Origin of the sequence: Pseudomonas floridensis (genome assembly GCF_002087235.1) — a bacterium.
GTDB lineage: Bacteria > Pseudomonadota > Gammaproteobacteria > Pseudomonadales > Pseudomonadaceae > Aquipseudomonas > Aquipseudomonas floridensis.
Genome location: NZ_MUIO01000074.1, coordinates 1 through 84192, shown reverse-complemented (window position 1 = coordinate 84192; position 84192 = coordinate 1). Strand labels below are relative to the sequence as shown.

Sequence of the window (84192 nt, the reverse complement as noted above, 5' to 3'; positions counted from 1 at the left end):
CAGGTGGGGTTTATGGATCACATACATCTGATCGGCGGGTGGAAGCTTCTGCGAAGGCGATGTTCTCCCTGGCTGGAATTTCAGTGCTCGCAGCGTCTTTGGGACCGGCGTTATTCGTTTGGGTGGGGCCTATATGGGCAATGATAATCAACGCCTTGGCCTTCATCTGTTCGGCGCTGTGCATCGCTTCAACCCAAAACCTTCGCACGCGCTTTTTGGGCGAACATGAGCGATTGCCGTTCTGGAGTGGATTCATGAGTGGCCTGCGGTTTTCCTGGAAGCACGCTTCAATCCGGACGCTGCTGGTGGGTATCGCGCTGTATGGCTTTTCTTTGGGAGTCAACAACGTTGCTCTTTCGCTTTATGCGTTCAGAACCCTGGAACTAAAACCTGAACAATTCGGACTGGTTCTTGCCGCATTTCCTGTCGGAGGCCTGATTGCGAGCTTACTGGCACGGCACGTTTTGGCGTTGTTTAGCGTCGGCCAGGCATTTACGGTCTCCTTGCTATGCATGGGGCTGAGCTACATAGGGTACTCACTCCACCCTCCGTTTTATTTAGCGCCGATACTCATGCTGTGCTGCGGGCTCTTCTTCTCTATTTTTGCAATTGTGCAGGGGCCAATGCTTCAAGAGGCTGTGCCTCAAGGTTACATGGGACGAGTGTCTGCAACGATCACACCCGTGCTGTCCATTTCTTCATTGACAGGGACTCTTTTGTGTTCACAAACCGTTCAATGGACGCAGGGTTTGATAACCGACTTCAGACCAGGTGCGTATGGCGTTTACATCCTCATCGCCGCAGGTTTGCTGCTGGTCGGCGGCGCGTTCATGTTAGCCGGCCAGCGAGTCCGAAAATACCAAGTGGCGGTGCTATAAAACGGTATATGCCCCTCCTGATCCGCTGGACACCACACCGGATCGTGACAAAACGCGAAAGCCTCTTTCAGCTCACACGGCATATATTGAATAAGGCAATGCACATGCCGTGTACGTTAGATGCCTGCCAGATAGCTGATGCCTGTTCCTGGCCGCGTTCTGCTCTTCTTTAGTGGCAGCTTGGGATCGAGAGTCACCGGGCGTGAGAGGTAACTCTCGACCCCAAACGGACGGTGGGGACGGGCTGTTGCAGCTGATACAGAATGGACATAGCTGCCGAAATTTTGCTGAACCAAGCTTCTACTTCGTAACGCGTTGGCAGGTTTAACACTAGCCTCCGCCACCACAAGCAATCAGCTCAATAAGACCCATCTGATACCATTTATTTTGGCAGCTCCAACCATTTTCAAATGTCCAGGCACTGGCAGTACCGCTAAATGCGAGTGCCATTGCAAGGGCTGTAGCTGCTCCGACTTTTGACGAAAGCGTCTTTTTGATTTTCATAAAACCTCCACAATTCACATAACCTAGCTAACTATGAGCCTGATCATGTTTCACCACTTGTAAAAGTGGTTTAAGCCATTTCAGGCTGCTCGGATGCGGGCTTGCCAATGTATTTGATGCCTGAATCTCAATGACATCAATAGTACAGATGAGCTATGGGAGGAGAGTTGCTGAGACGACAGATTCAATTTCATGTTGCGGCGACTCCGGTTCAACGCACGCCTCCGTCGAACGCTTGCCATCGACGTGCCGGGCATGACGCACGCAGGCGTTCGGTTCTTTCAGGCGGATAGCGGGGTGTGGTCGGTGGAGTCAGTTCCCGCGACCTACCTGACCCGCCTCGCCACCCAATGACATTGAAACGGCCGCTCAGCTCGCACAACCCATTATGTTTCGCCATTTTCCACCCCTGCCCGACCTGACCCGGTTAATGCTTTAATCGCGGTCCCTCCGCGTTCACGGGATCTTCGGCAGTATGGACATTCAATCGCTCTGGCTCAGAACTCAGGAAATCTGGGGCATGCTCGATCAGCATCCCTGGGTGCGCACCGGTCTGGCGCTGTTCCTGCTGCTCACCGCCGCGCTGGTTCTCGGTCGCGTGGCGCGTTTTCTGATTCTCTACGCGATGAAGATGCTTGGCCGGCAGCCAGCGTTGCACTGGCTGAATGACTTTCGCCACAACAAGGTCTTTCATCGACTGGCGCAGATCGTGCCGTCGGTGGTCATCCAGTTTGGCCTGAATCTGGTTCCCGGTCTGAGCGCGACCGGCAAAGGTGTCATCGCCAACATAGCACTGGCGTTCACCATTCTGTTCATGACCCTGACCATCGGCACATTGCTCAACGCCCTCTTGGATATCTACGCCCGCACCGAACATGCCCGCACCCGTTCAATCAAGGGTTATGTGCAACTGGCGAAAATGATCCTCTACATTTTTGCCGCGATCATCATCGTCGCCACGCTGATCGACCGCTCGCCTCTTCTGCTGCTCTCAGGTCTGGGTGCCATGTCGGCGGTCATTCTGTTGGTCTACAAGGACACCCTGTTGTCTTTCGTGGCCAGCGTACAGTTGACCAGCAACGACATGCTGCGCGTCGGCGACTGGATAGAAATGCCGCAGGTCGGTGCCGACGGCGACGTGGTGGACATCACCCTGCACACTGTCAAAGTACAGAACTTCGATAAAACCATCGTCTCCATCCCGACCTGGCGCTTGATGTCCGAGTCGTTCCGCAACTGGCGCGGCATGCAGCAATCCGGCGGGCGACGCATCAAACGCAGCCTGTTCATCGACGCCAGCGCTGTGCGCTTCGTGCGCGACGATGAAGAACAACGCCTGATGCAGGTTCACCTGCTGACCGACTACATCGGCCGCAAACAGGCCGAACTGCGCGCCTGGAATCAGGCCCAGGGCAATGTTGCCGAACTCTCGTCCAACCGCCGCCGCATGACCAATATCGGCACCTTCCGCGCCTACGCCCTCGCCTACCTGAAGAGCCACGCTGACATCAATCCCGGCATGACGTGCATGGTCAGGCAACTGGAGGCCACAGCGCAGGGCATACCGCTGGAAATCTACTGCTTTACCCGTACGACGGTATGGGTGGATTACGAGCGAACTCAGGGGGATATTTTCGACTACCTGATCGCGGTGATGCCGGAGTTCGGGTTGAGTCTGTATCAGCAACCGAGTGGGGCGGATATGCGGGTGGCGCTGGGCGCGGCTCACGATTCGCCCTGAGCCAGCGTGTTTTTCTGTGCCGATGGCGTCGGCTGGTGCGATCCACTGACCCGATTCACCGCCATGTCGACTGAACTCCAAAACCCCGGGCAAGGTCAGGATGGTCAAGCCTCCATCGAGCATCCGCCATGCCCACCTACCGCCTCGATTACCTGTTCAACGACCAACCCCGTAATCACGCGCTGGAACTCGACCAGCCAGAATTGCTCCCTCATGCAGCGACCCTGCACCTGCTTGAACTGCATTTCGGCGATGCCGAAAACAGCCTGATGATGCCCAATGCTGACGCGACGCCGGACGAGATTACGGCCAAGGCCGGGCTGCTCGGGCTGACGCAGATCGACGTCAGCAGGCAACAGGCTTGATCGTTGGGTCTGAACCATGAACCCGACAACCCTGGACGGACGTTACTTTGTGGTCAAAGGGCAGTTGTGGCGCTGTTCGAATCCTGCGCTCGATGAAGACGAGCGCCAGCGGTTGGTCAATGCGCTCATGGCGGCGCGGCGAGCAGTGAAGACGGCCAAAGGCGCTGAGGATCCTGACGAGCTCAAGCGTGCGAGGGCGGATGTGAATGCCGCCAAGATCGCCTTGGGCGAACGTGGGCCTGTCTGGTGGGAAGACGGCGCGCCGGACTTCAATCGGCACAAGGTCGATAACACGCCATATGCCGAGTGGTATGAATCATTGAGCGGCGACGATAATCGGCAGTAACCCTATCTGATCCATGAGACGGCAGGATTTTCCAGCCACTCGCCGAGCACTGATAACGCTCACGGCATCGGTGCTCGACTTTGCATCCAGACAACTGACTTGCCAGTTATTCTCTTCGATAAACAGGCCACGTCCAGACACCAGGTCACGTTAATGGCTACATCCCTAAGCCAGCGCCTTTAATTTCGCCATAGACAGCTCCAGACAGCTCGCCAGTTCACTGGACGTCAAACCCTTTTGAATGACCACGCGACGCCGATCACTCTCAGGATGCTTCGCAAAGGCGGCATCAAAGCTTTTGAGTTTCTCACGCAGCTCATAGGCGCTTTCGTCATTTTCTGCGCCATTGATATCCCAGATAAGCGACAAGTCATATCTGACCTTGGCACCCTCTGAACAGATCACATTAAAATAGACTGGCCACCCGTAGTCACTGTCATGCTTCTCCCACCCCGCAGGTCCGACCGCCAACCACCCTCTGGAATGGTTTACACGCTCACGCGCCAGACCTGAAACCTTCCCCAAGAGAGTTTCTTTCACTGAGGCCATGCCTTGGGTCTCTCGCATCAGAGAAATCACCGCCTTATTCTGCAAGCGAAACATCATTCGGTGATCAGTACGCGATTCCACCCAGGCTTTTTCCAGGCGGGTTGTACTTCCCTCCAGCATTTCCCTTATGGCTGACTGATGCGCCTCGTGCAAATCGACCGCCAAAGAAATTGCTTGCCTGGTGGTGGGACTTTCCCAATCTGTTTGTCGATTGCAATAGGTCACCACCAGACGAGCAGCTGCATTTCCGCGCTCGACATGCAGAAGTGCACGGTCTGCTGATGATTTAAGCCAGTCATAACCCATGTGAAGCCAATGACCGCTTGAGGGCAGATCGTAACGGTCGTCACCTGTGAACTCACGGTCAAGAGCAATGAAGACGCTACTGAAACCACGAAGATGAGCAACACCGTTGACCGTTCGCATCCAGCTTTCACGATAACGGTCAAGTTGATCACTGTTGTGAGCCAGGCGTGCTTTATTCTCGATAAGCAGAACAAACTCGTTGACCGGGTCGATGACAAAAAGATCAACGCGCTCATCCGCGCTCATGCCTAATTCACGAGCGACAAACACGGATCCGAAACTGGCAGTTCTGATTCGCGACGCAGGCCACGCTGCCAGGAAGCGAGCCGTGGTGCCACGCCCGTCGAGACTATAATCTTCCGAGTAAATCCTGGCGGCCCCAAGTAGCAGATCACGAACAATCTGGTCGCCCTGACCATGACCCTCCCGCGGATCAAAGAGCCACGCCAGTACGTCGGAATGCTGATTTTCGGTCAGCGAGATCATGTCGAGGATGTCTTCACCGGTACGAAGCGTGTCACACAGCTTCGTCAGTTTGTCGTCCAATAAAAACCGCTCTACCGCGCTATCAATATCATCGTCCATGCTTATCGCTTGCCGTTCCCTAAGGTGTTTATTGAGGATCAAGGTCCCGCCAGGTGCTTGATGATTAGTTTCATCGGCGCTATGAGCAGATACTTAAAATCATATTCCAGAAAGATTGGCCGACCGCCTTGGCCTGCTGAGAATGGCTTATATATTGATTATGGTCGGCCGTGGCTTTACATGGGAGCCTGGAGTGCCAGCTGCCCCTCTCAAGTCAGATCATGCAGCCCCTTGCCCAGCGCATTCCCTACCCAGAACCTGGAGAACACGACATCCAGCCCGCCTCGTTCCGGGCTGCAGCACATCGGTCCGACCAGACACTCACCGACTGGAAACGGCGCCAATCGCAGCAACGGCCAGCGCACGCCATCCGTCGAGTGCTGAATGCGCATCACGCCTTCGGCAACCGTCACACGCAGCCAAAGCCCTGAAGCCGAAGGGTCGAACAGTCCGGTCGCCCAATCCGACTGGTCGCGGGTCAATACGCTGCCGAGCATGAGCGCGCCGTCGCTGACTTCGACGCCGGTCTTCATCCAGTTGCGCTCGTCGATGCGGACCATCAGGCCGGCCTGGTCGTAGAGCGTCTTGAAATTGCCCTGCACATGCACCTGAGCAGTAAATGCGCCGCTCACCGGTACACCGAGAAAATGCCCGCTGTCACGACAGAAACCGTAATGGGTCTCGCGCCAGAAATCAGTGGCCGGATCTGTGGTGATGCTCAGCCTGTCGTCAGTCAGGTGCCACGCTGTGGGTTCGTTGTACCAGTGCCCTTTGTCGAACATGCTTCGCTCCTCGCTATCAGTGCCCATCGAGACGTCGATGATGTACCGATTGCTTGATAATTCGAATGAACTGAAAACATGATGCATCAAACATCAAGAAACGGCAGGTGATCATGAGCGAGAAGAAAACGCTGTTGCTGACAGGCGCGAGCCGGGGTATCGGTCATGCCACCGTCAAGCATTTCAATGCCGCAGGCTGGCAAGTGTTCACGGCGTCCCGGCAGAACTGGGTCGCGGACTGCCCTTGGGCCGAAGGCCTGCTCAATCATATTCATCTGGATCTGGAAGACATCGACAGCGTCAGCGCCAGCATGGCGGCTATCAAGGACAAACTCGGAGGCCGTCTCGACGCACTGGTCAACAACGCAGGCGTTTCGCCCAAAGGTCCTGAAGGTGCGCGCATGGGTGTTCTGGAATCCGATTACAGCACCTGGATCAAGGTCTTCAACGTCAACCTGTTCTCCACCGCTCTTCTGGCCCGCGGCCTGTTCGACGAACTCAAGGCAGCCAAAGGCAGCATCATTAATGTCACCTCGATTGCAGGGTCGAAAGTGCATCCTTTTGCAGGCGTCGCCTATTCCACGTCAAAGGCTGCCCTGTCGGCGCTGACCCGGGAAATGGCTTATGACTTCGGGCCACATGGGGTCAGGGTCAACGCAATAGCACCGGGTGAGATCGACACGTCCATTCTGTCTCCGGGAACTGCGGAAATCGTCGAACGGTTGGTGCCGATGCATCGTCTGGGTAAACCTGAAGAGGTGGCCTCTCTGATCTATTTCCTCTGCACCAGTGGGGCGTCCTATGTGAACGGCGCGGAAATTCACGTCAATGGAGGCCAACACGTCTGAGCCTGGCGGGAGGGCAACCACGATCTGCTTGAGATCAGGCCACCTGAGCCAGTTTGGCGAGGGCCTGGTTCATGCCTTTCTCCACAAAATCGCCCCCCATGTTCAGGCCTTCCGCGTGAATGAAGGTGACGTTATGGATGCCAATGAAGCCCAGCACCTGACGCACGTAGGGTTCCTGATGATCCAGGCTGCTGCCGGTGTAAATGCCGCCTCGAGCGGTGAGCACGAAAGCGCGTTTGCTGGTCAGCAAACCTTGCGGCCCGGTTTCGGTGTATTTGAACGTCACACCGGCACGCAGTACATGATCGAACCAGGCCTTGAGCGTGCTAGGGATCGCGAAGTTGTACATCGGTGCAGCCAGCACCAGCACATCGGCGGCAAGCACTTCATCGGTCAGGGTATTGGAACGATCCAGCGCCGCCTGCTCGGTTTCGCTGCGCTGCCCGGCAGGCTTCATCCAGCCGCCGAGCAGGGTTTCATCGAGGTGCGGGACGGGGTTGGTCGCCAGGTCGCGCACGGTCACTTCATCATCCGGATGCACGGCCTGCCACTGGCTGAGAAACTGCCGCGTCAATTGACGCGAAACCGAATCCTGTTGGCGGGCGCTGCTTTCGATGACAAGTACGCGGGACATGGCTCTGCTCCATTGAATGAGGGGTGTTTGTTCGATGGAATCGAGGTTAAACGTGACGTTATCGATGAAAAAGCGCAAATACCTGCTTCAACCCATCTAAGAATTTGTTTTATACGGGGCGGCGCTCTACTCTCAAGCAACTCAGGCGGGTTGGCAGTCAAGTTTGATGCGTAACTTGATGATGCTGCGATTGAATTTGGCTGAAACCTCAACGCTTTTGCCTGCAGCGACCTGAACCCGTCGCGTGCGCGGCGCTTCAGGGCCGTTGGCGAAAACGACCGAGCATTTGGCGTCCACATCACCGTAGTTATTGACCGAGATGGAACCGATGTCGTGATAGACGTCATGGGTGACGTAATCGATCTTGACGCCCTGGTACTGTTTTTCCACGTCAATGGGGTAGGCAAAGGCTGTCAAAGGCAGCATGGCCAGCAATCCATAGCACACTCGATTCATTGGGCAGTCTCCGGAACGGGATTGTCAGAGTAGAACAACGCACAGCAAAAAGAAGAGGAATTACAGCATGAAAGCGCCCCGCGTGACCCTCGACCAATGGCGCACGTTGCAAGCCGTGGTCGACCACGGTGGCTTTGCCCAGGCCGCCGAGGCTCTGCACCGTTCGCAGTCGTCGGTCAGTTACACCGTGGCCCGCATGCAGGACCAGCTTGGCGTCCCGCTGTTGCGCATAGACGGCCGCAAAGCGGTGCTGACCGAAGCTGGCGGCGTGCTGTTGCGTCGTTCACGTCAACTGGTCAAGCAGGCCAGCCAGCTCGAAGACCTGGCCCATCACATGGAACAAGGCTGGGAGGCCGAGGTGCGGCTGGTCATTGATGCCGCCTACCCGTCGGCACGCCTGGTCCGCGCTCTGACGGCGTTCATCCCGCAGAGCCGTGGTTGCCGGGTGCGGCTGCGCGAAGAAGTGCTGTCGGGCGTCGAGGAGGTTCTGCTCGAAGGCGTGGCGGACCTGGCGATCAGCGGCCTGAGCATTCCCGGTTATCTGGGCGCGGAAATGAGCACCGTCGAATTCGTTGCCGTCGCACACCCCGAGCATGCCTTGCATCAGGCCAACCGCGAACTGACCTTCCAGGATCTGGAAAGCCAGTTGCAAGTGGTGATTCGAGACTCGGGCCGGCAGCAACCCCGCGACGTCGGCTGGCTCGGCGCGGAGCAGCGCTGGACCGTCAGCAGCCTCGCCACGGCAGCGACCTTCGTCAGCAGCGGCCTGGGCTTCGCCTGGCTGCCGCGTCACCTGATCGAACGCGAACTCAAGGAGGGTGTACTCAAGATGCTGCCGCTGGATCGGGGTGGCAGCCGCAATCCCTCGTTCTATCTTTATTCGAGCAAAGACAAACCACTGGGGCCGGCCACGCAAATCCTGATCGACCTGATCCGTACCTTCGACACCGCGCCGCTGACCGCCGCGTTCGCAGCCCCTCAACAAGCCTGACACGGAGTAGGCACATGGCATTCTTCGAGCACGACGACTGTTCACTGCACTACGAAGAGTACGGTCAGGGCGAACCGGTCCTGCTGCTGCACGGACTGGGCTCGAGCTGCCAGGACTGGGAGTACCAGATCCCGGCGCTGGCCGCGCATTATCGGGTGATTGTCATGGACATGCGCGGCCACGGGCGCTCGGACAAACCGCACGAGCGCTACAGCATCAAGGGCATGAGCGACGATGTCGAAGCGCTGATCGAACACCTGCGCCTGGGCCCGGTTCATGTGGTAGGCCTGTCCATGGGTGGAATGATCGGCTTTCAATTGGCAGTCGATCACCCGTCGCTGCTCAAGAGCCTGTGCGTCGTCAACAGTGCGCCGCAAGTCAAGGTCAGAAGCCCCGGCGACCTCTGGCAGTGGGCACGACGCTGGACACTGTCTCGGCTGGTCAGCATGGAGGCCATGGGCAAGGCGCTGGGCAAGCTGCTGTTCCCCAAACCGGACCAGGCCGAACTACGGCGCAAGATGGCCGAACGCTGGGGACGCAACGACAAGCGCGCCTATCTGGCCAGCTTCGACGCCATCGTTGGCTGGGGCGTGGAGCGCAAGCTTGCGCGCATCATCTGCCCGACCCTGATCATTGCCGCCGATCACGACTACACTCCGGTGTCGCTCAAGCAAGCCTATGTCAAACGTATTGCCAATGCTCGACTGGTGGTTATCGAAGACTCGCGCCACGCTACGCCGCTGGACCAGCCGGAACAGTTCAATCGCACGTTGCTGGAATTCATCGCCAGCAACGGGGTCTGAAAAACGCGCACACGCCTTTCCCGCACGAAACACTCCTGCCAATCACGCTGGGCAAAAAAAGCCAAACGTGGTTACCTTGCCAGCTACAGTCGATATCTCTATTGAAGGACCTGCTGCCCCATGTTGAAAAAAATCGCCCTCGCCGCCTGCTCCGTATTGTTCGCCGCCAACCTGATGGCGGCTCCGGACAAAGCCACGCACGTGGTGCTCAACACCAGCTTCGGCGAAATCGAAATCGAACTGGCGGACGCCAAGGCCCCGATCAGCACCCAGAACTTTCTGGGCTACGTCGACAGCGGCTTTTACACCAACACCATTTTCCACCGTGTGATTCCGGGCTTCATGGTTCAGGGTGGCGGCTTCACCCCGCAGATGGTTCAGAAGCAGACGAAAGACCCGATCAAGAACGAAGCGCAGAACGGCCTGCATAATGTGCGCGGCACCATCGCCATGGCCCGTACCTCGGACGTGAACTCGGCCACCAGCCAGTTCTTCATCAACACCAATGACAATGCGATGCTCGACAACGGCGTGCGTGACTACGGCTACGCGGTGTTCGGCAAAGTGGTCAAGGGCATGGACGTGGTCGACCAGATTGTCAACGTGCAGACCGGCAACCAGAAAGGCATGCAGAACGTGCCAAACGACCCGATCCTGATCAAGTCCGCCAAGCGCGTCGACTGACAGGAACCTGTACCGCGTGGAGCAAGGGTTTCACGCGGTCCGGACGGGAGAGCTTCTACTTATCAAGGGAGATCCCACGCCACGTGGGTGTGATAGCCAATGCTTTATCGTCGTTTTGAAAAGCTGATCGATATCTTCAAAGACGCCCCTACCGCTGCCCCGCCCAACACTGTTTTCGCCTTCTATGCCTACTACCTGCGTCAGGTCTGGCCGACTTTCACGGCGCTTCTGGTAGTGGGTCTGATCGGGGCCCTGATCGAAGTCGCGCTGTTCAGCTACCTGAGCCGCATCATCGACCTGTCCCAGACCACGCCGGCCAAGGACTTTTTCAGCCTGCACGGTCCGGAACTGATCTGGATGGTGGTGGTGACCCTGTTGCTGCGCCCGATCTTCGTCGGTCTGCACGATCTGCTGGTGCATCAGACCATCAGCCCGGGCATGACCAACCTGATTCGCTGGCAGAACCACAGCTACGTGCTCAAACAGAGCGTCAACTTCTTCCAGAACGATTTCGCCGGGCGGATTGCCCAGCGCATCATGCAGACCGGCAACTCGCTGCGTGATTCGGCGGTGCAGTCGGTGGATGCGCTGTGGCATGTACTGATCTACGCGATCAGTGCAATGGTGCTGTTCGCTGAAGCCGACTGGCGCCTGATGATTCCGCTGGGCACCTGGATCGTGGCCTTCATTCTGGCGCTGATGTACTTCGTGCCAAGGGTCAAGCAACGCTCGGTGGACTCCTCGGATGCGCGCTCCAAACTGATGGGACGCATCGTCGACGGCTACACCAACATCACCACGCTCAAGCTGTTCGCGCACACCAACTTCGAGCAGCAGTACGCGCGCGAAGCCATGCGCGATCACACCGAGAAGAGCCAACTGGCGGGTCGTGTGGTGACCTCGATGGACACCACCATTACCTCGATGAACGGCATTCTGATCGTCACCACCACCGGTCTTGCGCTGTGGCTGTGGACCCAGTCGCTGATCTCAGTGGGCGCCATTGCCCTGGCCACCGGCCTGGTGATCCGTATCGTCAACATGTCCGGCTGGATCATGTGGGTGGTCAACGGCATTTTCGAGAACATCGGCACCGTACAGGACGGCCTTGAAAGCATCTCGCAACCGGTTTCGGTCAACGACAAGCCGAACGCGCAACCGCTGAAAATCACCCACGGTGGCGTGAAATTCGATGGCGTGGATTTCCACTACGGGAACGGCAACGGCATCATTCACAACCTCAACCTGGACATCAAACCGGGTGAGAAGATTGGCTTGATCGGCCCTTCAGGTGCCGGCAAATCGACGCTGGTGAACCTACTGCTGCGTATGTATGACGTGCAAGGCGGCAGGATTCTGATCGATGGCCAGGACATTTCCGACGTTACTCAGGAAAGTCTGCGGGCACAGATCGGCATGATCACTCAGGATACGTCGCTGCTGCACCGCTCGATCCGCGACAACCTGCTGTACGGAAATCCCGGTGCGACGGATGAACAATTATGGGAAGCCACTCGCAAGGCCCGAGCCGACGAGTTTATCCCGCTGCTGTCGGACTCCGAAGGTCGCACCGGCTTCGATGCGCATGTCGGCGAGCGCGGGGTCAAGCTGTCCGGCGGACAACGCCAGCGCATCGCGATCACGCGTGTTCTGCTCAAAGATGCGCCGATCCTGATCATGGACGAAGCCACCTCGGCGCTGGACTCGGAAGTCGAAGCGGCGATTCAGGAAAGCCTGGAAACCCTGATGCAGGGCAAGACCGTGATCGCCATCGCCCACCGCCTCTCGACCATCGCACGCATGGATCGGCTGGTGGTGCTGGAAAAAGGCCAGATCGCTGAAACCGGCACTCACGCTGAACTGCTGGCTCACAACGGTCTGTATGCACGACTGTGGCAGCACCAGACCGGCGGGTTTGTCGGGGTGGATTGAGGACCTCGTGCACGCTCAACGGCACCGGGAGCGATATTGCTCACGAAGACAAGGGCACATCCAACACAGTTGGGGTTCCTGATATTAAGCCTTCGTGAGCAAGCTCACTCCCACGGCTGACGCGGCGACAAGTGAGGGCGTGCTCGTGGGAGCCAACTTGTCCGCGAAGGCTTTGGATCAGGCGCTACATGTCTGGCGCCTGTACCGGCCTCTTCGTGGACAAGTCCACTCCCACGGCTGGTGACAAGTGAGGGCGGGTTTGCTGAGTGCAGCGTCTGAAAAGCCCCCTAGACACATCCATTCCAACAGCTGTCCACCCCTCAGCGTCAGGGCTCGTGGGAGCGGACTTGTCCGCGAAGGCTGTGGATCAGGCGCTACATGTCTGGCGCCTGTACCGGCCTCTTCGTGGACAAGTCCACTCCCACGGCTGGAGTGGGCATGCCGCCCGTGATCAAACCTGCCGATACGGCAACGCGGCCCGTGCTTCTTCGGCATACGCCATGACCCCGACCCGTTCCTGCTCGAGAAACTCGCTCACGGCGTCTTTCAATCCGGGATGCATCAGGTAGTGCCACGACCGGGTGATCTGCGGTTCGAAGCCGCGGATCAGCTTGTGCTCGCCCTGAGCGCCTGCGTCAAAACGCTGCATGCCGTTGGCGATGGCGTAGTCCATGCCCTGATAGAAACAGGTCTCGAAGTGCAGGCGGTCGAACTCGGCCAGGCAGCCCCAGTAGCGCCCGTAGAAACTGTCGCCACCGATCAGGCTGAAGGCCATGGCGACAGGCCGTGAGCCCTGAAGCGCCAGAACCACGCGAATCGATTCAGGCATGCGCTCGGCCAGCAGACTAAAGAATTCACGCGTCAGGTAAGGCGCCTGCCCACGCACTTCATAAGTGTTGGAATAGCAGGCATAGACAAAATCCCACAGGATTTCAGTCATCTGCTGACCTTCGAGCCATTCAAATGCAATGCCCTGCCCCGCCACCTGCTCGCGTTCCTTGCGCATCTGCTTGCGTTTGCGTGAGCTCAGCGCATCCAGAAAATCCTGAAAGTCCCGATACCCGCGGTTGTGCCAGTGAAATTGGCAGCCAATGCGCGACAACCAGCCGGACTGTGCTTCCAATACGGCATCGGCAGCCGGGTCGGTGAAATTTACATGAGCGCTCGACAGCCCCTCACTTTGCAAGTAAGCCGGCAGTTCACTCAGCAGTTCCGATGCGCCCTGCGGCGTTGCAGCCAGAAGGCGCGATCCGCCCACCGGACTGAACGGCACTGCCACCAAGAGCTTGGGGTAATAGGCGATACCAGCGCGACGGCAGGCGTCGGCCCAGGCATGGTCGAACACATATTCGCCGTAGGAATGCCATTTGCGATAAGCCGGAAGCGCAGCAACCGGTTGCTCGTTTTCGTAATGCAGAATGTGCTCGGGACGCCAGCCGGAACGCGGACCGAGGCTGCCGCTGTCCTCCAGCGAACTCAGGAAGGCGTGACGCAGAAAAGGCTGATTGCCCGGCACCAACGCATCCCATTGGGCGGGCGTGACGGTGCTCAGGCTGTCGACGACGTGAACCGGCATGCAGGTTCCCTCGGTGGATAAGCGTGCGACGAGTATCACCGATTGAGACTGAATGTAAACGGCTGCGAACCAACGACCGCTCTACATCAGGCCTTGCAACGGGCGGGCCGGCGCCCCGCGCATCGGGAGGCCGGCCGCCGCAGGCATCAGCGCTTGCGCAGAATCACGCTGCCGATCGAGTAGCCCGCACCGAACGAACTCAGCACGCCCAGTGCGCCTTTCGGCAGGTCGTCCTGATAGGTGTGAAACGCGATGACCGAACCTGCCGAGCTGGTGTTGGCATAAGTGTCGAGAATCACCGGTGCCTCTTCGACCGTGGCGTCACGGCCCAGCAGTTTCTTGACGATCAGGTGATTCATGCTCAGGTTGGCCTGATGCAGCCAGAAGCGTTTCACGTCCCTGACATTGAGGCCGTTAGCGTCCAGATGCGCACCGACCAGCTCGGCCACCATCGGGCAGACTTCGCGGAACACTTTGCGCCCTTCCTGCACGAACAACTTGTCTGGCGCGCCCTGGCCCTCATCCGACGTGCGGTTGAGGAAGCCAAAGTTGTTGCGGATGTTATTGGAGAACTTGGTTAACAGCCGGGTGCTGACGATATCGAACTGGTACGGCGAAGTCGCCAGATCAGCGCGCTCCACGACCACGGCCGTTGCGCCGTCGCCGAAAATGAAATGACTGTCGCGGTCACGGAAGTTGAGGTGCGCGGTGCAGATTTCCGGGCTGATGACCAGAAGGGCGCGAGCCTGACCCAGTTGCACACTGTTGCACGCCGCCTGGATGCCGAAGGTCGCCGAGGAGCAGGCCACGTTCATGTCGAATCCGTAGCCCTCGATGCCCAGTGCTTCCTGGATCTCGATGGAAATCGCCGGATAGGCGCGCTGCAGATTGGAACAGGCGACGATGACGCCATCGATGTCCGCCGTTGTCCTGCCCGCTCGCTCGAGGGCCTGTCTGGCAGCCGCGACACCCATCTCGCAGAGAATCGACCACTGCTCGTTGCTGCGCTCCGGCAGGTCAGGCTTCATGCGTTGTGGATCGAGAATGCCCTGCTTGTCCATCACGAAGCGGCTCTTGATGCCCGAAGCCTTCTCGATGAACGCGGCGCTGGACTCGCTGAGCGCCTCTATTTCGCCACGCTCGATGGCTGCCGCGTTCTCGCTGTTGAACTGGTGGACATAGGCATTGAAGGACTGCACCAGCTCTTCGTTGGAAATGCTGTTGGCCGGGGTAAACAGGCCTGTGCCGCTGATGACGACGTTGTGCACGGTCGTTCCTCTCTTATTGAAGGTCGCAGGTATTGGCCTGCCAAGGCACGGTAGATGGCGATCCACAACTGTTCTGGGACCAACGTACCAATGTTTATCTAAAACACGCGCTTGAATCTGAACGCGCGAGGCTCGGGCCACGTCTACGGCATTGTGAAAACAAACGCGGAGTGTGCCACAGCGCCCGGTTTTAGCGCCATCGGGCCAATGAATATTGGCCCGGAGATCCTTCTCGCCGCGACCCGCGCATTCCGCACGGGCCTTGATTCGGTGCAGCTCAGGCTCGGAATCAGCCTTCCACGAGACTCCACTGCTTGCTCAACCGCTTGTCAGACACCGGCATTCTGGTGCCCAGCTGCTGAGCGAAGAGCGAGACACGGTACTCTTCCATCCACCAACGATAGACCGCCAGTTCCGGATCGCGCTTGCCTTCCTGGCTGTGTTTGTCGGCACGTGCCTGATACTGCGCCCACAGCCCCGCCAGCTCGATACTCCAGACCCGGTCCTTTTGCACCTGGCCTGGCAGTTTTTCCAGGCGCATCTCAATGGCCTTCAGGTAGCGCGGCAGCTCCTTGAGCCACTGCGCAGGGGTTTCGCGTACGAAGCCCGGATACACCAGTTTGCCAAGCTGCGCCTTGACGTCATTGAGCGCAACCGCCTGAGCCAGGTCGATCTTGCCTTTGAAACGTTTCTGCAAGCCGTGCCACAGCTTGAGGATTTCAAGAGTCAGCTTCGCCAGACGCTCGGCATGCCCGGTCCAGTCGGCGCGCTTGCGTTCGGCCAGCGACAACAGCCCGGCGCCGTCACGCGGCAGCTCGGCTTCGCCTTCCAGTATGCAACTGTCGAGGCTGGCCAGCAGGATGTCTTCGATCAGCGCATCGACCCGTCCCAGCTCGCGATACAACAACGCCAGCTCGGTCTGCCCCGGCAATTTGCTGCGCAAGAACTTCGCAGACTCAGCCAGCTGTTGCAGCAACAACCGCTGCAAGGCCCGGCGATGCTGATACCCGGCCTCGGCCTGGGTCGAGAAACGTCCTTCCTTGACCGCACCGCCCTCTTCGACCAGCGCCGGATACACCGTCATCGACAGACCGGCAATGTTCTGCTGGGTCTTCTGCGCCACTGGCGCGAACACCTTGGCTTCCACCGGCTGCTGACTCTTTGCCGTCTGCGGTACCGCGAGCGCGGCCTGACTGGCTTCGGCAAAACGCGCCGTCAGTTGGTCCAGATCGCGGCCCTCGCCGAGGAACTTTCCGTTTCCATCGACGATTTCGAGGTTCATCTTCAGGTGACTTTCAAGTTGCTGAGCCGCTTCACCCCAGGCCTCATCGGTCACGCGGGCACCGGTCATGCGCAACAGTTCGCGACCCAGCGCGTGGGGCAGCGAGCCTTCGCCGAACGTAATGCGTTGCAACGCCGCCTTGATGAAGTCCGGCACCGGCACGAAATTCTTGCGCACGGCCTTGGGCAGACTGCGGACCAGCGCGATGCACTTGGTTTCCAGCAGCCCCGGCACCAGCCACTCCAGCCGCTCGGCAGGCAGTGACAGCAGCAACGGCGCAGGCACGCGCAGGGTCACGCCATCACGCGGATGATTGGGTTCGAAGTGGTAACTCAGCGACAGGCTCAACTCACCCAGACGCAAGGTGTCCGGGTATTGCGCAGCCGTGACTTCACTGGCCTCACGCGCCAGCACGTCTTCTTCGCGCATGATGAGCAACTGCGGGTTCTTCTGGCTTTCGGTCTTGTACCAGCTGTCGAACGTCGCGGTCTGATGGATCTCGGCCGGAATGCGCGCTTCGTAGAACGCGTAGAGCGTGTCTTCGTCGGCCAGGATGTCGCGACGTCGGGCCTTGGCTTCCAGCTCGTCGAGCTGCTCCAGCAAACGGGTGTTGGCGCTCAGGCATTTAGCGCGGGACTGAATATCGCCGCGCACCAGGCCTTCGCGGATGAACAGTTCGCGTGACACCACTGGATCGATCGGGCCGAAATGCACCGGTCGACGGCCGACCACGATCAGGCCGAACAGGGTGATCTGCTCGAACGCCACGACCTGTCCGCGCTTCTTCTCCCAGTGCGGCTCGAAATGGTTTTTCTTGATCAGGTGCCCGGCCAGCGGTTCGATCCAGTCGGCATCGATCTTGGCCACCATGCGCGCATACAGTTTGGTGGTTTCCACCAGTTCGGCGGTCATCAGCCACTGCGGACGCTTCTTGCCCAGCCCGGATGACGGATGTATCCAGAACCGCCGCTGCCGCGCACCCAGATAGTCGCCTTCGTCGGCTTTCTGGCCGATCTGGCTCAGCAGCCCGGACAGAATCGCCTTGTGGAATTTCGGGTAATCGGCCGGTTCCTTGTTGACCGTCAGTTGCAGGTCGCGACAGATCAGGCTCAACTGCCGGTGGGAATCGCGCCACTCGCGCAGACGCAGGTAATTGAGGAAGTTGCGACGGCACCAGTTGCGCAACGGGCTGGCGGTCAACGCCTGCCGCTGCTCTTCGAAACCGCGCCACAGATTGACCAGCCCGGCAAAGTCCGAATCGGCGTCTTTCCATTGCGCATGCGCCTGATCGGCGGCCTGTTGACGCTCGGGTGGACGCTCGCGAACGTCCTGCACCGACATCGCGCTGGCCACGATCAACACTTCCTGCAGACTGCCCTGCTTCGCGGCCTCCAGCAGCATGCGGCCCATCCGCGGGTCCACCGGCAGGCGTGCCAGTTGACGGCCCAGCGTTGTCAACTGGTTCTCGCGATTGACCGCCGACAGTTCCTGCAACAGGTTGAAGCCGTCACTGATCGCCTTGCCATCCGGCGGCTCGATGAACGGGAAGTCGGTGATCTCGCCCAGACGCAGGTGCAACATCTGCAGAATCACCGCCGCCAGGTTGGTGCGCAGGATCTCGGGATCGGTGAATTCAGGCCGGGCGTTGAAATCTTCTTCGCTGTACAGGCGCACACACAGGCCTGGCTCGACGCGGCCGCATCGGCCTTTACGCTGGTTGGCGCTGGCCTGGGAAATGGCTTCGATCGGCAGACGCTGAACCTTGGCGCGATAGCTGTAACGGCTGATGCGCGCCGTACCGGTGTCGATCACGTAACGAATGCCGGGCACGGTCAGCGAGGTTTCAGCCACGTTGGTGGCCAGCACCACGCGACGGCCGGAATGGGACTGGAAAATACGCTGCTGCTCGGCGGGCGACAGGCGCGCGTAAAGCGGCAGGATTTCAGTGTGCTTGAGCTGAGCCTTGCGCAGGACTTCGGCGGCGTCACGAATCTCGCGCTCGCCAGGCAAAAACACCAGCACGTCGCCGGGACTCTTGCGCTCGCTGCGTTCGAAGGCCGCCAGTTCATCCAGCGTGGCGAGAATCGCCTGATCGACGGTCAGGTCATCCTCGACACTGTTGCCCTCTTCGTCCTGCTCGCTGGTCAGCGGGCGATACCAGGTATCCACCGGGAAGGTCCGGCCGGAAACTTCGATGATCGGCGCATCGTTGAAGTGCTCGGAAAAGCGCTGCAGGTCGATGGTCGCGGAGGTGATGATGACTTTCAGGTCCGGGCGACGCGGCAGCAGCGTTTTCAGATAACCGAGCAGAAAGTCGATGTTCAGGCTGCGTTCGTGGGCCTCGTCGACGATGATCGTGTCGTAGCGCTCAAGAAAGCGGTCGTGCTGGGTTTCAGCCAGCAGGATGCCGTCGGTCATCAGCTTGATCAGCGTGTTGCTGTCGCTCTGGTCCTCGAAGCGCACCTGATACCCCACCAGCGCACCCAACGGTGTGGCCAGCTCATCCGCGACCCGGCTGGCGACACTGCGCGCCGCGATTCGACGCGGCTGCGTATGGCCAATGAGACCATGCTGCCCGCGTCCGATTTCCAGGCAGATCTTCGGTAATTGGGTGGTTTTACCCGAACCGGTTTCGCCTGCAATGATCAGCACCTGATGCTTGAGCAGCGCGTCCTTGATTTCGTCGCGCTTGGCGGCGATGGGCAGGTTGTCGTCATACCGGATCGCCGGCACGCTCTCGCGCCGCGAAGTCACCTGCGCACAGGACGCCTGCACTCGCGACACCCACTGCGCCAGCTTCGTCTCGTCGGGCTTCTTGCGCAACTCGTGCAACTGGCGGCGCAGACGATGGCGGTCGCCAATCATCGCTTGATCGAGGTTTTTCAGGAGTTGGTCGATGGAAGGCGATTCGTCGGTCATCAGGCGCGCAGAGTCTTTTCTTGATAGAGGCAGGGGCGCAATTGTCGCAGATTGCTCAAGGCAGGACGACCGACTTCATTGAAAGGACGGGTAGCGCAGGAGCGAGCTGGCTGGCGAAGGCACGCGGAACACCCGGTCTTCGCCAGCCAGCCGGGTCCCTCGAGAGGAGTCCCGGGTAGCTTGTATTACTTCTTCACGCCCAGTTTTTTCAGCTCTTCGTCACGCAACTCGCGGCGCAGGATCTTGCCCACGTTGGTGGTCGGCAGTGCATCACGGAACTCCACGCTGCGCGGCACTTTATAGCCTGTCAGGTTGGCGCGCATGTGCTCCATGACCTGTTCCTTGGTCAGCGTCACACCCGGCCTGGCGACCACGAACACCTTGATAGCTTCACCCGATTTTTCGTCCGGCACGCCGATGGCCGCGCATTGAAGGACGCCAGGCAGCGTGACCAGCACGTCTTCCAGTTCATTGGGATAGACGTTGAAACCGGAGATCAGAATCATGTCTTTCTTGCGATCGACGATGCGCAGGTAACCGTCAGGCTGAATGATCGCGATATCGCCAGTCTTGAGCCAGCCATCGGCGTCGAGCATTTCGTCAGTGGCTTCCTGGCGCTGCCAGTAGCCCTTCATGACCTGCGGTCCCTTGATGCACAGCTCGCCGGTTTCACCGAACGCCAGCTCAGTGCCCGCATCGTCAATGACTTTGCAAAAAGTGGACGGAACGGGAATACCGATGGTGCCCATCTGGATCTTCTGAATGGGGTTTACCGTCGCGACCGGACTGGTTTCAGTCATGCCGTAACCTTCGCAGATCGGGCAGTTGGTGACCTGCTTCCAACGCTCGGCCGCCGCCAGTTGCAGGGCCATGCCGCCGGAAAGCGTGACTTTCAGCGCCGAGAAATCCAGGTTGCGGAAAGCCTCGTTGTTGCACAGGGCAACGAACAAGGTATTCAAGCCGACGAAGCCAGTGAACTTCCATTTGGACAGTTCCTTGACCATTGCCGGCAAGTCACGCGGATTGCTGATCAGCACGTTGTGGTTACCGATCAGCATCATGGCCATGCAGTGAAAGGTAAACGCGTAAATGTGGTAGAGCGGCAACGGCGTGATGAGAATCTCGCTGCCTTCATTGAGGTTGGACGCCATCAGCGCCCTGCACTGCAGCATGTTGGCGATCAGGTTGCGATGGGTAAGCATCGCGCCCTTGGCCACGCCCGTGGTGCCGCCGGTGTATTGCAACACTGCGACGTCCGAACTGCTGGGCGACACGTCGGTAACCGGCTGGCCATGGCCTTTTTTCAGGACATCGTTGAATTTGACGGCCTTGGGCAGATGATAGGCAGGAACCATCTTCTTGACGTACTTGATGACGCTGTTGACCAGCAGGCGCTTGAGGGGCGGCAGCAAGTCGGCGACTTCGGTGACGATCACGTGCCTGACCTGGGTCTTGGGCACGACCTTCTCGGCCAGATGCGCCATGTTCGCCAGGCACACCAGCGCCTTGGCGCCGGAGTCGTTGAACTGGTGTTCCATTTCGCGCGCGGTGTACAGCGGGTTGGTATTGACCACGATCAGACCAGCACGAAGGGCGCCAAATACGGCAACCGGGTACTGCAGCACGTTGGGCAACTGCACGGCGATGCGGTCGCCAGGCACGAGGTCGGTGTGTTGTTGAATCCAGGCGGCGAATGCGCCGGACAACTCGTACAGCTCGCCGTATGTGAGAGTCTTGCCCAGATTGCTGAAGGCGGGTTTGTCGGCGAAACGCTGGCAGGACTGCTTCAGGACCGCCTGGACGTTTGGATACTCATCGGGATTGATATCGGTGGGGATACCAGACGGGTATTTATCCTTCCAGAAGTTTTCAATCATTCAGCCGGCTCCATAGCGATAGCGAATTCTTCACATCGCTTTAGGCGATGATTTTCTTGTGTTTTGGAATTGTGCAGTAGACGCCCATTCGCTTCATGACAGGTCAAAAAGCGCGCCGAGAGTAGCAGCTTTGCCAAGGGCCGACTAGAGGCAAACCGGGCCTCTACGGTCACAATAATGACTATCGAGCCACTATTGGTCACACCGTTTATTCTGACACAGAGAATAACGCGATCTCTGAAAGCATTGAGCCAGAGCGCTTGTGACACGCGTGTTCAGATTAGTCAAAAAATCAGGCCCCGCTTGCAAGTCAATACAAGCGAGGCCAAAGACGCAAAAAGAGACAATTCCTACACTCAGGCGATGTCGCGAAGCTCCCTGCGCAGGATCTTGCCCACCGGCGTCATCGGCAGGGATTCACGCAGCACAATGTGCTTGGGGACTTTGTAACCCGTGAAGTTCTCTTTGCAGAACGCTTTGAGTTCGTCGACGCTGACGCCTGCCTCGCGCGGCACTACGAACAGCTTGACGGCCTCGCCCGAGCGCTCGTCCGGCACACCGATGCAGGCGCAGTTGGCGACTTTCGGGTGAGCCATGACCACGTCTTCGATCTCGTTGGGGTAGACATTGAATCCGGAGACGATGATCAGGTCTTTCTTGCGGTCCACGATACTGACGAAACCGTCGGCACCGATCACCGCGATGTCTCCGGTCTTGAACCAGCCCTCGGCGTCCAGTGCTTCGGCAGTGGCCTCAGGGCGATTCCAGTAACCCTTCATCACCTGCGGGCCTTTGATGCACAGCTCGCCGCGTTCGCCGAACGGCAACTCTGCGCCCTCGTCATCAATGACCTTCATGCCGGTGCCCGGCACCGGAATGCCGACCGTGCCCAGCCGTACCAAGGCTCCGTACGGGTTGGCGCTGGCCACCGGAGATGTTTCGGTCAGGCCGTAGCCCTCGACGATCGTGCATCCGGTGATCTCGGCCCAGCGTTCGGCGGTGGCCTTGACCAGCGCGGTGCCACCCGAGTTGGTGCTCTTGAATGCCGAGAAATCCAGACGCTTGAAGTCCGGGTGGTTCATCAGGGCCACGAACAGCGTATTGAGCCCGATCATCGCGGTGAACTTCCACTTGCCCAGTTCCTTGATGAAGCCGCCGATGTCCCGTGGGTTGGTGATCAGGATATTGTGGTTGCCGCTGATCATCATGCACATGCAGTTCGCCGTGAACGCGTAGATGTGATAGAGCGGCAACGGCGCGATCATCACTTCCTTACCCTCTTCGAACATCACGCCACGCTCGGGACAATGCTGACGCATGCAGGCATACACCTGCTGCATGTTGGCAACCAGATTGCCGTGGGTCAGCATCGCGCCCTTGGCCGCTCCGGTGGTGCCACCGGTGTATTGCAGCACGGCGACGTCATCCAGCCCGACTGACACAGGTTTCATCGTACCGCCACGGCCCAGTCGCAAGACGCTCTTGAAGCCGGTGGCCTGGGGCAGGCTGTAGGCAGGCACCAGTTTTTTAACCCTGGCGACGATGGTGTTGATCAACCAGCCTTTGGCCGGCGACTGCATATCGCCCATTTTCACTTCGATCAGGTAACGCAGCTCGGTGTCAGGCAGAACTTCCTGCACCAGCTTGCCGAACAGGTTCAGGTACACCAGCGCCTTGGCCCCCGAATCCTTGAACTGATGCCGCATTTCACGTGCGGTGTAGAGCGGGTTGGTGTTGACCACGATCAGACCGGCGCGCATCGCTCCGAATACCGCGATCGGGTATTGCAGCAGATTGGGCATTTGCACGGCGATGCGGTCGCCAGGCACCAGGTCGGTGTGATGCTGCAGGTAACGGGCGAAGGCCGCCGAATGGCGTTCAAGGTCGGCGTAGGTCAGCGTCACGCCCATATTGCTGAAGGCAGGTCGATCCGCAAATTTTCTGCAGCAGCGTTCAAACACATCAACGACCGATCGATAGGCTTGAAGATCCAGCTCAGAGGTCACCCCGGCAGGGCGTTTATCGTTCCAGAATTCAGGTAGCATTATTTTTATCCTCTTCCCTGCTTATGCCTGGCCCGCTGTTGAAAATCGGGTCTGGCCCGACGTTAGCAGTTAAAACCAGGAAGGCAAATATCCGTATTGGCGTCATCAACGCCGTGAATCTTGCTGCCCATCCGGCTGCAATCACTCACGGGTTATACACTCAAGCATACATTCCAAGGCAGCCGCTCCAGATCGGGAAATCGCCATGAAGCACACTACATTCTGGCTCGACAGCAACGACCATTGCCGTCTGTACGTCAATGTCTGGCTGCCGGACACCGCGCCCAGGGCCGTGATGATGGTAGCCCACGGTATGGCAGAACACAGCGGCCGCTACGCACGACTTGGCGCGGCGTTGAGCGCGGCGGGCATCGCCTTGTATGCACACGATCAGCGCGGTCACGGCAAAACCGCCTTGCAGGGCAGGCTCGGGCATTTCGCCAACCAGGACGGCTGGAGCAAGGTGGTGGACGATCTGGCCACACTGCATCAGTCGATCGGCCAGCGGCACGCCGATCTGCCGCTGTTTCTGCTCGGCCACAGCCTGGGCAGCTACATTGCCCAGGCTTACCTGATGCACCACGGTGCAGGGTTGCAGGGCGCCATTCTCAGCGGCTCGAACTTCCATCCACCGTCTTTCTATCGCAGCGCACGTGTCGTCGCCCGGTTCGAGCGCTTGCGTCAGGGGCCCAAGGGGCGAAGCAGGCTGATCGAATGGCTGTCGTTCGGCTCGTTCAACAAGGCGTTCAAACCGGCCCGCACCTGTTTTGACTGGCTCAGCCGCGACCCGCACGAGGTGGATGCGTACATTCAGGACCCGCTGTGCGGCTTTCGATGCACCAATCAGTTGTGGGTGGATCTGCTTGGCGGGCTGCAACACATCAGTCAGCCTTCGAACCTTGCACAGATCGATTCGAGCCTTCCGCTACTCATTATTGGCGGCGAATGTGATCCGGTGAGTGCCGGCAAGCGTCTGAAAGATCTTGCCGATGCATTGGCAGAAGCGGGTCATCAAGTGTTACAACTTAATGTTTATCCGAAGGCCCGGCACGAACTGCTCAACGATACGAACCGCGACGAAGTCACCCGTGACCTGCTCGACTGGGTGCAGTACGCCCTCGATCAGCCAGGCGCGCACCGGGCCGAATGATGTTGCGCGTTTCACCTTCTTTAATTGTCCAGGACAGCCACATGACTCAAGTCACCAACACGCCCTACGAAGCCCTTGAAGTCGGTCAGACCGCCAGCTACAGCAAGACGGTTCAGGAACGCGATATTCAGCTGTTCGCGGCCATGTCCGGCGATCACAACCCGGTCCACCTGGACGCTGAATACGCGTCCAGAACCATGTTCAAGGAGCGCATCGCGCACGGTATGTTCAGCGGTGCTTTGATCAGCGCTGCCGTGGCCTGCGAATTGCCTGGGCCGGGCACGATCTACATCGGTCAGAAGATGACTTTTCAGAAGCCGGTCAAACTGGGCGATACCCTGACCGTGCGTCTTGAGATTCTGGAAAAACTGCCGAAATTCCGCGTGCGCATCGCGACCCGTGTGTTCAACCAGAACGATGAACTGGTAGTGGACGGCGAAGCGGAAATCCTCGCGCCACGCAAACAGCAGAGCGTGGAGCTGACCGTACTGCCCGAGATCACTTTCGGTCAGGCCTGAAGTCCTGGATATGCGTGGTCTGTGACGCATATCCCGACCTGCTGCTCTGACAATGCGTGGGGCGGGAAGCTGACAGGCAACTGATTCATCAAGGCTCGCTGGCCTGGCAACGTTCATGGCGGGTATTGCGGAACTCTTTTTGTGCAAGCTCCCACTCAGGGTGCAGACAGCACTTATCCGGGATCACCTATTGCCTACTCCCGCAGGCGGGGAACGCACCATGGCCAGCATCAACAGAAGTTTCAACTCCGTACCGGACATACCGACTGTCACGAGCGCAAAACCCGAGCAGGACAATGCCCTTTCTCAGTTGCAATTGCGGCCCACGTACAATCACTCCAGTACGCAGATCGACTTCGGCCCGCCGCAACGTGTGAGCGGACCACAGTCATCGATCGCTGATCTGCGCGCCGGGGCTCGGCCGTTTCACGCCAACCCGCTTTCTTCCAGCCCTCAAGGCGCGGGTGGTGCCCTGACGCTCAATAAGCTGGTGGAGGCGATTCGCAGCATTCTGAGCGAAATAAAAGAGCTGTTCACGCGCTTGCTGGGCAATCAACGGCAGCGCCCCATGGAAGCGTCAAACCCTCAAGCCGAAAACCCGACGGGCACCGACAACCCATCGTTCAAGCCAGCAATGCTTTCGTCCACATCGCCTTCGAGCGCTCCGGTCACTCCCGGTTCCCAAGCGGAAAAACCCTTCGAGGTCCGCAACGCACAGCCTGCCGATCAGCCGCAGGCCATGCCGAAAAACACCATTGAGGCGCCTCCCGGCAAGCCAGTCAGCCAGCCCCGGAAGACTGAACAGACAGACGCCGAACCTTACAAGACACCTGTAAGTCACGATCCAGTGAAAGCACCGGTGATAAAAGAGCCGGAGTTGTCCAAAGTCACGCCACCTGCTAACGAACACGCCAACATCACGCCACAGCCGAAACCCACGCCTGTCGCCCACCAGCCCGCCGGCAACGGCACGGGTGCCGACATGTCCGGCATAGTGGGCTTCGCGAAGGAGGCCAAGACCACCGGCGGCAACGGCGGTGAAGTCGTCACCGTGAACACCGTGGAGGAACTGCAGAAAAGCATGGCCGACGACAAGACCCGGACCGTACGTCTGGGTGCCGACCTGTCGGCCGATAGCAAAGTGACGGTGAAGTTCGGTGCCAACAAGACGCTGCTAGGCACGGACAAAGGCAATGAGTTGCACAACATCTACCTGGCCAGCGGCGAGACGGCCGGCAACGATATTTTCCAGAACCTGAATTTTTCCCACGATGCCCGTTATCGCGAAAACGGTGACATGCAGATGTTCATCAGCAACGGGGGCCGTTACTGGATTGATCACGACACCTTTACCGGCACCAAGGATCAGAAACCCAAGGGCCTGGACAAACTGCTTTACGTTGGCGGGAAGGCCGACAATGTCACCCTGACCAACTCGAAATTCCAGAACAACGAATATGGCGTGATTCTCGGCCAGCCGGATGATTCGGCAGCGGCCAAGGCTGAATACAAAGGCTACCCGCGCATGACCATCGCCAATAATTCATTCAACAATCTGGACGTTCGAGCGCCGGGCCTGATGCGTCACGGCGACTTTGACGTTTACAACAACCGGATCGACAACTTCCATCTGGGCTTTACGGCCACAGGCGACGCGACGATTCTGTCGCAATCGAACTATTTCGAGAAAGGCGTGGACGTTAACAACAAATCGAGCAATCAGGGTGTGCTTGACGATTATGGCGATGCCCATTTCAAAGACATCGGCAGTAACGTCAGCTTCACGCAGAAATCACCAGTGACGGTCTGGACGCCGCCCTACCAGCGTGACGTGATGACAGCGGAAGCGGCCAGGGCCTACGTCCTGGCCAATGCCGGCGCCCATCCTTGATCCATAAGCCCCTATCGTTTTGCGCCTGACTTTCAGGCAGGCACTGAAACAAAAAAAGGGCGACCGAAGTCGCCCCAAGTGCCTTGCGTGCTCATGCGCGGAAGACCTGCCGCATCCATTGCGACGCAGGCCCTTACCGCCGTGCAGTTCGAACAGGACAATGAAGGCACCGGCCCCACGCCGTCTTCACGTCTGTGAAGATGGAATCAGGCTAACCGCACTTGCGCTGAAGGACATTGACCCAGATCAGTCATCCCGCCGCCAGCTAACGCAGGAGACGGCCGGATCGGGTCGACGAGCAGGTGATACCAGTAGGGATCAACGTTTTTTCGGCTTTTTCTTCGGTTTTTTCTTGCCGCTCAGCGGCATTGCCTGCTCGAAGGCATTGCGCACTTCGTTCAGGCGCTTGTCGTTCAGATCGTGGATACGTCTGGCGCGCTCGGCGCCCAGGTCGATCAATTTGTCATCGTCGCTCATGGCGTGCAGCTCTCGGACACTCGGAATCAGTGCCAATAATGCTCAATAGCATCGGCCATGACCAGTCGCGAGGGTGAGGCAGGTGTGAAACGCTCGAAGGCTGGCATCGGTGGCGTCCTCTGACGGGACGCTCGACCTCAGATCTGAATATCGACCCACAGCCCCTGGCGTGGCTCATCATCGATCAACGGCACAACCGGCACCGTGTTGTCGGCGTTGAGCGAATCACCCGGAATGACCAGACCCTGATATTCCCCGGCGGCTTCTTCTTCACCGCCATGGGCCTGTTGATGCTGTTGCTGCTGACGTTGCTGTTCTTCGCGCAACAACAGCGCACTGCGCTCGGTGTCTTCGTTGCGCAGGTCGATGGACGTCTCGTTGGAGCTCTGCTGTACAGGGGCGACAGGCGGAATTTCCGGCATACGCTTGGCCGGGTCCAGCTGTGATGTCACCGGTACCACACTTAACGGAAGCATAGGTTGCAGCATGGTTTGGTCTCCTCTTACCGGGCTTTCGGCCGTCTGCGACGCAACTTGAACAGCCATGTAATAGGCTGTAATAATTTATACGGCCTTTTTTCACTATGTTTAATGAAATTAGTGCCATGAAAGGCGGGTTTTGTCGGTTCGCAGAGAATCCCAAGGTTTTTCCAACGTCACCTTTGGTCTTCACGGCGCGTTCCGTTAACATAGTCGGCTTTTTCAAGTCGGGAGACAGGCAGCATGGCGCAGCAGTATCAACCGGGGCAACGCTGGATTAGCGACAGCGAAGCCGAGCTGGGTTTGGGCACCGTTCTGGCACAGGACGGCCGCTTATTGACCGTGCTCTACCCGGCCACTGGCGAAACACGCCAATACTCACTGCGTAATGCACCGCTGACCCGCGTACGCTTCTCTCCAGGCGATGTGATCACTCACTTCGAAAACTGGAAAATGACCGTTCGCGAAGTGGACGACGTCGACGGATTGCTGGTCTATCACGGCCTGAATGCCAGGAACGAAGTGGTCACGCTGCCGGAAACCCAGCTGTCGAACTTCATTCAGTTCCGCCTGGCGACCGACCGTCTGTTTGCCGGGCAAATCGACCAGTTGTCCTGGTTCTCGCTGCGGTACAACACGCTGGAACACACCAGCCGCCAGTTGCAGTCCTCGCTTTGGGGGCTGGGTGGCGTACGTGCACAACCCATCGCCCACCAGTTGCACATCGCCCGCGAAGTCGCGGACCGTATTGCGCCGCGGGTTCTGCTGGCAGACGAAGTGGGACTGGGCAAGACCATCGAAGCCGGTCTGGTCATCCATCGCCAGTTGCTGTCGGGGCGCGCGAACCGCGTACTGATCCTGGTGCCTGAGAACCTTCAGCACCAGTGGCTGGTCGAGATGCGCCGCCGCTTCAACCTTCAAGTAGCGCTGTTCGATGCCGAACGCTTCATGGAAAGCGATGCGGGCAATCCGTTCGAAGACACCCAACTGGCGCTGGTGGCGCTGGAATGGCTGGTTTCCGACGAAAAGGCGCAGGATGCACTGTTCGCCGCGGGCTGGGATCTGATGGTGGTCGACGAAGCGCATCACCTGGTCTGGCACGAAGACAAGGCAAGCCGCGAATACTCATTGGTCGAGCAACTGGCCGAAGTCATCCCGGGCGTACTGCTACTCACCGCAACGCCTGAACAGTTGGGTCAGGACAGCCACTTCGCTCGTCTGCGCCTGCTGGACCCGAACCGTTTCCACGACCTGAACGCCTTCCGCGCCGAGAGCGACAACTATCGCCCGGTCGCCCAGGCGGTGCAGGAGCTGCTCGACAAAGGCGTGCTCTCCGCAGAAGCGCAGAAAACCATTCATGGTTTCCTGGGGGCTGAAGGCGACACCTTGCTGGCGGCCGTCAACACCGGCGACGACGAAGCCAAGGCGCGTCTGATTCGCGAGCTGCTGGACCGTCACGGCACTGGCCGCGTGCTGTTTCGCAACACCCGCGCTGCAGTGCAGGGTTTCCCGGAGCGCAAACTGCATCAATACCCGCTGCCCTGCCCGGCCGAATACCTCGAGCTGCCGCTCGGCGATCACCCCGATCTGTACCCGGAAGTCAGCTTCCAGGCGCACTCGGACGTCAGCGAGGAAGAGCGCTGGTGGCGCTTCGACCCGCGCGTCGACTGGCTGATCGATACCCTAAAGATGCTCAAGCGCGTCAAGGTGCTTGTGATCTGCGCCCACGCTGAAACCGCGATGGATCTGGAAGACGCGCTGCGTGTGCGCTCCGGCATTCCGGCCACGGTCTTCCATGAAGGCATGAACATTCTCGAGCGCGACCGTGCCGCGGCCTATTTTGCGGACGAAGAATTCGGCGCGCAGGTGCTGATCTGTTCGGAAATCGGCAGCGAAGGCCGCAACTTCCAGTTCTCTCATCATCTGGTGCTGTTCGATCTGCCCTCGCACCCGGACCTGCTGGAACAGCGGATCGGTCGTCTGGACCGTATCGGCCAGAAACACGTCATCGAATTGCACGTGCCGTTCCTGGAAACCAGCCCTCAGGCGCGCCTGTTCCAGTGGTATCACGAAGCGCTCAACGCGTTCCTCAACACTTGCCCGACCGGCAACGCGCTGCAGCACCAATTCGGCCCTCGTCTGCTGCCGCTGCTGGAAAGCGGTGACGACGACGAATGGCAAAGCCTGATCGACGAGGCGCGTGCCGAGCGCGAGCGTCTTGAAAGCGAACTGCACACCGGCCGCGACCGCCTGCTGGAACTCAATTCCGGCGGCGCGGGCGAAGGCGAAGCGCTGGTGGAAGCGATTCTGGAGCAGGACGATCAGTTCAGCCTGCCCATCTACATGGAAACCCTGTTCGATGCGTTCGGCATCGACAGCGAGGACCATTCGGAAAACGCCCTGATTCTCAAGCCAAGCGAGAAAATGCTCGACGCCAGTTTCCCGCTGGGCGACGACGAAGGCGTGACCATCACCTACGACCGCAACCAGGCGCTGTCCCGCGAAGACATGCAGTTCATCACCTGGGAGCACCCGATGGTTCAGGGCGGCATGGACCTGGTGCTGTCGGGTTCGATGGGCAACACCGCCGTGGCATTGATCAAGAACAAGGCGCTCAAACCGGGCACCGTGTTGCTGGAACTGATCTACGTCAGCGAAGTGGTTGCACCGCGCTCGCTGCAGTTGGGCCGTTACCTGCCGCCAGCCGCCCTGCGCTGCCTGCTGGATGCCAACGGCAATGATCTGTCGAGCCGCGTGTCGTTCAACACCCTGAACGATCAGCTCGAAAGCGTGCCACGCGCCAGCGCCAACAAGTTCATCCAGGCACAACGCGATGTACTGACGCCACGGATCAACGCCGGTGAACAGAAAATCACCCCCAAACACGCGGAACGCGTGGCACAGGCACAGCGTCGTCTGGCCGCCGACACCGAGGAAGAGCTGGCACGCCTGACAGCATTGCAGGCGGTCAACCCGACGGTCCGCGACAGCGAACTGGTTGCTCTGCGCACCCAGCGCGAACAAGGCCTGGCAATGCTGGAAAAAGCGGCACTGCGCCTGGAAGCGATCCGGGTGCTGGTCGCGGGCTGATCGGCGTCACTGCAACGCCGGACGCCGAGCGCCCTGAAAGGCAACGCAACGGCGCGTGAGGCACGATCATCAACTCTGACCGTGTCCTCGCGCCTTACGCGAATCAGCCCGAAACGCTCCACGTTAAACCGTCGCCGGGTCCGCCACACCTTGCGCAGGTTCTTCGGCCAGCATCCTGGCTTGCATGCGTTCGGCATCTTTGCTGAAGCAGCGCGATGCCAGAAACAAAAATCCCATGGTCATCAGCAATGCTGCGGGAATCAGGTACATGGCGTCGTGAAGACCAATGGCCTTGAAGCCCTCGCTCATCACTTCTACACCGGCAACCGCCATGGCCGCGTGCGCAAAATAATCCGACAACAGACCGACCACTACCGGTCCCAGCCCGCCGCCCAACAAGTACAGCCCGGCAAAGAACAGCGCCATTGCCGTCGCCCGCAGACGCGGTTCGACCACATCCTGAATCGCCGTATATACGCAGGTGTAGAAGTTATAGGCAAACAGCCAGCCCACACTGAACACCGCCACGAACACCCCGATTTCGATACGCCCCGCATGCAAGGCGTACCCCGTGGCAATGGTCGCGACCAGCATGCTGAAAGCGGCGAACAACAACCTTCCGTTGGGCGAGCGTTGATGCAGCTTGTCAGCGACCCAGCCGCCCGCCGTAAGACCGATCAGCCCTGTCATGCCGACAATCACACCTGTGGCCACGGCCGCCTCCTGCAACGGCAGCAGGAAATAGCGCTGCAGCATCGGCACCATGAACGAGTTGCAGGCATAGGTGGCGAAATTGAAGGTCAGGCCGCCCAGCACCAGCCAGCGAAAGGTCGGGATCGACAGCACGCGACGAATCGGCTTGTCGATCTTGACTTCCGACATGCGCACGCTTTCCGCCGCGCCGCGTTTGGGCTCCTTGATGAAAAAAATGAACACCGCCAGCACCAGCCCCGGCACCGCAGCGATGAAAAACGGTGCGCGCCAGCTGTCGAAAGCCTTGACCATCGCACCTATGGTAAAGAACGCCAGCAACAGACCCAACGGCAGGCCCAACATGAAGATGCCCATGGCACGGGATCGTCGATGGGCTGGAAACAGGTCACCGATCAGGGAGTTGGCCGCCGGGGCATAGCTGGCCTCACCAATGCCGACACCCATGCGCACCAGCAGAAAGGTCCAGAAGCTGCCGACCATACCGTTCACCGCGGTCAGCCCGCTCCACACCGCCAGACCGCAGCCCATCAGTTTCTTGCGCGATCCGTTATCGGCCATGCGCCCCAAGGGCAGTCCGGCGATGGCATATACCAGCGTGAACGCAGTGCCTAACAGCCCAAGCTGAAAATCGCTCAGGTGCCATTCCATACGAATGGGCTCGACGATGATGGCCGGAATGGTGCGATCGAAAAAGTTGAACAGATTGGCGAGAAACAGCAAAAACAGGATACGCCAGGCATTGGCTGCCTGAACCGGGGTGTCCGTACGAAGCGTGTTCATGAGCCGCCCGTCCCTTCTTATTAGTGATGACAATCTAGAAGGCGAACGCTCAACTGTCTGTAAACATTCGTAAACCGCAGCGTCATTGATGTTTTTTTATAACTATTCGTTATTGAGAAGATTCCAAATTCGTGGGTTCGCGTACTGGCAGTCTGACAACAGCTTCTATACTCACCTCGAATCGCCGGGCCTCAAGCCTTGGCGCCCTGGCAGTGAATAAATAGGGCTCGCTATGGAGTGGCTGGGTTTGAATATGTTCGCCGGTGTCCCGGCGGACGGGCAATTGTTGATCAACTGCAGTCACAATTTGTTTCTGGTAGCGCTGGCCTACGGCGTTGCCTGCGCGGCGTGCTTTGCCACGCTGGACATTGCCGACCGGGTCATTCAGGTCGATGCGGTAAAAAGCCGGCGTATCTGGAAAGGGCTGGGGGCGTTGTGCCTGGCCGGCGGCGTGTGGGCGATGCACTTCATCAGCATGCTCGCGTTCCAGGCACCGCTCACTATTACTTACGACCTGGGCATCACTCTGGGGTCGCTGTTGATCGTACTGGCGACCGCAATCGTCGCGATGCGTGCCCTGACCATCAAAACACTCACGCTCAAACGCTGCCTGACCAGCGCCGTGGTCATGGGCATCGGCATCAGCGCCATGCATTACATGGGCATGGCCGCCATGCGCTCCGATGCAGTGCAGTATTACGAACCCCGGACCTTCGCGCTGTCGATCCTAGTCGCCGTCCTGGCCAGCCTGGCCTTGCTGACGCTGTCCCGGCACTTGCGTAATTACAGCGGTATGTTCCATCAGATGTTCCGCTACGGCGTAAGCCTGTTTCTGGGCGCGGGGCTGCTGACCATGCACCTGATGGGCATGCGTGCCCTGCAGCTGGTCATCCATGAAGGCGCACAGCTGCACATAGCCAGCACGGCCAACAGCCAGCAACTGGGGCTGACCATTGCGGCCATTACCCTGCTGATCATTGCAGGCAGCATCAGCGCGGCGATGGCCGACAAGAAACTGCAAGGTAAGGAGCACGACTTGCAACGGGTCAATGCCTTGCTCAGCCAACTCGATCAGGCACGGGTATCGCTCCAGCAAGTGGCGCATTACGACCCGCTGACCAACCTGATCAACCGTCGCGGCTTCAATCAGATATTTGCCGAAAAGCTGCTCGAACACACCATCGGCAACGGCATGCTCGCGGTGATGTTTCTCGACATCGATCACTTCAAGCGGATCAACGACAGCCTGGGCCACGACGCAGGCGACGAGTTGCTCAAGGTGATTGCCGAGCGCATTCGCAGCGCGACCCGGGTGCAGGATGTGGTCGCACGCTTCGGTGGTGACGAGTTCTGCATCCTGCTGAGCATCCCCAATTACGAAGAAGCCCGACATCTGGCGCACCGGGTCATGCACAAAATGAAGGAAACCATCGCGCTGGCCGGACGGCGCATGGTCATGACCACCAGCATCGGCATCGCAGTGTTTCCGCGTGACGGCTCGACCTGCGACGAATTGCTCAAGCACGCTGACCTCGCGCTGTATCAATCCAAGGGCAATGGCCGAAACCGGGTCAATTTCTTCAGCCCGGCGCTCAAGACCAAAGCCAGTCTGGAACTGCATCTGGAAGAAGAACTGCGTAATGCCTTGCGTGAGGAAACCGGCCTGGAGGTGTACTACCAGCCAATCGTCGATCTGCGCACAGGGCATGTCGCCAAACTGGAGGCACTGGTGCGCTGGAACCATCCGCAACACGGGCTTCTGGTGCCCGACCGGTTCATCAGCATCGCTGAAGCCAACGGTCTGATTGCCGAGCTGGACAACTGGGTGTTGCGCCGCGCGTGCCGGGATCTGGGGACATTGCGCCTCGACGGCCTGGACAAGCTGATCATCACGGTGAATTGCTCTGCGCTGAACCTGAGCCGCGACGAACTGGTCGAGGAAGTCGAACAAGCCTTGAGCGAGGCAGACGTGGCGCCCGGCCGCCTGGAGCTGGAAGTGACCGAGAACGCCCTGATGGGCAACATCAGCAACACCATTCTGATGCTCAAGCACATTCGCAGCCTGGGCGTCTCGCTGTCAATCGATGACTTCGGAACCGGCTACTCGTCACTGGCTTATCTGAAACGCCTGCCGCTGGATACACTGAAAATCGACCGCTCCTTTATCATCGACATCCCCAAGTCGCCGCAAGACATGGAGATCGTTCAGGCGATCATCGTGATGGCGCACACCCTGCACCTCAAAGTGGTGACAGAAGGCGTCGAAACCCCTGCGCAGCTGGAGTTTCTGAGTCAGTTTGGCAGTGATTACGTACAGGGTTATCTGTTCAGCAAGCCTGAGCCACTGGACCGGATACTGCCGCTGGTGAAGCAGATGAACGAACGTGAGCCCGCCAGTCTGTGGCCAGCGTCACTGATGCTGGACGCCAGACCGATGCAAACCGACATACCCCGATCCCTTGACCTGTTCGACGACTTGCCTGGTGGCGAACACGCACTGGCTACGCGCAGTCCTGTGCGCACTCAACGTTCGCGCTGGACAGACTGACGAGACAACTGACAGCACAAGCCGCAGTCAACGCTGTGGCTTTTTGCTACGGGTGCGCTGGAGAAGTTACCTTCCCACCCATCACAGCGCCACTATCGGCACCAAAAAAAGGCATCGATCAGTCCGACGCCCTGTTCTGAATCAGCACCCAAGGTGCCACTACCACCGCCCACAGCGACGGATCACTCTCAACCAGCTCCATTGCCTTTGATTCAGACACCTTGCCGACCTTTCCAGCATCCAGCCACGCAGACACTTTGGTCGCGTCGTTTTCGGCCACGGCCTCGGCAACTTCGATCAGATCCAGCGGTAGCTCGACCCACAACAGGGCACCCTTGGCAAAGAATGGTTGCAATTCTTTCCAGGAAATAGCGGCGGTCTCCCCAAGCAGTTTGGCATAGAGGGTGCTAGGTTCTTGCGTCATGGGTTTCACCAAAAAGGAAATCGGCGCAATGATACCGCCGCCGTTCCCGCAGACAAACCCAGAAGCGACTGATTGATTGCCGGAAAGTCCCGAAAACCATCACGATCAGTGCGGTCTTGCAGATCGTCGACCGGTTGGATTCTGTAACTTTCTTTCGATTAAGCGACACGTACAGATCGACTCCCCTGCCCCATGCTTTCCAAGCGATTCACCGGCACTCTAAACTGTTCCGGTACAGTTGGCGGAGCGGGGAAAGGACGGTGTCGAAGCCGGTCCTGTAGCCTTGGCCAGCAGGATTATAAAAACTACAACGCAAGAGTGGAGCATCATGACTAAGGGTACCAAGAAGCTTTCCAGGCTGTTTGCCGCATTGGTTATGGCCGGGGTTGCCAGCCATTCGTACGCAGCCGACACCATCAAGATAGGTATCGCCGGCCCCAAGACCGGCCCGGTCGCCGAGTACGGCACCATGCAGTTCAACGGCGCCAGGATGGCCATCGAGCAGATCAACGCCAAGGGCGGTGTCGATGGCAAGAAACTCGAAGCTGTCGAATACGATGATGCCTGCGACCCGAAACAGGCCGTGGCAGTTGCCAACAAGGTCGTCAACGATGGCGTGAAATACGTGATCGGTCACCTGTGCTCCAGCTCCGCTCAACCTGCATCCGACGTCTATGAAGACGAAGGCATCATCATGGTGACCCCGGCAGCCACCAGCCCTGATATCACCAGCCGTGGCTACAAGCTGGTATTCCGTACCATCGGTCTGGACAGCGCGCAGGGGCCTGCAGCCGGTAACTACATCGCAGACGTCGCCAAGCCGAAAATCGTTGCAGTCATTCACGACAAGCAGCAATACGGCGAAGGCATCGCTTCCGCAGTAAAAACCACGCTGGAAAGCAAAGGCGTCAAGGTTGCCCTGTTCGAAGGCATCAATGCCGGTGACAAGGACTTCTCGTCGCTGATCGCCAAGCTCAAGCAAGCCAATGTCGACTTCGTCTACTACGGCGGCTACCACCCGGAGTTGGGCCAGATTCTGCGCCAGTCCAAGGAAAAAGGCCTGAACGCCAGGTTCATGGGTCCTGAAGGTGTGGGCAACGACTCCATCTCGCAAATCGCAGGCCAAGCCTCCGAAGGCCTGCTGGTCACCCTGCCGAAATCCTTTGACCAGGATCCCGCCAACCAGGCGCTGACAAAGGCATTCCAGGACAAGAAACAGGATCCGAGCGGTCCGTTCGTGTACCCGTCCTACTCCGCCGTTCAGGTCATTGCCGACGGCATTGCTGCCGCCAAGTCCGAAGACACCGACAAGGTGGCAGCCGCCATCCACGCCGGTACGTTCAAGACGCCGATGGGCGAACTGAGCTACGACGCCAAGGGCGACCTGAAGAACTTCCAGTTCGTGGTCTACGAATGGCACTTCGGCAAGCCGAAGACCGAAGCCGCCAAATAAGCTGCTTGCGTTGACAACCGAAGCCCACTGCACATGCAGTGGGCTTTGTTTTACGAATCATGGCCCGCCTGCCGAGATCCGGTGGCCAGGCCCCCTGAAAATCTTAAAACCGTTACCAGCGGTTCGCTGGCGGCGTCATCGGCAACGCATCGACAGAATGCGTACCCGACGCAGGCCGGAGAAATGCAGATCAGGTTTTTAGGAGCGCGGTAAATGCCCGAGTTATTCCACTACATGCAACAACTGGTCAATGGCCTGACCATTGGCAGTACGTATGCATTGATCGCCATCGGTTACACGATGGTTTACGGCATCATCGGAATGATCAACTTCGCCCATGGCGAGGTGTACATGATCGGTTCCTACGTTGCATTCATGGCGCTTGCCGGCCTGGCAATGATGGGCATCGACAGCCTGCCGCTGTTGATGATCGCAGGCTTCGCCGCGTCAATCATCGTGACCAGTGCCTATGGCTACAGCATCGAACGCGTCGCCTACCGTCCGTTGCGCAACAGCAACCGTCTGATTCCACTGATTTCTGCGATCGGCATGTCGATCTTCCTGCAGAACTCGGTTCAGCTTTCCCAGGGTTCCGGCAACTTTGCCATTCCCAACCTGTTGCCCGGCAGCCTGTCCTTCGGACCGGGCGGTGCGCAGGAAGTACTGATTTCCTACATGCAGATTGTGGTCTTCATCGTCACATTGCTGGCCATGACCGGCCTGACCCTGTTCATCTCCCGCTCGCGAATGGGCCGCGCCTGCCGCGCGTGTGCCGAGGACATGAAAATGGCCAACCTGCTGGGTATCAATACCAACACCATCATTGCCCTGACTTTCGTGGTCGGTGCCGCACTGGCCGCAGTCGCCGCCATGTTGTTGAGCATGCAATACGGCGTGATCAACCCGAGCGCGGGTTTTCTCGTAGGCCTGAAAGCATTCACGGCCGCCGTGCTGGGTGGCATCGGTTCGATTCCGGGTGCAGTGCTCGGCGGTCTGGTGCTGGGCGTCGCCGAAGCCTTCGGTGCCGACATCTTTGGTGATCAGTACAAGGACGTCGTGGCCTTCGGCCTGCTGGTTCTGGTGCTGCTGTTCCGCCCGACCGGCATTCTGGGTCGTCCGGAGGTTGAGAAAGTATGAGCAAGTCCTTCAAACAGGCGCTGTTCAGCGCTGCGCTGGTGTGGGCCGTCGCCTACCCGGTGTTCGGCCTGAAACTGGCCTTTTCCGGCGTAACCCTGCAAGTGCATAACGCCAGCCCCATGACCCTGACCATCATCGCGGTCTGCTCGGTGCTGCTGTTTCTGCGGGTGCTGTTCGCCGACAAAATCAGCAACCTGCGCAGCGGTGATCGCGCCCCGCTGATCTCACAGAAAACCAGTGACTTCATGACCCGACCGACAACCCAGCGTTGGGGCCTTGCCGCCCTGATCGTACTGGCGTTCGTCTGGCCGTTCTTCGGCTCACGCGGCGCGGTCGACATTGCCACTCTGATCCTGATTTACGTCATGCTCGGCCTGGGCCTGAACATCGTGGTCGGCCTCGCCGGTCTGCTGGACCTGGGCTATGTCGGGTTCTATGCGGTCGGTGCCTACGGCTATGCCCTGCTCTCGCACTACTTCGGCCTGAGTTTCTGGGAGAGCCTGCCGCTGGCCGGTCTGCTGGCTGCGCTGTTCGGCTTCCTGCTCGGCTTCCCGGTGCTACGGCTAAGAGGCGATTACCTGGCCATCGTGACGCTCGGATTCGGTGAGATCATCCGTATCTTCCTGCGCAACCTGACCGACATCACCGGCGGCCCCAACGGCATCAGCAACATCGAAAAACCGACCCTGTTCGGCCTGAGCTTCGAACGCCGTGCCGCCGAAGGTGCGCAGACGTTCCACCAGTATTTCGGGCTGGACTACAACCCGATCAGCAAGGTGATCTTCCTTTACCTGATCGCCCTGCTACTGGCACTGGCCGCGCTGTTCGTCATCAACCGTCTGCTGCGCATGCCGATCGGTCGTGCCTGGGAAGCCTTGCGCGAAGATGAGATCGCCTGCCGGGCGCTGGGCCTGAATCCGACCGTGATCAAACTGTCGGCCTTCACCCTGGGCGCTGCATTCGCCGGTTTCGCGGGCAGCTTCTTCGCTGCTCGTCAGGGCCTGGTGACCCCGGAGTCCTTCACCTTCATCGAGTCGGCAATCATCCTGGCCATCGTCGTTCTCGGCGGTATGGGCTCGCAACTGGGCGTGATTCTGGCGGCCATCGTGATGATCCTGCTGCCAGAGCTGATGCGTGAATTCAGCGACTACCGCATGTTGATGTTCGGTGCCCTGATGGTGCTGATGATGATCTGGCGCCCTCAAGGTTTCCTGCCCATGCAACGACCCGTCATGAAACTGAAAGCGGAGGTGGCCAAATGAGCCAGCCTCTATTGCAAGCCACGGGCCTGAGCATGCGCTTTGGCGGTCTGCTGGCGGTCAACGGCGTGGCCCTGACCGTTCATGAAAAACAGGTCGTATCGATGATCGGCCCCAATGGCGCCGGCAAGACCACGGTCTTCAACTGCCTGACGGGTTTCTATCGGCCCAGCGCCGGTACGATCCTGCTGGACGGCGAGCCGATCCAGGGTCTGGCCGGTCATCAAATCGCCCGCAAGGGCGTGGTGCGTACCTTCCAGAACGTGCGCCTGTTCAAGGAAATGACCGCCGTCGAGAACCTGCTGGTGGCCCAGCATCGGCACCTGAATACCAACTTCCTGTCAGGCCTGTTCAAAACCCCGGCCTTCCGCCGCAGCGAGCGCGAAGCCATGGAGTACGCCGAGCACTGGCTGGAAGCCGTCAACCTCAAGGAATTCGCCAACCGTCCGGCCGGCACACTGGCCTACGGTCAGCAACGCCGTCTGGAGATCGCCCGCTGCATGATGACGCGCCCGCGCATTCTGATGCTGGATGAACCGGCAGCCGGACTGAACCCGCGGGAAACCGAAGACTTGAAAGCGCTGATCGGTGTGCTGCGCAATGAGCACAACGCAACCGTATTGCTGATCGAGCACGACATGAAACTGGTGATGAGCATTTCCGACCACATCGTGGTGATCAACCAGGGCACGCCGCTGGCCGACGGTACGCCGGAACAGATCCGTGACAATCCTGAAGTGATCAAAGCCTACCTGGGGGAAGCGTAATGCTGCAGTTCGAAAACGTTTCCACTTTCTATGGCAAGATCCAGGCGCTGCACAGCGTCAATGTAGACGTGCGTCAAGGCGAAATCGTAACCCTGATCGGCGCCAACGGTGCGGGCAAATCGACTTTGCTGATGACCCTGTGCGGCTCGCCTCGCGCCCAGAGCGGCAGCATCCGCTACATGGGTGAGGAACTGGTCGGTCAGGAGTCATCGGTGATCATGCGCAAAAGCATCGCCGTCGTGCCGGAAGGCCGTCGCGTGTTCGCCCGCCTGACCGTGGAAGAAAACCTGGCCATGGGCGGTTTTTTCACCGAAAAGGGTGATTATCAGGAGCAGATGGACAAGGTCCTGCACCTGTTTCCGCGCCTCAAGGAACGCTTCACGCAACGCGGCGGCACCATGTCCGGCGGCGAACAGCAGATGCTTGCGATTGGCCGCGCGCTGATGAGCAAGCCCAAGTTGCTGTTGCTGGACGAGCCGTCGCTGGGTCTTGCACCGATCATCATTCAGCAGATTTTCGAGATCGTCGAACAGTTGCGGCGTGATGGCGTGACCGTGTTTCTGGTCGAACAGAACGCCAACCAGGCGCTGAAAATCGCCGACCGCGCCTATGTACTGGAGAACGGTCGCGTGGTCATGCAGGGCACCGGCGAAGAACTGCTGGTCGATCCGAAAGTGCGAGACGCCTATCTGGGCGGGTAACCGTCGTATGATTGCGCCCATGTTCTGCATGGGCGCAGTCAGCCCAACTGCCCCAGCGCCGAACCGCTGCGTTCGAACCAGCCCACCAGATAATCCGCCAGCACCTGCACCCGCCTGGGAACGCTCCCTTCGTAGGGATGCACCAGAAACATCGGCGTGGTTGCCGTCTGGTAATCACGAAACAGCCAATGCAAGCGCCCGTCGTTGATTTCCTCATGCACCATATAGGACGGTAGCCGAGCGATACCGGCACCGGCCAGTGCGGCCTTTTTCAGCAAGCTGTAGTGATTGCTGGCAAACGGACCGTCGACCTGCACCCGTGTCAGCTCGTGATTCTGGTGATAAAGCCACTGGTAGCGACTGCTGTAGTGACTGTTGATCAGGCAACGGTGTCGGGCCAGTTCGTCCGGCGTTTGTGGCCAGCCCTGTCGATCCAGATAACGCGGACTGGCGCAGGTCAGTTCCTGCATCGCCAACAGCGTTCGGGCCACCAGACGTTCGTCGCCAGGCACCTGTGAACGTATCGCCAGATCGAACCCGTCGCGGCGCAAATCCCGCAGGCTGTTATTGAGTTCAAGTTCGATCTTCACTTGCGGGTAAGTGTCGTAGAACTCCATCAGCAGACCGTCGAAGAACGTTTCCCCCAGCGAAACAGGCGCAGTGATGCGCACCTCACCCACCATGTCATCACGCATCAGCGCCACGATACCGCGCGCCCGCTCCATGTGGGTCATCAACTGCTGCGCCTGGGGCAGCAAGGCGAGTCCCGCCGGCGTCAGACTCAAGGCGCGGGTGGTACGGTGCAGCAGTTGTACGCCGTAGGTCTTTTCCAACTGAGAAATCCGTTTCGACAACCGCCCTTTGCTGCACCCCAGACGCGAGGCCGCCGAGGTGAAACTGCCTGTTTCGATCAGGACCGCGAAAGCCGCCAGATCCTCCATCTCGCTCATGGATTGTTTCCTTTAGAGAACCAAAGGTTTCCAATTAGCATCTTTATCGAAGGCTAACCAGCTTTCTACACTGACGGCTCATGTGATCCATCTGGAGCGGCGCAATGAAAGTCCTGTTGATTGGTGCAAGTGGAACCATAGGCTCGGCGATTGAACGCGAACTGGCACCACGCCATGAGATCCTGCGAGTCGGCCGTAAGGGTGGCGATGCGCGTGTCGACATCAGTGACAGTGCCTCGATCCGCGCCTTGTTCGAGCGCGTAGGCCGTTTCGATGCGTTGATCTGCGCCGCCGGCAGTGTGAAATTCGTGCCGCTGGACAGCATGAGCGAAGCCGACTTCGCCCTGGGTTTGCAGGATAAGTTGATGGGCCAGGTCAATCTGCTGCTGATCGGTAAAGAGTTTGCCAATGACGGCGCATCATTCACCTTCACCTCCGGGGTGCTGAGTCAGGAACCGATTCTTTCCGGCATTTCGGCCAGCCTGGTCAATGGCGCCATCGACGCCTTCGTGCGGGCAGCGGCCATCGAACTGCCGCGCGGCATGCGTGTGAATTCGGTCAGCCCGACCGTGCTGCTCGAATCCATGGACAAATACGCGCCCTACTTCCGGGGCTTCAAGCCTGTTGCGGCTGCCGACGTGGCACTGGCCTACGCCAGAAGCGTAGAAGGCATGCACACCGGCCGGACATATCAGGTCTTGTGATGCGGCAACAGTCTGCGTAACGTGGCGGCACCTGTCTGGAGACCCGCCTCATGTTCGCTGCTCGTTCCGTCCTCGTATTCGCTCTTCTGCCGCTATTCGCCGGATGCCAGATGCTCGGCATCAAGGCCGACACACCGAAAGTTTCAACGGCCGGCATGATCCGCATGCAGGGCGACCTGACCGGCGAGAACGGGCAATTGATGTTCAAGCCCTGCAACGAACAGCGTCGCTATGCAGTCAAGGACCGCAACAACACCGGCCTCCTTCAGGAGGCTGCCAGTCTGGCAGACAGCAAGGGTCGCGTGTTCGCCGATTTGCGTGGCTCATTCACCGCCAGCAAGGCTGTTAACAGTGACGGTCAACTGGACCTGCATCAGGTGTACCGCGTCGAGCGTCCCGGGCAGGCTTGCGAAGACCTCAACTTCAAGCGCCTGACCCTGCACGTCAACGGCAACAAGCCAGCGTGGAACGTCAATGTCAGCGGCAAGGGCATGGTGCTCGAGCGCGAAGGTCAGCCTCCGTTGGCAGTGCCGTATCTGGAAGAACAACTGCCGGACGGCAGTTTCAGCGTCAGCAGCGAAGCCAACAACCAGCGCATCGAGCTATGGGTGGCGCCTCAACGCTGCATCGACAGCGTCAATGGCTCGGTGCAGCACCTGACCGCCGAACTGCGCCTCAACGGTCAGGCCCAGCGCGGCTGTGGCTATTACGGCGGTTCGCGAGACGACTGATGCCTCGCGGGGCAACGATTTTGGCGACCGACGGCACCCGTCATCGCCAAGACTGCACACCCCGACTCGCCGCCCAAGGGGTTCAGCGCTTATAATCGCCGGTTCTTGAAGTGCTGTCGGGCTGAACCTGCGGCCCGAAAACTGGACCCCTTAATGTTACGAATCACCGAACTCAAGCTGCCGATCGATCATCCGGACGAAGACCTGCGCCCTGCCCTCTTGCAACGCCTGGGCATCGACAGCAGCGAATTGCTGGACTTCACGCTGTTCAAGCGCAGCTACGATGCGCGCAAGAAGTCCTCCGAACTGTGCTTCATTTACACCATCGACTTTCAGGTCCGTGACGAAGACGCCTTGTTGCGCAAGCTGGCCAATGACCGTCATGTCGGCCCGGCACCCGACATCAGCTACAAGGTGGTGGGCCACGCCCCCGAAGACCTGAGCGAGCGGCCGGTGGTCGTGGGCTTCGGTCCCTGCGGGATCTTCGCGGGCTTGTTGCTGGCGCAGATGGGTTTCAAACCGATCATCCTCGAACGCGGCAAGGAAGTGCGACAGCGCACCAAGGATACTTGGGGCCTGTGGCGCAAGAACGTGCTCAACCCGGAGTCCAACGTTCAGTTTGGCGAAGGCGGCGCGGGCACCTTCTCTGACGGCAAGCTCTACAGCCAGATCAAGGACCCTTACTTTCACGGTCGCAAAGTGCTGCACGAGTTCGTCAAAGCCGGCGCGCCGGAAGAGATCCTCTATGTCAGCAAACCGCACATCGGCACTTTCCGCCTGACCGGCGTCGTCGAAAACATGCGTCACCAGATTGAAACGCTCGGCGGCGAAGTGCGCTTCCAGCAACGTGTCACCGACCTGACGATCGAAGACGGTCAATTACAGGGCGTGGTGCTCGATGGCGGCGAACGGATTGCGTCACGTCACGTCATTCTCGCGCTGGGTCACAGTGCCCGTGACACCTTCCGCATGCTGCACGGCCGTGGCGTGTTCATGGAGGCCAAACCGTTTTCGGTGGGCTTCCGTATCGAGCACCCGCAGTCGCTGATCGACCGTGCCCGCCTGGGCAAATACGCCGGGCACCCGAAACTGGGCGCTGCGGACTACAAGCTGGTGCACCACGCCAGCAATGGCCGTTCGGTCTACAGCTTCTGCATGTGCCCTGGCGGTACGGTGGTGGCTGCAACGTCCGAACCAAACCGTGTGGTCACCAACGGCATGAGCCAGTACTCGCGCAACGAGCGCAACGCCAACTCGGGCATCGTGGTCGGCATCACGCCGGAACAGGATTTTCCAGGCAGCCCGCTGGCGGGTATCGAATTGCAGGAACGCCTTGAGTCTCATGCTTATCTGCTGGGTGGCAGCACCTACGAGGCACCCGCGCAACTGGTCGGTGACTTCATCGCAGGCAAAGCCTCTACGGCGCTGGGCAGTGTCGAACCTTCGTACAAGCCAGGGGTGAAACTGGTCGATCTGGCCGAGGCCTTGCCGGCTTTCGCCATCGACGCCATTCGTGAAGCGCTGCCAGCGTTCGACAAGCAGATCAAGGGCTTCTCGCTGCACGATGCCGTGCTGACCGGTATCGAAACCCGCACATCCGCACCACTACGCATTACCCGAGGCCCGAACATGCAAAGCCTCAACACCAAGGGCCTGTACCCGGCCGGTGAAGGCGCGGGTTACGCCGGCGGCATTCTGTCGGCGGGTGTCGACGGGATTCGTATCGCCGAGGCGCTGGTACGCGACATGCTGGGGATCGAGGGCTGAGCCCGTCCTGAATGGTGTTCTCGGCCGCACTGCCACACAGTGCGACCGTGACATCAACGTCACACCGTTTACAGTAATACCCAACCACTGCCGACTGAACTTATAAAGTTACAATTACGTAATAAAAAGAGTCTTTGGGAAATCTCCTACATACAAAAAAGACCTGATTAAGACTTAATAAGTTACACATTAATTAGACTCTTCCGGCTTCCCATACAGCCGTCATTTTTAGATCAAAAACGACTATAACTTTTGTTTTAACTTCTCTTTCAACGCGTTACGGTGACGGCCTCTTTTTACCGGATACGGAGAATGGTCGCGCCCATGCGAAATACCATTACACGCTTTTTTCAGCTTGAAGCAGCCGGCGGCCTGCTATTGATCGCCGCTGCCGCACTGGCCCTGATCATCAACAATTCGCCATTGTCCTGGCTCTACATGGCCTTTCTCGATACACCGGTCGCCACCTGGATCGGCGCACTGCAAATCAACAAACCGTTGCTGTTATGGATCAACGACGGCCTGATGGCGCTGTTCTTTCTGGTCATAGGTCTGGAAGTCAAACGTGAAGTCCTGGAAGGCCACCTGTCGAAACCTTCGCAAATAATCCTGCCCGGTGCTGCCGCACTTGGCGGTATGGTAGTTCCAGCGCTGATCTATGTTGCGCTGAATACAGGCAACGCCGAAGCTTTGAACGGCTGGGCCATTCCGATGGCGACCGACATCGCCTTCGCACTTGGTGTTCTGGCGCTGCTGGGAAAGCGCGTACCGGTGTCCCTGAAATTGTTTCTGATGACCCTGGCAATCATCGACGATCTGGGCGCGATCATTGTCATTGCACTGGTGTATTCAGGCGAGCTGTCACACACCTCGCTGATGCTGGCAGGGGCCTCTATCGTCGCGCTGATCGCAATGAACCGTTTCGGCGTGTCCAGACTGGCGCCCTATCTGCTAGTGGGCCTGGTGCTGTGGGTTTGTGTGCTGAAAAGCGGAATCCACGCGACGCTGGCAGGCGTGGTGCTGGCATTCTGTATTCCGCTTCGCACCCGGGCCAAGGGTTCACCACTGCTGACTCTGGAGCACGCGCTGCACCCATGGGTCGCGTACGCCATTCTGCCGCTGTTCGCATTCGCCAATGCCGGCGTGTCGCTGGCTGGAATAACCCTGGACAGCTTCATCCATCCGGTGCCCATGGGCATTGCGGCGGGCCTACTGCTGGGCAAGACCCTGGGCGTGTTCGGACTGACATGGCTGGCGGTCAGGACGCGGGTAGCCGCCCTGCCCAAAGAGGCAAACTGGGGCCACGTGCTCGGCGTTTCGATCCTGTGCGGCATTGGCTTCACCATGAGCCTGTTCGTCGGTTCACTGGCATTCGAACCGGGCGTCAGTGCGTATGCGGGTGAAGACCGGATGGGCATTTTGACCGGTTCGATACTGTCGGCCATTATCGGCTACGCGGTGATGGCAATGGCTTGCAAGGCCTCATCGCCGCGCTGAAAACCGGTATGACAGACACAAAAAACCCCGAGTCTTTCGACTCGGGGTTTTGTTGGAATCGCTACCGATCAATGAGTCACGCGGCTCGTGCCGTTGACGGTCATGATGCGTACCCGCTCGCCGACCCGGAAAATCTCGTTTTCCTGAACCTGCTGAACATAGGCGCGCATGCTGCCGTCATCTTCGCGAACGGTGATCTCGACGCCTTGGGTACGGGTCAGGCCTTCTTCAGTCGCGGAACCCAGCAAGCCACCCGCAACTGCGCCGATCACCGCAGCCACGACGCTGCCACGACCGCCACCGATGGCACTGCCGCCGACACCGCCGACGACGGCACCTGCACCGGCACCGATTGGGGTCTTGGTGCCTTCGATTTTCACGGGACGCAACGACTCGACAGTGCCCATGCGTACAGTCTGTACGGTTCTGGCTTCATCACGGGAATACGAGTCACCGGTGAGATTCGAAGTACAGCCGCCCAACGTCAACGCCATGGCAGTGAACGATGCAACCAGAAGAGCAGACTTGCGCATAAAAGGTATCTCCAGAGGAACTAGTGGCCATTAGACTACCCAGGGCGGGCACTGTCACGACCCTCGTTCCGCAATTTAAATTCATTCAGGCGCCATACAGCGACAACCTACGTAACGCTCAGACGGCCCGGCAGACAAATAATTCAATCAGGGCGCCAAACGCTCGCGCGTCCATTGGCCCTCTATCAAACGATAGTTCAAACGGTCATGAAGGCGGCTCGAACGGCCCTGCCAGAACTCGATTCGCTCCGGCAGCAGGCGATACCCACCCCAGTGCTCCGGGCAATGAGGCGCGGTATCGAGAAAGCGCTGCTCGGTCTGTCTGATCAGCCCCTCGAGTTCTTCTCGGTCGGCGATCACCCGACTCTGCGGAGACGCCCAGGCCCCGAGCCGACTGCCCAGCGGCCGGACCTGATAATAGGCGTCCGACTCCTGAGCGCTGACCTTCACCACCCGGCCTTCGATACGCACCTGCCGTTCGAGGGTCGGCCAGAAGAACGTCATCGCCGCGAACGGACGCGCAGCCAGTTGCTGCCCCTTGGCGCTGTCGTAGTTGGTGAAAAAGGTGAACCCTTGAGTATCGAGCCCCTTGAGCAAGAGCACCCGGCAGTGCGGACGCCCTTCTTCATCAACCGTCGCCAGAGTCATGGCGTTGGCTTCCACCGGTGCCTGTTCGGTTTGCACCGCTTCGGCGAACCATTGGTGAAACAGGGCAAACGGCTCGTCCGGTGACTGTGCTTCGGTCAAACCGTCGCGTGTGTAGTCACGACGCATGTCAGCCAGGGTCTGGGTCATGGTGTCATTCCTGAGTTTGCGACTACAAATCTTAGGCTCTGTACGAAAAGTCGGCGAGCGCGGCCACTTTTCCTGCAGAGCCCGGCGCGTCACCCCTGGGGATCGCATGCAATGGTGACTCGCTACGGCACATTACACGCAGCGCGTCTGGGGGAGGCATTCCCACGCAAGCATGGGAATGATAAGGGTGACGACAGGATCAGTTGCTGGCCTGGGTATCGGTCTTCTTGGCAGCTGCATCCTTGGCCGGAGTCTTGGCCGCTGCAGGCTTTTTCGCCGCCGCGGTGGTCTTGGCCGGCGCTGCCTTCTTGGCTGTGGTGGCCTTAGCCTTGGCCGGTGCAGCTTTCTTGGCGGTGTCCTTCTTGGCGGGCGCAGCCTTCTTGGCAGGAACGGCCGCGGGCACGACAGGCTTGACGTCCTGAGTCGCGACCATGGTCGGTGCAACCGGCGGCAGCGCATAGCGGCTCATCAGCGCAACCATGGTGTCCTGCGGCGTCATGAGGATTTCGACACGGCGGTTGAGCGCGCGACCCTGCGCGCTGTCGTTGGCGGCACGTGGCATCACGGCGCCCATGCCGCGCTGACTCAGGCGCTGGCGCTCAAGGCCGCTGAGACGGAAGATCGCAGCAACCGATTGCGCACGTTCCTGGCTGATTTTCTGGTTGGCGTCGGTAGGGCCCGACGTGTCGGCGTGGCCCAGAATGAGTACAGCCGATCTCTTGTCACCCTCGACCGCTTTGGCCAGACGGGTGATCGGGCCCAGAGTGACCGGCAGCAACATGGCCGGACGATCCGGGTTGAACGAGCTGTCTACCGGTGCGGTGATCGCCAGCAGGTCGTCGCGACGTTCCAGCTCGAACGGAGTGTCCTTGATGGCGGCACGCACGCGTGGCTCGTATTCATCCAGCCAGGCCTTGGTCACTTTCGGATCGGGCATCGGCAGCGCCTTTGGCTCGTCCTTTTTGGCTTCCGAACTGCCGAAAGGCCACCACCAGGTCTTGTCGGCTTCGGATTTCGCGACCAGCGCTGGCTTGTCGGCAGGCTTGCTGGCAACGGCGTCAGGCTTGGCCGCAGTGGCGTCATCGGAACCGAACGGCCAGTACCAGGACTTGCCGCTCTTCGCTTCGCCGGCCGGTGCGGGTGCATCAGTTGCCTTGGCAACCGGTGCAGCAGGTGCCGGGCTGGAAGCCGGAGCCTTTGCAGACACATCGTCGGCTGCGCTGCCCGAACCGAATTGCCACCAGTGGCCTTCAGTCGCAGCGGAATCGGATTGAGGGGTTTGAGCACAGCCGGTGACGGCGATACACAGGGCGAGAACGAGGCTTTTATTGGACGACATGGATGACCCACAACAGTTTTTGATCAGACAGAAGGAACGTTGTTACGTCCGTATAACACGCATGAAGTTACAGGTGTAAAGAGAAACCGTCGTACGGCCTCTGTTATACCCGATTACCTGACAGTCGGTATGAAACAAGCACTTATAAGCGAAACTTACTGCAAACACTCACGCAGCGTTCTGACCAGTCCCTGAGCACGCGGATCCATCAGAATGTATGGCCCCAGGGTGTTGGTGACAAAGCCGAATGCCACCTCGTAGTCGGGGTCGGCAAACCCTACCGAACCGCCAGCTCCCGGATGGCCGAAGGCTTTCGGACCCAGTCCGTACGTAGCGTTGGCCACGGCCGGTTGGTCGAGCATGCAGCCCAGCCCGAAGCGGGTCGAGGTCAATAAGGTCTTGTCCTGCCCGACGCTGTGCTCGCGGGTCAGTTCGTTGAGCATGTCCGCTTCCAGCAGGCTGCCATCCAGCAGACCGTTGTAGAACCCGGCCAGGCTGCGTGCATTACCGTGACCGTTGGCGGCCGGTTGCTGCATGCGCCGCCATTCCGGCTTGTTGGTGCTGGTCATGATCGACGGCGGATTGGTGAAAGCTCTGGCGGTGATCGACGACGGTTCGCGCATGGTTGCCTGCAGCACGCGCTGTGCGGCTTCATCGCCCACGTTGCCCTTGCCTCGGGCGATGTGGGCGACGCGGTGGAACTGGTCATCCGCCAGCCCGACATGAAAATCCAGCCCCAGCGGGCGGGCAACCCGCGCGACGATGGATTCGCCCGGACCACGACCGTCAGCGCGACGCAGCATCTCGCCGATCAGCCAGCCGTAGGTGATCGCCGCATAGCCATGCCCCTGACCGGGAACCCACCACGGCTGCTCGGCGGCCAGCGCCGATGTCATGGTGTCCCATTCATACAGGGCTTCTGCGGGCAGTTGTTCGCGAAGCGCAGGCAGCGCGGCCTGATGGCACAGTAACTGACGCAGCGTAATCGACGCCTTGTCTGCTGCCGCGAACTCGGGCCAGAGCCTGGCGACGGGCTCGTCGAGGTTGAGTTTGCCCTCCTCCACCAGTTGCAGGATTGCCACGCTGGCAAACGTCTTGGTGCAGGAAAACAGGTTGGCGATGGTGTCGGTGTGCCAGGCTTCGGCGCCATCCTTGTCGGCCGTGCCAGCCCAGAGGTCAACGACGGTTTGCCCGCCAACCTGAATGCACAAGGCAGCGCCGCGCTCCTGAGGATCGTCAAAGAGCGCTGCGAAGGCTTCCCGCACCGCTTCGAATTGAAGCTCGAAATGACCCTGGATCTGCAAGACGGCTGACTCCTGAATGACAACGCGCGGCCTGAAAGCGGCCAACGGAATGGCGGCATATTGTTCCAGCGATTGAACGCTTTGGGAACTGTCGCCGCTCGCCCGTCAGCCGCGGTTCAGGAGATTTCCCGGTGAAACGGCGGCAACGCATTGAGAATCGCCTTGCCGTAACGCTGAGTGACCACACGCCGGTCCAACAGCGTGATGGTGCCGCGATCTTCTTCGGTGCGCAGCAGGCGACCACAGGCCTGCACCAGGCGCAACGACGCATCCGGCACGGCGATCTCCATGAACGGATTGCCGCCACGTGCCTCGATCCACTCGGCCAGGGCCGCCTCGACCGGATCGTCCGGCACCGCGAATGGGATCTTGGCGATGACAACGTGCTCGCAATACGCGCCGGGCAAGTCCACCCCTTCGGCAAAGCTGGCCAGCCCGAACAGCACACTGGACTCGCCGCTGTCGACCCGCGCCTTGTGCTTGTTCAGCGTTTCCTGCTTCGACAGATTGCCTTGAATGAACACCTGTTTGCGCCAGTCGCGGTCCAGCCCGTCGAACACGTCCTGCATCTGTTTACGCGAGGAGAACAACACCAGCGTGCCGCGCGAGCCTTCGACCAGACCAGGCAGGTCACGAATGATCGCCGCCGTGTGCGCCACCGCATCACGCGGGTCGGCCTTGAGGTCGGGAACACGCAGCACCCCGGCATCGGCGTGGTGAAACGGGCTCGGTACAACCGCCGTGACCGCGCCCTTGGGCAATCCGGCACGCATGCGATAACGGTCGAACTTGCCCAGCGCGGTGAGGGTCGCCGAGGTCACCAGCGCGCCGTAGGCAATGTTCCATAGATTGCGGCGCAGCATCTCGGCCGCCAGGATCGGGCTGGCGTTGACCTCGATGTCGAACAGCGCACCGCTGTCGGCCAGGGTCAGCCAGCGCGCCATCGGCGGACTGTCCTCGGGGTCTTCAGCCGTGAAGGCCGTCCACAATTCCCAGTTGCCGTGGGCACGGGCCAGCAGGCTGCCGAATAACGGATACCACTCTTCGGCCTGATGGCTGGCGATGCCGATGTTGACCTCGCCGTCCATGCCTTCCTTGAGCAGCTCGGTCAGGCGGGTGAACAGGTCGTCCAGACGGGCGAAGCCTTTCTTCAGCTCGATGCCCATCTCGCGGATGTGCTCGGGGATGACGCCGCCGATGAAACGATGACGCGGACGCTCACGGCCCTGCATGTCTTCACCGGCGCGGAAATCGGCCAGTTGCTCGCAGGCACCGAACATGAACTGCTGATGGCCCTTGATCTCGCGTGCCAGCTCCGGAACCTGCTCGATCAGCTTGCCCAGGTCACCGGGCAGCGGATGCTGGGCCAGCAGCTTGGCGAGGTTCTTGGCGGTCTGCTCCAGCCAGTCGGCGGTGGAGCGCAGGCGTGTGTAATGAGCGAAGTGGCCGATGGCCTTGTCCGGCAGGTGATGGCCTTCGTCGAACACATAAAGTGTGTCGCGCGGGTCCGGCAGCACCGCACCGCCGCCCAACGCCAGGTCAGCCAGTACCATGTCATGGTTGGTAACGATCACATCGACCTTGCCCATCCCTTCACGCGCCTTATAGAAAGCGCACTGCTGGAAGTTGGGGCAATGGCGGTTGGTGCACTGGCTGTGATCGGTGGTCAGGCGTGCCCAGTCCTGATCGGCCAGTTCCTGAGGCCAACTGTCGCGGTCGCCGTCCCATTTGTTGCCCGCCAGCTTCTGCAACATGTTGGTGAACAGTTTCTGGCTGGCTTCGTCGACCTCGATCTTGAAGCCTTCTTCCTCGAACAGTTGCGCGGTCGCGTTGGTGGCGTCGCTTTCCTGCAGCAGCATGTCGAGCTTGGACAGGCACATGTAACGACCGCGACCCTTGGCCAGGGCGAACGTGAAGTTCAGGCCGCTGTTGCGCATCAGGTCTGGCAGGTCCTTGTAGACGATCTGCTCCTGCAGCGCGACGGTCGCGGTAGCGATCACCAGACGCTTGCCAGCCGCCTTGGCGGTCGGAATCGAGGCAATGGCGTAGGCCACCGTCTTGCCTGTACCGGTGCCCGCTTCCACGGCGACCACGGCCGGGTCGCCCGAGCGCCGTCCCTCCTCATCGGTATCGATGTCCCCCAGCACCTTGGCGACTTCGGCGATCATCAATCGCTGGCCGTAACGTGGCTTGAGGCTCTTGGCTTCCAGAAAGCGCGAGTAAGCACCCTGGATCTGGGATTTGAGTTCGGTACTGATCATTGGCTTCGGTTCGGGGGCACGGCAAAAAAGGCTGGATAAATTTTCAGTGGTTCTGAGTGGGCGCTATCATAGCGCGCTAATTCCATCCGCGCAGAACGGAGTACCCGATGACCGCATTTTCCTCTGTCTATACGTTGCATCTGCTGGCTGCTCTTATCTGGGTCGGCGGGATGTTCTTCGCCTGGATGGTATTGCGCCCAGCCGTCATTGCAGCACTTGAAGGACCGTCTCGCTTGAAAGTGTGGGTCCAGGTGTTTCCGCGCTTCTTTATCTGGGTCTGGGCCGCCGTAATTGCGCTGCCCGTCACGGGTATCGGGATGATTCAGCTGAATTTCACCAGCTTCGAAACCGCCCCGCGCTACGTCCAGATCATGATGGGCCTGTACGTGGTGATGGTCGCGCTGTTCCTGCGTATCCAGTCGTTGCAGTTGCCAGAACTGCGCCGCGCAGTGGAGACAGAGCAATGGGCCGAGGGCGCCGCAGCGTTGGGCAGAATCCGACGGCTGGTCGGCATCAATCTCATCATCGGGCTGGCTGTGGTCGTGATCGCGGCGGCACGTCCGACGTTCTGACCGGCCGAACACCTCAGTGGTGCGAAACGAAACATCGTGGGGCACCCAGAGTGATACCGCGCACAGCGGCCGGGCAAAATCCTGCCCGATCAGTCACGTTATTTCTCGAATAACCTTGTCTTTCAGGCAGTTGAATTCCTTTGGCACGTCCTGTGCAAACGTTTGCGGATTGTCGTACGTGCCGTTAAAAGGAGTTTCAATACCGATGCAGTCCTCCAAGCAGTCCGCCCCAGCCCCCAGACTTCTGATTCCTCTCATGCTCACTGCCGCTTTCGGCATCTCCTGCACGGCCGTGCAGGCGCAACCGGCAACCGCTGAAGACTCCGCACAGGGCGAAAACCTGAGTCCACCCGCCGCGCCCAATGAAGGCAAGGGCGCGTACCTGTCGGACTGGTTCAATCAGGACCTGACGCTGATCGGCAGCAAAGACATCAGCTTCGGCCCACAGCCGGTGGATGACGTGTATCTGGAGTACGAATACTTCGGCCGCAAGGGGCCGTTCGAACTGTACGGTTACATCGATGTACCGAAGATCCTGGACATCGGCAACCGTAACGACAAAGGTGTCTGGGACCATGGTTCGCCGGTGTTCATGGAGCACGAGCCACGCATCTCCATCGACTATCTGGCCGGTCGCAGCCTGGCCGTTGGGCCGTTCAAGGAATGGTACGTCGCCTTCGACTGGATCTACGACCACGGCAGCAACTCGGCGAACCGCGCCAACACGTTGTACAGCGGTATCGGCACCGACATCGACACCCAGTCGCGGGTCAACCTTTCAGCCAACTTCTATGGCCGCTATCAGTGGGAAAACTACGGCGCCAGCAACGAGTATTCCTGGGACGGCTATCGCGCCCAGTTGAAGTACATCGTGCCGATCACCAAATTCGACAACGGTGCATCGCTGACCTACATCGGCTTCACCAACTTCGACTTCGGCTCGGACCTCAAGGACGATCCGGCCCGCACCGCCAATTCGACGGTCGCCACCAACGTACTGCTTTACGCCTTCACTCACCTGCGTTTCACGCTGGTCGGCCGCTATTTCCACAATGGCGGCAACTGGCAGGACGGCAGCGAGCTGAACTTCGGCGACGGCAACTTCCGCGCCCGCTCCGATGGCTGGGGTTATTACGCCGGCGTGGGCTATCAGTTCTGAACATGACGTTGACTACAGGAGTACTCATGAAACACATCACTCGTAACGCCCTCTGCGCCACGCTGGCCGTGCTCAGCCCCGGCATCTGGGCGGCGACGGCCGCACCCGTCACGCCCAAGGTGATGCTGATCGCTATGTTCGCCCCGGAAGCGCAGAACTGGATCGATCGCCTGCACCTGACCAAAGAGATAGAAGTGCCGGGGCTGGCCGCCGAGTACCCGACCATCCGCTGCAACGATCAGGACACCTGCCTGATGGTCACCGGCATGGGCCAGACCAACGCCGCCGCCTCGACACTGGCTCTGGCGCTGTCGCCGCAGTTCGATCTGCGCAAGACGTATTTCATCGTCGCCGGCATTGCCGGGATCAATCCGCATCACGGCACCCTCGGCACCACGGCCTGGGCGCACTACCTGGTGGAGTTCGGCACTCAGTGGGAAATCGATTCGCGGGATGTGCCCAAGGAATGGCCAACCGGCTACCTGGGCATCAACACCAAAGGTCCGAACGAAAAGCCGCCGCTGGATTACAAGACCGAAGTCTTCGAGCTCAACCCCAAGCTGCAGGCCAAGGCATTTGCGCTGTCGCAAAAGGTCGCCCTCAGCGAGAGCAAGGAGTCAGCCGCGTGGCGCGTGAAGTACCCTTACGCACCCGCCAATCAGCCGCCGCAAGTGACGCAGTGCGACACGCTGGCCGGCAATACGTGGTTTTCGGGCACACGCCTGAGTGAGCGGGCGGAGGTCTGGACGCGCCTGCTGACCGACAATAAAGGCGTGTATTGCACGACCCAGCAGGAAGACAACTCCACCTACGAGGCACTGTTACGGGCGAGTAAAGCGGGCAAGGTCGACGTTAATCGCCTCGCCGTGGTCCGCGCCGGTTCCGATTTCGACCGCCCGTATCCAGGCTATAGCGAGGTGGACAACCTGCTGAAGTATGCCGATCAGGGCGCATTCGTCCCGGCGCTGGAAAACCTGTACCGCACCGGCAATCCGCTGGTGCAGGCAATCGTCGAGGACTGGAAGAGCTGGGAGAACGGCGTGCCGCAGTAAGCGCTGCGCGCTGACAGGCTGCGGACATAGGCTCCACAGCCTGTCAGTCACCGGTCAAAGGCGCTGAAGAATCAGCGCACCGGCAGGTCCGGCAGCACCTGGCTGGCCGGGCTCACCCGGTCTGCCGGCCTTGCCGCCATCGGCGCGATAGACGATACAGCCTTTGGACGCACCGCCTTTACCCGCCTTGCCGCCCTCGCCGCCCTTGCCCGGCGCACCGCCCTCGACGTTCACCTTGATGCGCTCGGCCGCAAAGCTGTAAGGCAGCTCGAGACGAACCTGCGCACCGGCGGCACCGTCGTGGCCGTTGCCGCCATTGTCGCCGTTATAACCCCGACCGGCCTGTCCCCAGGCGCAACCCGGCTCTTCGCCCGTACCACCATCGAGGCCCGCATAGCCCGGCCCACCCGCGCCACCACGGGCATCGATCGACAACTGCTCGGCGTTGAGGCTGTTCACGCGCAAGGTCAGGTTGCGCCCCGGCAGCGCCGGCTTTTCGAACGTTCCGGGAGCGCCCCGCGCAGTGATCTGGCTGCCAGCGCCAAATTCGCCACGGTCCACCACCAGCTTGAAGGTCTGCACGCCGGGCACAATGGCGATGCGTGATTCGTGTCCGAGCACCAGCTGACCGATCTTCACGTCGTCGATACCCGCCGGGATCAACAGCGTACCGTAGTCGGCTACTTCCAGACGTTCGACCTGCAGGACACTGCTGTTGCCGGGAAGGCGCATCAGGGAATGTGGCGCGACGATGATTGCCTGGGCCATGGCCAGCGGACTGAACAATGCTGCCAGTAGAACGAGATTACGCATGGGTATGCCCCGAAGCCGAACGGCCGATGGATTGGAGATGGAAAATCCCGAACAGGATGATTTTGCCTCTGTCACGCCATGGGTGCCTGCGACCCCGGAGGCTGCCGTTGAACAGGATCAGTTCCAGCAGGTGCGTCAACAGCACCAGGCTGCCCGCCATATCGATCATCACGCCGAACGGGCTGGGCGCTTCAACGATTGCGTTGACCAGCACCACCAGCCAGAAGCCCAGCATCAACAGTTTTCCCAAACCCCAAACCCACTTCATCGCCTGCCCCCTGATCATGATCCTGGTGTTACGAATTCCTTGTCACGACAGCGAATTCTTCGCACGCTTTTCGTCGCCGCACAGTAGACGTCCTGTCCACCGAATATGCCAGCAATGTGTGAAAAAACATGCAGTCAGGACAGATATAGTCCGAAACCCGGCTGACGACACCCGAGGATTGTTGCGCCAGTCGCGTTTGCACAACCCGGTGCGCGCTTTTCAGCATTCCTCGGGCAGGCTAGTCTTGTCAGTCAATGAGAGGACTTTCGATGACCGTCGGTTATTCCACCCGCACGCCCCAGCAAGCGCTGGCCGCGCTACTCGACCGCTATGCCCCGCAGCGTCTGCTGCTGATCGGTGCGCAGGCGTTTCCCGCCTTGCAGGCCTTTCAGGACGCGCATCCGCAGACGGACGTGGCGCTGGCCGAGCCCGGCATCCTGCCGGCACATCTGGCAGCGCAGCGCTTCGATCTGGCGCTGGTGGTCGATTGCCTGGAGCACATGCCCAAGCGCACCGGGCTGGAACTGCTCGGTGGGATCCGCAACCTCAACGCCAGCCGCATCGCCGTGCTGGCCGACCTGAGCGCCTGCGGCTGGCAGGAAACAGACTTCTTCTCGCTGGCCCTGCAAGCCAGCGAACGCTTTGCCCGTGACGAGCAGGTTCTGACCCTGTTCACCTACGACCTGCGCGAATACAAACAGGTGCCTGACTGGCTGAACGCCAGGTTCTGGGCCAACCCGGAAATGTTTGGCAAGCACTGGTGGTAAACCCATGAATATCAAGGGCTTACCTCACCATGAACGCTATCGAAGCCATGCCCGAGCAGGGCCAACTGTCACCAGCCTGTAACCAGCCTTGTCACCAAAGACCATCTCAGGCCCTTTCGGTCTGGCATTACAGACGGTCAGGAATCTACTACCTGAGGGTTCGCCCTCGGGGATGCTCTACCCGTAGTCTCGCCATCTCTCTCCGCTCCACCGATAGGCCAACCGCTATGCAGTTCTCCAAGGAAATCCTCACGACACTGGCTGTCTTCCACCTCGACCGGCCTGAGGCTTCATGGGAGGACCTCAAGGAACGCCTCAAGGAGATCGCTGAGGACGCCATGCAAGGCCATAGCGGTGACACTCGGGGCCTCTACATGGAGATATATGACCAGATGAGCAACCACCTTGCTGAGGCTGCCTCGCTTGGTAGATTCACTGAGACTCAGCAACGGGCCATAGGCACGGGTCACCGGGTGCTGAGGGCTGCTCAAGACCGCCTTGAAGGTCGCCCAGAGGAACTCACAGGGATCATTGGGGAGCTGTCTTGTAGCACGTCTGTAGCCCAGTCTCCGTCCCTATCTGTATTACGCTCCGATGAACCGATGACCTTTGAGACCCTCTCAGGGCTCTATCTGGCTGAACGAAGAGGCAATGTCACCGCAACTACTCATAAGTCTGTTACGTCTGCCTGCCGAACCCTCAGTGGGCTACTTGGAGATTTGGACATCAAGACTCACACGAGGGCAGATATGGTCGCCCTTAAGGAGAAAGTCTTGGAGGGCCGCAAGCCTCTAACGTCCAATAAGCTTCTGACCCAGCTATCAACGGTCATGGGCTGGGCGGTGAATAACGGCTATCTCGATAGGTCATTCGACAAGGGACTGAAGATCGAGAAAGGCGCTGAGAGTACCCGTAAGCCGCTTACTCAAGACCAAGTGGTCAAGATCATGGATCACGCCAATGACCTGTCTGAAGAGGACTGGAAGCGTTGGGCGTTGTCTATCGGGGTTCTCACGGGTGCCCGTATAGGCGAGATCTACCAGTTGACCAAGGAAGACATCAAGCAAGTCGATGGCATCACGGTCATTGATATCAACAAGGATGAGAATGGTGGTAAGACCCTGAAGAATAGCTTCTCTGTCAGGCAGGTGCCGCTCGTCGATGGGGCCTACGGGTTTTCTCTTGAGGTATTCCTTGAGTGGATCAACGCCAATGAAGGCCGACTGTTCAAGGTCATGGAACACTCATTCAATAAGCCACTCAATGAGGCTCTCAGGAAGCCCTTGGGGTTGTCCTCTGGTGGCAATCAATCTTTCCACTCGCTACGGCACTCCATTACGGGGCTCATGAAGGCCGCTGTGATTCCTGAAGGTATCGCGCAGGCAATCACCGGGCATAGCTCAGGGACGATTACTTATGACCTGTATGCGGGGTCTCAGAAGCTGCCTGTAAGGACGCTCCATGAAGCTCTCGTGAAAGCGTTCTCGTTGGTGAAATCGTAAAGGCCGCTGAGATTCCGGTGTGGACCGCAGAGACAATCTTGGGCACGCCTCGAGCGTCGATAGCTGTCTAAAGCTGGTAGGACGGTTGAGCTCCCCCCGCATGATGGCGGAGACGTTGAAGACAGAGCTGGAATAAAAAGGAAGGCACATCGATAGCACAACCGATGCGCCCTCAGCAATCATTCCCCGGCGGTGTTTGTACGCACGTTCAACTTCCATTTAACAGCGCCTTGAGCGGCAGAATGCTGATGATGATTCTGAGGCGGGAATGGATCATCTGCGTTTGACGTTACCTCTTTCTTACAACCCGTGCAGCGATAGATGCCAGAAACTGGGACTTTGTCGCTCGGACCGTAGGTGTCCGTCCACCACTTTTTGTTCCCGTCACTTTTAGACAATACACTGCTATCAATCCACCAGCTCATAACACACTCCTTGTTGGTTGAACTTGGAATACTTCATCAAGCGTGAAGAGAGTGTCAATAGGCCATTCTGGGAATTGACTTGCCGGGTCCTTACCTTGCTGCGTGAGCACAGACGCCTGCTTATAGAAAACCTTGAGCCGCCCCCGGAGCCTCGTATTTGTTGATCGAAACGCCTGTGACTGTAGCCGTAGGGTTTAAAGCCCTCACTATTGCACTACACCCAGTCACCAATCAATCAGCACGGGAGACCACCAATGACAACACCAACCAAAATCCGCCTTCAGGGCACCAACGTGATGGCCTGCGTGCTACCACCGATACAAATCCTTGAGGCCCGCTACAAGCTCGCTGAGGACCACGATGGAATCGTAGCTCGTGACTTCAAGCTCATCCCCGGCAAGACCCGTAGAGGAACCGTAGAGGGGGCCCCTGTGGGCTCATACACCAATGGATCGTTACGGCAGCAAGTTGAAGTCACATGGATGGACGGCGAGACCAAGCATAAGATCCGCGTACAGAAGGCCCGCATTGTTTATCGGATGGCTCATGGCCCGTTCGATGAGTCCCTTGTCATTGATCATATCGACGGCAATCCAAACAACAATCATCCAAGCAACCTGAGACCACTGACCTACCACGAGAACATGGGCAACCGTGTCGTGGGGCTTCAGGGTCGGAAAATGCCTAAGAGGGATTCAGACTTGCCAGTCGGCGTGACCAGAGACAAACACTTCACCAAGGGCGAGCGATTCATTGCAAAGGCAACCATCCGTGGCGTCACTCATCGGGCCATCTTTGAGAACCCCAAATCTGCTCAACACTGGCTTGCTTCTGTCCGTGAGGCTGGTCTCGGTGATGGTGCTCGTAAGGATGCCCATGGAGTCATCGTTGGGGCACCTCAGTGGAAGATTATGAAGGCAAAGCAGGGTTAATGATCCTACACCTATAGACACCCTCACTATTGGTAAAGACCCTCTGAGACTCCCCTGTGAGATATCTAAAGATTAGCCATAAACTAAGTTAACTGGCATTCATAATCATGAACCCTCCTTAGCCATATTTCTGTAGGAGACTCTATGCGATTCTATTTCGTACTTGACGATCTCAGCATTGAACAGACCAATACCTTGTTATCTATTGAGTCGTCTATGAATGGTCGATCAGCCACCGCTATATTCAACCTGAAGACCCTCGCTGTCCGCACCAATCGAGACACAGACAAAGACAAAGCGTTTGTAACAAGTAAGCTGGGAGCATTCTACATGGAAGCCCTTGAAGGTTTACTGATTGCGACTGGTCTGGATTTGATCATGCTGTACCACACCGTAAAAGGCGTACCTGTGGTTCTCACGGCTCGCCCTAAATAGCAAACGATCGTCGCCACGATTGTCCATAAAGATGCCCTCTCAGGTTTCGCCATTTCCTGTTAGATCATCTGCAATAACCCAAACCCCAGAATCTATTAGTCAGCTTTAGTTGAGGCCTCGTGGTCTTCTCTCCTTGGCCGTCTGGTCGTGTGCCTCAATGGCGCTAAGGCTGACTAATGGATCAACTCATAGGAGATCCAAACCAATGAAAATCACAATCACCAAAGTCCTGAAGAACGAAGTCACTGTATCGGGACAAGTTCTGAACCGTGAGTACGTAGAGAACATCATGCTGCCCATGCTGGTTGCTCAATGTGGCACCGTTAAGAGTCGCCAATTCGAGATCGTCCAAGTGTTTGATGAGGCCGGTCTTTCGCTCAAAGCGATTCCTGATGTTGCCCGCGGGTACCACGGAGACAAAGCCGCAAAGGCATCTGAGCGAGCGCGTCAACAACGTGAAGCCGATGCCCACGCCGAGCGCTGCCGTGAGTGGACGCCTCGTGAACTGGCTCAGGCCAAAGCTGATAAGGAAGCCCGCGCCGCTGCCATTCGTGAGCAGGGTGCCCGTGTCCGTGCGGCATCCCGTGGTAACTCCGGCTGGTAAACCAAGACCGAACTTCAATCATCTAACTCAGGAGAAAATTCTATGAAACCTAATCAGTACGTAGCACCGCATGTAGACACCGTCAAATGGAACATCAACGCCATTGACGATAACAATGCATCAATCCACTTCAGCACTTCCGATGTACGAGCAGAGACACTTGCAAGCACTGATCCATCGGTCTATGTGCAAGCCCTTGTGGAAGCCGCTGAGGACTTTTTGAATGGCGATGAGTGGCGCGAGGCTGCTATGGAGAGAACCCCTTGTGAGTTCCGCCCTGCGGGCTCTGAGGCTACCGGCCAACAAGTCATCACTATGACTGATCGCTCCGTTGAGTTCGACCCTCGCAAGAACTGGGATAACCAAACCATTAGCAAAGGCGAAGTATTGGCCGGGTCGATCATCTTTACGGAGCCTACCGATTCCGCTCTGGTTATCAGTCATCGCGTGACGATCCTCGACCACAACTTGATTGCTGGTTTTACCGAGTCTTCAATGGCTCAAACCGCTGACAAGATCTTACGTGACATTGAGTTAAGCGCAGCGGGTAAGATCGCTGGCATCCTTTCGACCGCTGCAAGCACCGAGGTTTTCTCTGAAGTTAAGCCAACGGGCAAGCCTGTAGAAATCGCTGAGGATCTTATTGACCTCCTAACGATGCACATCAATCAGACCGTGGGCACCTCTTTATCTGACTTCGTGGTGTTGCTGCCTGTGTCGATGGTGGCTGTACTTGAGCGTGCTGCCCAGCGTGCTGGTGTGGGTGAAATCGAAAACCTTATTGGAGCGTCTGTGCAGCCTTACAGCGGTACTGACTACGGTTTGTTCTTGCTGCCGAAGATGTTCACCGCGCTGAGCTACCGTGAGAACCGTGAGGGCGACATTTGGAAAATCCTTGCGACCCGCAACGGCAATGCTCAGGCGTGGGACATTGAGATTATGACAACCGTAGACATCGTGGCTAACGGCAAGGTCAAGGTGAAGCTGACCGAAGATGGTCTTCAAACTGAAACTGTAGCGTTCCCGATGATCACCAACGTGAAGCTGTTCACTCCGGTGTCGGGTGTATCCCTCAAGGTCTCCTCTAAGGACCTCGCCGTGGGTGCTTCATACTCAAACGCTGCCACTGTGTCCCCTGCAAATGCCACCAATCAGAGCATCACATGGACCACATCTGATTCGTCAGTAGCAACGGTATCCCCAACGGGTTCTGTAAAGGGTCTCAAAGTGGGTAAGGCGACAATCAAGGTAACGACTGCTGAGGGTGGTTTCTCGGCCTCCTACACAGTGAATGTAATTGCCGCTGCTTAAGAAAGTTTGAAAGATGACCCGTAAGACCGGCCCGAGAGGGATCGGCAGGGTCAGCTCAAAAGTGAGCTAACGTCATTAACTGGTTTAACGCGCTCAAATCTGAGCTGGTTGAATTTGCAGATTATCAACCCGACCAACTTCAAGGCCCGACCGCCTGGGGTGCTGGTCATCCAATCACAGACTCTTTTGGTTTGAACCTTATGGAACCTTGACGATTGCCCGGTGGGGCGTCTGTGGGTCTTCAGGGAGGTCGGCCATAGGGTTCAAACCAAAAGGATTACACGACCATGACAATCGACATCAAACACAAGCACGCTTCCCACGTCATCATCATCGAAGGTCAAGCCTTCAAGGCAAATGACCGGGGCCAATGGGACCTGACGGACATCTGGCGAACTCTGAAGTTGCCCAAGGGTAAACAGCCGGGTCAGTGGCGAACTAAAAGCGCCGAACGCTTGGAACGAATGCAATTTCTGCATGCGTTAAACAATGGGCGTTCTGGCTCAATGATCCTTGCGAGCAAACGGGCGACCATTGAGTACGCTGGCTGGGTCTCCGATGAATTCAAGGACATGGTCTATGACGCCTTTGAGGCCATCCTTGAGAGGCCAGAGGTCGCCCTGATCGTTGCTGGGATCATGACTGATATTGGTCACGACCATAGCGCTGCCATCCTTGAACGCACCACTGAGAACCAAGACCGCAATAGCATCCTCAGAGGACTCAACCGAAGCCGTAAACCTCGCACCTTGAGCCCCGGTGAGAAGGCCATGAGAGCAGCTATGGGAGTCGCCAAGCGCCACGAGAAGGCAAACCCAATCCGTTAACCGATACCTCAAGGAGAACCTCATGGACACGCTACAGGCTGCCTACTGGGTCTGCGTAGCTGTTCATGTGGCCTTCTGGCTGTATGGGACACTCAAGGTCCCTCAATGAAAATCTGATAGAAAAATCTGAATGACCACCTTTCACATGCATCCCAGCGGTTACCCCCGTAGGCCCTCGCGCAGGTCGTTAGCTGCTCGCCAGCTCAGAGCCGCACGGTGCGGTAAGGACCCCATTGCGATGACACTCAATGAGCACCTCAGAGGCTCGCCAACTGTCACCAACGCTGTCACCATGCTGTCACCAGAAACCCTTGAGGTCCGCTATGAAGCCCGCTACGCTTGGCCTGCCATCAGTCGCCTCTCAGTTCTGGGCCAACCCGGAAAATTTTGGAAAGTATTGGTGGTGAATCATGAGTAGTGCCATTTGCCCATGCGGCAGCGGCGACCTGTTGCCGGCCTGCTGCGGGCATTACCACGCGGGCCTGCCTGCCCCCTGCGCAGAAAAGCTGATGCGCTCACGTTACAGCGCCTATGTGCTGGGGCTGACCGATTATCTGGTACAGACCACGCTGCCCGCGCAGCAGAGCGGGCTGGACCGTGAGGCCATCGCTCAGTGGAGTGCGCAGAGCACCTGGCTGGGTCTTGAGGTGGAGAGTTCAGAAGTATTCGGTGGCAAGCCCGAGCACGCCTTCGTGACCTTCACCGCACGCTGGCACGACGGCACCGGCGAACACAGCCACAAAGAACGCTCGTCCTTCGTGCAGAGCCAGGGCCGCTGGTACTTCATCGATTCGACCGTCCCGCTCAAGGCCGGCCGCAACGATGCGTGCCCGTGCGGCAGTGAGCAGAAATTCAAGAAGTGCTGTTCAGCGTACGTGAGCTGACAGCCTCGCCCCTGATCACTGATTTCACTGATTTCACTGATGCGGCGCTGCAAGTGCCGAAAGGCCGCACTCGATGATCATGCCGATGCTCCGCGTCGGCTTGCAGCCCGGGACGCTCTGCGTCCCATTGCACCAGTCACGCAGGGTTCTCGGGGTGCGCACTCAGCTCACCTGTTGACCTTCAAAACTCCAACTGCGCCGAGAACGCCACGGTCCGTGGGTCACCCAGGTAGCTGCTGTTCAGCCAGTACTCTTTGTTGGTCAGGTTGCTGACGTTTACCCGGAAGGTCAGGTCGTTTTCGGAAACACGCATGCGATAGCGGGCACCGGCGTCGAAGGTGGTGAACGACGGCAGGTCGTTTTCGTTGCTCTGATCGGTGTACTGCTTGCCGGTGTAGAACGCACCGCCGGTCATAGCCAGGCCCGGCACCTGATTGATGTCGTACTCGGCGTAGACCTTGGCCAGTTGCTTGGCGACGTTGGTCGGCGCATTGCCTTCATCCGCCGCGACGCCGGTTTTCTTGATCTTCGGGTCGAGCAATGTGAAGCCGCCGACCAGCGTCAGCTCCGGGACCACCTTACCGGTTACGCTGAACTCCAGACCATTATTCTCCTGCCGTCCATCCACCACGTAAATGTTGGAACCGGTGGTGTAACCGTTGGGCTTTTCGATGTTGAACAGGGCCAGGGTGAACAACGTTTCGCCCAGTGTCGCCTTGGCACCGATCTCGTACTGTTCGCTCACTTCAGGTGCAAACGCCTGCCCTGCGTTGGCCGTCCCGCTTGGCGCAACGCCACCCGATTGCAAGCCTTCGATGTAGGTCGCATACGTGGTCAGCCACGGCACAGGCTTATAGACCAGCGAGATGTTGGGCGAGGTCTTGCGCTCATCGTAGCGGGTCTCGGTTTCTGCCGAACCAAAGGCACGGGCATAGACGAACTCATTGGCGTAAGTCTTGATCCGGGTCTGGGTCAGGCCAAGGATCGTCGACCACTGCTCGTTGAACGTAATGACGTCGCCGATCAGGAAGTTGTCGCTTTCGGAACTGTTGGCCAGCCGCTGGTTGCCATGGCCGATGGAATAGGCAGGTTTGCCGACCTGCGGCGTCTGGTCGAAGCCAATGGTGCCGACCGGCGAGGTGTATTGCGGGCCGGGCTGCGTCGGCGTGTAAGGCACGTGGTCCTCATACTGCTTCTGCCGGGAGGTGTTGCCCTGATAGCCCATCGTCACCTTGTGCCCGATAAACCCGGTGTCGAAAGCCGCGTCGAGGAACAACGAACCGGATTTTTCTTCGCTATCGATCGGCGCGAATGCGTAGAGCGGCTGCGAATACAGACCTGCGCTGGACACCGTCGGGCCGGTGTAGGTGTTTTCACTGGTGTACTGCTGCGCGGCGAAGGCAGCACGCAAAGTAAAGGTGTCGTTCAGGCGCCATTTGGCGCGCATGCCGGCCTTGTCCGACTCGTAGTCGGAAAACGACCATTTCTGGCTGTACAGCTTGTCGTTATCCAGCGACGCTGCGCTCGGACGCAAGGATTGATCGCTGAAAAACCAGTAGCTGGTCAGGCCACGGATTTCGGTCTTCTTATGCGAGGCGTCGAACTGCACCAACAGGTCGTCGGACACGTTCCAGTCCAGTGCCAGCGAGATCATTTCACGGCGGCGCTTGTTCATGTCGACCGCAGTTTCGCCGTCCTGAGTCAGCATATTGAGGCGATAGGCGAATTTGCCTTCGCTGTCGATCGGACCGCCGAAGTCACCGTGCAGGTAGTAATTCTCGCCCCCGGCATTGCCCAGGGTCACGCTGTTGTAACGCTGGTAGGTCGGACGCTTGATCACGTAGTTGACCAGACCGCCCGGTGAAGCAGGACCATACAGAAAGCCGGTCAGCCCAGTGATGACTTCAAGCTGTTCCATTTCTTCCAGATAGTTGCTGCCGTCCGCGCCATTGGTGAAACGCAGGCCGTCGTTGGCAATGTTCAGGCTACCCGCGCTGCTGAAACCCCGAATATTGACCGCACTGGCGTAACCGGCGCTGGTCGGCGAATACATCTGGGTGAAGGGGTTGTGTTTGATCACATCGTCCAGCGAAGTCGCCTGAATGTTTTTCAGCAGCGCCTGCGGTGTCACGCTGATCGAGTAAGGCGCGTCCTGCAGCTTCATGCCGCCCAGGGCCCCGACGCTGCTGACATTCTCGCTGCGATAACCCGCCGCTTCGGAACCTTCTGCGGCCGATTCGCGCGCATTGATGTTGACGTCGGAGAGACTCAGCGTGCCCTCTTCCATCGCCATCAGGGTGTAAGTTCCGGCGTTGCTCTGCACCAGTTGCAGACCGCTGCCGCGCAAGGCTTCGCGCAATGCGGCGGGCGCATCGAAACGGCCTTTGACCGGCGCACTGGATTTACCGGCCGCCAGCGCCGGATCGAGGCTCAAAGCCAGGCCGCCCTGACTGGCGATCTGGTTCAGCGTGGTCGCCAGCGGTGCGACTGGCAGGTCATAGGCCAGAACGCCGGCATCCTGTTGCGCCGCCATCAGCAAGGGGCTGGTCAGCGGGGCACCAAGGGCAATGGCCACCGCCAGCATGCAGGGACGCAAAAGGGTGTCTAACGAGCGGGACATCGGGCAACTCCTGACGGGAACATTCTCAATGCCTGTTAGCCGGACGAGCGGCCAAAAGTGACAGGGCTGATTGAAAATAATTCCGTTTCAGGGAATCGAGCGAATCGGTCGAAGCTGAAGACGTCCTCGTCACTCCAGCTTCAGGTGCGAGGTATCCGGCGCGCGACGCGTGGTGGTGCGAGCCGCCTGCCCCATGTCGCTGCCCACCGGTGCCACGCTCAATCGTGACAGGTCGAGTTGCGGCGCAACGGGCGCAGGTTTGGGGTCCTGCATGTCGCTGCCAGCCTCGGCCACTGAATAATCCGGCGCATCGACGTCCGAAAAGGCAGCCATATAGGCGTCACGCGGCTTGATCTGCAGGCGGCCAGGCTTGGCGGAAACCTTGCGCAACCAGGTCGGTTCATCGGGTGGACGGGCCAGTTCGACTTCTTCCACGTCCGCTGTCGGCGGCACCTCGACAGCCTGCACCGCGGACGATTTCATCAGGAGGACGTCGGCTCGGGCCCCTGCCCGCTCCAGCGTTGCACGGTATTTCTCGGCGGTTTCAGCGTCGAGGTTGTTTTTGAGCACCAGTCGTCGTCCGGAAAACAGCAACTCCAGGCGCGACGCGTCGGCCTGAAACAGCTTTCCCAGGTTTGCCTTGACCCTCTCGGGCTGGGCTCCGGCGACCAGCTGGCCGTCGAAGACGATCTCATAACGACTCATGCGATATACCCGTTGGCACATGAACAAAGTATGGCGCAGCCCCGAACGACCGAACAAGCAGGTTACCCGCGCCCGTCGAATTGCTAAACTCCAGGCCACTTACGGAGCAACCTCATGATTTCTCAGGCGCACATTACAAGAACCATAAGCCTTGCGCTGCTCATGTTCGGGCTGTCAGGTTGCTCGCTCTGGAGTTTTGACCGCTTTCAGGACCCGGAAGTGCATTTACTGAAGGTTCAGGTGGTTAAGGCCCGACTGACCCAGCAGGATTTCAAACTGCACTTCGAGGTCGATAACCCCAATGACTCTCGCGTACTGGTTCGGGCGTTTCAGTACAAGATCACCCTCAACGACATTGTGCTGGCCGATGACCGCTCCAACGAATGGTTTCTGGTCGACGCCCACAGCCGCCGGACGTTCATGGTGCCGATCCGCACCAATCTCTGGCGGCACGCCAAATACATTGCCCAACTGTTGAAAAAACCTGATGAAGCCATTCACTACCGCCTCGATGGCAAGCTCAAGACAGGCCTGCTGTTCAGAAACACGATCCGCATCGGCCGCTCAGGCGATGTGGCGCCCGAGGACCTGATCCACAAACGCTGACACGTTCGGTTAACCACCCAGCCTGCCTTTGACCAGTTCCATCAGAAACTTCCAGATGTCTGCGGCCCATAACGCCCGGTTGATCGCCGAGATCAGCGCACCGCCGAATGAGCCCAGCAGAAAGCCGACCCCGGTAATATTGCGCGGATCCGCAACACCCAGGTAATTGCTGGCAATACCGGTCAGAAACACCGCGCAGGCTACTCCCGTGATCAGAAAAACCATCCAGGCACGCCAGTCCAGCAGGCTCGCCTTGTGCCACCACCCGGAAATGATCGCGCCGACCAGACCGGCCGCCAACCATTCGAATCTGTCAACCAAGCCATTCAAAAGCTCCATGAGCCTGACTCCGTACAAGAGTTAATGAGTTCACGCACTGTCGAGTTTCAGGATTGAGACCAAATTTCAGCATACTTAAATAAATTGTCAAGCTTGCTGAACGTAAAGCAGTTGCGAAAGGGGTGTTCTGCTCGTGCATCACTGCGTGGCGTCATGCGGAGCGTGATGCTACCTGCGTGCGTGCATCGAGAAGCCGATCTTCAGTTGTCGATATACCGCTGCCATCCGATCCACACTGAACCGTCTTCCCGGCGTCGGACCTGAATGCCTTCTGTTTCTTCGATTTCCTGCAGCACAATGTCCCACAGCTCGCAAGGCTCATCGTCACGCCGCGTGACAGTGACGGACTGAACCTTCTGCACCTGCGGCGCAGCCACCATGCGCTGAATTCTCCTGCCGATCTGTTCGTACGAACACGGCGCGCGAACCGTTGAATCAAGACCGTTAGCCATGACAACCTCCTCGGCATAACTGTATTTATATACAGTATTCCAGCAATAGGAAGTCAGCAAGGTGGCCGTAGGAAAACTATTCAGGCAGCGTTTGTAAAAAAGTGCCGAAAGCCTTGTCCAGCATGGCTCATAGCTTGCCGGTCATCCTCACCGCGACCCCGATAATGCGACAGTCGGCACCGCACTCGATCATCCGATACGCTGGATTGAGCGGTTTGAGGTAACGCACGCCCCCATCTTCCACCAGTTTCTTGAACGTTGCCTCGTTGCTGGCCGGCAGCTTGGCGATTACCAGGCGACCGGGCTGAACATCGGCCTCGGTGTCCACCAGAATCATCATCCCCTCGGGCACGCTGACGCCGGTGGGCGCGGTCATGGAGTCGCCTTTGACTTCCAGCCAGAACGCCGGCCCCTTGGAGTCGTAATCGGAGATTTCATACCGGTCGGAGAAACCTTCCGGGTAGGGCTCGACGGCCTCTTCCCACGACCCCGCCGAGACCCAACTGATGACCGGATAGCGGAAGGACATCCGGGGCTGATCGATCAGCGCGACGTTGGCGTCATGGGGCGACTCCCGTTCAGGGCCTTCGCCAATCGCCAGCCACTCGGCGCGAAAGCCCGTGGCCCTGGCCAGTGCATAAAGGTTTTCAGGGCGCAGGCTTTTGCTCTCGCCACTGACCCATTGCGTGACCGCCGAATTGGCAACGCCACACGCGGCAGCGATTTCACCTTTTTTCTTGCCGCTGACGGTAATAGCCCGGGCGATGCGTTCGTGTCTGTTCATAGGCCTGTCTCTATCGCTGAAAGGAAATCAAGTGAGCGCTTGACGCCATGCAATGTAAGCATGCTTAAAAAAGCGCACTATTTCCAACAAAAAACAGTTCAGTACAGCTTGTGGGCCATTTGCGAGATAATGCGCGTCGATTTAATTGCGGAGTAACCCCGATGAACCAGCAAGCCCATGTTCATGGTCCTGATTGCAACCACGATCACGATCATCACGACCACCAGCATGGCCACGTGCATGGCCCCAATTGCGGTCATGCGCACCAGGAACCCGTGCGCAACACGTTGAAAGACGTAGGTCGCAACGATCCGTGCCCGTGTGGCAGCGAGAAGAAATTCAAGAAGTGCCACGGCGCGTAATACGCCGGGGATCCTGCCAACGGCCTGCCTCGCAGGCCGTTTTCATTTGTGCCTAACGTCGCGCACAGAGTAAAACAGAGCATTACGATCACTTACAAGGAGCGCTCAATGATCGATCTGCACTACTGGACCACGCCCAACGGACACAAAATCAGCCTGTTTCTGGAAGAGTCCGGCCTGCCCTATAAGGTGTTTCCCGTGAACATCGGCAAGAACGAACAGTTCGAGCCTGACTTTCTGCAGATTTCCCCCAACAACCGCATCCCGGCCATCGTCGATCACGACCCGGCCGACGGTGGCGCACCGCTCAGCCTGTTCGAGTCCGGTGCCATTCTGTTGTACCTGGCCGAAAAGACCGGGCGCTTCATACCGCAGGACCTGCGCGGTCGTCAGGAGGTCTCGCAGTGGCTGTTCTGGCAAATGGGCGGGCTGGGACCGATGGCCGGGCAGAATCATCACTTCAATCGGTTCGCCAAGGAAAAGATTCCGTACGCCATCGACCGCTACGTCAACGAAACCGCCCGGCTGTACGGCGTGCTGAACAAGCGTCTGGCTGATAGGGATTTCGTGGCGGGCAGCGAATACAGCATCGCGGACATGGCGATTTACCCATGGATCGTGCCGCACAGCTATCAGCAGCAGGACCTGAACGATTTCCCGCACCTGAAGCGCTGGTTCGGCAGCATTGCCCATCGCGACGCGACCAAACGTGCCTACGCGCTGGCCGAGCGGATCAATCCATCAAAGCCTTGAGGCGTTCGAGCGTGCCGGCCTGCATGCTGGCACGCCGCTCTTTGTAAAATCCTGAAATAAACTCGCCCTGCCCGCTTGCGTGCTGCCTGCCTGCTCTCTAACGTAGCGACTTTTGTACGTGACCCCCTCCAGGAGCTTGCCCATGGCCTCGCCAGCCCTTTTACGTTTTCTGCCTCGATGTGGCGCTGCCGCTGCTGCGGTCGGCTTTCTGAGCCTGGCCGGTTGCCAGTTGGGCGGGGGTGACAATGACACGGTACTGCCTGCTTCCGGGACTTTTGCACTAAAAGGCCTTGCACAGAATGTATCGGTGCGGCGCAACAGCATGGGCATGCCGCTGATTGAAAGCAGCACTTACCACGACGCGCTGTTCACCTTGGGTTACGTCCACGCGGGAGATCGCATCAGTCAGATGCTCGGCATGCGCCTGCTCGCACAGGGCCGTCTGTCGGAAATGGCAGGGCCCGATGCACTGGAAGTCGACCGCCTGATGCGTTCGGTCAACCTCAAACAGAACGCCAGTGATCTGTACAACGCCTCGTCGCCACGCCTCAAGCGTTTCTTCGATGTCTACGCACGCGGCGTGAACGCCTACCTGTTCCGTTATCGCGACAAGCTGCCGGCCGATGTCGCCAACTCCGGCTACAAGCCCGAATACTGGAAGCCTGAAGACTCGGCGCTGATTTTCAGTCTGCTCAACTTCAGCCAGTCGGTGAACCTGCAGGAAGAATTGTCCGGGCTGGTGCTCGCCCAGAAAGTCGGCGCCGACAAACTCGCGTGGCTGCTGCCGACCTATCCCGATGAAGAACTGCCGTTCGCCGAAGCCGACAAGCTCAAGGGCTTGAACCTCAACAATCAGGTGAATGGCCTGAGCGACCTGAACAAGGTCGCCCTGCAACTCTGCGACCTGAACATGTTGGGCGTCGCCGCCTCGAGCAACTGGGCCATCGCGCCACAGCGCAGCCGCAGTGGTAAAAGCCTGTTGGCCAGCGACATGCAGTTCCCCGGTGGCCTGAACTCGGCCTGGAGCTTCGTGCAGATCCGCGCTCCGAAATATCAGGTGTCCGGCGTCTCCATTGCAGGCCTGCCGCTGGTGCTCAGCGGCTTCAACGGCAAGCTGGCGTGGAGCATGAGCAACGTCAAAGGCGACAACCAGGACCTGTTTCTGGAGAAAATCAAACGCGAAGGCAATCGTGTGTCCTACATGGCCGATGGCAAGTGGGTACCCGCCACCGCTCACGAAGAAACCTTTCTGGTCAAAGGCAACCGCGCCGTTCGCGAAACGGTTTACGCCACCCGTCACGGAGCGCTGCTCAATGCCAGCGCTACGCCGCCCGGCAACGGCCTGAGCCTGGCACTGCAAACGCCAAGCCTGAAGGATGACAAGACGCTGGACGCATTCTTCGACCTGTCCCGCGCGCCCAACGTGGAGAAGGCGTTCGACACCAGCCGCGAGATTCGGGCGATCACCCTTAACATGATTTTCGCCGATTCCTCCAACATCGGCTGGCAGGTGACCGGCCGTTTCCCGAATCGTCGTGAAGGTCAGGGCCTGCTGCCTTCGCCAGGCTGGGAAGACAAATACGACTGGGACGGCTTCGCCGATTCGATGCTGCACCCTTATGACCAAGACCCGCGCCAGGGCTGGATCGCCACCGCCAACCAGCGCACGATCCCGAAAGGCTATGGCATGCAGCTCTCCAATTCATGGGGCAACCCGGAGCGCGCCGAGCGGATTGCCGAGCTGGCCAACAGCGGCAAGCAAGACCTGCGCAGCACTGTCGCGATGCAATATGACCAGACCACGACCTTCGCCGCCAAGCTCAAGACCATGTTCGAAGCACCGGGCATGAGCAAGCCCTTGAAGCAGGCCATCGACGCGCTGCCCGACGCCGACCGCAACAAGGCCCGCGAAGCCTATACCCGTTTGATGGCATTCGACGGCAAGCTCAGCGCCACCTCGGCCGACGCGGCGCTGTACGAGCTGTTTCTGCAGGAAAGCGCCAGACAGATCTTCCTCGATGAACTGGGCCCGGAAACCAGTCCGGCGTGGCAGGCACTGATCGCCAACGCAGGCTCGTCCTATTCAGCGCAAGCCGACCACCTGCTGAGCCGCGACGACAGTCCTTATTGGGACGACGTCAAAACCCCGCAGAGCGAAGACAAGCCCGCGATCCTGGCGCGCAGTCTGGCGGCGGCAGTGACCAGTGGCGATAGCCTGCTGGGCAGCGATCACAAGGCCTGGCAGTGGGGCAAGCTGCATCGTGACAACTGGACTTCGACCAATGCGCTGGTCAAGCAGATGGGCGGCGTCGAGTACAACCGCAGCGCGATGCCAGCGGGCGGCGATCACACCACGATCAACGCCTCCGGCTACGAATGGGGTAAAGGCTTCGATGCACGCATGGCCCCCGGTCTGCGCATGATCGTTGACTTCAGTCTGGTCGAGCCCATGACCGGTGTGATCAGCACCGGCCAGTCCGGCAACCCGGCCAGTCCGTACTACGCCAACAGCATCGAGCCTTGGCTCAAGGCGCAATACATGTCGCTGCCGTTGCAACAGTCGAACTACGAGAAGGGCTACGGCAAGCAACGCCTGACGTTGACGCCCGGCAAATAAGCCGTGCGGGTATTGCTCGGGTACCGCCTGAGCTGATGACTTGGCGGACTCGTCGTTCATGCCTATCGCTATGCGTTACATCTGCCGCCCTCATACAGATTCGAGGGCGGCACTATCAGTGGCAAATGTTCGGCACGCACCGTCGATCTGTGGTCGTGCCCATCAAACTCCACGAACTTCCCGCCCGGCCCCGGCTCATAGCTAACAAGCCCATCCATACGGTTGTCCCATGGATCTTGTCGTTGCTCGACCCGAAGGTTTGTACTGTCCACCCGGTGATTTCTATATCGACCCCTGGCGTCCAGTCGAGCGGGCGATCATCACTCACGCGCACGGCGACCATGCCCGCACCGGGAATGAGCGCTACCTGTCGGCCGCCAGCGGCGAGGGTATTCTGCGCTCGCGTCTGGGTCAGGACATCAACCTGCAAACCCTCGAGTACGGCGAGCAGATCACCCATCACGGCGTGAAACTCAGCCTGCACCCGGCCGGTCACGTGCTCGGCTCGGCGCAGGTGCGGCTGGAATACGAAGGCGAAGTCTGGGTTGCCTCGGGCGATTACAAGGTCGAGCCGGACGGCACCTGTGCCACGTTCGAACCGGTGCGCTGCCATACCTTCATCACCGAATCGACGTTCGGCCTGCCAATCTATCGCTGGGCACCGCAATCGCAGATTTTCGACGGCATCAATGAGTGGTGGCGCGCCAACGCCGCACAGGGAAAGGCGAGCGTGTTGTTCGCCTATTCCTTCGGCAAGGCCCAGCGCATCCTGCACGGTATCGACGCCAGCATCGGCCCGATTCTGGTGCACGGCGCAGTCGAACCATTGAACCGGGTTTACCGTGAAGGCGGCATCCGCATTCCGGAAACCCAGTACGCCGGAGACTTCAAGAAAACCGATCCGGCACTGCGTCAGGCACTGATTCTGGCGCCGCCTTCTGCTGGCGGCAGCAGCTGGATGAAGCGCTTTGGCGAGTACAGCGATGCGTTTGCCAGTGGCTGGATGATGTTGCGCGGGACCCGACGTCGGCGTGGCGTCGACCGGGGGTTCGTGCTGTCCGACCACGCCGACTGGCCAGGCCTGCTGTGGGCCATCGAACAGACCGGTGCCGAACGCGTCATGGTCACCCACGGTTCGGTCGGCGTACTGGTGCGTTACCTGCGTGAACTGGGCCTCGACGCCCAAGGCTTCACCACCGAGTACGGTGACGAGGACGACTCGACTGCACCGGCGGCCGAAGCGGCGGCCGAGAGCAATGGCGAGGCGCAGTCATGAAAGCCTTTGCCGAACTGTATTCCCGACTGGACGCCACCACTTCCAGCAACGCCAAGCTGGCAGCGATGCGCGAGTATTTCGAGCAGGCCGAACCGCAGGATGCTGCTTGGGCGGTGTACTTTCTGTCCGGCGGACGCCCCCGCCAACTGGTGCCGACCCGCATCTTGCGCGAACAGGCCATGACCTTGGGCAGCCTGCCGGAATGGCTGTTCGAAGAAAGTTATCAGGCCGTGGGCGATCTGGCGGAAACCCTGTCGCTTCTGCTGCCGCAAGCCGAGCACAGCAACGACGAAGGCCTTGCGCTGTGGATGGAAGAAAAGCTCTTGCCCCTGCGCGGCCTGCCGCCTGAAGAACTGGCCGAACGCTTGCCGACCTTCTGGTCGCAACTGGATCGCAGCAGCCTGATGGTTTGTATCAAGTTGATCACCGGCAGTTTCCGGGTCGGTGTTTCCAAACTGCTGGTGACCCGTGCGCTCGCCTCGCTGGCAGACATCGACAGTAAACGTGTGACGCAGCGGCTGGTGGGTTACACCGATCTGTCGCACCGTCCCAGCGCCGAAGGCTATCTGAAACTGATCGCGGCCGAATCCGAAGACGAACATGCACAGCGCGGCGGCCAGCCCTACCCGTTCTTTCTCGCCCACTTATTGCAGCAACCAGCAGATCAATTCGACGAACTGCTGGGGCCGGCCGAAAACTGGCAGGTGGAATGGAAGTGGGACGGCATCCGGGCGCAACTGGTCAAACGCGACGGACGCCTGTGGATCTGGTCGCGGGGCGAAGAATTGGTCACCGATCGCTTTCCCGAACTGCATAGCCTTGTCCAGTGCTTGCCCGACGGCACCGTCATCGATGGTGAGATCGTGGTCTGGAAGGCGCCGGAAACAGCTCCCGCCAGCGACGCCGAATTCGCCCTGGACAGCGACGCGCCGCAGGCCAGCCCTTCGGTGCAGCCGTTCGCTTTGCTGCAGCAACGGATTGGTCGCAAGACGCTGGGCAAGAAAATCCTCGCCGATGTGCCGGTCGTGGTGCTGGCCTACGATCTCCTCGAATGGGAGGGTCATGACTGGCGCAGCCGTCCGCAGCATGAGCGCCGCAGTCAGCTGGAAATCCTGATCGCACAGGCCGGCAGCGACGTCTTGATGCCCTCTCCCGTACTCACCGGCAAGGACTGGCTTGACCTCGCCAGTCAGCGTGAAGCGTCCCGCAGCCTGGGCGTCGAGGGCATGATGCTCAAGGCCCGCGATTCGCTGTACGGCGTCGGGCGCACCAAGGACATGGGCGTGTGGTGGAAATGGAAGGTCGATCCGTTCAGCGTGGACGCGGTGCTGATCTACGCGCAACGCGGACACGGACGACGCGCCAGCCTGTACAGCGATTACACCTTTGCGGTGTGGGACGGACCGCCCGAGTCCAGCGAGCGTACTCTGGTGCCATTCGCCAAAGCCTACTCGGGACTGACCGATGAAGAGATGCGCAAGGTGGACGCTATTGTGCGCAAGACCACGGTGGAAAAATTCGGCCCGGTGAGCAGTGTGACGCCGACACTGGTGTTTGAACTGGGGTTCGAGGGGATCGCCCTGTCCAAACGCCACAAGAGCGGCATCGCGGTGCGTTTTCCGCGCATGCTGCGCTGGCGCCAGGACAAACCGGTGGCCGAAGCCGACAGTCTGGCTACGCTCCAGGACCTGCTGAGTTGACGCACTCAAAAGGTGCGACGCGAATCGATCGCACCATTCCTGCACATGACTACCCACTCGTTTGCCAAAGTGACAGTCAGACCGTTACCAATCTGCTGCATGCGTCGCGTCTGGCGCTATTGATGTTCCATCGCTGAGACACCTTCCCGAGACCTGGATGCGCGCGCGAAGGCAGATCGCCATGCTTTGATATGAAATAGCGACAACCAGTTACACTTCAAACGCACGTTCGTCTCTCTGGTTCGGAAATTGCTACTTTTAAAACATCTGGCACCCGCCGGTAGCAACAAGCCTCGCGCGTTCCCAACACCCCCATCAGGTTTTAAGGACTGAATAATGAAAAAAGCATGGCTGACCCTTTCCGCACTGGCTTTGTGCCTGGCCGCTGGTAACACGATGGCCAAGGAGTACAAGGAACTGCGCTTTGGCGTCGATCCTTCTTACGCCCCGTTCGAATCCAAAGCCGCCGATGGCAGCCTGGTGGGCTTCGATATCGATCTGGGCAACGCAATCTGCAAAGAGTTGAAGGTCACCTGCAAATGGGTCGAAAGCGATTTCGACGGCATGATTCCGGGCCTGAAGGCGCGCAAGTTCGACGGCGTGATCTCCTCCATGACCGTGACCCCGGCTCGCGAGAAGGTCATCGACTTCTCCAACGAACTGTTCTCAGGCCCAACGTCGCTGGTGTTCAAAAAAGGGGCAGGCCTGACAGCAGATCCGGCCAGCCTGAAAGGCAAGACCGTCGGCTATGAGCAAGGCACCATTCAGGAAGCTTACGCCAAGGCCGTGCTGGACAAGGCTGGCGTGAAGACCCAGGCCTACGCCAACCAGGATCAGGTTTACGCCGACCTGACCTCCGGCCGTCTGGACGCCTCCATCCAGGACATGCTGCAGGCCGAGCTGGGCTTTCTGAAATCGCCAGCCGGTGCCGACTACGAAGTCAGCAAGCCGATCGACAGCGAACTGCTGCCATCCAAGACCGCCATCGGTATCTCCAAAGGCAACAAAGAGCTCAAAGCCCTGCTCGATAAAGGCATCAAAGCCTTGCACGATGACGGCACCTACGCCGAAATCCAGAAAAAGCACTTCGGCGACCTGAATCTGTACAGCGGTAAATAACACCCCGACGCCCATCGATTTCGGCGATGATTCGCCGCCCTCTTCGATGGGCGTTTCTGTTCGTGACCGCTCAAGGTTTTATCCATGCTCGACGCACTCATGCACACCCTCGGACTTTCGGCCTTCAGCCTGAAGGGCTTCGGCCCGCTGCTGCTGCAAGGCACCTGGATGACCGTCAAACTTTCGGTACTGTCCCTGCTGCTGAGCATCGTGCTCGGCCTGATCGGGGCCAGCGCCAAACTGTCGGGTTCCGCGCTGTTGCGCGTGCCGGCGCAGGTCTACACCACGTTGATCCGCGGCGTACCGGATCTGGTGCTGATGCTGCTGATTTTCTACAGCCTGCAAACCTGGCTCACGGTGCTGACCGACGCCATGGAGTGGGAATACATCGAAATCGATCCGTTCGCGGCTGGCGTCATCACGCTGGGCTTCATTTACGGGGCGTACTTCACCGAGACGTTTCGCGGCGCGATTCTGTCCGTGCCACGCGGTCAGGTGGAAGCCGCCACCGCGTATGGCCTCAAACGCGGCCAGCGCTTTCGTTATGTGGTATTTCCGCAAATGATGCGCTACGCGTTGCCGGGCATCGGCAACAACTGGCAAGTGCTGCTCAAAGCGACTGCGCTGGTCTCGATCATCGGCCTGGCGGATCTGGTCAAGGCTTCGCAGGACGCCGGCAAGAGCACCTATCAACTGTTCTATTTTCTGGTTCTGGCGGCGCTGATCTATCTGGCGATCACCAGCGCGTCGAACTTCGCCTTGCGTTGGGCTGAACGGCATTACGCCGCCGGCAGCCGGGAGGCGCAGCGATGATCGAGCTGCTTCAGGAATACTGGAAACCCTTCCTTTATACGGACGGCGTGAACGTGACCGGTCTGGCCATGACGATGTGGCTGCTCAGCGCGTCCATCGCCATCGGCTTCTGCCTGTCCATTCCACTGTCCATTGCCCGTGTCTCGAAAAACAGATGGGTCCGCTGGCCAGTGCAGTTCTACACCTATCTGTTTCGCGGCACTCCGCTCTATATCCAGCTGCTGATCTGTTACACCGGCATCTACAGCATTGCGGCGGTCCGCGAACAGCCGCTGCTCGACGCGTTCTTTCGCGATGCGATGAACTGCACGATCCTGGCCTTCACCCTGAACACCTGCGCCTACACCACCGAAATCTTCGCCGGTGCGATCCGCAGCATGGCTCACGGCGAGGTCGAAGCAGCCAAAGCTTATGGGCTGAGCGGCTGGAAGCTGTACGCCTACGTGATCATGCCGTCGGTGCTGCGCCGCTCGCTGCCTTATTACAGCAACGAAGTGATTCTGATGCTGCACTCCACCACCGTGGCGTTTACCGCCACTGTGCCGGACATTCTGAAAGTCGCCCGGGACGCCAACTCGGCGACCTTCATGACCTTTCAGTCATTCGGAATCGCTGCCGTCATGTACCTGACCGTCACCTTCATTCTGGTCGGGTTGTTCCGTCTTGCCGAACGTCGCTGGCTGGCCTTCCTCGGCCCCGCTCATTAATCAGGACAGACCCCATGCAGCATCACACCCATGATTTGCTGTCGCCGATGCCGGGCACGGCGCGTTGCGTTCACAGTTTTCACTACGGACCGCAGGATGGCGCAGGCAAGGTCTACATCCAGGCCTCGCTGCATGCCGACGAACTGCCCGGCATGCTGGTCGCCTGGTACTTGAAACAGCGTCTGGCCGAGCTTGAGCATGCCGGCCGCCTGCGCGGCGAGGTCGTCGTGGTGCCGGTGGCCAATCCCATCGGGCTGGAACAGGTGCTGATGGACACGCCGCTTGGACGCTATGAGCTTGAGAGCGGGCAGAACTTCAACCGCGGGTTCGTCGACCTCGCCGAACAGGTGGGCGATGCCATCCAGACACGCCTGACCCAGGACGCCGCGCAAAATCGTGCACTGGTGCGCGAGAGCCTGCTGGCCGCCCTCAAAGCTGTGCCTGCGACCACGCAACTGCAATCGTTACGCCTGACCCTGCAAACGCTGGCCTGCGATGCCGACATGGTGCTGGATCTGCATTGCGACTTCGAGTCGGTCGAACATCTCTACACCACGCCCGAAGCCTGGCCCGACGTCGAATCGCTTTCCCGTTATCTGGGCGCGCAAGCCAGCCTGCTGGCCACCGATTCGGGCGGTCAGTCGTTCGATGAATGCTTCACGCTGGTCTGGTGGCAATTGCAGCAGCGCTTCGGCAAACGTTTTCCGATGCCGATGGGCAGCTTCTCGGTCACTCTCGAACTGCGCGGACAAGGCGACGTCAATCACGCGCTGGCCAGCCGCGACTGCCAGGCGATCATTCATTACCTGATCGACTTCGGCATTATCGACGGGGAACGGCAACAACCTCCTGAACTGCTTTATCCCGCTACGCCGCTGGCTGCAGTCGAGCCCGTCGCGACACCGATTGGCGGCCTGCTGGTGTTCTGCGCGATGCCTGGCGAACAGGTCGAAGCCGGGCAACTGATCGCCGAAATCATCGACCCGATCAGCGACGCCGTCACCAGCGTGCACGCCCACAATGCCGGCCTGCTCTATGCCCGCTCGCTGCGCCGCATGGCCACCGCAGGCATGGTCATCGCGCATATTGCCGGTACGCAGGCCTACCGCAGCGGCTACCTTCTTTCTCCTTGAGGACCTTTCATGTACAAACTGACCATCGATGGCCTGCACAAGCGCTATGGCGACAACGAAGTGCTCAAAGGCGTATCGCTCAAGGCCAGCAGCGGTGATGTGATCTGCCTGATTGGCGCCAGCGGCTCGGGCAAGAGCACGTTCCTGCGCTGCATCAACTTTCTGGAACAACCCAACGACGGGGCCATGAGCCTGGATGGCCAGCAAGTGCGCATGGTCAGCGACAAAGACGGCATGCGCGTTGCCGACCCCGACGAGCTGCAGCGCATCCGCACCCGACTGGCGATGGTGTTCCAGCATTTCAATCTCTGGGCGCATATGACGGTCTTGGAAAACATCACCATGGCGCCGCGCCGCGTGCTCGGCGTGCCCAAGGCCGAAGCCGAAGCCCGTGCACGCAAATACCTGGAAAAGGTCGGCCTGCCCGAGCGAGTCGCCGATCAGTACCCGGCATTCCTGTCAGGTGGCCAGCAGCAGCGTGTGGCGATTGCGCGCGCGCTGGCGATGGAGCCGGAAATCATGCTGTTCGACGAGCCGACCTCGGCACTGGACCCGGAGCTGGTCGGCGAAGTGCTGAAGGTCATCCAGGGCCTGGCCGACGAAGGCCGGACGATGATTCTGGTGACCCACGAAATGGGTTTCGCCCGCAAGGTGGCCAGCCAGGTGGTGTTCCTGCATCAAGGCCAGATCGAAGAATCCGGTCACCCGGATGAAGTGCTGAACAATCCCAAGAGCGAGCGGTTGCAGCAATTTTTGAGCGGCAATCTAAAGTAACAAGCAACGCGCCAGGGCTGCCAAGGCATCGGGCGCGTAACCTTTTAAAACTATTACCCTTTTGCCGCTGTCTCTGAATTATCGCCCTTCAGAGCATTGTCGACCGCATGAGCAGACCCAACGATTTCGCTCAGCGATGGTTCCGGGCCAGAGGCTGGAAGGCGTTCGCGTTTCAAAAGGAAGTGTGGGCGGCGGTGAAACAGGGCGAATCCGGCCTGTTGCACGCCAGCACCGGCTCGGGCAAAACCTACGCCGTCTGGTTCGCCGCGCTCAACCGCTTTGCCAGTACCAACGCACCCGAGCCGGAAAAACCCCGCAAACGAAAGCCACCCGCGGCACCGCTGAGTGTCATGTGGATCACGCCGATGCGTGCGCTGGCAGCCGACACCGCGCGCGCCCTCGAAGCCCCGCTGGACGAACTCGACATCAATTGGTCCGTCGGCCTGCGCACTGGCGATACCAGCAGCAGCGAACGCGCCCGGCAGGGACGGCGCCTGCCGTCGGCCTTGATCACCACTCCGGAAAGCCTGACCCTGCTGCTGACTCGCGCCGATGCACAGGCCACGCTGTCGACGCTGCGGATGGTCGTGGTGGACGAGTGGCACGAACTCATTGGCAACAAACGCGGGGTGCAGCTGCAACTGGCGCTGGCCCGTTTGCGCCAGTGGAATCCGCAATTGATCGTATGGGGTATTTCAGCAACGCTGGGTAATCAGCAGCACGCGCAACAGGTCCTGATGGGCGAAGGCGGCGTCACCGTTCAGGGCAAAATCGTCAAACAACTGCAGGTTGACACGCTGCTGCCCCCTTCCATCGAGCGCTTTCCGTGGGCCGGACACATGGGCCTGCGCATGCTGCCGCAAGTAGTGGCGGAGGTTGAAAACAGCGCCAGTTGCCTGGTGTTCACCAATACCCGTGCGCAATCCGAGATCTGGTATCAGGCCCTGCTGGAAGCCAGACCTGACTGGGCCGGTCTGATCGCTCTGCATCACGGCTCACTCGCTCGCGAGGTGCGGGACTGGGTCGAGCGTGCGCTGAAGGAAGGCTCACTGAAGGCAGTGGTCTGCACTTCCAGCCTGGACCTGGGCGTAGATTTTCTCCCGGTGGAGCGCGTGCTGCAGATCGGCTCGCCGAAGGGCGTCGCCCGCCTGATGCAACGCGCCGGGCGATCGGGACACGCACCCGGCCGTCCATCCCGGGTCACGCTGGTGCCCACCCACAGCCTGGAGCTGGTCGAAGCCGCCGCTGCGCACGATGCTGTCGCGGCCCGCATGATCGAGCCGCGAGAGTCGCCGTACCAGCCGCTCGATGTGCTGGTGCAGCATCTGGTCAGCGTCGCCCTGGGTGGCGGCTTTCTGCCTGACCAATTACTGGCTGAAGTGCGCACGGCCTGGGCCTACCGTGACCTGAGCGACGAACAGTGGCAGTGGGCGCTGGCGTTCGTGCGCAACGGCGGCCATTCGCTGACGGCCTATCCCGATTATCGGCGTGCCGAACCGGATGAAGACGGGATCTGGCGCGTGCCTGATGCGCGGCTGGCGCGCCGACACCGAATGAGCGTCGGCACTATCGTCAGCGACGCCAGCATCAACCTCAAATACTGGAAGAAAGGCGGTGGCGGCGGCAATCTGGGCAGTGTCGAAGAAGGTTTCATCGCCCGCCTCAAGCCTGGCGACGGTTTTCTGTTCGCGGGCCGCCTGCTGGAACTGGTTCGAGTCGAAAACATGACCGCCTACGTCAAGCGCGCCACCGGCAAGAAAGCCGCAGTGCCACGCTGGAACGGCGGGCGCATGCCTTTATCCAGCGAACTGGCGGACGCGGTGGTCGAGAAATTCGACGCTGCGGCGCATGGCCATTTCGACAGCCCGGAAATGCAAGCCGTCAAGCCTCTGCTGGAGGTGCAGAGACAGTGGTCCGGGTTGCCGACACGTGACACGTTGCTGGCCGAGACGCTCAAATCTCGAGAGGGATGGCACCTGTTTCTCTATCCGTTCGCAGGCCGCCATGTCCACTTGGGGCTGGCCAGCCTTCTGGCCTGGCGCTTGAGCCGACACCGGCCGCTGACATTTTCTATCGCCGTCAACGATTACGGCTTCGAACTGCTCAGTGCCAGCGAAATCGACTGGGGTGAGGCCGTACAGAGCGAGCTGTTTTCCGAGACCGATTTGCTGGCCGATATCATCGCCAGCCTCAATGCAGGCGAGCTGGCGCTGCGCCGCTTTCGCGAAATCGCCCGGATTTCAGGGCTGGTATTTTCTGGCTATCCGGGTGCAGCCAAGAGCAACCGTCAGTTGCAGGCCTCCAGCGGACTGTTTTTCGAAGTGTTCAAACAATACGATGCAGGCAATATGCTGCTGACTCAAGCCGAGCAGGAAGTGCTTCGCCAAGAGCTGGATCTGCAACGTCTTGAAGCAACGCTGCGCCAGATCAACAGCCGGACGCTGGATCTGCACGCAATAAAACGCGCCACACCGCTGGCGTTTCCGCTGCTGGTCGAGCGTCTTCGTGAAAGCCTCAGCTCGGAAAAACTGGCGGATCGCATCGCACGCATGGTGCGCGATCTGGAGAAAGCCGCAGGCCCGGAGGCTGAACGATGAATCCCTGGCTGGCCATTACGCTGGCGAACGAGGAACTTTGGCTACTGGCCGACAAGGCCATTTACTACCCTGCCGAGCGCGCGCTGCTGATCGCCGACGCGCATTTCGGCAAAGCTGCCGCCTATCGCAAACTGGGGCAGCCCGTGCCGCATGGTACGACGCAGGCCAATCTTCGGCGTCTGGATCAACTGCTGGACGACTTTCCTTGCGAACACCTGGTTTTCCTGGGCGACTTTCTCCATGCCCCGGAATCACACGCACCTGGAACGCTGACATCATTGCACGACTGGAGGGCAGGCCGCCCAACGCTGCGCATTACGCTGATACGCGGCAACCACGACAAACGCGCAGGAGATCCGCCGCCCAGTCTCGGCATCGAGGTGGTGACTGAACCCTTGCTGATGGGCCCGTTCGCGCTGCAGCATGAACCTGATCCACATCCCACACGCCACGTGCTGGCAGGCCATGTACATCCGGTCTATCGGCTTCACGGTCGTGGTCGCCAGAGCCTGCGACTGGCGTGCTTCTACCTGGGCAGGCGGGTCAGTCTGCTACCGGCTTTCGGTGAGTTCACAGGCGGATTCAATGTCCAGCCCGTTGACGGATCGACCGTTTATGTCACTGGGGACGGCGCTGTCTGGGAG

The 84192-nt window shown here is 59.2% G+C and carries 75 protein-coding genes; 47 read left to right on the top strand and 28 right to left on the bottom strand.

The window, feature by feature from the left end; translation table 11 throughout:
- Window positions 1-878: MFS transporter (locus tag BZK31_RS18410; protein ID WP_167378032.1), on the top strand; the 878-nt coding region annotated here is incomplete at its 5' end.
- Window positions 879-1208: 330 nt separating this feature from the next.
- Here the strand turns inward: BZK31_RS18410 and BZK31_RS29740 are convergent.
- Window positions 1209-1382: a hypothetical protein gene (locus BZK31_RS29740; RefSeq protein WP_167378031.1), complete on the bottom strand. Its 174-nt coding sequence runs from the start codon at window positions 1380-1382 to the stop codon at window positions 1209-1211.
- Window positions 1383-1857: 475 nt separating this feature from the next.
- On the opposite strand from BZK31_RS29740, the gene BZK31_RS18400 reads away from it, so the two are divergent.
- The 3 genes from BZK31_RS18400 (at window position 1858) to BZK31_RS18390 (ending at window position 3834) form a co-directional block, all read left to right on the top strand.
- Window positions 1858-3123 (top strand): mechanosensitive ion channel family protein, encoded by a 1266-nt coding sequence (locus BZK31_RS18400; RefSeq protein ID WP_083184364.1) that lies wholly within the window; start codon window positions 1858-1860, stop codon window positions 3121-3123.
- Window positions 3124-3251: 128 nt separating this feature from the next.
- Window positions 3252-3488 (top strand): hypothetical protein, encoded by a 237-nt coding sequence (locus BZK31_RS18395; RefSeq protein WP_083184363.1) that lies wholly within the window; start codon window positions 3252-3254, stop codon window positions 3486-3488.
- Between the two features lie 16 nt (window positions 3489-3504).
- Complete coding sequence (locus BZK31_RS18390; RefSeq protein WP_083184362.1) at window positions 3505-3834, top strand: hypothetical protein; 330 nt, start codon at window positions 3505-3507, stop codon at window positions 3832-3834.
- Window positions 3835-3999: 165 nt separating this feature from the next.
- Here BZK31_RS18390 and BZK31_RS18385 read toward each other — a convergent pair whose 3' ends face one another.
- On the bottom strand, window positions 4000-5274 hold the full coding sequence (locus BZK31_RS18385; protein WP_083184361.1) for a PDDEXK-like family protein: 1275 nt from the start codon (window positions 5272-5274) through the stop codon (window positions 4000-4002).
- A gap of 209 nt (window positions 5275-5483) precedes the next feature.
- Window positions 5484-6056 carry a DUF1349 domain-containing protein gene (locus BZK31_RS18380; RefSeq protein WP_083184360.1) on the bottom strand — a complete coding sequence of 191 codons (573 nt, stop codon included), beginning with the start codon at window positions 6054-6056 and terminating at the stop codon, window positions 5484-5486.
- A gap of 113 nt (window positions 6057-6169) precedes the next feature.
- On the opposite strand from BZK31_RS18380, the gene BZK31_RS18375 reads away from it, so the two are divergent.
- Window positions 6170-6904, top strand: a complete 735-nt coding sequence (locus BZK31_RS18375; RefSeq protein WP_083184370.1) for an SDR family NAD(P)-dependent oxidoreductase — start codon at window positions 6170-6172, stop codon at window positions 6902-6904.
- Window positions 6905-6938: 34 nt separating this feature from the next.
- Here the strand turns inward: BZK31_RS18375 and BZK31_RS18370 are convergent, their stop codons facing one another.
- Both BZK31_RS18370 and BZK31_RS18365 read right to left on the bottom strand, forming a co-directional pair.
- Entirely contained in the window at window positions 6939-7538 is a 600-nt protein-coding gene (locus tag BZK31_RS18370; protein ID WP_083184359.1) for an FMN-dependent NADH-azoreductase, read from the bottom strand.
- A 141-nt stretch (window positions 7539-7679) separates the two neighbouring features.
- Window positions 7680-7994, bottom strand: a complete 315-nt coding sequence (locus BZK31_RS18365; protein WP_167378029.1) for a 3-phosphoglycerate kinase — start codon at window positions 7992-7994, stop codon at window positions 7680-7682.
- A gap of 67 nt (window positions 7995-8061) precedes the next feature.
- Here BZK31_RS18365 and BZK31_RS18360 point away from each other — a divergent pair, with 67 nt between their 5' ends.
- The 4 genes from BZK31_RS18360 (at window position 8062) to BZK31_RS18345 (ending at window position 12404) form a co-directional block, all read left to right on the top strand.
- Window positions 8062-8985 (top strand): LysR family transcriptional regulator, encoded by a 924-nt coding sequence (locus BZK31_RS18360; RefSeq protein ID WP_083184358.1) that lies wholly within the window; start codon window positions 8062-8064, stop codon window positions 8983-8985.
- 14 nt (window positions 8986-8999) lie between these two features.
- Window positions 9000-9788 carry an alpha/beta fold hydrolase gene (locus BZK31_RS18355; protein ID WP_083184357.1) on the top strand — a complete coding sequence of 263 codons (789 nt, stop codon included), beginning with the start codon at window positions 9000-9002 and terminating at the stop codon, window positions 9786-9788.
- Between the two features lie 120 nt (window positions 9789-9908).
- A complete protein-coding gene (locus BZK31_RS18350; protein ID WP_083184356.1) occupies window positions 9909-10472 on the top strand; it encodes a peptidylprolyl isomerase in 564 nt (187 codons plus the stop codon).
- Between the two features lie 99 nt (window positions 10473-10571).
- Complete coding sequence (locus tag BZK31_RS18345; RefSeq protein ID WP_083184355.1) at window positions 10572-12404, top strand: ABC transporter ATP-binding protein; 1833 nt, start codon at window positions 10572-10574, stop codon at window positions 12402-12404.
- Between the two features lie 451 nt (window positions 12405-12855).
- Here the strand turns inward: BZK31_RS18345 and BZK31_RS18340 are convergent, their stop codons facing one another.
- The 5 genes from BZK31_RS18340 to fadD2 all read right to left on the bottom strand — a co-directional run bounded on the left by BZK31_RS18340 (window position 12856) and on the right by fadD2 (window position 23371).
- The gene (locus BZK31_RS18340; protein WP_083184354.1) at window positions 12856-13980 is read right to left on the bottom strand and encodes a GNAT family N-acetyltransferase; all 1125 of its coding nucleotides are present in this window, start codon (window positions 13978-13980) and stop codon (window positions 12856-12858) included.
- A 146-nt stretch (window positions 13981-14126) separates the two neighbouring features.
- Complete coding sequence (locus BZK31_RS18335; RefSeq protein WP_083184353.1) at window positions 14127-15248, bottom strand: beta-ketoacyl-ACP synthase III; 1122 nt, start codon at window positions 15246-15248, stop codon at window positions 14127-14129.
- A 289-nt stretch (window positions 15249-15537) separates the two neighbouring features.
- Window positions 15538-19449 carry an ATP-dependent RNA helicase HrpA gene (hrpA, locus tag BZK31_RS18330; protein ID WP_083184352.1) on the bottom strand — a complete coding sequence of 1304 codons (3912 nt, stop codon included), beginning with the start codon at window positions 19447-19449 and terminating at the stop codon, window positions 15538-15540.
- A 185-nt stretch (window positions 19450-19634) separates the two neighbouring features.
- On the bottom strand, window positions 19635-21326 hold the full coding sequence (gene fadD1, locus BZK31_RS18325) for a long-chain-fatty-acid--CoA ligase FadD1 (protein ID WP_083184351.1): 1692 nt from the start codon (window positions 21324-21326) through the stop codon (window positions 19635-19637).
- A 356-nt stretch (window positions 21327-21682) separates the two neighbouring features.
- Window positions 21683-23371, bottom strand: coding sequence for a long-chain-fatty-acid--CoA ligase FadD2 (gene fadD2 / locus BZK31_RS18320; protein ID WP_083184350.1), 1689 nt, complete (start codon window positions 23369-23371; stop codon window positions 21683-21685).
- Window positions 23372-23576: 205 nt separating this feature from the next.
- On the opposite strand from fadD2, the gene BZK31_RS18315 reads away from it, so the two are divergent.
- From BZK31_RS18315 to BZK31_RS18305, 3 genes are all read left to right on the top strand, one after another.
- Complete coding sequence (locus BZK31_RS18315) at window positions 23577-24521, top strand: alpha/beta hydrolase (protein WP_083184349.1); 945 nt, start codon at window positions 23577-23579, stop codon at window positions 24519-24521.
- Between the two features lie 41 nt (window positions 24522-24562).
- Window positions 24563-25039 (top strand): MaoC family dehydratase, encoded by a 477-nt coding sequence (locus BZK31_RS18310; RefSeq protein WP_083184348.1) that lies wholly within the window; start codon window positions 24563-24565, stop codon window positions 25037-25039.
- Between the two features lie 220 nt (window positions 25040-25259).
- The gene (locus BZK31_RS18305; protein ID WP_083184347.1) at window positions 25260-26930 is read left to right on the top strand and encodes a pectate lyase family protein; all 1671 of its coding nucleotides are present in this window, start codon (window positions 25260-25262) and stop codon (window positions 26928-26930) included.
- A 318-nt stretch (window positions 26931-27248) separates the two neighbouring features.
- On the opposite strand, the gene BZK31_RS18300 is transcribed toward BZK31_RS18305, so the two are convergent.
- Both BZK31_RS18300 and BZK31_RS18295 read right to left on the bottom strand, forming a co-directional pair.
- Window positions 27249-27407, bottom strand: coding sequence for a hypothetical protein (locus BZK31_RS18300; protein WP_083184368.1), 159 nt, complete (start codon window positions 27405-27407; stop codon window positions 27249-27251).
- 137 nt (window positions 27408-27544) lie between these two features.
- The gene (locus tag BZK31_RS18295; protein WP_083184346.1) at window positions 27545-27895 is read right to left on the bottom strand and encodes an aspartate-semialdehyde dehydrogenase; all 351 of its coding nucleotides are present in this window, start codon (window positions 27893-27895) and stop codon (window positions 27545-27547) included.
- A 234-nt stretch (window positions 27896-28129) separates the two neighbouring features.
- On the opposite strand from BZK31_RS18295, the gene rapA reads away from it, so the two are divergent.
- Window positions 28130-30976, top strand: coding sequence for an RNA polymerase-associated protein RapA (rapA, locus tag BZK31_RS18290; RefSeq protein WP_083184345.1), 2847 nt, complete (start codon window positions 28130-28132; stop codon window positions 30974-30976).
- A 123-nt stretch (window positions 30977-31099) separates the two neighbouring features.
- On the opposite strand, the gene BZK31_RS18285 is transcribed toward rapA, so the two are convergent.
- A complete protein-coding gene (locus BZK31_RS18285; RefSeq protein WP_083184344.1) occupies window positions 31100-32470 on the bottom strand; it encodes a spinster family MFS transporter in 1371 nt (456 codons plus the stop codon).
- 232 nt (window positions 32471-32702) lie between these two features.
- On the opposite strand from BZK31_RS18285, the gene BZK31_RS18280 reads away from it, so the two are divergent.
- Complete coding sequence (locus BZK31_RS18280; protein ID WP_083184343.1) at window positions 32703-35018, top strand: putative bifunctional diguanylate cyclase/phosphodiesterase; 2316 nt, start codon at window positions 32703-32705, stop codon at window positions 35016-35018.
- Window positions 35019-35136: 118 nt separating this feature from the next.
- Here the strand turns inward: BZK31_RS18280 and BZK31_RS18275 are convergent, their stop codons facing one another.
- The gene (locus BZK31_RS18275) at window positions 35137-35442 is read right to left on the bottom strand and encodes a DUF2288 domain-containing protein (protein WP_083184342.1); all 306 of its coding nucleotides are present in this window, start codon (window positions 35440-35442) and stop codon (window positions 35137-35139) included.
- A gap of 328 nt (window positions 35443-35770) precedes the next feature.
- Here BZK31_RS18275 and BZK31_RS18265 point away from each other — a divergent pair, with 328 nt between their 5' ends.
- From BZK31_RS18265 to BZK31_RS18245, 5 genes are all read left to right on the top strand, one after another.
- Window positions 35771-36895 carry a branched-chain amino acid ABC transporter substrate-binding protein gene (locus BZK31_RS18265; RefSeq protein WP_083184341.1) on the top strand — a complete coding sequence of 375 codons (1125 nt, stop codon included), beginning with the start codon at window positions 35771-35773 and terminating at the stop codon, window positions 36893-36895.
- Window positions 36896-37108: 213 nt separating this feature from the next.
- Window positions 37109-38032 (top strand): high-affinity branched-chain amino acid ABC transporter permease LivH, encoded by a 924-nt coding sequence (gene livH, locus BZK31_RS18260; protein WP_083184340.1) that lies wholly within the window; start codon window positions 37109-37111, stop codon window positions 38030-38032.
- Window positions 38029-39294, top strand: coding sequence for a high-affinity branched-chain amino acid ABC transporter permease LivM (locus tag BZK31_RS18255; protein ID WP_083184339.1), 1266 nt, complete (start codon window positions 38029-38031; stop codon window positions 39292-39294). Before livH ends, BZK31_RS18255 begins: the two co-directional genes overlap by 4 nt.
- The gene (gene livG / locus BZK31_RS18250; RefSeq protein WP_083184338.1) at window positions 39291-40058 is read left to right on the top strand and encodes a high-affinity branched-chain amino acid ABC transporter ATP-binding protein LivG; all 768 of its coding nucleotides are present in this window, start codon (window positions 39291-39293) and stop codon (window positions 40056-40058) included. Before BZK31_RS18255 ends, livG begins: the two co-directional genes overlap by 4 nt.
- Entirely contained in the window at window positions 40058-40759 is a 702-nt protein-coding gene (locus tag BZK31_RS18245) for an ABC transporter ATP-binding protein (RefSeq protein WP_083184337.1), read from the top strand. Before livG ends, BZK31_RS18245 begins: the two co-directional genes overlap by 1 nt.
- 38 nt (window positions 40760-40797) lie before the next feature.
- Here the strand turns inward: BZK31_RS18245 and BZK31_RS18240 are convergent, their stop codons facing one another.
- Complete coding sequence (locus BZK31_RS18240; RefSeq protein ID WP_083184336.1) at window positions 40798-41709, bottom strand: LysR family transcriptional regulator; 912 nt, start codon at window positions 41707-41709, stop codon at window positions 40798-40800.
- Window positions 41710-41813: 104 nt separating this feature from the next.
- Between BZK31_RS18240 and BZK31_RS18235 the strand changes: the two genes are divergently transcribed.
- The 4 genes from BZK31_RS18235 to nhaA all read left to right on the top strand — a co-directional run bounded on the left by BZK31_RS18235 (window position 41814) and on the right by nhaA (window position 46408).
- Complete coding sequence (locus tag BZK31_RS18235) at window positions 41814-42413, top strand: short chain dehydrogenase (RefSeq protein WP_083184335.1); 600 nt, start codon at window positions 41814-41816, stop codon at window positions 42411-42413.
- A 50-nt stretch (window positions 42414-42463) separates the two neighbouring features.
- Window positions 42464-43144, top strand: coding sequence for a COG3650 family protein (locus BZK31_RS18230; protein WP_083184334.1), 681 nt, complete (start codon window positions 42464-42466; stop codon window positions 43142-43144).
- Between the two features lie 153 nt (window positions 43145-43297).
- Complete coding sequence (locus BZK31_RS18225) at window positions 43298-44911, top strand: NAD(P)/FAD-dependent oxidoreductase (protein WP_083184333.1); 1614 nt, start codon at window positions 43298-43300, stop codon at window positions 44909-44911.
- A gap of 312 nt (window positions 44912-45223) precedes the next feature.
- Complete coding sequence (nhaA, locus tag BZK31_RS18220) at window positions 45224-46408, top strand: Na+/H+ antiporter NhaA (protein ID WP_083184332.1); 1185 nt, start codon at window positions 45224-45226, stop codon at window positions 46406-46408.
- Window positions 46409-46476: 68 nt separating this feature from the next.
- On the opposite strand, the gene BZK31_RS18215 is transcribed toward nhaA, so the two are convergent.
- The 5 genes from BZK31_RS18215 to dinG form a co-directional block, all read right to left on the bottom strand.
- On the bottom strand, window positions 46477-46941 hold the full coding sequence (locus BZK31_RS18215) for an outer membrane lipoprotein (RefSeq protein WP_083184331.1): 465 nt from the start codon (window positions 46939-46941) through the stop codon (window positions 46477-46479).
- Window positions 46942-47088: 147 nt separating this feature from the next.
- Entirely contained in the window at window positions 47089-47736 is a 648-nt protein-coding gene (gene pdxH, locus BZK31_RS18210; protein ID WP_083184330.1) for a pyridoxamine 5'-phosphate oxidase, read from the bottom strand.
- A 199-nt stretch (window positions 47737-47935) separates the two neighbouring features.
- Entirely contained in the window at window positions 47936-49075 is a 1140-nt protein-coding gene (locus BZK31_RS18205) for an OmpA family protein (RefSeq protein WP_083184329.1), read from the bottom strand.
- A gap of 155 nt (window positions 49076-49230) precedes the next feature.
- Window positions 49231-50379, bottom strand: coding sequence for a serine hydrolase domain-containing protein (locus BZK31_RS18200; RefSeq protein WP_083184328.1), 1149 nt, complete (start codon window positions 50377-50379; stop codon window positions 49231-49233).
- Between the two features lie 116 nt (window positions 50380-50495).
- Window positions 50496-52640: an ATP-dependent DNA helicase DinG gene (gene dinG, locus BZK31_RS18195; RefSeq protein WP_083184327.1), complete on the bottom strand. Its 2145-nt coding sequence runs from the start codon at window positions 52638-52640 to the stop codon at window positions 50496-50498.
- A 107-nt stretch (window positions 52641-52747) separates the two neighbouring features.
- Here dinG and BZK31_RS18190 point away from each other — a divergent pair, with 107 nt between their 5' ends.
- The 3 genes from BZK31_RS18190 to BZK31_RS18180 all read left to right on the top strand — a co-directional run bounded on the left by BZK31_RS18190 (window position 52748) and on the right by BZK31_RS18180 (window position 55423).
- Window positions 52748-53212 (top strand): CopD family protein, encoded by a 465-nt coding sequence (locus BZK31_RS18190; RefSeq protein ID WP_083184326.1) that lies wholly within the window; start codon window positions 52748-52750, stop codon window positions 53210-53212.
- Between the two features lie 256 nt (window positions 53213-53468).
- Window positions 53469-54371 (top strand): nucleoside-specific channel-forming protein Tsx, encoded by a 903-nt coding sequence (locus BZK31_RS18185; RefSeq protein ID WP_415639667.1) that lies wholly within the window; start codon window positions 53469-53471, stop codon window positions 54369-54371.
- A gap of 26 nt (window positions 54372-54397) precedes the next feature.
- Entirely contained in the window at window positions 54398-55423 is a 1026-nt protein-coding gene (locus BZK31_RS18180) for a purine-nucleoside phosphorylase (RefSeq protein WP_083184325.1), read from the top strand.
- Between the two features lie 54 nt (window positions 55424-55477).
- On the opposite strand, the gene BZK31_RS18175 is transcribed toward BZK31_RS18180, so the two are convergent.
- Both BZK31_RS18175 and BZK31_RS18170 read right to left on the bottom strand, forming a co-directional pair.
- Window positions 55478-56236, bottom strand: a complete 759-nt coding sequence (locus tag BZK31_RS18175; RefSeq protein ID WP_083184324.1) for a collagen pro alpha-chain precursor — start codon at window positions 56234-56236, stop codon at window positions 55478-55480.
- Window positions 56229-56504 carry a DUF1145 domain-containing protein gene (locus BZK31_RS18170; protein ID WP_083184366.1) on the bottom strand — a complete coding sequence of 92 codons (276 nt, stop codon included), beginning with the start codon at window positions 56502-56504 and terminating at the stop codon, window positions 56229-56231. The genes BZK31_RS18175 and BZK31_RS18170 overlap by 8 nt, the downstream gene beginning before the upstream one ends.
- Before the next feature lie 269 nt (window positions 56505-56773).
- On the opposite strand from BZK31_RS18170, the gene BZK31_RS18165 reads away from it, so the two are divergent.
- Together BZK31_RS18165 and BZK31_RS18160 are read left to right on the top strand one after the other, a co-directional pair.
- Complete coding sequence (locus BZK31_RS18165) at window positions 56774-57271, top strand: DUF6231 family protein (RefSeq protein WP_083184323.1); 498 nt, start codon at window positions 56774-56776, stop codon at window positions 57269-57271.
- 227 nt (window positions 57272-57498) lie between these two features.
- Window positions 57499-58773, top strand: a complete 1275-nt coding sequence (locus BZK31_RS18160; protein ID WP_083184322.1) for a site-specific integrase — start codon at window positions 57499-57501, stop codon at window positions 58771-58773.
- 179 nt (window positions 58774-58952) lie between these two features.
- Here the strand turns inward: BZK31_RS18160 and BZK31_RS18155 are convergent, their stop codons facing one another.
- Window positions 58953-59198, bottom strand: a complete 246-nt coding sequence (locus tag BZK31_RS18155) for a protein L (RefSeq protein ID WP_083184321.1) — start codon at window positions 59196-59198, stop codon at window positions 58953-58955.
- A 254-nt stretch (window positions 59199-59452) separates the two neighbouring features.
- Between BZK31_RS18155 and BZK31_RS18150 the strand changes: the two genes are divergently transcribed.
- The 6 genes from BZK31_RS18150 to BZK31_RS18125 all read left to right on the top strand — a co-directional run bounded on the left by BZK31_RS18150 (window position 59453) and on the right by BZK31_RS18125 (window position 64191).
- The gene (locus BZK31_RS18150) at window positions 59453-60130 is read left to right on the top strand and encodes an HNH endonuclease signature motif containing protein (protein WP_083184320.1); all 678 of its coding nucleotides are present in this window, start codon (window positions 59453-59455) and stop codon (window positions 60128-60130) included.
- 144 nt (window positions 60131-60274) lie between these two features.
- Window positions 60275-60565, top strand: coding sequence for a hypothetical protein (locus tag BZK31_RS18145; protein WP_083184319.1), 291 nt, complete (start codon window positions 60275-60277; stop codon window positions 60563-60565).
- A 205-nt stretch (window positions 60566-60770) separates the two neighbouring features.
- Window positions 60771-61169 carry a hypothetical protein gene (locus BZK31_RS18140; RefSeq protein WP_083184318.1) on the top strand — a complete coding sequence of 133 codons (399 nt, stop codon included), beginning with the start codon at window positions 60771-60773 and terminating at the stop codon, window positions 61167-61169.
- A 42-nt stretch (window positions 61170-61211) separates the two neighbouring features.
- Window positions 61212-62480 (top strand): Ig-like domain-containing protein, encoded by a 1269-nt coding sequence (locus BZK31_RS18135; RefSeq protein ID WP_083184317.1) that lies wholly within the window; start codon window positions 61212-61214, stop codon window positions 62478-62480.
- Window positions 62481-62767: 287 nt separating this feature from the next.
- Complete coding sequence (locus tag BZK31_RS18130) at window positions 62768-63307, top strand: hypothetical protein (protein WP_083184316.1); 540 nt, start codon at window positions 62768-62770, stop codon at window positions 63305-63307.
- A gap of 410 nt (window positions 63308-63717) precedes the next feature.
- A complete protein-coding gene (locus tag BZK31_RS18125) occupies window positions 63718-64191 on the top strand; it encodes a YchJ family protein (RefSeq protein ID WP_083184315.1) in 474 nt (157 codons plus the stop codon).
- Between the two features lie 181 nt (window positions 64192-64372).
- Here the strand turns inward: BZK31_RS18125 and BZK31_RS18120 are convergent, their stop codons facing one another.
- Both BZK31_RS18120 and BZK31_RS18115 read right to left on the bottom strand, forming a co-directional pair.
- Window positions 64373-66811 (bottom strand): TonB-dependent receptor, encoded by a 2439-nt coding sequence (locus BZK31_RS18120; protein WP_083184314.1) that lies wholly within the window; start codon window positions 66809-66811, stop codon window positions 64373-64375.
- A 129-nt stretch (window positions 66812-66940) separates the two neighbouring features.
- A complete protein-coding gene (locus BZK31_RS18115; RefSeq protein WP_083184313.1) occupies window positions 66941-67516 on the bottom strand; it encodes a hypothetical protein in 576 nt (191 codons plus the stop codon).
- Between the two features lie 114 nt (window positions 67517-67630).
- On the opposite strand from BZK31_RS18115, the gene BZK31_RS18110 reads away from it, so the two are divergent.
- A complete protein-coding gene (locus BZK31_RS18110) occupies window positions 67631-68122 on the top strand; it encodes an LEA/WHy family protein (protein WP_083184312.1) in 492 nt (163 codons plus the stop codon).
- Between the two features lie 9 nt (window positions 68123-68131).
- Here BZK31_RS18110 and BZK31_RS18105 read toward each other — a convergent pair whose 3' ends face one another.
- The 3 genes from BZK31_RS18105 to BZK31_RS18095 form a co-directional block, all read right to left on the bottom strand.
- Window positions 68132-68461 (bottom strand): MFS transporter, encoded by a 330-nt coding sequence (locus tag BZK31_RS18105; protein WP_083184311.1) that lies wholly within the window; start codon window positions 68459-68461, stop codon window positions 68132-68134.
- A 200-nt stretch (window positions 68462-68661) separates the two neighbouring features.
- Complete coding sequence (locus BZK31_RS18100) at window positions 68662-68913, bottom strand: DUF1654 domain-containing protein (RefSeq protein WP_083184310.1); 252 nt, start codon at window positions 68911-68913, stop codon at window positions 68662-68664.
- Window positions 68914-69040: 127 nt separating this feature from the next.
- Window positions 69041-69697, bottom strand: coding sequence for a LexA family protein (locus BZK31_RS18095; RefSeq protein ID WP_083184309.1), 657 nt, complete (start codon window positions 69695-69697; stop codon window positions 69041-69043).
- Window positions 69698-69858: 161 nt separating this feature from the next.
- Here BZK31_RS18095 and BZK31_RS18090 point away from each other — a divergent pair, with 161 nt between their 5' ends.
- The 12 genes from BZK31_RS18090 to pdeM form a co-directional block, all read left to right on the top strand.
- Window positions 69859-70059: an SEC-C metal-binding domain-containing protein gene (locus BZK31_RS18090; protein WP_083184308.1), complete on the top strand. Its 201-nt coding sequence runs from the start codon at window positions 69859-69861 to the stop codon at window positions 70057-70059.
- A 108-nt stretch (window positions 70060-70167) separates the two neighbouring features.
- On the top strand, window positions 70168-70812 hold the full coding sequence (locus BZK31_RS18085; protein WP_083184307.1) for a glutathione binding-like protein: 645 nt from the start codon (window positions 70168-70170) through the stop codon (window positions 70810-70812).
- 142 nt (window positions 70813-70954) lie between these two features.
- Entirely contained in the window at window positions 70955-73429 is a 2475-nt protein-coding gene (locus BZK31_RS18080; protein WP_083184306.1) for a penicillin acylase family protein, read from the top strand.
- Window positions 73430-73658: 229 nt separating this feature from the next.
- Window positions 73659-74705: a ligase-associated DNA damage response exonuclease gene (locus tag BZK31_RS18075; RefSeq protein ID WP_083184305.1), complete on the top strand. Its 1047-nt coding sequence runs from the start codon at window positions 73659-73661 to the stop codon at window positions 74703-74705.
- Window positions 74702-76405: an ATP-dependent DNA ligase gene (locus BZK31_RS18070; protein ID WP_083184304.1), complete on the top strand. Its 1704-nt coding sequence runs from the start codon at window positions 74702-74704 to the stop codon at window positions 76403-76405. The genes BZK31_RS18075 and BZK31_RS18070 overlap by 4 nt, the downstream gene beginning before the upstream one ends.
- 336 nt (window positions 76406-76741) lie before the next feature.
- Window positions 76742-77524: a transporter substrate-binding domain-containing protein gene (locus BZK31_RS18065; protein ID WP_083184303.1), complete on the top strand. Its 783-nt coding sequence runs from the start codon at window positions 76742-76744 to the stop codon at window positions 77522-77524.
- Between the two features lie 84 nt (window positions 77525-77608).
- Window positions 77609-78337 (top strand): ABC transporter permease, encoded by a 729-nt coding sequence (locus tag BZK31_RS18060; protein ID WP_083184302.1) that lies wholly within the window; start codon window positions 77609-77611, stop codon window positions 78335-78337.
- A complete protein-coding gene (locus tag BZK31_RS18055; RefSeq protein ID WP_025996574.1) occupies window positions 78334-79044 on the top strand; it encodes an ABC transporter permease in 711 nt (236 codons plus the stop codon). The genes BZK31_RS18060 and BZK31_RS18055 overlap by 4 nt, the downstream gene beginning before the upstream one ends.
- 14 nt (window positions 79045-79058) lie before the next feature.
- Window positions 79059-80177 carry a succinylglutamate desuccinylase/aspartoacylase family protein gene (locus tag BZK31_RS18050; RefSeq protein WP_083184301.1) on the top strand — a complete coding sequence of 373 codons (1119 nt, stop codon included), beginning with the start codon at window positions 79059-79061 and terminating at the stop codon, window positions 80175-80177.
- A gap of 9 nt (window positions 80178-80186) precedes the next feature.
- Window positions 80187-80951: an ABC transporter ATP-binding protein gene (locus tag BZK31_RS18045; protein ID WP_004888164.1), complete on the top strand. Its 765-nt coding sequence runs from the start codon at window positions 80187-80189 to the stop codon at window positions 80949-80951.
- Window positions 80952-81058: 107 nt separating this feature from the next.
- Window positions 81059-83548, top strand: a complete 2490-nt coding sequence (locus BZK31_RS18040) for a ligase-associated DNA damage response DEXH box helicase (RefSeq protein ID WP_083184300.1) — start codon at window positions 81059-81061, stop codon at window positions 83546-83548.
- Window positions 83545-84192: ligase-associated DNA damage response endonuclease PdeM (gene pdeM / locus BZK31_RS18035; RefSeq protein WP_083184365.1), on the top strand; the 648-nt coding region annotated here is incomplete at its 3' end. The genes BZK31_RS18040 and pdeM, both read left to right, overlap by 4 nt.

What these genes read in the sequence shown, in the direction of transcription:
- BZK31_RS29740 (WP_167378031.1), bottom strand. Translation starts at nt 1,382, where the DNA reads ATGAAAATCAAAAAGACGCTTTCGTCAAAAGTCGGAGCAGCTACAGCC.
- BZK31_RS18400 (WP_083184364.1), top strand. Translation starts at nt 1,858, where the DNA reads ATGGACATTCAATCGCTCTGGCTCAGAACTCAGGAAATCTGGGGCATG.
- BZK31_RS18395 (WP_083184363.1), top strand. Translation starts at nt 3,252, where the DNA reads ATGCCCACCTACCGCCTCGATTACCTGTTCAACGACCAACCCCGTAAT.
- BZK31_RS18390 (WP_083184362.1), top strand. Translation starts at nt 3,505, where the DNA reads ATGAACCCGACAACCCTGGACGGACGTTACTTTGTGGTCAAAGGGCAG.
- BZK31_RS18385 (WP_083184361.1), bottom strand. Translation starts at nt 5,274, where the DNA reads ATGGACGATGATATTGATAGCGCGGTAGAGCGGTTTTTATTGGACGAC.
- BZK31_RS18380 (WP_083184360.1), bottom strand. Translation starts at nt 6,056, where the DNA reads ATGTTCGACAAAGGGCACTGGTACAACGAACCCACAGCGTGGCACCTG.
- BZK31_RS18375 (WP_083184370.1), top strand. Translation starts at nt 6,170, where the DNA reads ATGAGCGAGAAGAAAACGCTGTTGCTGACAGGCGCGAGCCGGGGTATC.
- BZK31_RS18370 (WP_083184359.1), bottom strand. Translation starts at nt 7,538, where the DNA reads ATGTCCCGCGTACTTGTCATCGAAAGCAGCGCCCGCCAACAGGATTCG.
- BZK31_RS18365 (WP_167378029.1), bottom strand. Translation starts at nt 7,994, where the DNA reads ATGAATCGAGTGTGCTATGGATTGCTGGCCATGCTGCCTTTGACAGCC.
- BZK31_RS18360 (WP_083184358.1), top strand. Translation starts at nt 8,062, where the DNA reads ATGAAAGCGCCCCGCGTGACCCTCGACCAATGGCGCACGTTGCAAGCC.
- BZK31_RS18355 (WP_083184357.1), top strand. Translation starts at nt 9,000, where the DNA reads ATGGCATTCTTCGAGCACGACGACTGTTCACTGCACTACGAAGAGTAC.
- BZK31_RS18350 (WP_083184356.1), top strand. Translation starts at nt 9,909, where the DNA reads ATGTTGAAAAAAATCGCCCTCGCCGCCTGCTCCGTATTGTTCGCCGCC.
- BZK31_RS18345 (WP_083184355.1), top strand. Translation starts at nt 10,572, where the DNA reads ATGCTTTATCGTCGTTTTGAAAAGCTGATCGATATCTTCAAAGACGCC.
- BZK31_RS18340 (WP_083184354.1), bottom strand. Translation starts at nt 13,980, where the DNA reads ATGCCGGTTCACGTCGTCGACAGCCTGAGCACCGTCACGCCCGCCCAA.
- hrpA (WP_083184352.1), bottom strand. Translation starts at nt 19,449, where the DNA reads ATGACCGACGAATCGCCTTCCATCGACCAACTCCTGAAAAACCTCGAT.
- fadD1 (WP_083184351.1), bottom strand. Translation starts at nt 21,326, where the DNA reads ATGATTGAAAACTTCTGGAAGGATAAATACCCGTCTGGTATCCCCACC.
- fadD2 (WP_083184350.1), bottom strand. Translation starts at nt 23,371, where the DNA reads ATGCTACCTGAATTCTGGAACGATAAACGCCCTGCCGGGGTGACCTCT.
- BZK31_RS18315 (WP_083184349.1), top strand. Translation starts at nt 23,577, where the DNA reads ATGAAGCACACTACATTCTGGCTCGACAGCAACGACCATTGCCGTCTG.
- BZK31_RS18310 (WP_083184348.1), top strand. Translation starts at nt 24,563, where the DNA reads ATGACTCAAGTCACCAACACGCCCTACGAAGCCCTTGAAGTCGGTCAG.
- BZK31_RS18305 (WP_083184347.1), top strand. Translation starts at nt 25,260, where the DNA reads ATGGCCAGCATCAACAGAAGTTTCAACTCCGTACCGGACATACCGACT.
- BZK31_RS18300 (WP_083184368.1), bottom strand. Translation starts at nt 27,407, where the DNA reads ATGAGCGACGATGACAAATTGATCGACCTGGGCGCCGAGCGCGCCAGA.
- BZK31_RS18295 (WP_083184346.1), bottom strand. Translation starts at nt 27,895, where the DNA reads ATGCTGCAACCTATGCTTCCGTTAAGTGTGGTACCGGTGACATCACAG.
- rapA (WP_083184345.1), top strand. Translation starts at nt 28,130, where the DNA reads ATGGCGCAGCAGTATCAACCGGGGCAACGCTGGATTAGCGACAGCGAA.
- BZK31_RS18285 (WP_083184344.1), bottom strand. Translation starts at nt 32,470, where the DNA reads ATGAACACGCTTCGTACGGACACCCCGGTTCAGGCAGCCAATGCCTGG.
- BZK31_RS18280 (WP_083184343.1), top strand. Translation starts at nt 32,703, where the DNA reads ATGGAGTGGCTGGGTTTGAATATGTTCGCCGGTGTCCCGGCGGACGGG.
- BZK31_RS18275 (WP_083184342.1), bottom strand. Translation starts at nt 35,442, where the DNA reads ATGACGCAAGAACCTAGCACCCTCTATGCCAAACTGCTTGGGGAGACC.
- BZK31_RS18265 (WP_083184341.1), top strand. Translation starts at nt 35,771, where the DNA reads ATGACTAAGGGTACCAAGAAGCTTTCCAGGCTGTTTGCCGCATTGGTT.
- livH (WP_083184340.1), top strand. Translation starts at nt 37,109, where the DNA reads ATGCCCGAGTTATTCCACTACATGCAACAACTGGTCAATGGCCTGACC.
- BZK31_RS18255 (WP_083184339.1), top strand. Translation starts at nt 38,029, where the DNA reads ATGAGCAAGTCCTTCAAACAGGCGCTGTTCAGCGCTGCGCTGGTGTGG.
- livG (WP_083184338.1), top strand. Translation starts at nt 39,291, where the DNA reads ATGAGCCAGCCTCTATTGCAAGCCACGGGCCTGAGCATGCGCTTTGGC.
- BZK31_RS18245 (WP_083184337.1), top strand. Translation starts at nt 40,058, where the DNA reads ATGCTGCAGTTCGAAAACGTTTCCACTTTCTATGGCAAGATCCAGGCG.
- BZK31_RS18240 (WP_083184336.1), bottom strand. Translation starts at nt 41,709, where the DNA reads ATGAGCGAGATGGAGGATCTGGCGGCTTTCGCGGTCCTGATCGAAACA.
- BZK31_RS18235 (WP_083184335.1), top strand. Translation starts at nt 41,814, where the DNA reads ATGAAAGTCCTGTTGATTGGTGCAAGTGGAACCATAGGCTCGGCGATT.
- BZK31_RS18230 (WP_083184334.1), top strand. Translation starts at nt 42,464, where the DNA reads ATGTTCGCTGCTCGTTCCGTCCTCGTATTCGCTCTTCTGCCGCTATTC.
- BZK31_RS18225 (WP_083184333.1), top strand. Translation starts at nt 43,298, where the DNA reads ATGTTACGAATCACCGAACTCAAGCTGCCGATCGATCATCCGGACGAA.
- nhaA (WP_083184332.1), top strand. Translation starts at nt 45,224, where the DNA reads ATGGTCGCGCCCATGCGAAATACCATTACACGCTTTTTTCAGCTTGAA.
- BZK31_RS18215 (WP_083184331.1), bottom strand. Translation starts at nt 46,941, where the DNA reads ATGCGCAAGTCTGCTCTTCTGGTTGCATCGTTCACTGCCATGGCGTTG.
- pdxH (WP_083184330.1), bottom strand. Translation starts at nt 47,736, where the DNA reads ATGACCCAGACCCTGGCTGACATGCGTCGTGACTACACACGCGACGGT.
- BZK31_RS18205 (WP_083184329.1), bottom strand. Translation starts at nt 49,075, where the DNA reads ATGTCGTCCAATAAAAGCCTCGTTCTCGCCCTGTGTATCGCCGTCACC.
- dinG (WP_083184327.1), bottom strand. Translation starts at nt 52,640, where the DNA reads ATGATCAGTACCGAACTCAAATCCCAGATCCAGGGTGCTTACTCGCGC.
- BZK31_RS18190 (WP_083184326.1), top strand. Translation starts at nt 52,748, where the DNA reads ATGACCGCATTTTCCTCTGTCTATACGTTGCATCTGCTGGCTGCTCTT.
- BZK31_RS18185 (WP_415639667.1), top strand. Translation starts at nt 53,469, where the DNA reads ATGCTCACTGCCGCTTTCGGCATCTCCTGCACGGCCGTGCAGGCGCAA.
- BZK31_RS18180 (WP_083184325.1), top strand. Translation starts at nt 54,398, where the DNA reads ATGAAACACATCACTCGTAACGCCCTCTGCGCCACGCTGGCCGTGCTC.
- BZK31_RS18175 (WP_083184324.1), bottom strand. Translation starts at nt 56,236, where the DNA reads ATGCGTAATCTCGTTCTACTGGCAGCATTGTTCAGTCCGCTGGCCATG.
- BZK31_RS18170 (WP_083184366.1), bottom strand. Translation starts at nt 56,504, where the DNA reads ATGAAGTGGGTTTGGGGTTTGGGAAAACTGTTGATGCTGGGCTTCTGG.
- BZK31_RS18165 (WP_083184323.1), top strand. Translation starts at nt 56,774, where the DNA reads ATGACCGTCGGTTATTCCACCCGCACGCCCCAGCAAGCGCTGGCCGCG.
- BZK31_RS18160 (WP_083184322.1), top strand. Translation starts at nt 57,499, where the DNA reads ATGCAGTTCTCCAAGGAAATCCTCACGACACTGGCTGTCTTCCACCTC.
- BZK31_RS18155 (WP_083184321.1), bottom strand. Translation starts at nt 59,198, where the DNA reads ATGAGCTGGTGGATTGATAGCAGTGTATTGTCTAAAAGTGACGGGAAC.
- BZK31_RS18150 (WP_083184320.1), top strand. Translation starts at nt 59,453, where the DNA reads ATGACAACACCAACCAAAATCCGCCTTCAGGGCACCAACGTGATGGCC.
- BZK31_RS18145 (WP_083184319.1), top strand. Translation starts at nt 60,275, where the DNA reads ATGCGATTCTATTTCGTACTTGACGATCTCAGCATTGAACAGACCAAT.
- BZK31_RS18140 (WP_083184318.1), top strand. Translation starts at nt 60,771, where the DNA reads ATGAAAATCACAATCACCAAAGTCCTGAAGAACGAAGTCACTGTATCG.
- BZK31_RS18135 (WP_083184317.1), top strand. Translation starts at nt 61,212, where the DNA reads ATGAAACCTAATCAGTACGTAGCACCGCATGTAGACACCGTCAAATGG.
- BZK31_RS18130 (WP_083184316.1), top strand. Translation starts at nt 62,768, where the DNA reads ATGACAATCGACATCAAACACAAGCACGCTTCCCACGTCATCATCATC.
- BZK31_RS18125 (WP_083184315.1), top strand. Translation starts at nt 63,718, where the DNA reads ATGAGTAGTGCCATTTGCCCATGCGGCAGCGGCGACCTGTTGCCGGCC.
- BZK31_RS18120 (WP_083184314.1), bottom strand. Translation starts at nt 66,811, where the DNA reads ATGTCCCGCTCGTTAGACACCCTTTTGCGTCCCTGCATGCTGGCGGTG.
- BZK31_RS18115 (WP_083184313.1), bottom strand. Translation starts at nt 67,516, where the DNA reads ATGAGTCGTTATGAGATCGTCTTCGACGGCCAGCTGGTCGCCGGAGCC.
- BZK31_RS18110 (WP_083184312.1), top strand. Translation starts at nt 67,631, where the DNA reads ATGATTTCTCAGGCGCACATTACAAGAACCATAAGCCTTGCGCTGCTC.
- BZK31_RS18105 (WP_083184311.1), bottom strand. Translation starts at nt 68,461, where the DNA reads ATGGAGCTTTTGAATGGCTTGGTTGACAGATTCGAATGGTTGGCGGCC.
- BZK31_RS18100 (WP_083184310.1), bottom strand. Translation starts at nt 68,913, where the DNA reads ATGGCTAACGGTCTTGATTCAACGGTTCGCGCGCCGTGTTCGTACGAA.
- BZK31_RS18095 (WP_083184309.1), bottom strand. Translation starts at nt 69,697, where the DNA reads ATGAACAGACACGAACGCATCGCCCGGGCTATTACCGTCAGCGGCAAG.
- BZK31_RS18090 (WP_083184308.1), top strand. Translation starts at nt 69,859, where the DNA reads ATGAACCAGCAAGCCCATGTTCATGGTCCTGATTGCAACCACGATCAC.
- BZK31_RS18085 (WP_083184307.1), top strand. Translation starts at nt 70,168, where the DNA reads ATGATCGATCTGCACTACTGGACCACGCCCAACGGACACAAAATCAGC.
- BZK31_RS18080 (WP_083184306.1), top strand. Translation starts at nt 70,955, where the DNA reads ATGGCCTCGCCAGCCCTTTTACGTTTTCTGCCTCGATGTGGCGCTGCC.
- BZK31_RS18075 (WP_083184305.1), top strand. Translation starts at nt 73,659, where the DNA reads ATGGATCTTGTCGTTGCTCGACCCGAAGGTTTGTACTGTCCACCCGGT.
- BZK31_RS18070 (WP_083184304.1), top strand. Translation starts at nt 74,702, where the DNA reads ATGAAAGCCTTTGCCGAACTGTATTCCCGACTGGACGCCACCACTTCC.
- BZK31_RS18065 (WP_083184303.1), top strand. Translation starts at nt 76,742, where the DNA reads ATGAAAAAAGCATGGCTGACCCTTTCCGCACTGGCTTTGTGCCTGGCC.
- BZK31_RS18060 (WP_083184302.1), top strand. Translation starts at nt 77,609, where the DNA reads ATGCTCGACGCACTCATGCACACCCTCGGACTTTCGGCCTTCAGCCTG.
- BZK31_RS18055 (WP_025996574.1), top strand. Translation starts at nt 78,334, where the DNA reads ATGATCGAGCTGCTTCAGGAATACTGGAAACCCTTCCTTTATACGGAC.
- BZK31_RS18050 (WP_083184301.1), top strand. Translation starts at nt 79,059, where the DNA reads ATGCAGCATCACACCCATGATTTGCTGTCGCCGATGCCGGGCACGGCG.
- BZK31_RS18045 (WP_004888164.1), top strand. Translation starts at nt 80,187, where the DNA reads ATGTACAAACTGACCATCGATGGCCTGCACAAGCGCTATGGCGACAAC.
- BZK31_RS18040 (WP_083184300.1), top strand. Translation starts at nt 81,059, where the DNA reads ATGAGCAGACCCAACGATTTCGCTCAGCGATGGTTCCGGGCCAGAGGC.